111 protein-coding genes, 3 tRNA genes and 1 pseudogene (1 of these 115 only partly in view) are annotated in these 110730 nt (G+C 71.0%); 66 read left to right on the forward strand and 49 right to left on the reverse strand.

Going from position 1 to position 110730, the window contains the following annotated elements; genetic code table 11:
• Positions 1-978 precede the first annotated feature (978 nt).
• Entirely contained in the window at positions 979-1233 is a 255-nt protein-coding gene (locus tag ABZ808_RS08730) for a hypothetical protein (RefSeq protein WP_357002863.1), read from the reverse strand.
• 158 nt (positions 1234-1391) lie between these two features.
• Between ABZ808_RS08730 and ABZ808_RS08735 the strand changes: the two genes are divergently transcribed.
• The 6 genes and pseudogenes from ABZ808_RS08735 (at position 1392) to ABZ808_RS08760 (ending at position 6357) form a co-directional block, all read left to right on the forward strand.
• A complete protein-coding gene (locus ABZ808_RS08735; RefSeq protein ID WP_357002865.1) occupies positions 1392-1862 on the forward strand; it encodes a PRC-barrel domain-containing protein in 471 nt (156 codons plus the stop codon).
• Between the two features lie 223 nt (positions 1863-2085).
• Positions 2086-2727 (forward strand): annotated as a pseudogene (locus ABZ808_RS08740) (tryptophan--tRNA ligase); the annotation flags it as partial.
• A 61-nt stretch (positions 2728-2788) separates the two neighbouring features.
• Positions 2789-4000 carry a low temperature requirement protein A gene (locus ABZ808_RS08745; RefSeq protein ID WP_357002867.1) on the forward strand — a complete coding sequence of 404 codons (1212 nt, stop codon included), beginning with the start codon at positions 2789-2791 and terminating at the stop codon, positions 3998-4000.
• Positions 4001-4133: 133 nt separating this feature from the next.
• A complete protein-coding gene (locus tag ABZ808_RS08750) occupies positions 4134-4472 on the forward strand; it encodes a YciI family protein (RefSeq protein WP_357002869.1) in 339 nt (112 codons plus the stop codon).
• Between the two features lie 35 nt (positions 4473-4507).
• Positions 4508-5731, forward strand: a complete 1224-nt coding sequence (locus tag ABZ808_RS08755; protein WP_357002871.1) for a sigma-70 family RNA polymerase sigma factor — start codon at positions 4508-4510, stop codon at positions 5729-5731.
• Positions 5732-5766: 35 nt separating this feature from the next.
• Positions 5767-6357, forward strand: coding sequence for an HAD family phosphatase (locus ABZ808_RS08760; protein ID WP_357002873.1), 591 nt, complete (start codon positions 5767-5769; stop codon positions 6355-6357).
• Positions 6358-6369: 12 nt separating this feature from the next.
• On the opposite strand, the gene ABZ808_RS08765 is transcribed toward ABZ808_RS08760, so the two are convergent.
• The 4 genes from ABZ808_RS08765 to ABZ808_RS08780 form a co-directional block, all read right to left on the reverse strand.
• Positions 6370-7341, reverse strand: coding sequence for an NADP-dependent oxidoreductase (locus tag ABZ808_RS08765; protein WP_357002875.1), 972 nt, complete (start codon positions 7339-7341; stop codon positions 6370-6372).
• Between the two features lie 95 nt (positions 7342-7436).
• The gene (locus tag ABZ808_RS08770; RefSeq protein WP_357002877.1) at positions 7437-8516 is read right to left on the reverse strand and encodes a DUF916 domain-containing protein; all 1080 of its coding nucleotides are present in this window, start codon (positions 8514-8516) and stop codon (positions 7437-7439) included.
• A gap of 93 nt (positions 8517-8609) precedes the next feature.
• Positions 8610-10589: a metallophosphoesterase family protein gene (locus ABZ808_RS08775; protein WP_357002879.1), complete on the reverse strand. Its 1980-nt coding sequence runs from the start codon at positions 10587-10589 to the stop codon at positions 8610-8612.
• A 143-nt stretch (positions 10590-10732) separates the two neighbouring features.
• Positions 10733-12010 carry a HupE/UreJ family protein gene (locus tag ABZ808_RS08780; RefSeq protein WP_357002881.1) on the reverse strand — a complete coding sequence of 426 codons (1278 nt, stop codon included), beginning with the start codon at positions 12008-12010 and terminating at the stop codon, positions 10733-10735.
• Between the two features lie 122 nt (positions 12011-12132).
• On the opposite strand from ABZ808_RS08780, the gene ABZ808_RS08785 reads away from it, so the two are divergent.
• From ABZ808_RS08785 to ABZ808_RS08795, 3 genes are all read left to right on the forward strand, one after another.
• Positions 12133-12795, forward strand: coding sequence for a hypothetical protein (locus ABZ808_RS08785; RefSeq protein WP_357002883.1), 663 nt, complete (start codon positions 12133-12135; stop codon positions 12793-12795).
• A gap of 117 nt (positions 12796-12912) precedes the next feature.
• Positions 12913-13494: a dihydrofolate reductase family protein gene (locus tag ABZ808_RS08790; RefSeq protein ID WP_357002885.1), complete on the forward strand. Its 582-nt coding sequence runs from the start codon at positions 12913-12915 to the stop codon at positions 13492-13494.
• Between the two features lie 79 nt (positions 13495-13573).
• Entirely contained in the window at positions 13574-15208 is a 1635-nt protein-coding gene (locus tag ABZ808_RS08795) for a peptidase (RefSeq protein ID WP_357002887.1), read from the forward strand.
• An 86-nt stretch (positions 15209-15294) separates the two neighbouring features.
• On the opposite strand, the gene ABZ808_RS08800 is transcribed toward ABZ808_RS08795, so the two are convergent.
• From ABZ808_RS08800 to ABZ808_RS08840, 9 genes are all read right to left on the reverse strand, one after another.
• Positions 15295-16347: an arabinan endo-1,5-alpha-L-arabinosidase gene (locus ABZ808_RS08800; RefSeq protein ID WP_357002889.1), complete on the reverse strand. Its 1053-nt coding sequence runs from the start codon at positions 16345-16347 to the stop codon at positions 15295-15297.
• 135 nt (positions 16348-16482) lie between these two features.
• Positions 16483-16998: a DUF3592 domain-containing protein gene (locus ABZ808_RS08805; protein WP_357002891.1), complete on the reverse strand. Its 516-nt coding sequence runs from the start codon at positions 16996-16998 to the stop codon at positions 16483-16485.
• Positions 16999-17104: 106 nt separating this feature from the next.
• Positions 17105-17653, reverse strand: coding sequence for a carboxymuconolactone decarboxylase family protein (locus ABZ808_RS08810; RefSeq protein WP_357002892.1), 549 nt, complete (start codon positions 17651-17653; stop codon positions 17105-17107).
• Positions 17654-17698: 45 nt separating this feature from the next.
• Positions 17699-18247, reverse strand: coding sequence for a carboxymuconolactone decarboxylase family protein (locus ABZ808_RS08815; RefSeq protein ID WP_357004763.1), 549 nt, complete (start codon positions 18245-18247; stop codon positions 17699-17701).
• A 158-nt stretch (positions 18248-18405) separates the two neighbouring features.
• Positions 18406-19104: a dipeptide/oligopeptide/nickel ABC transporter ATP-binding protein gene (locus ABZ808_RS08820; RefSeq protein ID WP_357002894.1), complete on the reverse strand. Its 699-nt coding sequence runs from the start codon at positions 19102-19104 to the stop codon at positions 18406-18408.
• Positions 19101-20111 carry an ABC transporter ATP-binding protein gene (locus tag ABZ808_RS08825; protein WP_357002896.1) on the reverse strand — a complete coding sequence of 337 codons (1011 nt, stop codon included), beginning with the start codon at positions 20109-20111 and terminating at the stop codon, positions 19101-19103. Before ABZ808_RS08825 ends, ABZ808_RS08820 begins: the two co-directional genes overlap by 4 nt.
• On the reverse strand, positions 20108-20908 hold the full coding sequence (locus ABZ808_RS08830; RefSeq protein WP_357002898.1) for an ABC transporter permease: 801 nt from the start codon (positions 20906-20908) through the stop codon (positions 20108-20110). The genes ABZ808_RS08825 and ABZ808_RS08830 overlap by 4 nt, the downstream gene beginning before the upstream one ends.
• A gap of 91 nt (positions 20909-20999) precedes the next feature.
• Entirely contained in the window at positions 21000-22028 is a 1029-nt protein-coding gene (locus tag ABZ808_RS08835; RefSeq protein ID WP_357002900.1) for an ABC transporter permease, read from the reverse strand.
• Positions 22025-23620, reverse strand: a complete 1596-nt coding sequence (locus tag ABZ808_RS08840; protein WP_357002902.1) for an ABC transporter substrate-binding protein — start codon at positions 23618-23620, stop codon at positions 22025-22027. The genes ABZ808_RS08835 and ABZ808_RS08840 overlap by 4 nt, the downstream gene beginning before the upstream one ends.
• Positions 23621-24114: 494 nt before the next feature.
• Here ABZ808_RS08840 and ABZ808_RS08845 point away from each other — a divergent pair, with 494 nt between their 5' ends.
• Complete coding sequence (locus ABZ808_RS08845; RefSeq protein ID WP_357002904.1) at positions 24115-24345, forward strand: hypothetical protein; 231 nt, start codon at positions 24115-24117, stop codon at positions 24343-24345.
• Positions 24346-25048: 703 nt separating this feature from the next.
• Here ABZ808_RS08845 and ABZ808_RS08850 read toward each other — a convergent pair.
• Both ABZ808_RS08850 and ABZ808_RS08855 read right to left on the reverse strand, forming a co-directional pair.
• Positions 25049-27559, reverse strand: coding sequence for a S8 family peptidase (locus ABZ808_RS08850; RefSeq protein ID WP_357002906.1), 2511 nt, complete (start codon positions 27557-27559; stop codon positions 25049-25051).
• 17 nt (positions 27560-27576) lie between these two features.
• Positions 27577-28542 (reverse strand): AAA family ATPase, encoded by a 966-nt coding sequence (locus ABZ808_RS08855; RefSeq protein ID WP_357002908.1) that lies wholly within the window; start codon positions 28540-28542, stop codon positions 27577-27579.
• Positions 28543-28641: 99 nt separating this feature from the next.
• On the opposite strand from ABZ808_RS08855, the gene ABZ808_RS08860 reads away from it, so the two are divergent.
• Positions 28642-28923 carry a helix-turn-helix transcriptional regulator gene (locus tag ABZ808_RS08860; protein ID WP_357002910.1) on the forward strand — a complete coding sequence of 94 codons (282 nt, stop codon included), beginning with the start codon at positions 28642-28644 and terminating at the stop codon, positions 28921-28923.
• 333 nt (positions 28924-29256) lie between these two features.
• On the opposite strand, the gene ABZ808_RS08865 is transcribed toward ABZ808_RS08860, so the two are convergent.
• Both ABZ808_RS08865 and ABZ808_RS08870 read right to left on the reverse strand, forming a co-directional pair.
• A tRNA-Arg gene (locus ABZ808_RS08865) sits at positions 29257-29329 on the reverse strand.
• A gap of 35 nt (positions 29330-29364) precedes the next feature.
• Positions 29365-29455: transfer RNA gene (locus ABZ808_RS08870), tRNA-Ser, on the reverse strand.
• Between the two features lie 1206 nt (positions 29456-30661).
• Here ABZ808_RS08870 and ABZ808_RS08875 point away from each other — a divergent pair.
• Positions 30662-31267 (forward strand): hypothetical protein, encoded by a 606-nt coding sequence (locus tag ABZ808_RS08875; protein ID WP_357002912.1) that lies wholly within the window; start codon positions 30662-30664, stop codon positions 31265-31267.
• Position 31268: 1 nt separating this feature from the next.
• Here ABZ808_RS08875 and ABZ808_RS08880 read toward each other — a convergent pair whose 3' ends face one another.
• Complete coding sequence (locus ABZ808_RS08880) at positions 31269-32039, reverse strand: CPBP family intramembrane glutamic endopeptidase (protein ID WP_357002914.1); 771 nt, start codon at positions 32037-32039, stop codon at positions 31269-31271.
• A gap of 145 nt (positions 32040-32184) precedes the next feature.
• On the opposite strand from ABZ808_RS08880, the gene ABZ808_RS08885 reads away from it, so the two are divergent.
• Complete coding sequence (locus ABZ808_RS08885; RefSeq protein WP_357002916.1) at positions 32185-33300, forward strand: globin domain-containing protein; 1116 nt, start codon at positions 32185-32187, stop codon at positions 33298-33300.
• 71 nt (positions 33301-33371) lie between these two features.
• Here the strand turns inward: ABZ808_RS08885 and ABZ808_RS08890 are convergent, their stop codons facing one another.
• Positions 33372-34901: a peptide deformylase gene (locus ABZ808_RS08890; RefSeq protein WP_357002918.1), complete on the reverse strand. Its 1530-nt coding sequence runs from the start codon at positions 34899-34901 to the stop codon at positions 33372-33374.
• Positions 34902-35166: 265 nt separating this feature from the next.
• Between ABZ808_RS08890 and ABZ808_RS08895 the strand changes: the two genes are divergently transcribed.
• Positions 35167-35949, forward strand: a complete 783-nt coding sequence (locus tag ABZ808_RS08895) for a ferric iron reductase (protein ID WP_357004765.1) — start codon at positions 35167-35169, stop codon at positions 35947-35949.
• Positions 35950-35955: 6 nt separating this feature from the next.
• Here the strand turns inward: ABZ808_RS08895 and ABZ808_RS08900 are convergent, their stop codons facing one another.
• Entirely contained in the window at positions 35956-37782 is a 1827-nt protein-coding gene (locus ABZ808_RS08900; RefSeq protein ID WP_357002921.1) for a hypothetical protein, read from the reverse strand.
• Between the two features lie 212 nt (positions 37783-37994).
• Between ABZ808_RS08900 and ABZ808_RS08905 the strand changes: the two genes are divergently transcribed.
• Positions 37995-38705: a class I SAM-dependent methyltransferase gene (locus tag ABZ808_RS08905; RefSeq protein ID WP_357002923.1), complete on the forward strand. Its 711-nt coding sequence runs from the start codon at positions 37995-37997 to the stop codon at positions 38703-38705.
• 124 nt (positions 38706-38829) lie between these two features.
• Here the strand turns inward: ABZ808_RS08905 and ABZ808_RS08910 are convergent, their stop codons facing one another.
• Positions 38830-39372, reverse strand: coding sequence for a YbhB/YbcL family Raf kinase inhibitor-like protein (locus ABZ808_RS08910; RefSeq protein WP_357002925.1), 543 nt, complete (start codon positions 39370-39372; stop codon positions 38830-38832).
• A 142-nt stretch (positions 39373-39514) separates the two neighbouring features.
• On the opposite strand from ABZ808_RS08910, the gene ABZ808_RS08915 reads away from it, so the two are divergent.
• The 3 genes from ABZ808_RS08915 (at position 39515) to ABZ808_RS08925 (ending at position 40818) form a co-directional block, all read left to right on the forward strand.
• On the forward strand, positions 39515-39670 hold the full coding sequence (locus tag ABZ808_RS08915) for a hypothetical protein (RefSeq protein ID WP_357002927.1): 156 nt from the start codon (positions 39515-39517) through the stop codon (positions 39668-39670).
• 111 nt (positions 39671-39781) lie between these two features.
• Positions 39782-40279, forward strand: coding sequence for a helix-turn-helix domain-containing protein (locus ABZ808_RS08920; protein WP_357002929.1), 498 nt, complete (start codon positions 39782-39784; stop codon positions 40277-40279).
• The gene (locus ABZ808_RS08925) at positions 40276-40818 is read left to right on the forward strand and encodes a DUF6036 family nucleotidyltransferase (protein WP_357002931.1); all 543 of its coding nucleotides are present in this window, start codon (positions 40276-40278) and stop codon (positions 40816-40818) included. Before ABZ808_RS08920 ends, ABZ808_RS08925 begins: the two co-directional genes overlap by 4 nt.
• Positions 40819-40881: 63 nt before the next feature.
• On the opposite strand, the gene ABZ808_RS08930 is transcribed toward ABZ808_RS08925, so the two are convergent.
• Positions 40882-40968, reverse strand: a tRNA-Ser gene (locus tag ABZ808_RS08930).
• Positions 40969-41139: 171 nt separating this feature from the next.
• On the opposite strand from ABZ808_RS08930, the gene ABZ808_RS08935 reads away from it, so the two are divergent.
• Positions 41140-42114 (forward strand): NAD(P)H-quinone oxidoreductase, encoded by a 975-nt coding sequence (locus tag ABZ808_RS08935; RefSeq protein WP_357002933.1) that lies wholly within the window; start codon positions 41140-41142, stop codon positions 42112-42114.
• Between the two features lie 21 nt (positions 42115-42135).
• Here the strand turns inward: ABZ808_RS08935 and soxR are convergent, their stop codons facing one another.
• Positions 42136-42591: a redox-sensitive transcriptional activator SoxR gene (soxR, locus tag ABZ808_RS08940; RefSeq protein WP_357002935.1), complete on the reverse strand. Its 456-nt coding sequence runs from the start codon at positions 42589-42591 to the stop codon at positions 42136-42138.
• Between the two features lie 48 nt (positions 42592-42639).
• On the opposite strand from soxR, the gene ABZ808_RS08945 reads away from it, so the two are divergent.
• Both ABZ808_RS08945 and ABZ808_RS08950 read left to right on the forward strand, forming a co-directional pair.
• Complete coding sequence (locus ABZ808_RS08945) at positions 42640-43335, forward strand: transketolase (RefSeq protein ID WP_357002937.1); 696 nt, start codon at positions 42640-42642, stop codon at positions 43333-43335.
• 5 nt (positions 43336-43340) lie between these two features.
• Positions 43341-44234, forward strand: a complete 894-nt coding sequence (locus ABZ808_RS08950) for a transketolase (RefSeq protein WP_357002939.1) — start codon at positions 43341-43343, stop codon at positions 44232-44234.
• Here ABZ808_RS08950 and ABZ808_RS08955 read toward each other — a convergent pair.
• Positions 44220-44927: a glycosyltransferase family 2 protein gene (locus ABZ808_RS08955; RefSeq protein ID WP_357002941.1), complete on the reverse strand. Its 708-nt coding sequence runs from the start codon at positions 44925-44927 to the stop codon at positions 44220-44222. The two genes, ABZ808_RS08950 and ABZ808_RS08955, sit on opposite strands and share 15 nt — an antisense overlap.
• Positions 44928-45051: 124 nt before the next feature.
• Between ABZ808_RS08955 and ABZ808_RS08960 the strand changes: the two genes are divergently transcribed.
• Positions 45052-47376: a glycosyltransferase family 39 protein gene (locus tag ABZ808_RS08960; protein WP_357002943.1), complete on the forward strand. Its 2325-nt coding sequence runs from the start codon at positions 45052-45054 to the stop codon at positions 47374-47376.
• A 363-nt stretch (positions 47377-47739) separates the two neighbouring features.
• Positions 47740-49350, forward strand: a complete 1611-nt coding sequence (locus ABZ808_RS08965; RefSeq protein WP_357002945.1) for a ricin-type beta-trefoil lectin domain protein — start codon at positions 47740-47742, stop codon at positions 49348-49350.
• Between the two features lie 39 nt (positions 49351-49389).
• On the opposite strand, the gene ABZ808_RS08970 is transcribed toward ABZ808_RS08965, so the two are convergent.
• The 6 genes from ABZ808_RS08970 to ABZ808_RS08995 all read right to left on the reverse strand — a co-directional run bounded on the left by ABZ808_RS08970 (position 49390) and on the right by ABZ808_RS08995 (position 55195).
• Positions 49390-49977 carry a hypothetical protein gene (locus tag ABZ808_RS08970; protein ID WP_357002947.1) on the reverse strand — a complete coding sequence of 196 codons (588 nt, stop codon included), beginning with the start codon at positions 49975-49977 and terminating at the stop codon, positions 49390-49392.
• A gap of 55 nt (positions 49978-50032) precedes the next feature.
• A complete protein-coding gene (locus ABZ808_RS08975; protein ID WP_357002949.1) occupies positions 50033-51514 on the reverse strand; it encodes an ATP-binding protein in 1482 nt (493 codons plus the stop codon).
• The gene (locus tag ABZ808_RS08980; RefSeq protein ID WP_357002951.1) at positions 51507-52199 is read right to left on the reverse strand and encodes a response regulator transcription factor; all 693 of its coding nucleotides are present in this window, start codon (positions 52197-52199) and stop codon (positions 51507-51509) included. Before ABZ808_RS08980 ends, ABZ808_RS08975 begins: the two co-directional genes overlap by 8 nt.
• A gap of 85 nt (positions 52200-52284) precedes the next feature.
• Complete coding sequence (locus ABZ808_RS08985) at positions 52285-52797, reverse strand: hypothetical protein (protein ID WP_357004767.1); 513 nt, start codon at positions 52795-52797, stop codon at positions 52285-52287.
• A 112-nt stretch (positions 52798-52909) separates the two neighbouring features.
• Positions 52910-53923: an aminoglycoside phosphotransferase family protein gene (locus tag ABZ808_RS08990; protein WP_357002953.1), complete on the reverse strand. Its 1014-nt coding sequence runs from the start codon at positions 53921-53923 to the stop codon at positions 52910-52912.
• A 99-nt stretch (positions 53924-54022) separates the two neighbouring features.
• On the reverse strand, positions 54023-55195 hold the full coding sequence (locus ABZ808_RS08995) for an acetyl-CoA C-acyltransferase (protein WP_357002955.1): 1173 nt from the start codon (positions 55193-55195) through the stop codon (positions 54023-54025).
• 79 nt (positions 55196-55274) lie between these two features.
• On the opposite strand from ABZ808_RS08995, the gene ABZ808_RS09000 reads away from it, so the two are divergent.
• Positions 55275-55709: a PH domain-containing protein gene (locus tag ABZ808_RS09000; RefSeq protein ID WP_357002957.1), complete on the forward strand. Its 435-nt coding sequence runs from the start codon at positions 55275-55277 to the stop codon at positions 55707-55709.
• A 7-nt stretch (positions 55710-55716) separates the two neighbouring features.
• Here the strand turns inward: ABZ808_RS09000 and ABZ808_RS09005 are convergent, their stop codons facing one another.
• A complete protein-coding gene (locus ABZ808_RS09005; RefSeq protein ID WP_357002959.1) occupies positions 55717-56628 on the reverse strand; it encodes a rhomboid family intramembrane serine protease in 912 nt (303 codons plus the stop codon).
• A 100-nt stretch (positions 56629-56728) separates the two neighbouring features.
• On the reverse strand, positions 56729-57259 hold the full coding sequence (locus tag ABZ808_RS09010; RefSeq protein WP_357002961.1) for a peptidylprolyl isomerase: 531 nt from the start codon (positions 57257-57259) through the stop codon (positions 56729-56731).
• Positions 57260-57343: 84 nt separating this feature from the next.
• On the opposite strand from ABZ808_RS09010, the gene ABZ808_RS09015 reads away from it, so the two are divergent.
• The gene (locus ABZ808_RS09015) at positions 57344-58111 is read left to right on the forward strand and encodes a hypothetical protein (RefSeq protein ID WP_357002963.1); all 768 of its coding nucleotides are present in this window, start codon (positions 57344-57346) and stop codon (positions 58109-58111) included.
• Between the two features lie 81 nt (positions 58112-58192).
• On the opposite strand, the gene corA is transcribed toward ABZ808_RS09015, so the two are convergent.
• From corA to ABZ808_RS09035, 4 genes are all read right to left on the reverse strand, one after another.
• A complete protein-coding gene (gene corA, locus ABZ808_RS09020) occupies positions 58193-59341 on the reverse strand; it encodes a magnesium/cobalt transporter CorA (RefSeq protein ID WP_357002966.1) in 1149 nt (382 codons plus the stop codon).
• Between the two features lie 315 nt (positions 59342-59656).
• Positions 59657-60751, reverse strand: a complete 1095-nt coding sequence (locus tag ABZ808_RS09025) for a PLP-dependent aminotransferase family protein (RefSeq protein ID WP_357002968.1) — start codon at positions 60749-60751, stop codon at positions 59657-59659.
• A 106-nt stretch (positions 60752-60857) separates the two neighbouring features.
• Positions 60858-61316, reverse strand: a complete 459-nt coding sequence (locus tag ABZ808_RS09030) for an ester cyclase (RefSeq protein WP_357002970.1) — start codon at positions 61314-61316, stop codon at positions 60858-60860.
• A 91-nt stretch (positions 61317-61407) separates the two neighbouring features.
• On the reverse strand, positions 61408-61800 hold the full coding sequence (locus tag ABZ808_RS09035; protein ID WP_357002972.1) for a CBS domain-containing protein: 393 nt from the start codon (positions 61798-61800) through the stop codon (positions 61408-61410).
• Between the two features lie 116 nt (positions 61801-61916).
• On the opposite strand from ABZ808_RS09035, the gene ABZ808_RS09040 reads away from it, so the two are divergent.
• From ABZ808_RS09040 to ABZ808_RS09060, 5 genes are all read left to right on the forward strand, one after another.
• Entirely contained in the window at positions 61917-62366 is a 450-nt protein-coding gene (locus ABZ808_RS09040; RefSeq protein WP_357002974.1) for an NUDIX domain-containing protein, read from the forward strand.
• On the forward strand, positions 62363-63130 hold the full coding sequence (locus tag ABZ808_RS09045; RefSeq protein WP_357002976.1) for a hypothetical protein: 768 nt from the start codon (positions 62363-62365) through the stop codon (positions 63128-63130). The genes ABZ808_RS09040 and ABZ808_RS09045 overlap by 4 nt, the downstream gene beginning before the upstream one ends.
• Before the next feature lie 79 nt (positions 63131-63209).
• Positions 63210-63941 carry a phosphocholine cytidylyltransferase family protein gene (locus tag ABZ808_RS09050; RefSeq protein ID WP_357002978.1) on the forward strand — a complete coding sequence of 244 codons (732 nt, stop codon included), beginning with the start codon at positions 63210-63212 and terminating at the stop codon, positions 63939-63941.
• Positions 63929-64996 (forward strand): iron-containing alcohol dehydrogenase family protein, encoded by a 1068-nt coding sequence (locus ABZ808_RS09055; RefSeq protein ID WP_357002980.1) that lies wholly within the window; start codon positions 63929-63931, stop codon positions 64994-64996. The genes ABZ808_RS09050 and ABZ808_RS09055 overlap by 13 nt, the downstream gene beginning before the upstream one ends.
• On the forward strand, positions 64971-65693 hold the full coding sequence (locus ABZ808_RS09060) for a CDP-alcohol phosphatidyltransferase family protein (protein WP_357002982.1): 723 nt from the start codon (positions 64971-64973) through the stop codon (positions 65691-65693). The genes ABZ808_RS09055 and ABZ808_RS09060 overlap by 26 nt, the downstream gene beginning before the upstream one ends.
• Before the next feature lie 101 nt (positions 65694-65794).
• On the opposite strand, the gene ABZ808_RS09065 is transcribed toward ABZ808_RS09060, so the two are convergent.
• Positions 65795-67063 carry a glycosyltransferase gene (locus ABZ808_RS09065; RefSeq protein WP_357002984.1) on the reverse strand — a complete coding sequence of 423 codons (1269 nt, stop codon included), beginning with the start codon at positions 67061-67063 and terminating at the stop codon, positions 65795-65797.
• Between the two features lie 24 nt (positions 67064-67087).
• Between ABZ808_RS09065 and ABZ808_RS09070 the strand changes: the two genes are divergently transcribed.
• The 5 genes from ABZ808_RS09070 to ABZ808_RS09090 all read left to right on the forward strand — a co-directional run bounded on the left by ABZ808_RS09070 (position 67088) and on the right by ABZ808_RS09090 (position 72533).
• Entirely contained in the window at positions 67088-67948 is an 861-nt protein-coding gene (locus ABZ808_RS09070) for a DNA-formamidopyrimidine glycosylase family protein (protein WP_357002986.1), read from the forward strand.
• Between the two features lie 264 nt (positions 67949-68212).
• Complete coding sequence (locus ABZ808_RS09075) at positions 68213-69784, forward strand: sugar transferase (protein WP_357002988.1); 1572 nt, start codon at positions 68213-68215, stop codon at positions 69782-69784.
• A 39-nt stretch (positions 69785-69823) separates the two neighbouring features.
• Positions 69824-71050 (forward strand): histidine kinase, encoded by a 1227-nt coding sequence (locus tag ABZ808_RS09080; RefSeq protein WP_357002990.1) that lies wholly within the window; start codon positions 69824-69826, stop codon positions 71048-71050.
• Positions 71047-71805: a LytTR family DNA-binding domain-containing protein gene (locus tag ABZ808_RS09085; RefSeq protein ID WP_357002992.1), complete on the forward strand. Its 759-nt coding sequence runs from the start codon at positions 71047-71049 to the stop codon at positions 71803-71805. The genes ABZ808_RS09080 and ABZ808_RS09085 overlap by 4 nt, the downstream gene beginning before the upstream one ends.
• Positions 71806-71870: 65 nt before the next feature.
• Positions 71871-72533 (forward strand): DUF5701 family protein, encoded by a 663-nt coding sequence (locus ABZ808_RS09090; RefSeq protein ID WP_357002994.1) that lies wholly within the window; start codon positions 71871-71873, stop codon positions 72531-72533.
• Between the two features lie 17 nt (positions 72534-72550).
• Here the strand turns inward: ABZ808_RS09090 and ABZ808_RS09095 are convergent, their stop codons facing one another.
• Positions 72551-73102 carry a Uma2 family endonuclease gene (locus ABZ808_RS09095; protein WP_357002996.1) on the reverse strand — a complete coding sequence of 184 codons (552 nt, stop codon included), beginning with the start codon at positions 73100-73102 and terminating at the stop codon, positions 72551-72553.
• A gap of 183 nt (positions 73103-73285) precedes the next feature.
• On the opposite strand from ABZ808_RS09095, the gene ABZ808_RS09100 reads away from it, so the two are divergent.
• From ABZ808_RS09100 to ABZ808_RS09130, 7 genes are all read left to right on the forward strand, one after another.
• Positions 73286-73963, forward strand: coding sequence for a response regulator transcription factor (locus ABZ808_RS09100; RefSeq protein WP_357002998.1), 678 nt, complete (start codon positions 73286-73288; stop codon positions 73961-73963).
• Positions 73963-75033: a HAMP domain-containing sensor histidine kinase gene (locus ABZ808_RS09105; protein ID WP_357003000.1), complete on the forward strand. Its 1071-nt coding sequence runs from the start codon at positions 73963-73965 to the stop codon at positions 75031-75033. Before ABZ808_RS09100 ends, ABZ808_RS09105 begins: the two co-directional genes overlap by 1 nt.
• Positions 75030-76922, forward strand: a complete 1893-nt coding sequence (locus ABZ808_RS09110) for a DUF4153 domain-containing protein (protein ID WP_357003002.1) — start codon at positions 75030-75032, stop codon at positions 76920-76922. Before ABZ808_RS09105 ends, ABZ808_RS09110 begins: the two co-directional genes overlap by 4 nt.
• Positions 76923-76966: 44 nt before the next feature.
• Positions 76967-77380 (forward strand): hypothetical protein, encoded by a 414-nt coding sequence (locus ABZ808_RS09115; RefSeq protein ID WP_357003004.1) that lies wholly within the window; start codon positions 76967-76969, stop codon positions 77378-77380.
• On the forward strand, positions 77381-79021 hold the full coding sequence (locus tag ABZ808_RS09120) for a cation acetate symporter (RefSeq protein WP_357003006.1): 1641 nt from the start codon (positions 77381-77383) through the stop codon (positions 79019-79021).
• Between the two features lie 168 nt (positions 79022-79189).
• Positions 79190-79954 carry an ABC transporter ATP-binding protein gene (locus ABZ808_RS09125; RefSeq protein WP_357003008.1) on the forward strand — a complete coding sequence of 255 codons (765 nt, stop codon included), beginning with the start codon at positions 79190-79192 and terminating at the stop codon, positions 79952-79954.
• Positions 79939-81642: an ABC transporter permease gene (locus tag ABZ808_RS09130; protein WP_357003010.1), complete on the forward strand. Its 1704-nt coding sequence runs from the start codon at positions 79939-79941 to the stop codon at positions 81640-81642. The genes ABZ808_RS09125 and ABZ808_RS09130 overlap by 16 nt, the downstream gene beginning before the upstream one ends.
• Here the strand turns inward: ABZ808_RS09130 and ABZ808_RS09135 are convergent.
• From ABZ808_RS09135 to ABZ808_RS09145, 3 genes are all read right to left on the reverse strand, one after another.
• The gene (locus tag ABZ808_RS09135; protein WP_357003012.1) at positions 81639-81845 is read right to left on the reverse strand and encodes a DUF397 domain-containing protein; all 207 of its coding nucleotides are present in this window, start codon (positions 81843-81845) and stop codon (positions 81639-81641) included. The genes ABZ808_RS09130 and ABZ808_RS09135 overlap by 4 nt on opposite strands.
• A 176-nt stretch (positions 81846-82021) precedes the next feature.
• Entirely contained in the window at positions 82022-82222 is a 201-nt protein-coding gene (locus tag ABZ808_RS09140; protein WP_357003014.1) for a DUF397 domain-containing protein, read from the reverse strand.
• Entirely contained in the window at positions 82219-83004 is a 786-nt protein-coding gene (locus ABZ808_RS09145; RefSeq protein ID WP_357004769.1) for a helix-turn-helix transcriptional regulator, read from the reverse strand. The genes ABZ808_RS09140 and ABZ808_RS09145 overlap by 4 nt, the downstream gene beginning before the upstream one ends.
• Before the next feature lie 474 nt (positions 83005-83478).
• Between ABZ808_RS09145 and ABZ808_RS09150 the strand changes: the two genes are divergently transcribed.
• From ABZ808_RS09150 to ABZ808_RS09205, 12 genes are all read left to right on the forward strand, one after another.
• Entirely contained in the window at positions 83479-84231 is a 753-nt protein-coding gene (locus ABZ808_RS09150) for a flavin reductase family protein (RefSeq protein WP_357004771.1), read from the forward strand.
• Positions 84232-84405: 174 nt separating this feature from the next.
• Complete coding sequence (locus ABZ808_RS09155; RefSeq protein WP_088950720.1) at positions 84406-84771, forward strand: DUF485 domain-containing protein; 366 nt, start codon at positions 84406-84408, stop codon at positions 84769-84771.
• Positions 84749-86440, forward strand: coding sequence for a cation acetate symporter (locus ABZ808_RS09160; RefSeq protein ID WP_355587280.1), 1692 nt, complete (start codon positions 84749-84751; stop codon positions 86438-86440). The genes ABZ808_RS09155 and ABZ808_RS09160 overlap by 23 nt, the downstream gene beginning before the upstream one ends.
• 80 nt (positions 86441-86520) lie before the next feature.
• The gene (locus tag ABZ808_RS09165) at positions 86521-87498 is read left to right on the forward strand and encodes an NAD-dependent epimerase/dehydratase family protein (RefSeq protein WP_357003016.1); all 978 of its coding nucleotides are present in this window, start codon (positions 86521-86523) and stop codon (positions 87496-87498) included.
• A 76-nt stretch (positions 87499-87574) separates the two neighbouring features.
• Positions 87575-88798 carry an LCP family protein gene (locus ABZ808_RS09170; RefSeq protein WP_357003018.1) on the forward strand — a complete coding sequence of 408 codons (1224 nt, stop codon included), beginning with the start codon at positions 87575-87577 and terminating at the stop codon, positions 88796-88798.
• Positions 88799-89140: 342 nt separating this feature from the next.
• Positions 89141-90172, forward strand: a complete 1032-nt coding sequence (locus ABZ808_RS09175; protein WP_357004774.1) for an LCP family protein — start codon at positions 89141-89143, stop codon at positions 90170-90172.
• Positions 90173-90350: 178 nt separating this feature from the next.
• Complete coding sequence (locus ABZ808_RS09180) at positions 90351-91313, forward strand: LCP family protein (RefSeq protein ID WP_357003020.1); 963 nt, start codon at positions 90351-90353, stop codon at positions 91311-91313.
• Positions 91314-91371: 58 nt separating this feature from the next.
• Entirely contained in the window at positions 91372-91707 is a 336-nt protein-coding gene (locus tag ABZ808_RS09185; RefSeq protein WP_053652311.1) for a rhodanese-like domain-containing protein, read from the forward strand.
• Between the two features lie 10 nt (positions 91708-91717).
• Positions 91718-92506: a glycerophosphodiester phosphodiesterase family protein gene (locus ABZ808_RS09190; protein WP_357003022.1), complete on the forward strand. Its 789-nt coding sequence runs from the start codon at positions 91718-91720 to the stop codon at positions 92504-92506.
• Positions 92507-92558: 52 nt separating this feature from the next.
• Entirely contained in the window at positions 92559-94013 is a 1455-nt protein-coding gene (locus ABZ808_RS09195) for an ATP-binding protein (protein WP_357003024.1), read from the forward strand.
• Positions 94014-94068: 55 nt separating this feature from the next.
• Complete coding sequence (locus ABZ808_RS09200) at positions 94069-94485, forward strand: ATP-binding protein (RefSeq protein ID WP_357004776.1); 417 nt, start codon at positions 94069-94071, stop codon at positions 94483-94485.
• 60 nt (positions 94486-94545) lie between these two features.
• Positions 94546-95433: a DUF5926 family protein gene (locus ABZ808_RS09205; RefSeq protein ID WP_357003026.1), complete on the forward strand. Its 888-nt coding sequence runs from the start codon at positions 94546-94548 to the stop codon at positions 95431-95433.
• Positions 95434-95448: 15 nt separating this feature from the next.
• Here ABZ808_RS09205 and ABZ808_RS09210 read toward each other — a convergent pair whose 3' ends face one another.
• The gene (locus tag ABZ808_RS09210) at positions 95449-96678 is read right to left on the reverse strand and encodes an arginine deiminase (RefSeq protein ID WP_357003028.1); all 1230 of its coding nucleotides are present in this window, start codon (positions 96676-96678) and stop codon (positions 95449-95451) included.
• Positions 96679-96841: 163 nt separating this feature from the next.
• On the opposite strand from ABZ808_RS09210, the gene ABZ808_RS09215 reads away from it, so the two are divergent.
• The 5 genes from ABZ808_RS09215 (at position 96842) to pheA (ending at position 100322) form a co-directional block, all read left to right on the forward strand.
• Entirely contained in the window at positions 96842-97582 is a 741-nt protein-coding gene (locus ABZ808_RS09215; RefSeq protein WP_357003030.1) for a hypothetical protein, read from the forward strand.
• A 166-nt stretch (positions 97583-97748) separates the two neighbouring features.
• A complete protein-coding gene (locus ABZ808_RS09220; RefSeq protein ID WP_357003032.1) occupies positions 97749-98207 on the forward strand; it encodes a hypothetical protein in 459 nt (152 codons plus the stop codon).
• A gap of 75 nt (positions 98208-98282) precedes the next feature.
• Complete coding sequence (locus tag ABZ808_RS09225) at positions 98283-98672, forward strand: ACT domain-containing protein (protein ID WP_357003034.1); 390 nt, start codon at positions 98283-98285, stop codon at positions 98670-98672.
• 131 nt (positions 98673-98803) lie between these two features.
• Positions 98804-99355: a hypothetical protein gene (locus ABZ808_RS09230; protein ID WP_357004779.1), complete on the forward strand. Its 552-nt coding sequence runs from the start codon at positions 98804-98806 to the stop codon at positions 99353-99355.
• 10 nt (positions 99356-99365) lie between these two features.
• Complete coding sequence (gene pheA / locus ABZ808_RS09235; RefSeq protein WP_357003036.1) at positions 99366-100322, forward strand: prephenate dehydratase; 957 nt, start codon at positions 99366-99368, stop codon at positions 100320-100322.
• A 45-nt stretch (positions 100323-100367) separates the two neighbouring features.
• Here the strand turns inward: pheA and ABZ808_RS09240 are convergent, their stop codons facing one another.
• The 3 genes from ABZ808_RS09240 to ABZ808_RS09250 form a co-directional block, all read right to left on the reverse strand.
• Positions 100368-101087, reverse strand: coding sequence for an AIM24 family protein (locus tag ABZ808_RS09240; protein WP_357003038.1), 720 nt, complete (start codon positions 101085-101087; stop codon positions 100368-100370).
• Between the two features lie 108 nt (positions 101088-101195).
• Positions 101196-101543: a metallopeptidase family protein gene (locus tag ABZ808_RS09245; RefSeq protein ID WP_357003040.1), complete on the reverse strand. Its 348-nt coding sequence runs from the start codon at positions 101541-101543 to the stop codon at positions 101196-101198.
• A 150-nt stretch (positions 101544-101693) separates the two neighbouring features.
• Complete coding sequence (locus ABZ808_RS09250; protein WP_357003042.1) at positions 101694-102125, reverse strand: OsmC family protein; 432 nt, start codon at positions 102123-102125, stop codon at positions 101694-101696.
• A 173-nt stretch (positions 102126-102298) separates the two neighbouring features.
• Between ABZ808_RS09250 and ABZ808_RS09255 the strand changes: the two genes are divergently transcribed.
• From ABZ808_RS09255 to ABZ808_RS09265, 3 genes are all read left to right on the forward strand, one after another.
• Positions 102299-103045: a hypothetical protein gene (locus ABZ808_RS09255; protein WP_357003044.1), complete on the forward strand. Its 747-nt coding sequence runs from the start codon at positions 102299-102301 to the stop codon at positions 103043-103045.
• 279 nt (positions 103046-103324) lie between these two features.
• Positions 103325-104146, forward strand: a complete 822-nt coding sequence (locus tag ABZ808_RS09260; protein ID WP_357003046.1) for an HAD family hydrolase — start codon at positions 103325-103327, stop codon at positions 104144-104146.
• A complete protein-coding gene (locus tag ABZ808_RS09265; RefSeq protein WP_357003048.1) occupies positions 104146-104958 on the forward strand; it encodes an HAD family hydrolase in 813 nt (270 codons plus the stop codon). Before ABZ808_RS09260 ends, ABZ808_RS09265 begins: the two co-directional genes overlap by 1 nt.
• Positions 104959-104965: 7 nt before the next feature.
• On the opposite strand, the gene ABZ808_RS09270 is transcribed toward ABZ808_RS09265, so the two are convergent.
• Complete coding sequence (locus ABZ808_RS09270) at positions 104966-105568, reverse strand: bacterial proteasome activator family protein (RefSeq protein WP_357003050.1); 603 nt, start codon at positions 105566-105568, stop codon at positions 104966-104968.
• An 84-nt stretch (positions 105569-105652) separates the two neighbouring features.
• On the opposite strand from ABZ808_RS09270, the gene ABZ808_RS09275 reads away from it, so the two are divergent.
• Positions 105653-106450, forward strand: a complete 798-nt coding sequence (locus tag ABZ808_RS09275) for an alpha/beta hydrolase (protein ID WP_357003052.1) — start codon at positions 105653-105655, stop codon at positions 106448-106450.
• Between the two features lie 81 nt (positions 106451-106531).
• Positions 106532-107719 (forward strand): ABC transporter substrate-binding protein, encoded by a 1188-nt coding sequence (locus tag ABZ808_RS09280; RefSeq protein WP_357003054.1) that lies wholly within the window; start codon positions 106532-106534, stop codon positions 107717-107719.
• 76 nt (positions 107720-107795) lie between these two features.
• On the opposite strand, the gene ddaH is transcribed toward ABZ808_RS09280, so the two are convergent.
• On the reverse strand, positions 107796-108629 hold the full coding sequence (gene ddaH, locus ABZ808_RS09285) for a dimethylargininase (RefSeq protein ID WP_357003056.1): 834 nt from the start codon (positions 108627-108629) through the stop codon (positions 107796-107798).
• A 59-nt stretch (positions 108630-108688) separates the two neighbouring features.
• Between ddaH and ABZ808_RS09290 the strand changes: the two genes are divergently transcribed.
• A complete protein-coding gene (locus ABZ808_RS09290) occupies positions 108689-109147 on the forward strand; it encodes an Lrp/AsnC family transcriptional regulator (RefSeq protein ID WP_074315467.1) in 459 nt (152 codons plus the stop codon).
• 76 nt (positions 109148-109223) lie between these two features.
• Positions 109224-110180 carry a zinc-binding dehydrogenase gene (locus tag ABZ808_RS09295; protein WP_357003058.1) on the forward strand — a complete coding sequence of 319 codons (957 nt, stop codon included), beginning with the start codon at positions 109224-109226 and terminating at the stop codon, positions 110178-110180.
• Positions 110181-110186: 6 nt separating this feature from the next.
• On the opposite strand, the gene ABZ808_RS09300 is transcribed toward ABZ808_RS09295, so the two are convergent.
• Positions 110187-110730, reverse strand: the 3' portion of a protein-coding gene (locus ABZ808_RS09300; RefSeq protein WP_357003060.1) for a hypothetical protein. The gene runs 518 nt beyond the window's last position; the window shows 544 of its 1062 coding nt (coding positions 519-1062); its start codon lies off the right edge, out of view; the stop codon is at positions 110187-110189.

Consider the following 110730-nt stretch of genomic DNA (forward strand, 5'->3'; position numbering starts at 1 on the left):
AACAAAAAATTAGTTGAACAGCATCCTGACAACAAACAAATGTTGCCAAAGGAATCCCAACCAGCCAAACCATAAAGGCCCGACCAGTCCGGGGTATAAATCATAATTGGCACTGGCTTTACAAGCACCCTGTTGAGTTCTCAAAGAACAACCACACACCGATCAGAAAGCCCCAACCCGGGGCCCCATCACGGGGCTTTTCCGTTCTGCGTCCCCGCCGCTCTCGCGCCGGGCACTTTTACTACGTTACCTCACCGTCTGCGCCGTGTCAAACCGTGTGTCCCGGTCTGTCGTGCTTGGTACGGGTTGGTCCCGGCGCACTCACGCAGCAGCGAACCGCTGCGTCAGGTCATCGGATTCGGCAGGCCGGCCGCCGCAGTTTCCTGCGGGCTTGCCCGGTGCCCTGCCGGGGGTGAACCTTACCCGGTCGGCTTCGCTGCGCCAAATCCGCCTCGCGGCTGATTCGGCGAGCCCCGCCCGGACCGTGTCTCGCAGGAGCGAACCCCTGTTTTGACTCGGCTGCCAGTTCGTTTCGGTGCTCCAGGACTTTCGTCCCGTTTGCCCCGTTCCGCGCTGGCAGAGAGAAAGTTACGCGTCCGCGGGTTTGATCGTCAAATCCGCGGGTAGCGTCCCGCGTCACACTCGCGGCCCCTGGCGGGCGACGACCGACGCCAGATCGCCGATATGGGGGTCTCCCGGCGGTGCGATGCCCCCATATCGCCGATCTGGTGTCGATCAGCGGCGTCGGCGCTCCCGGTCAGAAGCTGGTCGGCGAGGGACGCGGGTCGAGGCTGTCGACACGCGGACTCCACGTCCCATAGCGGGGAAGCCACGACCCGCCGCCGCTGAGCGGCGAACCACTCCGCGTCAGCCGAACCGGGAACACCAGCCAGATCGGGAACGCCAGCGAGACCGCGAACGTCGGCCAGACCGCGAACCGTCAGCCAGACCCCGAACCGTCAGCCAGACCGCGAACCGTCAGGACGCCCGTCGCTGGCGAGCCGCGAACCAGGCCCGGACGCCCAGGACGCCGACGGTGGTCCCGATGACCAGGGACGCCGCGATCAACAGCGCGTGCACCCAGAGAAAGCTGGTGGCGGCGCCGTCGGCAACCGTGCCGGACACCCAGGACCGCGGGTCCTGCCAGATCGCGACCGCGAACCTCGGCCAGATCACCCAGGTCCAGATCCCGACCCCGACCAGGAAGACGGCCCACCCTCGCGACAACACCATGGCAGTCGAGTATGCCAGCGGCCCTGCTCACCAGGCTGATCGCGGACGCGAGCCGGCGGCGACGCGCCCGCCGGCGACAGCGCGTCCGTTTCCGACGACAGCCCGGTGGGCACTGCGAGACAGGACAGCCTGTAGACCGTCCACCCGGAGGTGCCCTCATGCAACCCTCGATCTTCAATCCGTGGGCCTGGCGTGACCCGTCCGCCCTCGCTGGCGGGTACGACCAGACCACCCACTCGGTCACACCTCCGCAGCGGCAGGACGGTGGGCACGACGGTCCGGACGCACCCGGCCCCGGTACTGAGGTGGACCTGGTGGGCTACCACGTGCAGGCGAGTGACGGGCGCATCGGCACCATCGACGAGGCGAGCGACGAGGCGGATGCCGGGTACCTGGTGGTGGACACCGGGCCATGGATCTTCGGTCAGAAGGTGCTGCTGCCGGCCGGCACGGTGGCCCAGGTGGATCACCAGGAACGCGTCGTGCACGTCGACCGGACCCGGCAGGAGATCAAGGACGCGCCGCCGTTCGATTCGGACGCGGTCGACCCGGAGTACCGGGAGCGGGTGGGCAACTACTACGCCGACCGCTACGTTCCCCCGGCCGGCGCCACCCCGCGGGTATTCTGACGCCGTGGTCCGGATGGGCAACTGCGCGTCGGAGGCGGTCGACATGGTCGACGGCCTCCCGCGCGGTGTGGTGCCCGCGTTCCCGAGCAGTTCCGGCGACGGCCGTGAGCAACTTCTGGATGTCCTCCGTGCCGGTGGTCTGCGGTTTCGCGCCGGCGCGCGATGGCGGACGGCTCGCTGAGCCGATCTCGCTGACCGAGGGGCGAATTCGCCCCGCTCGGCGCTTCTCTGTGTGAAGGGGGAGGTGGTCCCGGTCGGCCGCGACAACGCGGCGCACGTCGAGGTGACCCGGGAGATCGCCCGGCGGTTCAACCACCTGTACGGGCCGGTCTTCCCGGTGCCCGAGATGATCCCGTCGGACACGCCGAGCCTGGTGGGCACCGACGGCGTGGCCAAGATGAGCAAGAGCCGAGGCAACGCGATCGCCCTCTCCGACGATCCGGCCACGGTGCGTCGCAAGGTGCGCGGGATGTACACCGACCCGAAACGGGTGCGGGCCGACGTGCCGGGAACGGTGGAGGGGAACCCGGTCTTCGCGTACCACGAGGTGTTCAACCCGGACCGCGACGAGGTCGCGGACCTGGCCCGGCGGTACCGGACCGGGCGGGTGGGTGACGTGGAGGTCAAGGAGCGGCTGGTCGTCGCGTTGGAGCGGTTCCTGGCGCCGATCCGGGAGCGCCGCGCAGAGATCGAGGCCGATCGGGGACTGGTCGACCGGCTGATCGTCGAGGGCACCGAGCGGACCCGCCAGGAGGTGCGCCAGACCTTGATCGAGGTACGCCGGGCGATGGGGTTGACCGGCGCGTACCAGCAGGTGCGGCGACGGGCCGAGCGGAGCCGGCGTCGGACGGACGCCTCGGCCTGAAGCAGGGGGACCCCGGTTGGATGGTCGGCCGGCTCGCCCTCGATCAGCGCAGAATGCGGGGATGAGGGGGATTTTCCGCGTTCGTCCGGTGCCGGCTGCGGAGACGCACCGGACCACGATGTTCGAGATCTTCTTCGATCTGGTCTTCGTCTTCGCCCTCACCCGGGTCATCACGTTCATGGCCGGGTCGCCGACCGCGCTCACTCTGGCCCAGGGGCTGCTCCTCCTCCTGCTGCTGCTCTACTCTTGGGGGCCGTACACCTGGTTGGGAAACCTGGTCCGTCCGGACGTCGGCCTGGTCCGCGCGGCCACCCTGGTCGCGATGGCCGCGATCTTCGTGGCCGCACTGGTGCTACCGGACGCGTGGCAGCAGAGCCCGGAGCTCTTCGACGCGCCGTTCACCCTCGCCCTGGCCTACGTGGTCGGCCGGGCGGTGCAGCTCGTGATCCTGTTCTGGGTGAGCACGACGAACCCGGCACTGCGCTCCACGCTGCGGTTCTTCGCCGTTCCGGTGGTGCTGGCCTGGTTCCCGCTGCTCGGCGGCGCGCTGCTCGGCGGCGCGGCCCAGACGGTGCTCTGGACGGCGGCGCTCCTGGTGGACATCGGTGGCGCCCGGATCGCGTCCTTCTTCCGGCCGTGGCAACTGCGCAGCGTGGACCACTTCACCGAGCGGTTCGGGCTGGTGCTGATCATTGCGCTGGGCGAGTCGCTGCTCTCCGCTGGCGCAGGGCCACGGGCGATGGCGCCGGTCGGCGCGGCCGTACTGGCCGCACTGCTGGGGCTCGCCAGCACGGTCTGCCTGTGGTGGCTCTACTTCGACCGGCTGGCGCCCGCCGCGCGGCAGGCTGTCGCCAACGTGCCGGGTGAGCGGCGGGCCGGCGTGGCCGGCGACGCGTACGGGCTGGGGCACTCCCCGCTGATCATCGGCGCGATCTACGTCGCGCTCGGCATCGAGGAGGTGCTGGGTCAGCTCACCGAGGAGTCGTCCCATCCCGACCGGCTGGGCTGGGAAGCCGCCACCGCCCTTTACGGCGGCACTGCCCTCTACCTGCTCAGCAGGTTGGTCTTCCGCCGGCTGACCGTTCGCGCCGTTTACCCGACGCAGGTCGTGGCCGCGCTGCTGCCGCTGGCCCTGCTGCCGGTCGGCCGATCTCTGCCCCCGTTGGCGGCGCTGGCCGTGCTGACCGTCTTCCTGATCGGGGTGACCTGGTACGAGCGGCGAATGGACCGGCGCGACGAGCGGCCCGACCCGGCGCAGCCGCTGCTCCCGTGAATTCCCAGGCCCGGGGGGCCTCGGAAAAGAACCTTGACGCCGTGTCGATATCCCCGGGCCTCGTTCGTCGTCATGCTGTACGGCGACACGCCGCACCGAGAGGAGCCGAAACGTGAAGTACATGCTGCTGTTCATGAGTCCCGTCGGACCCGACGGGGAGGCCGTCGACAACGGGTGCACCTTCGAGGACTGGATCCGCTTCGACCGGGATATCAAGGACGCCGGGGTCTGGGTCTCCGGGCATCCTTTGCAGGACCTGACCACCTGTACGTCCGTGCGGGTGGGGCCGGCCGGCGAGCGCACGATCACCGACGGTCCGTTCGCCGAGACCCGTGAACTGCTCGGCGGGTACGACGTCATCGACGTGCCGGACCTCGACGCCGCGCTGGAGTGGGCGGCCCGCAGTCCCGGTGCTGTCGGCGGTGGCTGGGTTCAGGTCCGCCCGATCGCCGAGATCGAGATGCCGGTCTGACCGTGGCGGGCGAGGAGGCAGCAGTCGGTTCGTCCGTGGAGGCGGTGTTCCGGGAGGAACGCGGCCGACTGCTCGCCTCGCTCGTGCACCGGTTCGGGGACCTCGACCTGGCCGAGGAGGTCGCCTCCGAGGCCATCGAGGCGGCGCTGACGCACTGGCCGACCGAGGGTGTGCCGAGCCGGCCCGGTGCCTGGCTGCTCACCACGGCCCGCCGCCGCGCCGTGGACCGCCTGCGCCGCGACCGGGTCCTGGCGACCCGGCTCGCCGTGCTCCAGGCGGAGGCCGAGCGGGCCGAGCCCGCCCCACCCGCCGACGCTGACCGCGACCTGCCCGATGACCGGCTGGCGCTCTTCTTCACCTGCGCACATCCGGCCCTGCCCGCGCAGGATCGGGGCGCGCTCACCCTGCGGTTCCTCGCCGGCCTCACCACCGCCGAGGTCGCGCGGGCCTACCTGGTGCCACCGGCGACCATGGCCCAGCGGCTCGTCCGGAGCAAGCGGAAGATCCGCGACGCGCGCATCCCGTTCCGGGTGCCCGGCACCGACGAGCTGCCCGAACGGCTGCCCACGGTGCTCCAGGCCGTCTACTCGGTCTTCACCGAGGGGTACGCGGCCAGTTCCGGCCCGGATCTCCAGCGGACCGACCTCGCCGCGGAGGCCATCCGGCTGGCCCGGATCCTGCGCCGGCTTCTCCCCGGCGAGCGGGAGGTCGCCGGGCTGCTCGGGTTGATGCTGCTCACCCACGCCCGACGAGACGCGCGTACCGGACCGGACGGTGCGGTCGTCCTCCTCGACGACCAGGACCGCACCCGCTGGGACCATGCGATGATCGACGAAGGGCGGGCGCTGGTGCTTGTCGCGCTGACCGGCGGGCCACCGGGGCCGTACGGCGTGCAGGCCGCGATCGCCGCGCTGCACGACGAGGCTCCCGATGTGGCAAGCACCGACTGGCCGCAGGTGGTGGCGCTCTACGACGTGCTGCTCGGGCTGATCCCCTCGCCGGTCGTGGCGCTCAACCGGGCCGCCGCGGTGGCGATGCGGGACGGGCCGGAGGCGGGGCTCGCGCTGCTGGACGAGTTGGCCGACGACCCTCGGCTGCGCGGCTACCACCCGTATCCGGCGACCCGCGGCGACCTGCTGCGCCTGCTCGGCCGCAACGGCGAGGCCGCGGCGGCGTACCGCAACGCGTTGACGCTGGTCGGCACCGAGCCGGAACGGGAGCATCTGCTCCGCCGGCTGGCCTCCGTCACGGCCGACTGAAGCTGTTCCGCGAGCCCGCGCTGTACCCTTCCCCGGTGAGTCTGCCTCTGCCGCCCGGTGAGTTCGCCGCGTACCTGTTCGACTGCGACGGCACCATCGTCGACTCGATGCCGCTGCACTACCTGGCCTGGCAGCGCGCCCTCGACGAGTGGGGCTGCGAGTTCCCGGAGGACCTCTTCTACGCGTGGGGTGGCCGGCCGACCGCCGACATCGTCGTCACCCTGAACGAGCAGCAGGGTCTGGACATGCCGGTGGCGACAGTCGTCGAGCGCCGGGAGAGCTACTACGAGGAGTTGCTGCCGCAGCTCGCCGCCGTGCCCGAGGTGCTGGCGCACATCCACGACGCGCACCGGCGGGTCCCGTTCGCCGTCGTCTCGGGCAGCACCCGGGCCTCGGTCACCGCGTCCCTCGACGCGCTCGGCCTGCTGGACCGCTTCGACGTGCTGGTCTGCGCCGACGACTACACGCGGGCCAAGCCGGACCCGGAGGCGTTCCTGCTCGCGGCGGAGCAGCTCCGCGTACCCCCGGGGTCCTGCCTGGTCTTCGAGGACACCGACCTGGGCATCCAGGCCGCGACCGCGGCCGGCATGGCGTCGGTACGCGTGCCGCAGCAACGCACCCGTTGAGGTCGACCGGTCTCAGGCGATGGTCAGCAGCAGCTTGCCCGCGTAGGAGGTCTGCAACCGTCGGTGCGCCTCCACCACCTTGCCCAGCGGAAACGTCTCGGCGACGTGCACCACGAACGGGCCCGCCTCGATCAGTTCGTTGAGGCGCTGCAACTGGCGGGGGTTGGCCACGCCGTCGTACGCCCGGACCGGCACGCCGGGCCGTTCGCTCGGCTCCGGCCGCACGCCGTGGGCGTACGCGACCACGCCACCCTCGGACAGCGCCTCGGTGAGACGGTCCAGCGTGTCGCCGCCGGCCATCGCCAGGATGCCGTCCACCCCGCCCGGTGCCGCGTCCCGGATCTGTTCGAGCACCTGGGTGGTGTCGCCGTGGCCGTCGAGGGACACGTCGGCGCCGAGCCGGGTCACCAGCGCCACCCCGTCCGGCCCGGAGGCCACCGCGATCACGTTGAGCCCCTGCCGTTTCGCCAACTGCACGGCCAGGTGGCCCTGACCACCGCTCGCCCCGAAGATCAACAGCCAGGCGCCGGCCGGCAGGCCGAGGGTGTCCAGCCCGGCCAGCGCGGTCAGCCCGTCGGTGGGCAGGGCGCCAGCGTGCTCCGCCGGCACACCGTCGGGCACCTTGGCCACATACTCGGCCTTCGCCACCGCGTACTCGGCGTAGAAGCCGCCCTTGGGCCGGGTGGTGGCGGAGACGTAGACGAGGTCGCCGGCCGCGACGTTGGTGACCTTGCCGCCGGCCGTGATGACGGTTCCGGCACCGTCGGAGCCGGGCACGATCGGGAACTCGGTGCCCTCGGGCACCAGCACACCCTCCCGTTCGTACGCGTCCCACACCCCCACGCCGGCGCTCCACACCTTGATCAGCACCTCGTCGGCGGCGATCTCCGGCACGGGCATCTTCCGGAGGGTGATCACCTCCGGCCCGCCGAACGCGTCGAAGGCCGCGACCTGCATCCGCTCGGGCACATCCCCGTCAACCATGTGGAATCCCTCCCCGTACCGGCGTCACCGTCGCAGCATGCCGGCTGTGCGGCGGCGCCGGCCCTGGGCTGGGCGCCGTTCACCCACAAGGGGTGTCAGGCCGTCTGCGCTCCCTGGCCGCGCAGCGCCTGTGCGACGGCGTCCCGTACCCGGGCGTCCTCCCGCGTCCTGCGCTGCGACCGGCTGCGCCGCCGGTAGAGAACGGCACCGACGAGTACGGCGATCAGGACGACCAGTGCCAGCGTCAGCATCCAGGGCAGGGCCCAGCCGTGCGCCGTGGCCTGGACGGGCTTGAGCGAGGTGGTGGAGCCGGACGCGTCGGTGAGCAGGGGTGTGAGGGTCGCGGTCGACGCGAGCCGGACCGCGGGCGTCACGCCGTGCACGGGCACCGTCACGTCCCAGCTCTCGCCGGGGAGCAGCTCCGGTGGCGCGGCGATCTCGTCGGCCCGGACCCGCAGCATGCCGAACGGGCCCGAGACCGACACGTCCTGCTGGCCGGACAGCGCCGCGTTGCCGGTGTTGTGGATCCGGTACGAGACGGTGGCGTCGCCCTTGCCGAACGGGTTGAGCGTGCCGTCGTAGCGCACGTGGAAGTCCTCGATCGCGAGGTTCGGGGCGAGTTCGCCGCCGACCCGCAGCTTGATCCGGATACCGAGGCGCCGATCCACGTTGATGCCCTCGGCCTGGTTGGCCTGGGTCAGCGTGGTGAGGATGCCGCCGACGTAGTCACCGGGTGTGGCGTTGTCGGGCACGCTGATCCGGAACGGGACCTGGGCGGTCTTCCCGGGCTGGATCACCACGCTGTCGGAGCCCGCGTGCGCCCAGGCGCCGATCGCGACGGACTTCTTGTCCCTGGTCAGCAGGTCGAGCTGGCCCGCGCCGGTGGTGAATCCGTCGGCGGCGTACACGGACAGCTTCAGTGCCGCCGGGCCGCGGTTGGCCACGACCATGGCGTCCTCGACGACTCCGCCGGGGTTCACGTTGTAGCTGTAGCTGGACCGGTCGGCGCCGTAGCTGTTGGAGGCCGTCCGCACCGTCCAGGCGACGTCGCCGTCCGCTGCCACGGCGGGTCCGGCAGCGACGCCGACGGCCGCGACGGCGGCGAGCAGGGACAGGACGGTCGTACGAAGGAGGGCGACGACGGTGGCTTTCCGGCGCGTTTCGGTCGTGGGCATCTCGGGTCCTCAGACGGTCTGGGTTGGTACTGGTGACGAGCGGCGGGGTAAGCGCCCGCGAGGGCGCCTACCCCACCGGCTCACTGGGTCCGGTCAGCTGCTGAGCGCAGTGATCGTGAGGGTGGCGCGGTAGCTGCCCTTCGCGACGCTGTCCGGGATCTTCAGGTCCAGGTCAGCGCCGAGCTTGGCGCCGCCCCGGGGGTGGCCCTGGGCGGCCGCACCGAGGCCGCTGGAGACCGAGAGGCCCTTGCCCTGGTCGTCGAAGGACGACAGGACCGGAGCACCGGCCTCGGCACCGGCGCCGGCGTCGAGCACGTACGGGGTCCAGCCCAGGAACGAGCCGGAGAACGTCTTGTCGCCGTCCTGGAAGTCACCCACGTTGGCCGAGATCGACCACGGGGCGAGCGAGCGGCGGCTGTCCGACACGAGGATCGGGTTGATCTTGCCGCTCGCCTGGAAGTAGGTGCCGTTGCGCTCCTGCGCGACACCGAGGTCGACCAGGCCGTTGTAGCCGTCGATCGTCCAGCCGAACTCGCCCGGAGCCGGGTTCGGCACGTTGACCTGGATGGACTGGCCGTCACCGTTGTACGGGTGCACGGTCACGTTGTCGACGATCGAGCCGACCGGCTGACCGTCCGGGGTGTTGACGCAGGAAAGGCCGCCCTCGACTGCCGCGTTCGGCGCCGCGCAGGTGCCGCTGCGGATGTTCGCCAGGACCAGCTTGTCGCCGCGCACCTGCACCTTGACGTAGCTGCGGACGTGCTCCTGGTTCTGCACCGAGTTGTACCAGTACTTGCCCGGGTCGAGCGGGTCCGGACCGTTGCCGCGAATGCCAGTGCCGGTGTTGTCCGGCTTCTTGATGTCGTAGTACTTCGAGCCGGAGGCCGAGTTGGCCGTCACGTAGATGACGCCGCCCGGGCCGGGGAACACGTCGGCAGCACCCGGCTTCTCGGCCGGGTTCTCCTTCTGGCCGTTCTTGATGGAGTAGCTGCGGGAGTAGCTGTGGTCGTGACCCTGCAGCACCATGTCGATGCCGAGGTTCGAGAAGGCCGTGGTGAAGTCTTCCCGCCGCTGCTTGTTGTCGGTGTCGGTCGCGTGGCTGGCCGGCGAGTAGATGGAGTGGTGGTAGACCAGCACCTTCCACTTGGCCTCGGAGCCGTGCTTGTTGACCACGTCGGTGATGTACGAGACGTGCGCGGCGTCGCCGGCGTTGCTGCCGTCGGTCGGAAGCTTGTAGCTGTTGCTGTTGATGTCGATGAACAGCACGTCCTTGTAGACGAACCAGTAGTCACCACCGGACTTGGTGCCCGCCGGGTTCCCGTTGTCGTAGTACGGGGCCGTGCGGTCGGTGTTCGGGGTGAAGTGGTGCTGCTCGTAGGACTTGCCGCCGACGTCGTGGTTACCGATGGTGGCGACGACGGGGTACTGACGCAGCTGGTCGGGCGCCATGAACGAGGTCCACTGGCCCTCGTCGTTGGCGGACTCGACGTGGTCGCCGCCGGAGACCAGCAGCTCGGCGTTCGGGTTGGCCGCGGTGGCGACCTTCAGGGTGTCCTCCCAGCCGGCCTGGTCCTTCAGCCGGTCGCCGGAGGAGCCGATCTGGGGGTCGCCGAAGAACAGGAAGTCGTAGTCGCCCTCGAAGTCCTGCGTCTTGAAGGCGTACGCCGGGGACCAGTTGCCCTCGGAGCCGACCCGGTACGAGTACGCCGTCTTCTCGCGCAGGTTGCTGATCGTGGCGTGCCGGTTGAAGCCGGTGGTGGAGGTGTTCGCCGCACCAACGGCGTCGAAGCTGACGGCGCTGGCCGGGAACTCGCCGTTGACGATCTCGGCGGTCGGGGCGAGCTGGATCTTCTGCGCCGTGTCGGCGGAGGAGTACCAGGTCACGATGCGCTGGGTCTCGTTGGCGCCGACGCCGAGGATCACGCTGCTGATCGTGGTGGACTCGGCCGCGCTGGCACCGGCCATCAGGCCGCTACCGAGGGCCGCGCCCATCCCGAGGAATCCGGCTACGACCCCGGCGACCAGGCGCCGCCGCACGAGCCCGGAGGCCCGTGTCGAGGTGCTCAATGTCATCGACATTGTTCCCTTTTCAAATAGAGGGATGGATTGTTCTTTGCCCGGCACTGGGCAAGCAGATCCAAGCTTTCGTTGCTCGATGAACCGACCATGAACGTGATCTTGCGAATGGCTGCACTTCGCGAACTACTTAGCCCTACTCATGATCCAGAAAGGCGCTGCACAAACCAGACCAAGCCCATAATGGACACGCCCGCTGAAACAGCGCCGGTCGCCCAGAGACCGGCTTTCGGCGCACGGCGACGCAGCACGAGCAGCAGCGGAAAGACGAGGGCGATAATCGTCAACTGAACGACCTCGATGCCGATGTTGAACACCAGCAGGGACCACAGCAGGGTCCACGACCACGCCTCGTCGATGCCCAGTGCGCCCGCGAAGCCCAGCCCGTGCACGAGACCGAAGCAGAACACCACGCCGAGCCTGATCCAGCCGGAGCGGTCCAGGCTGAAGTGGCCGCGCCCGGCCGCGTCCAGGTCGGTCGCGTGACCGCCGCGCCGCCAAATTCCCCACAGGTGCCAGCCGGCGACGACGGCGATCGACAACGCGATGACCGGCTCCACGATCGCCCCCGGCACCTCGACCAGGCCGAGGGCCGCGAGCATGAACGTCACCGAGTGCGCCAGGGTGAAGCTCGTGGCCGCGAGCACGATCTCCCGAAGTCGCCGCGATCCGGCGATGAGCGCCAGCAGGAACAGAATGTGGTCGATGCCGGACAGCAGATGCTCGGCGCCGAGCAGGAAGAACTCACCGAACCGCTCGTACCAGGCCTGCGCGGTCGAGAAGGAGGGGTGGGCGGCGTCGAGGGCCGCGCTGCCCGAACGGCCGTCGACCTCGTAGGTGACGATCGTCTTGGTGCCCTTGACGTAACCCTCGTCGTCGGGGAAGAGACCGCTGCGGACCTCGTGCTCGTCGGCACTCTCGGTGCAGGTCCAGTCGAGCAGCAGGTTCGCGTACGGCACGCCGTCACGCTCGCCGATCGTCGCGTCGCCCACCTGGCTCGGCCGGCAGGCCGCACTGCGTGAGGTGACGGAGAAGCGCTCGCCGACGTACTTCAGCACGGTCGCGGTGTGGGCCTTCAGCGCCGCGGCCTGGGCACCGGTGTCACCCGCTTCGAAGGCGGCGGTTCCGGCCTGGAAGAGCGGATCGTCGCCACCGGAATCGGCGGCGGACACGACGAGGAGGTCATATTCGAGCTCGATCGCCGTGCGAATGTGACCCTCGTCTCCGGCCGCAATTTTCGCGTACACGGTCGACGAGAAGCCGTGCGCGGACGCCGGACCGGTGCCCAGAAAGGGGATCACCGCCGCGATGATCCCGACAGCGATGACGATAACTGTACGGCGGACGTGCCCTAACATGCGACTCCCTCGGTTGGCCAGTGCACGTTGCATGCCGTGGGTGAACGGCAGCCCGCGCACCGACGAACCGCCGGAGAACAAAGCCCCGGAACGCCCCTCTGCGGATTTCCGGCAGACGGAATTGAGATAGGAATACGAAGCAGTACGTGCACTTCCCGCCACCACTCGAAAGGACGACCGCCTTGCGCCCCCCGCTTCGGGCCGTCGCCATGCTGGCCGCGACCGCCGCGCTGGTCACCGCCTGCAACTCCGGCGACGACTGGTCACAGCCACACCCCGCGCCCAGCGCCATCGGCACTCTGGGCCCAGGGTTCGTCGACCCCTCCACGAAGCCCGCTCCGGAGGCGACCATCACGCCGCAGCCCGGCTCGTGGGCAGGCGTCCATCCGCCGAAGGACTACCGGGTCGTCCTGCTCACCGGCGGTGACGACCAACCGACCAAGGCCCTCGTGACGGCGGTCGAGGACTGGGCCGACGACGAGCACGTCGACCTCAGGACGATCACCGTCGGCAACGCGCACGACGCCGTTCCGACCATCGCCAAGGCCATGGAGATGGGCCCCGATCTCATCGTCAGCGCGGGCAACGAACTGATCGACGCGCTCGCGCTGGTCACCCCGAACCACCTCGACGAGAAGTTCCTCGTGGTGGGCGCGGAGCTGGCCGAGCCCACCCACAACGTCACGGCCGTCGACTGGTCCGGCGCGTCGTTCCGTGGCGAAGGGCTCGGCATGTCCTCGACGTACGACGCGGGCTCGTTCACGGCCGAGCGGTGTGCCGCCGCCATCCGGGCAGGCGTCGCCGCCGTGCTCAACGACCTGACCGGCATCGTCGTCTGGCTCTGACGGTGGGTCCCGCTCGACCGGAAACTCGGCCGGATCGACTGTCGATCGGCGCGCGTTGCGTTCGTGTAGAGGGCGAGCGGGCGACGCGGTGTCGCCACCGAGTCGAGGGGTGCGGTCATGCGGAATCTGGTTGTCGTCGAGTTCGTGACGCTGGACGGGGTCATGCAGGGGCTGGGGTCACCGGACGAGGATCGCGACGGCGGGTTCGAGCACGGCGGCTGGGCAGCGCCGTACTTCGACGACACCCAGACAGCCACCGCACTGGAAGGGCTGCGGTCGACGACGGCGTACCTCTTCGGCCGCCGGACCTACGAGAAGATGACCGCCTTCTGGCCGAGCCAGCCCGACGACAACCCGATGGCCGCACACCTCAACGCGACCCCGAAGTACGTCGCCACCCGTACCCTGACCGATTTCACCTGGTCGGGGGCCCGGCGGCTCAACGGAGACCTCGCGCCGGCGGTCGCGGAATTGAAGACGCAGGGTGACGGCACCATCGTCGTGCTGGGCAGCGGTGTGCTCGTGCACGACCTCGTCGCGAACGACCTGGTCGACGGGTACCGGCTGTTCCTGCACCCCCTCCTGCTCGGCACCGGCAAGCGGCTGTTCCGCGAGACGGACCGGCCGCGACGGCTGCGGCTGACCTCGTGCGTGCCGACAAGCACCGGCGTGCTCCTGCTGGAGTACGAGGTGGCGTGACCCGTCGCCGAACGGGGCAGCGCCATTCATGATCATCCGTTAGGGTCCGGTCCTCTACCTTCCCTCACCGGAGAACCCCATGAATCCCAAAAAGGCCATGTGGTCTCGCCTTGCCACGGCAACGGCGGTGCTGGCGACCGCCACCCTCTTCAGCACGGCGCCCCCGGCCAGCGCCGCCGAGGCACTGCCCGACCTGTTCGTGTCGTTCAACCGTGAGCCCGTTGCCGAGGTCGACAACGGCGGCACCACCGTCGGCATGTACGTCTACAACTACGGCGAGGCCCCCGCCACGGGTGTGACCGTCACCCTGGACCTGAGCAAGGTCTCCGACAGGGTCACCGCAGCCGTGCCGGAGTGGAGCGACATCTGCAAGCTGGCCGGCAGCAAGGTCACCTGCACCGTCGGCGCGCTCGACGCCGGTCAGGTCCTGACCGTGGACCCCCTCTCGCTGACGAGTCGCCCGGGTGCCGTCCCCGGTGACGCCGGCGAGGTCACCGTCACCATCGACGGCAACGAGGACGACATGGCACCGGCCAACGACGTCACGTCGTTCCCGGTCACCGTGCTCGCGTCCGGTCCCGATCTGGTTGCCGCCGCGGCGGACCTGAACGACAAGGACCACCCGGTCGGCCCCGGCGACACCGTCCCGCTGTACTCGGGCATCGGCAACGAGGGCGACGCCGCCGCCACGAACTTCACGGTGCGGGTCAGCGTCCCCACCGGTGCCACGTTCGCCGAGCGGTACAGCGACTGCACCTACACCGACTACTACCCGGACGACATCGGCAAGCCCTACGTGTACGGCCCCAGCGAGGTGAGCTGCGTCGTCCCGCTGACGCTCGAGCCCGGTGACGGCCTGCTGCTGTTCGACGACGAGACCGGCGAGTCGCTCTTCAACATCACCTTCGGTCGCAACCTGCGCGGTCCGGATGAGCACTACAGTTCGGTCGACGTCGCCCTGGCCGGCCAGGAGCGCGCGGCGAAGAGCAGCGCTCGCGCCAAGGGCACCGGGTCTTCCTTCGCCGACAAGGTTCGCAAGCTCCAGTCGCAGGGTGCGAAGGGCGACCTCGCAAAGCAGCGCGCCGCGCAGCGTGAGCTCGACGAGTCCGATAACTATGCGGACTTCAGGTTCTGGAGCAAGGCGAACACCCTCGACATCGCGGTCACCGCGCCGGCCGTGAAGGGTGCCGTCGGGCAGACCGTCAACGTCGCCTACGAGGTCGTCAACAACGGCCCGTCCGACGGCGGCGGCCCGTCCGTGATCATCACCGCGCCGTCCGGCACGGTCCTGCTGCCCTCCGAGTGGTGCTACACCGATGGCACCGAGCACGAGCATCTGCCGGAGTCGGCGAAGCTGCGGTGCAACTTCGAGAGCGAGTTCCCCGCCACGGCTTCCGGTTGGGGCCGGATCAAGTCGACCGTCCGGGTGAAGATCAAGTCGGCTCCGGGCACCGACGGCACGATCGTGGCCCGCAACAGCGGCCCGGCGACCGAGTCGAAGCCGGAGAACAACACCGCCCAGATCGTCATCAACACCGGCACGGCCGGTGGCGGTGGCGGTGACGACAACGGCGGGTCGGGTGGAGGGCTGCCCGTCACCGGCGCCCCGGCGGCCATGCTGGCCGGTGGCGGCGCGGCAGTGCTCGCGCTCGGCGCCGTGCTGCTCGTGATGTTCCGCCGCCGCCGCGTGATCCTCCAGGTCCCGCGCGACTGATCCAACGCGAGGCAAACAGGCAGGGGTGGGCCCGATTGGGCCCACCCCTGCCGCTGTCTGACGGCTGATCCAACCGCTACGGCAGGTCAGTAGGCGAACGGCCAGCCGGCGGAGTCGTAGCCGATGAGATTGATGCCGAGCAGGGACGTGCCGTTGTTCGCGTAGTAGTGGTAGACGAGCACGTCGGCGTCGCTGTCCGCCATGACGGCCTGGTGACCGGGGCCGTGGATGCTGCCGTGGCCGGCCAGCACCTGGGTGCCGCCACCGGCGTTCATCGCGGTGCCGTTGCGGTCGACGTACGGGCCGGTGACGCTTGTCGACCGGCCGACCATGACCCGGTACGTGCTGGACGCGCCCTGGCAGCAACGGTCGAAGGACACCCACTGGTAGTAGTAGGAGCCGCGCTTGACGATCACCGGTGCCTCGATCGCGCCGCCACCACGGCCGGCGATGCTGTGGATCGTGTTGTCGGCGCGCTTGCCGGTCGCCGGGTTGAGCGCGATCAGTTTGATGCCGGACCAGAACGAGCCGAAGCTCAGCCACCACCGGCCGTCGGAGTCGACGAACAAATTCGGGTCGATGGCGTTGAAGTTGTCCGAGGTGCGGGTCTCGATCACCAGGCCGTGGTTGGTCCAGCTGCCGGACTCGCCGGTGGTGCTGGTCGCCAGGAAGATCGCCGACCGGTTCGAGCCGAAGGTGGAGGCCGAGTAGTACATCCAGTACCGGCCGCCGCGGTAGGTGAGGTCCGGTGCCCACAGGTTGCGGCTGCCGCCGGTGTAGGCCGTGGTCCACGGTGCACCGCCCGGGAAGGCGTTGCCCGCGTTGCGGAACGCGATCCGGTCGGTGGAGGTTTTCAGGGCGATGTTGTCGCCGGTGTGCGCCACCAGGTAGCCGCCGTTGGGCCGGCGCACGATCGTCGGGTCGTGCACACCGACGTTGCCGGTCACCAGTCCGGGGTTGGGGTAGGCGGCCGGCGGGATGGTGGGGGTCGCGGCGGCCAGTGGCACCACGGCGCCGCGCGGGGCCGCGTCCGACGGACGCGTGGTCAGGGCCACGCCGCCGGCCGCGACGACCACGATCGAGGCCAGCAGCGCGGTGAGTCGGATGCGGGACCGGGGTACGGGGAGAGCGGACGACATCATGACAGTCCTTCGGATAGGGCTGGGTCGACGCCGTGTGCCGCTCTGCCGCATCGACCCATGGCCGAGGTCCATCGATGTTCTCGATAACATCGATGTACGTCAAGGTGTTGTAGGCCCCGAGCCTGCGGATCGTCACCGCCGAGCACTCCGCTTGTGCTTGGAACGGCCCGTGAACCTGCCACCATCCTGGGTCGGGGCGGCAGATCGACGCCGCGGGGTCCGTCGAGGAAACCACCGCCCGAACGGAATTCGGGACAGCAGCAGAGGAACCGCCATCACCAGGATCCCGAACCCGACCGCGCCCAGCACACCCTGTGCACGACCGCGGTGCCCGCTGAGCTGGTCGAAGTCCGTGACGAAGTCCCCCGGATCGGCCGGGTTCACCCAGATCGACATCTCGTCACCAACTGGCCGGCACACCTCGACGCAGCCGACCTCCTGCTCGTACGTCCGGCCCGACAACTCGTACCGAACGAACATCGTGGTCGCCGGGCTTTCCCGATTGCCACCGTCATCCGTCACCCGGTTGTAGACGACCGCCCGCGCCGGAACACCGGTGGCTCTCAACTCGGCCATCCAGTCGTCGAGCGCGAACTGAGTATGAAACGGGAGCCACAACAGCGCACCACCGGCCACAACCAGCAACACGCATCCAAGAGTCACCCAGACCGACGATCGTCGCGGAATGATCACGCGATCATCATGGCGCGACCAGGCAACAGTCCGGTCGATGGGTACGGGCCGAGAGCCGAGCTCAGACCGTGTTGCGGTAACCGACGCTGATGACCCGCTGGGCCGTCTCGTCGTAGAACTTCGGATCGGTCGGGGCGAACGTGCCGAGGCCGTCGACGTACCGGTTGACCATGCAGAAGGCCGCCGCGATCAGCACCGTGTCGTGGATCTCCTCGTCGGTGGCGCCCTCGTCGCGGGCCACCCCGACCAGTTCGGGGGTGACCTCGCGGCCACTGCGCTGCACAGCCCCGGCGATGCGCAGCAGGGCACGCAGCTTGGCGCTGACCGGGGCGTTGTCCAGGTCGGCGCGCACCTGGTCGACCAGGGCCATGCCCTCATCGAGCAGGGCAGCGGCGAACGCCGAGTGCGCCGAACAGCAGTAGGTGCAGTCGTTCAGGCCGGAGACGTACGCGGCGATCAGCTCGCGGTCAGCCGTCGGCAGGCTGAGCGGCCCGCGCAGCAGGGTTTCGGCCAGCTCCAGCATCGGCTTGCCGGTCACCGGCCGGTACTTCATCGGGCCCCGGATCCCGGGAAACTCGGTCTCGTCCACGCCCAGGTCGATGTGTGCCATGACGTCACGCCCCATTCGCTCCGGAGGTGCCCGGTCGGATCGTCGTCAGAGGACGCGCCGATAGCCGGTGTTGACGATCCGCTCGGACGCCTGCGCATACCACCCCGGGTCGGCAGCCGGTTGGGTGCCGAGGCCGTCGACGTACCGGTTGAACATGCAGAACGCCGCCGCGATCAGCACCGTGTCGTGGATCTCCAGGTCGCTGGCGCCCTCCTTGCGGGCCGCCTCGACCAGCTCGGGGGTGACCTCGCGCCCGCTGATCTGCACAGCTCCGGCGATGTGCAGCAGGGCGCGCAGCTTCGCGGAGATCGGGGCGTTGTCCACGTCGGCGCGCACCTGGTCGACCAGGGTCATGCCCTCATCGAGCTGCGCCGCCGCGTACGCCGAGTGCGCCGAACAGCAGTAGGTGCAGTCGTTGCGGCCGGAGACGTACGCGGCGATCAGCTCCCGCTCCCCGGGTGTCAGCGGGTGCTCCCCGCGGAGCAGCACCTCGACCAGCTCAAGCAACGGCCCGCCGGTCTCCGGCCGGAAGCTCAGCGGCCCCCGGATGCCGGGCAGTTCGGCCTCGTCCACCCCTAGGTCGATGTGCGCGATGGGGTCACCCTCCCGAGTATCGATTCGGTCACTGATCGTGCCTGAGCATCGAATCTAGTGAATCAACACTGACATCTCAAGGGGATGATTCCGGCTTGCGGGCCGGTGACGAAAGGCTGACTCGCCGCCGCCCGCAGGCCATCGCCCGGATGTGCTCGCTACGAACCCGCCGGCGTCGGGAGGTCGACGATTCGGGTGGCCCACCGGGCGATCAGGGCCGGGTCGTGGGTGATGAGCAGGACCCCGGCCTGGTGCTGCCGTTGGTAGTCGGTGATGACGGCGGCGAGGTGCGCCTGGGTGGAGGCGTCGAGCATGGCGGTGGCCTCGTCGCAGAGCAGGTACTTGGGCCGGTGCGCCAGCGCCCGGGCGAGGCAGGCGCGTTGCAGTTGGCCGTCGCTGACGGCGTGCGGGCGGCGGGTGAGCAGGTCCGGGGTAAGGCCGACGATGTCGGCCAGTTCCGCCGCCCGAGCGCGTGCGGCGTCGGTGGCCGTGCCGGTGGCGCGCAGGGGTTCGGCGACGATGTCGGCGAGGGTGAGCCGTGGGTCGGTGGCGGCGCGAGGGCTCTGGAAGAGGATCGCGACCCGGGTACGGATGGCGGCGGGTAGCCGGTGCCGGGCTCCGGCCACAGGCTTGCCGTCAAGGGTGATGTGCCCGGTGCCGGGGGTGTGCAGCAGCGCGAGGACCCGGGCGAGGGTCGACTTGCCGCTGCCGGACGGGCCGCGCAGTCCGACGGTCTCGCCCGGGGCGAGGTGCAGGTCGACCCGGTCGAGGACCCGCTGCCGCCCGAAGGAGACGCTGACCTGGTGGGCGGCGAGGCCGTCGAACGGGACGGCGGTGTCCGTGGCGGGGGCGGTCATGCGGTTGCTCCGGCCCTCGTCGGGTGGTGGCAGGCGACCCGACCGGCGCCCTCCCGGCCGAGCGCGGGTGCGGTGGCGCAGGTGTCGGTGGCACGGTCGCAGCGGGGCGCGAAGGCGCAGCCGGCAGGCAGGTCGGTGAGCATCGGCGGATGTCCCGGAACGGGTCGGAAGGCACGGTCGGGCAGCGCGTCGAGCAACCCGGCGGTGTAGGGGTGGGTGGGGGCGTCGAACAGGGTGCCGGTGGGGCGGTGCTCGACGATGCGGCTCGCGTACATGACGGCGACGGTGTCGGCGACGCGGCGGGCGGCGGTGATGTCGTGGGTGATGAGCAGGACGGCGGCACCGTCGTCGCAGCGGCGGCGCAGCAGGTCGAGCGTGTGGTCGACCAGCGGGCGATCGAGGCCCGTGGTGGGCTCGTCGGCGAGCAGAAGCGGCGGGTCGGGGGCCAGCGCGAGAGCGGTGACCAGGCGCTGGGCCATGCCGCCGGACAGCTCGTGCGGGTAGCGGTCGAGGTCGGCCGGGTCGAGACCAACGTCGGCAGCGATCCGGTCGGCGGCCACGGACGCGTCCCGGCGGGTGTGGCCGTGGGCCCGCAGGGTTTCCTCCAGCAGCCGTCGGCCGGTCCGGACCGGGTTCAGGGCGGTGGCCGGGCTCTGCGGCACCAGCCCCACGGCCCGGCCACGCACGGTACGGGCGAGGTGGCGCTCGCCCACGTTCAACAGGTCGACCGGCCCGGTGCCCGCGGCATGCAGGTGGGCATGGCCGGTGACGACGGCGTTGCCGGGTAGCAGGCCGAGTAGCGCGTGGGCGAGCACCGACTTGCCGCACCCGGACTCGCCCACGACCGCGAGAAGTTCCCCGGGGTGCAGGGCCAGGTGTAGGTCGGTGACGGCGTGCACCGTGGCGTCACGGAGGCGGAAGCGGACACTCAGCCCCACAACGTCGAGCAGGGCCTGCTGGGGGCCGGCCCCGGCCCTGGTCGCGGCGGTGTGGGCGGTGGTGGTCACAGGTTGAGCTCCGCTCGTACGCGGGGGTCGAGGCGGTCGCGCCACCGGCCGGTCAGGACGGCCAGGGCGAGGGTGACCACGACGAGGGCGAGGCCGGGGACGATGCTGGCCCACCATGCACCGGTGAGCAGGGACCCCTGCCCATCGTTGATCATGTTGCCGATCGACGCCAGGTGCGGTGGGAGACCGAGGCCGAGGAAGGACAGGGCGGTCTCGTGCCACACGGCGTGCGGCACCATCAGGGTCGTGGCCAGGGCCAGGCGCGGGAGTACGTGCGGCAGCAGGTGCCGGGTGAGCACGCGGGTGCGGGAGGCCCCACCGCTGATCGCCGCGTCGATGAACGGGCGGGTACGCAGGCTGAGCAGTTCGGAGCGGACGATGCGGGCGGTGGACAGCCAGTGCGTCAGCCCGATGGACAGGATCACCGCCCCGAGGCTGGGCCGCAGCATCGCCACGATGAAGATGCCCAGCAGCAGGTGCGGCAGGGCCGCGATCGTGTCCACGATGCGCATCAGCACCCGGTCGACCCGGCCGCCGACGGTGCCGGCGACCGCGCCGACCAAGCCGCCGATGACCATGGCCACGAGGGCGGCGACCGCGCCGACGAGCAGGGACACCCGCAGCCCGTAGAGACTGCGGTGAGCCACGTCGCGGCCGAGTTCGTCGGTGCCGGCCAGGTGCCCCCAGGACGGCGCCAGACGGGTACGGGCCAGGTCCACCGCGCTCTGGTCCAGTGGCCACAGCAGCGGGGCGAGCAGGCACGCGGCGATCGCGCCGACGAGCACGACGGCGGCCACAGCCGCGCCGACTCGGCCCCTTCCCCGCAGGGCGGCGCGGCGACCGGGCCGAGGCGACCGGGCCGGTGTGCTGATCGGGGGCGGGGCGAGGTCAGTCATCGAGGCGTACCCGGGGGTCGGCGGCGCTGTAGGCGAGGTCGGTGGTCAGGTTCGCGGCCAGCACCACGACGGTGGTGGCCAGGGTGGTCGCGGCCAGCAGTGGGAAGTCGCTGCCCAGGGCAGCCTGGACGGTGACCGCGCCGAGGCCGGGCAGGGAGAACACGGTCTCCACCAGGACCGCGCCGCCGACGAGTTCGGGCAGGTGGGTGCCGATCAGGGTGAGGAACGGCAGCAGCGCGGTGCGCAGGGCGTGGCCGAACAGGACGGTGCGGCCGGGAAGCCCGCGCGCCCGGGCGGCGAGGACGTGGTCGTCGCGGAGACTCTCGGCGACGGCGTCGCGGATGAACAGCACGAACCACGGCGCCTGGGCGATCGCCAGCACGGTCACCGGCAGGATCAGGTGCCGGGCCACGTCGACGGGGTCGGTTCCGGTGGCGGTGACGTCGGTGAGCCCGCCGGCCGGCAACCAGCCCAGGGTGAGCGCGAACACGGCGATCGCGGCCAGGCCGATCCAGAACACCGGCATCGACTGCACCGCGTACGCGACAGCCCGTAGACCCCGGTCGAACCAGCCACCACGCCGGTACGCGGCCAGGGTGCCCAGCAGCAGGCTTGCCACCAGCACCAGGGCGAGAGCCGCGCCGACCAGCAGTAACGTCCACCCGGCGCGGGCGGTGAGCACGTCGACGACCGGCTCGTGACGGCTGGTCGACCAGCCGAGGTCGCCCCGGAGCAGGTTGCCCAGCCAGCGCGCGTACTGCACCGGCAGCGGATCGTCGACGCCCCAGTTGGCGCGGATCTGGGCGAGGTTCTCCTCGCTGGTGGTGAACGCGGCCGCGCCCGCGTACTGCTGCGCCGGGTCGATGGGCGAGGCCGCGCCGAGGGCGAACATGCCCATGCTGGTCGCGGCGAGGACCGGGACGGCGACCAGCATCCGGCGGCGGATGACCCGACCGGTGCCGGCCCGCCGCCGGCGCACGCGCGCTCTCGGCGGCCCGTCAGCGGGCAGGGGCGTTGTCACGACTTCTTCGTCCAGGTGTGGACGTTCCACCAGAGACTGTTGGCGACGTCGTGCTCGTGCGGCTCCACCCGAGGCGTCACTCCCGCGACCGTGCTCTTCACGACGTAGGTGTGCTCCAGGTAGGTGAGGAACACCCACGGCAGGTCGGCGGCCAACTGCTTCTGGAAGGTCGCGTACGCCGCCTTGCGCACGGCCGGGTCGGCGTTGTCCCGGCCGTCCTGCAACGCCTTGTCGGCGATCGTGGACGTGTAGGAACCGGGGTTGAAGAAGCCCTGGCCGGCGAAGGCGGAGCCGAACAGCTTGTAGGAGACGAAGTCCGGGTCGTACGGGGTGCCGTACCCCATGATCAGCGCGTCGGTGTCCATCCGGGGGGTGATCGCGTCCCAGGTCAGGCCCTCCGGCGTCACCTTGATGCCGACCTTCTTCGCGTCCGCGGTCACCGCCAGCGCCAACTCCTTGCGGAGGCTGTCGGCGGCCGGGTACATCAGCGTGAACGCGGCCTGCCGGCCGCCCTTGACCCGGATGCCGTCCGCGCCGGGCGTCCAGCCGGCCGCGTCGAGGGCCGCCGTCGCGGCGGCGGGGTCGGCCGACGGGTTGCCGGTGACGGACGGCTCGGCGAACTCCGACGACGGCGGCACCGGACCGAACGCCGGCTCCCCCGCTCCACCGAGCAGGCCGGTGACCATCGCCTGACGGTCCACCGACGCGTTCAGCGCCCGTCGCACCGCCAGATCACCGAGGACCGGGTTGCCCATCGGCAGCATCACGCCCCGGTAGTCGGCGGTCGGCACCCGCTGCACCTGATAGCCGCCCGATCCGTCGAACCCGGCCGCGAGCTTCGGTGCCAGCTCCGCCGCATCGAACTCCCCAGCCCGCATCCGCTGGGCACGGATGTTGTCGTCGGCGACGAACGCCACCACCACACCCGAGTTCGCCGGCTTCCCGCCCCAGTACGAGTCGTTGGCTGCCAGCACGAGCCGGTCACCCGGCGTCCACGAGGTCACCCGGTACGGTCCGGTGCCGATCGGCTTGCGGTTGAACTCGGCCTTGTTCACGTCCTGCCCCACGAACGCCTTCGCGGGCACGATGCCCAACGCCAGTCGTTGCAGGAACGGCGCGTACGCGTACCTGAGGGTGAACACCACGGTCGACGCGTCCGGCGCGGTGACCGAGGCGAGCATGTCCAGGTCCGACCGCAGCGTCGAGTCGACCTTCGGGTCCAGCACGGCCTGGTAGGTGAAGACCACGTCCTGCGCGGTCAGCGGCGTGTCGTCGTGGAACCGCACCCCGTCGCGCAGCTTCGCGGTGACCGTCCTGCCGTCCGTCGAGACGGTGGGCAGTTCCCGGGCGAGGGCTGGCACGAGCTGGTTTCGGGCGTCGCGCGCGACCAGCCCGTCGAAGATCAGCGAGCCGCCGTCGACGCCGTAGTTCAGCACCGGGTTCAAGGTGTCCGGCTCCCCCGCCGTCGCCACCACGAACGTTCCGGCGGCACTCGTACCACCCGACGGCGTCGCCGACGACGAGCAGCCGGAGACCGCGAGCGCCGCGGCGACGACCACCGCCGTCACCCGGGCGGAGAAGGTCTTACTCATCAGGTACTCCTGGGATCGATGTGGTGCGAGCTCGACACCGGATCGGACGTGCCGTCGCCGCGTGCCAGGTCGACGGGGCGGTGGGTCCGGCCTGTCACTCCGCGGCGTCGGCCACTAAGCGGTCGGGTGCCCCGGCGGAGGTGCTGATCATCGCGATTGTCGGGACGTTCGCCCACTGATGCGAGTGTTCAGTAATTGCCAAAGAGTTGCAAGAAAGGGTGTCCGCGTTCACCCTCAACGCCCGGTTCCGCCAAGCCGCACGACGGCGCGAGCATCCCCGCCGCGTACCACTGCCGCACTTCGCTGCTGGACCGCGCGAAAAAGGCCGCCTCGGTTTGCCGAGACGGCGGCCTCACCTGCCGGTCGGACCGGATCCATCGGCGGGCTTGGCTGTACGGATGGGCGTCCGCTGCACGCGCCCCTGCCGCCATCCGTACGACATTGCCGGCTTCGGAGACTCGGCCTCCTTGTTGATCAGATTTAGACTTACGGACATGAAGGGCCCACGTCTCCGGGTGGCGCAGCTCGCCGGGTTCCTGCTCTGGCTGACGTCGGGTGTCGGGATGTGGCTGGGCTGGCCCGATGGAACCACGTCGCTACTGCTCGCCGCCGGGCTGTTTGTGTTCCATGGCCCGACCGTCATTGCCGCTTGGCGGGAAAGGGAATCCAAGCCACCGAAGCCTGCCGAAGAGGTTCTGAAGTGGTATCCGAAGTGGTGGGCCTGACCGCCCGTGCGCCGTTCGGGCAGTAAGGAACCGGCTCCCACCGCCGCTCGAAGCCTGATTCCGGCCGGACATGAAAGAACCCCCGACCTTGCCGTTTCGGCTGGTCGGGGGCTTCTTCTTGCTTTGTGCGCCCGAAGGGACTCGAACCCCTAACCTTCTGATCCGTAGCCAGAAGGGGAGGGTGACCCTGACCTGCACTTATGTCAGTTTGCCCGGATTCACTATGTTGCATTGTCGACGGAACGTGACGCTAGACCGCAGTTCCGTCCCCCAAGGTGCCCCCCGGGGGGGCACGGTTTTTGCGGTCCAGGTCCGGCGCCCGCATCTTGATCGGCTGGCGGGCTATCCGCCGCTCGGCGTGTTTGACTCGCCAGGTCCTCGATCACCACCGACGGGTTGACGCCGCGGCGGTCGGCTTCCTTGGCCAGCCACATGCCGTCGGCGGGATGCTCGTTGCCCGACCACCACTCGCTCTGCCGTCAGACGGACACCTGCCGCACGCCTGCGCTGCGGTCTCGCCACCTGCCCGCCGAGGTCTTCATCATCCGGTGGAGCATCCCGCCCGGTACGGAGCGGACCGAGCCGAGCCAGTCGCCTGGGCGGATCCTCACCAAAGGCTACCTCTGGTCGCTCTTCGTTACCGTCGACCAGCGTCAGCGGCGGACGTCCCCCTGAGGGTACGAGACACCCCGCCCGCCGAGGATCAGCTAAGCCCTTCGATTTCGGCTACGACTGGCACGGTGAGTTGTACGGCGATCGGTGAGTACAGGTCGACGTCCTGCGTGGCTGTGCGAAGCGAGACGATGAGGCTGTAGCGCAGGGGTAGGTTTGCTCGGTCGGCGCGTTTGTTGTTCTTCCACCAGCCTCCGACCGGATGTACGGCGATGAGGCTGCAGTCGGCGAGAGCCGCGCCATCTCCTTCCCAGATGTCTTGGTGGAGTGAGCCAAGGTTGCGCTGGTTACCCCCGACAAGCCAGCGTTCCGATCCGCTGGGTGGGCGGGCGCCTGCTTCCTCGTCCTGCGCTTCGCGATTGATGCGCGCGACGAAGGCGTCGACGGGCTCGAGGGGTGCATTCAGCTCGAACCTTAAGCCGTGTGAGGCGTAGGCGTAGCGCCGGCGCCAGCCTCGTCGGGATGCAGTCGGTTCGATGAAGTAGGACAAGGTGACGCGGAGTTGGACGGTTGCCTCGGCGAGTTCGCGAAGCGTCTCAGCCGGCCACGGCAGCCGGTGCAGCCGAAAGCGTCGGGCTGCGTGGTCTCGGCCGTCGAAGGGAACGAATTCGTCCTGGGTCACGAGGGTGACAGCGTTGGTGTTGGAGGCGAGGACCGAATTTTCGGTTGGTACGCCCCAACCGTAGCGGCGCAGCATCGTCTGCCGGACAGCCTTCGTTGTTGCGCCCTGCACATCGGCTTTCATGGCCGGCGTCCACTCGGCCGCATGGACCAGCAGGCCTCGAATAGTCTCCGGCCAGTAGGACGGATATGCCGCCATGGCCTTCGCCGCGAGTCGGGCCGCTTGCGCCGTAGCGGCACTCGTGGCGTTCGCCGAGGCGAGGGCGAGGTCGTCCCGGGCCGAGGTGGTACGGACACACACAAGCGGATGTCCATCGTGAAAGTCGACGCCGTCACTAAGGACGTTGCCACCTTCCATACAGATGTCCGGTTTGATCGGCCAGGCTCGGCTGGCGAAGGACACCGACGTGCGGCTATGCGGGGAGAGTTCGCCTTCGCCGGCGAGCGCCGTCCAGTTGTCGAAGGTTGGGTCCGTCGGAGGCGCGGTCAGCTCGGTGTATGCGCCCACGGTGAGCGCGTTCCAAGCATGCGCCGGGTCCTCAATCTCCGAGATGTCGCATAGTTCTCGGTGGTCAAGCCCCCGCGGCCGGTCACGCACGTTGCCAGCCGAGATCAGGAACAAGCGGGCGGCGCTGAAATCGGGCTGACCGAGGAGCGCAATCCCCGTGTCGGACTGACCGATGTCGGTGCCGATGCTCAGCGCATCGATCGCCGCCGACCACAGCGAAGGCTCGCCAGCTCGCGCCTCAGGTGGTGCAGTAATCGGCATGCAGAAGGTACGTTGCCGGCCCGGTGCTGACGCCTCCGCAGCCGCTGCCGCCTGCGCCGTGATCAATCCATAAGCCGCTGGATCGTTCGTGGCCGGCTCGTCGGGCAACATCTTGACCGACTCAAGCCGATGCGTCAGCGTAACCAGCCCGTTCCCCCACAGCAGATGGTCGAGAGGACCGTAGAGAGCGAGCCCAGCCATCAAGGTGCCATGACCCCGCCGGTCCTCGCCGCTGTCGCCGACCACCGAATGCACGTCGCTGGGGTCGATCGATTCTGACAGCAGCACGTGGGAACGGCGCGCACCGCTGTCGAGGTGACACACGACGGGCACTCCGGCCGGGGCGAACTTGGTGCGTTCCACCAGGTCTGTTGTCAGCTCGTCCTGGTCATCCTGGGAGTAGTCCTCGACCGTGTCGACGAATTCAGGGCGCCGGATTTCGGCGACGGGGACAGCGGTGAACGGCAAAGCGTGCAGGTCGTCCCAGCGGGCCTGTAGCCAGACCACCGTGCGGTCAACGAGGTCCATGCGCCGCTGAGACATCCGGAAACGGTTCGCAGCTGCGAACGCGCGGAGGAGTTCCACTCCGGTGTCAGTCCGGGTCAGCCAGATCTCCCACCAGGCCAGCCCTGTCGGCGGGTCATCGGCGGACTGCCAGAGGTCGAGGAGCACAGCCCGCCGGATCGAGGCGATGTTCGCGACAAGCGCACGCTTCTGCGGCTCCCCGGTGCGTGTGTTCCGCTCAAGAAAATCCTCGAAGATCTTCAGGAAGGTCCCGCGGTACGCATCACTGACCCAGACCACGGCGCTTTCGGGCCGATCTCCGGTGGCCGGGTTGACAGCCAACAACAGCCACTGCGGACGCTTCACGCGATGGGACGACATACGCTCGAGCGAGTCCAGCTTCAGTGGGAAAGCCGGATCCGCTGCATCGAGCACCAGGATGATGCCGAGCGCCTTGAGCTCCTCCAGCGTGAGGTCGTCGGCTACCGCGGCGCGTTCAACGTCTGCTTGATGCAGGGAGCGTTCGAGGTCTCCGCGTAGCTTGGTCCCATGGGCTCGGCGTTCCACATCCCGGATTCGCGGGTTGCCTCCGCCACTGCGGTTGAAGCTACGGTCCTCGGCGCGACCAGTGACGGTCAGATGCGCCAACGACCGGGCCGGGCTACTCACTGCCCCGCCGCTCGGCGTTCCCGCAATGCCTCGGTTAGGTCAGCGACCGTGACCTGTGCTTCGCCGCGCAGGATGGCCTGCTTCGCGGCAGTTTCGGCGGCCTTGACCAACTCGGCATGACTCAGCCCGGATGCCTGGGCTTGGACCGCCGCCCATCGAATGCCCCGCCCCATCGGCCCAAGCCGGGTCTTCATGACCTCCGATGCCTGCGCGCCGTCCGGCAGCTCGTATCTGATCGCAACGTCGAAGCGACGGAACAGCGCATGGTCAAGGATCGACCGATGGTTCGTGGCAGCCACGACAATGCTTTCGGCGTTGGCCTGCTCAAGGAAGATCAAAAACGAGTTCAGAATTCGGCGGGCTTCTCCGACGTCATTGCCGCTTCGATGGCCGCCAAGGGCGTCAAACTCATCGAACAGGTAGACCGCCCGCTGGGACGCCGCAGCGTCGAATACTGCGCGCAGCTTGCTCGCCGTCTCGCCAAGGTACTTGCTGAGCAGGCTATCCAGGCGGATCGTCAGCAGTGGCAGAGCTAGCTCGTGAGCGATCACCGCTGCAGTCATCGTCTTGCCCGTGCCCGGGGGGCCCTCCAGTAGGAGTCGATGGGCCGGTGCGAACCCGTGCTCCGAGAGAGCCTGCCGTTGCCGTTGCTCATGAAGCACGCGAGCGATAGCGTCCTTCAACTGCGGCGGACCGACCAGGTCGCGGAGAGACACGTTCGGGAATGCCGCTGTAACCAGATCGGCCAGGTCCCCGCGCGGGCGGGCGATAGCTGTGACCTTGCTTGCGACCGGCTGGCTCCGAGCACCTTCGATTACCCGCTTGAGCTCGTTAGCCAGCGTTCCGTGGCCCTGGCGGGCCGCCTTTGCCGCGACCTGAAGGGCGACAGCGTAGAAGGCGGCATCATCACCGGCGGCGTGATTGCGCACGAGCGCCTTGATGTGCTCGCCTGACGCCGTCACAGACCCGCCCCCTTCCACCAACCTCAACTTACCCAAGTGGCTCGATCATCTGTAGCGATAAAGTTGGACCGGTCAAAATTTACCACTACGATCTGACGTGTGCCAGCAGGGCGCGCTCGCCGCGAAGACAGCCGGTTCCGGGATCAAGCCGAGATACTCGCCACCCGGCTGCGAACGCTGCGCACAGAGCGAGGGCTGACCCAGGAGCAGCTCGCAGGACGCGCCCAGGTCGCTGTCTCAACCCTGAGAAAGATCGAGTCGGGGAGGGTGATCGAGCCCGGCTATTTCACAATGATGTCCCTCGCCAACGCTCTAGGCATAGAGCTTCGTGAACTTTCCTGGCCGCACGACTCGCCCTCAATCGGTCAACTCCACGCGTAGGGACCCTGCCGTGCCCGGATCGAGAAGAGGGGGCAAAGTGAGGACGAGCATGAGCGCCCGACCGCGACGCACCGGGTTCTGACGCGGGGATTGGCCCGTTCGCCCACACCTCAGGTTCGTCGCGCGGGGGCGGTTCGCGTGCCGTAGCAATTGAGCCTCGCACCTGGACGAGGGAATGCGGACAATCAACACAGCAGAGGAAGCCTCTGATGACACTCCGCAAGGATCAGGTGAGTTCTGGCGACTCTCGTGACCCCCTGGGGGGCACGAGAAACGCCCCTCAGGTCGATCGTTCTCGATCGCCGGAGGGGCGTTTTCGCAAGTCAACCGCTGTGCGCCCGAAGGGACTCGAACCCCTAACCTTCTGATCCGTAGTCAGATGCTCTATCCATTGAGCTACGGGCGCTGGTGCTCAGCCAGTGTACACACCTGGCTTTCGCGCGGAGACTCCGGGATTCGAACCCGGGAGGGGCTTTAAGACCCCAACCGCATTAGCAGTGCGGCGCCATAGACCAGACTAGGCGAAGTCTCCCAGGTGGCCCGCAGACCACCGCGCCCGAGGATACAGGTCGGCACCCACCGGGAGCAAAACGACTTCCAGCGTACGGCTGCCGGGGCGCCTGGTGCCCGTGTTCCCGGCTGTGCGGCGGCGTGATCGGGACTACGCTCCATCGATATGCAGGAGCAGCCGCCCAGCGAGCCGACCCGTCGAGAGCCTGCTGACCGAGCGCGGCGGCGCTCTCCGCGGGCGACCTTCACTCCGCCGACGGCCGCTGAGCAGGCGGTGGAGAAGGCGACACCACCTGGGCCGGCAGCGGCCGGGGCCACTCCGGGCGAGCAGCGCCCGCGGCGTACCAGGCCGGCCCCGGCGGTGCTGTTCCAGCCACCGGAGCCGGACCGCCCCCTGCCCCGGCAGCCGGGTCGCTCACCAGCGCTCTCGCCCGACGGGGCGACCGCCGACCAGCAAGCCCCGGCAACGCGAGGGGCGCCGGTGGATCGTTCGGCGGCGGACGTCGAGCAGGTACCGGCCGGGCCGGCGGCGAGCGGCAAGCGTCCGACCCCGTCGGAGGCCCCTGCGGCTGAGGCAGATCAGCCGGTAGACGCCGATCCGAGCGGCTCGGCGGCGCTGGCCCCCGATGGGCGAGCGCCCGAGGGCAGCGCGCCACCACCCGCCAGCCCAGCGTCGCGGACGCCGAAGGCACATGCCACCCCCGCCCGGAAGGCCACCACCCGGAGGAAGACCGGTACGTCGGCAGGTGACACGGCCGCCACGACCGCGCCGCCGGTTCCACCGACCCCAACCGGTCCAGCAGCCGCCCAGACCGAGCCAGCGGCGGCTCCGCGCAAACAGGCCGCCCCGGCCAAACGCACCCCGACCAAGCGAGCCGCTAAAACGACCACGCCGGCAACTACGACGGCTGAACAAGCCGCCGCGCCAGCGGCGACCCCGACCGAGCGTGCCGAGAAGGCGACCAAGCGCGCGGCGACCCCCCGCAAGACCGCCGCGCCGAAGAACACCGTGGCAGCACCCGAGCCTCCGACCGAGCAGCCGCAGTCAGACGTCCCGGCGCCCCTCGCCGCCACGAGCAGCGCCGCAACTGCGCGGCAGACCACGCACGAAGCAACCGCGCAAGAGGCAACCGCGCAGGAAGCAACCGCGCAGTCGGCCACGCACGAGGCAGCCGCGCACGAGGGTGCGGCGGCTCTGGGGCGTACCCCGGAATTGGACTTTCGGGCGGTGACTGCCCGCGTGCTCGACCACCCGGGCTTCGCGCCGGAGTTGCTGGCCCTGGCGGCGGTGCGGGCGCTCGGGCCGGGTGCCGCCGAGTGGGCCGAGTTGCTCCGGGGCAGATACCCGGATGCTCCGGCGGACGGCCTGGCCCGGCTGGCCACCCGGCGGTTCGTTGGGGCGGCCGCCGCGGGTGGGGCGACGGCCGCGCTGGCGGGGATCTTCGCGCCGATGGCCGAGTTGGCCTCGGTGCTCTGGACCCAGTCGAACCTGGTGTTGCACCTGGCTGCGGCATACGGGCGGGATCCGGCGCATCCCGACCGGGCCGCCGAGTTGCTGGTGCTGACCCGGGTGCACCCGGACCCGGCGAGCGCGCGTGCCGCGCTGGACGCCGCGCGGGCGGCGGACGACCCGGTCGAGGGGGCGTGGCCTCGGGCGGCGGAGGCCGCCTGGCGGCTGGCGGCACCGCTGACCGCGCAGGCCGGCGGCTGGGTTGCGTTGCGGCTGGCGGCCCGGCTGCTGCCGGGTGCGGCGGTGCTCGCCGCCGCGCTGGGCGACTCGGCGGCGACCGAGCGGCTGGCGGCGCGGGCCGTGGCCCTCTATCGGGCGGGTTGAGTCAGAGCCAGTCGAACCACTCGCGGGGCAGCAGCGCGTAGCCGACGAAGGCAAACACGTCGAGCAGCGTGTGCGCGATGATCAACGGCATCACCCGCCGGGTACGCAGGTAGAAGAGGCTGAACACGACGCCCATCACGGCGTTGCCGACGAACGCGCCGAAGCCCTGGTAGAGGTGGTACGAGCCGCGGAGCAGCGCGCTGGCCGCGATGATCGTGGCGAGCCGCCAGTGGAGTTGGCGCAGCCGGGTGACGAGGTAACCGACCACGATCACCTCCTCCAACACGGCGTTCTGCACGGCGGCGAGGATCAGCACCGGAACGGTCCACCAGATATCCGGCAGCGCGGCCGGCACCAGCGTGGCGTTGATGCCGAGCTGGGCCGCGACCCAGAACAGGGCCAACCCCGGCAGGCCGATCAACGCGGCCAGGCCGGCGCCACGGGCCAGGTCCTGGCCAGGCCGCCGGGCGTCCAGGCCGAGGGTCCGCACCGGGTCGCCGGGGTCGCGGCTGAGCAGGTGTACGGCGAGCAGCACGGGCAGGAGCGCGAAGACGATGCCGAGCAGCTGGTACGTCAGGTCCAGCCAGGGTCGGGCCGACGCCGAGGTGTTCAGCGAGGCGGTCTGCTTGGAGAGCGGCCCCTCGGCGGTCAGCTTCGCGATGATCGAGACCACCGCGTAGACCGCGGACTGGCCGAGGGAGAGGCCGAGGACCAGCAGCGTCTCGGTCCCCAACACTCGGCGGGACACCGGGCGGGTCAGCTCAACGGTCACCGCACCACTCTGCCCGACGGACGGCACCGCAGGCACAGCTGATCGGCCGGCGTGAACCGATCGCACATTCTGTGCGACCAGTGTGCACTCTCCGTGGACATTCTATGGGCGCCCGATCCGCTGCCGTCTGGGGAAGGAGCACCCGGTGGACAATGTCGCGCGGTTGCTGAAGGAGAGCTGGACCCTGGTCGAGGAGGACCGGGAGCGGCTCAGCGGCTACTTCTACGCCCGGCTGTTCCTGCTCGACCCGGCCCTGCGGCAGCTCTTCCCGGTGCAGATGACGGGCCAGGGTGACCGCCTGCTGGAAGCGATCATCACGGCGATCCACACCGTCGACGACCCGGAGAGCTTCGACGAGTTCCTGCGGGCGCTGGGCCGGGACCACCGCAAGTACCACGTCGACGACCAGCACTACGCGACGATGGGCGTCGCGCTGCTGGACGCGCTGCGCACCACCGCCGGTGACGGCTGGAACCTGGAGTACGACCAGGCGTGGCGAGACGCGTATGCGGCGATCGCGGCGAAGATGGTCGCCGGGGCGGCCAACGACGACAACCCGCCGTTCTGGCACGCCGAGGTGCTGACCCACGAGCGGTACGGCCCGGACACCGCCGTGCTGACCTGCCGGGCGCTGCAGCATCCGCTGTCGTGGCGGGCCGGCCAGTACGTCAGCCTGGAGCTGCCCCGCTATCACCCGAGGGTGTGGCGCACCTACTCGGTGGCGAACGCCCCGAACGACGACAACGTGCTCGAATTCCACGTCCGGAGTTCCGGCGCGGGATGGGTGTCCGGGGCGCTCGTCCGCCGGGTTCAGCCCGGGCACCTGCTGCGGCTGGCGGCGCCGATGGGTTCGATGACCCTCGACCGCTCCTCCGAGCGGGACATCCTCTGCGTGGCCGGCGGGGTCGGGCTGGCGCCGATCAAGGCCCTGGTGGAGGAGTTGGCCTCCTACAACCGGACGCGGTGGGTGCACGTCTTCTACGGGGCACGGCAGGCGGCGGACCTGTACGGGCTGGCCGCGTTGCAGGAGTTGGTGGCCGTACACCCGTGGTTGTCGGTCACGGCGGCGTGCAGCGACGACCCGGATTTCGACGGCGAGTTGGGCGACATCCCGGACGTGGTGGCCCGGTACGGCCCGTGGACGACGCACGACTGCTACGTCTCCGGTTCGGCGCAGATGGTCCGGTCCACACTGCGGGTTCTGGCTGCGGACGAGGTGCCGCCGCCGAACATCCGCTACGACACCTTCGGTGACCTTTAGACGTTCCTCCCCCCATGCCGGGGCGCGTGCTCCCGCCCCCTGGGGCACGCGCCCCGGCCCCCCTTGCCCGCTCAGTAGCGCCAGGGCCGCCCGGTCTCCCGGTATTCCTCCACCGGCACCAGCGGCACGCCCGGTGCCATCCGGTCGACGTAGAGCCGGCCCTCCAGGTGGTCGATCTCGTGGGCGACGAGCCGGGCCATGCCGAACTCGAACGAGGTGATGATCCGGCTGCCGTCCCACTGGGCGTGCTCCACGTCGAGGCGCAGCGGTCGGGGCACCAGACCGCGGTGGTCGAAGAAGGAGAGGCAGCCCTCGTACTGCTCGTCGGTCTCCGGGTCGGCGTCGACCACCCGGGGGTTGAGCAGGATGACCGGCTCCGCCGACCGGTCCGGGGGTCGGACGGCCGCCGCCGCCCGGCCGATGCCGAGCTGCGGGGCGGCGATGCCCACCCCCTTGCTGAACGGGTGCAGTTCGTCGAGCCGGGCCAGTGCCGTGGTGAGCCGGTCGACGATGTCCCGCGCTACCTGCTCCTCGGCGGGCAGGTCGAACTGCCGGACGCGCTGGCGGAGCAGGTCGTCGCCGCGTTGGACGATGCCGAGCCCCCGCATCCGGTCGCTGGGGCGGACCCGGACGCCACCGGGGCCGACGTCCGGGTCGGTGTCCGGGCGGGACCGGAAGCGCCACTGCATCCGGTAGCGGGCGTTCAGCGGCGGGTCGTCGGTCTGCCAGTCGAAGTACGCGCGGTCGCCCTCGTCGTGGCGCTGCGGCGCCGTCCGCAGCGGGCCCTCCTCCGCGGAGAGCGAGGTCTCCACGCCCCAGACCTGTGGGTCGAGCGCCGCCGGCAGATCCAGGCGTACGGCGAGCTGCCGGGTGGGCAGCCGGACGGCCCGCTGGAACCAGGGGCCCCACTTCTCCTGACCGACGCTGTACGCGTACTCGATGGTGGCCCGGTCGCCGGGGTAGAGCGGGAAGCGCCGCTCACCGTTCTCGAACAGCAGCCAGATCTCCTTGAACGCGTCCCGGTCGTGTTTCGCCCGCCAGTGCATCGGCTCCGGGTCGCCGCCGCTGTCGTCCCGGCGGGCCTGCAGTTGCAGCTCGGCGAAGGTGAGGGGGTGCTCGCGGTGGTGCCGGTTGGAGCGACCGGGGTCGTTCGGGTAGCGGTCGACCGCGACGCGTACCAGGTAGCGGGTGACCGGTTCGGTGCCGGCGTTGTAGAGCTCGCGGCGGATGACGCACCGGTAACCCTCGTCGGTGTGGGTGAGGGTGGCCAGTTCCCGCTCCACGACGAGGCCGGTGCCGGGCGGCAGCCACTGGCCGGGCGGCGAGGGCTCGCGGTGCGGTTGGCCGATGCGGGCGTGGCGGAGATTGTCGTACTCCCGGAAACGCTGCCAGATCGCGCCGCTGGCCTCCAGGACGGCCTCGGCGCGGCGGGCGAAGTCCTCGGTCGGGCGGTGCCGGCGCCCCTCGACGTGGCTGACGTAGGAGGGGTCGAACCCCATGAGGACGGCCAGTTGCTTCTTGGAAAGCCCACGCCCGGTCCGTTGCCGGGCGAGTTCGGCCGCAAAGGAGTCGGCAGCCCGTTCGAGGGGGGATGTCGTCATCGGCGTCCTCGCGGCCGGGAGTATCATCTTCACGTTCTGTGGCCGAACGCACACGCATCTGGCAACTTGACGACAGTCCGCTTGACAAACCACCGGCGGCCGGCGGGAGTCGAGCCGATGTGACCCGGGCCTCCCGCCGCGATCGAGGTGAGGCTTCCCTTACTCAGCACGCGTGGTTAGGCTAGCCTTAGCTTGGACGGCACTGTCGTCCACCGGGGTGTGCACCTCGGTCACGCGAACGGGGGATGACACGGTGACAGCGGTGATGCCGAGGCGGGACATGTCCGCCACGCCGCTCGCCCCCGTCACCGCGACGCTGCGGGCCATGTTCGGCACCGACGACCTCCCCGGGCTCGCCCGCGGCCTGCTGGTCGACGACGAGTTCGGTTGGACGCCCGCGACCACCCTGATCGACGGCACCCGGCTGCCGGAACTGCTGCACGCGGCAAGCGTCCGCTGGCGCGGCACCCCGCACGCCTGCGCCGCGCTGGCCTGGAAGTCGTACAGCTACTGGACGGCGCTGCCGGTCGTGCTCGGATGGGCCTCGGCTCGGCGGGTTCCGCTGCTCGACCCGTCCGACGTTCTGATCCACTTCGAGGACCACCGGCCCCTGCTCACCCTGGGCATGCGCCGCAGCACCACCGTGGCGGTGCTGCCGGGCGACCCACTGGCGCTGGCCGGCCTCCCGCAGGTACGCGTCGTCGCCGACGAGGCGGAGTTGCTGGGCGAGCTGCGCGCCTCACTGCTCGACGCGCACCTGGCACCGCTCATCACGGCGATCCAGGCGGAGGTCCGGGTCGGCACCCGGACGCTGCTCGGCTCGGTCGCCTCCGGCATCGCGCACGGCATCCTGCGGGCCGCCGACGCGCTGCCCGGCCCGACGGTGCAGAGCATCGACTCTCTGCTCGCGGCGCTCGATCTGGCGGATCTGGTCGAGCTGGTGCCGGGGCCGACCGGTGAGCCGACCGTGCAGCGGCGCACCTGCTGCCTCGCCTTCACGCTGCCCAGCCCGAAGGTCTGCCAGGGCTGCTGCGTCCGCCAGCCCTGAGCCCGCTCAGTCGGTCAGCGGCCGGACGTCCCACACCCACACCCCGCCGGTGAACACCGGCTGGATCCCGGTCAGCTCTGTCATCCCCCGACGCAGCGCGTCCTCGTGCTCCTGAGGCCCGAGGATGACCGCGCCGGCCCGCCAGTAGCGCAGGTCGTCGATCGCCTTCACCCGGTCCTGCGGGGTGATCGGCGGCACCGCCCCGGTGCGTCGGATGGTGGCGAAGAAGCTGCTGGTGGGGCGCGGCGGTGCGCTGAAGAGCGCCACCTTCGGCGGATCCGCGCTCGGGCGGGTGTCCGGGCCGAGGAAGTAGCCCCGGGCCAGCGGCATGTCCAGCCGGGTGGCCGCCGACCAGCGCAGCGGTTCCGCGTAGGTGGTGTCCGGCAGCGGCAGGGTCACCACACTGCGCCCACCGGCCACGTAGGGCCGCCAGGCGCCGCTGGTCACGAAGGTGGGGACCGGGTCGAGGCGTACGACGGGCAGCGGGGTGGGCAGGATCGGCAGCAGGGCCATCGTCAGCACGGTCGCGGTGGCGAAGCGGATCTGCCGCCGGGCGGCCGGCTGTGCGCGGGCCAACTCGCGGGCCCGTTCGGCGCCGTAGGCGAGCAGCACACCGATGATCGGGGTGATCGCCAACGCCCAGCGGGTCGGCACCACCGAGTGCAGGATCGGCAGGTTCTCCAGCGCGGCCCACGGCCCCGGCACACCGGTGCCCCGGCCGCCGAAGCGGATCTCCCGACCGAGCGAGAGCACCGCGAAGAACAGAGCGAGCCCGGCCAGCGCGAGCACCACCACCGAGCGCCGCAGCCACCAGACCAGGGCGACCACCAGCACCAGCAGCGACCAGCCGAAGAAGCTGTTCTCCTCGGTCGGGTTCTTGGCCAGGCCCGCGGCGGTGCGCGGGCTGCCGGCCAACGACTCCCGGGCGTACGCGACGAACGAGGCGAGGTCGCTGGAGTAGCCCCGGATCAGGCTGGACAGCCCGGAGTACGCGCCGGGACCGAAGAACTGCACGTACAGCGGGTACGCCAGCAGGAGGCCGGCGACGCCGGCGGCCACGGCCAGGCCGGCGAGGAAGGGCCGCGCCCGTGACCGCAGGGCCGGGCGACCGATGGCGAGCGCGACGACGATCACGCCCAACCCGATCGCGGTCATCAGCAGGATCTCCAGGTTGAGGAACGCCTGCCAGACGATCACCAGGGCGAGCAGCACCCCGTTGCGCAGCCAGCGACCGGGCTCGGCGAGCCGCAGCGTCCGCCAGATGATCAAGGGGACGACGAACTGCGACACGATGTTCGGATGGCTGTTGGCGTGCGACACCATCGCCGGCGCGAAGGCGCAGAAGCCCGCACCCAGCCACGCCGGCCCGCGAGCGCCGATGAGGACGCGGGAGAGCAGGAAGTACCAGGCAGTGGCGGTGGCGATCATCCCCAGGGTGAGAAAGAGCAGGAATGCCGCGCGCGGCCCCAGCAGCAGGGTGACCGGCGTCATTGGCAAGGAAATGGATAATACGGACGTATTCGCCATGAGGTTGACGCCGTCGGGCACGTTCATCTGGTCCGAATGGAATGGATACGCAAATTGCGTGACGACTCGTGCACCGTGCGCCATCATCCATTCGAACTGCGACTGGTCGGTGCGGTTGTCGCGCACCCCACTGCCCGGGTCCAACCAGAGGCGCCCGGTGACCCAGAAGGCGAGCGCCGCGAAGCTCAGCACGGCAGCCAGGTCGACCCACTTCCCGTTACGGCGCAACCGATCGCCGCCAGCCCTCTCCACCGGCAACACGGTGGCCGGGCCGTCGCTCGGCGCGTCCGATTCGGGAGTAGTCATGACAATTCATAGGGTAGTCAGCGCATGGCTCTGCCGTGACATGTTTCGGGGTACTGCCGTACTATGTGCCGGGTTCGCCGACCGCCGATCACGTGCCCACCCCCCGACCGCAATTCGGCCACAACGCTGCCCCGATTCTTCTGCCATCCAAGCGGATGATTCACTCTGTCGGTCCAGGCACGGGTCGAGTTCATATCGTGAGGAATCGACGCATGGCAGAAATCACTGGGGACCAGCGCGTCCAGTCCGAGGTGCTGGAGGGCCTGGCGACGGCCGTCAACCACCGCCGCTGGTTCGTCGAACTGGCGGTGCCGTACCTCGGTGACGACCCGATCGAGATCGGCAGCGGTCTCGGCGACTACGCGCTGGAGTGGTCGCAGCGCCTACCTCGGTTCACCGCCACGGAGGCCGACCCCGACCGGCTGGTGCAGCTCAAGGAGCGGCTCGCCGCCCAGCCCGGCGTCGACGTCCGGCAGATGCTGCTGCCGCACCACGAGGCGGGTAGCTACAGCGCCGCCGTCTCGTACAACGTCCTGGAGCACATCGAGGACCACGTGGGCGCGCTGCGCAGCATGCGCGACCTGGTCCGCCCCGGCGGCGCCGTGATCATCATCGTGCCGGCCTTCGAGTTCGCCATGAGCCCGGCCGACGTCGCCACCGGGCACGTCCGCCGGTACACGAAGAAGACGCTCGGCACGGCGATGACCGACGCGGGGCTGACGGTCGAAAAGATCCACTACGCCAACGCGCTCGGATTGATCGGCTACTTCATGGCCACCAAGGTCTTCCGGCTGATGCCGAAGGAGGGCCCGATGGTCAAGGTGTACGACACCGTCGTGCTCCCCGCCACGAAGGCCGCCGAGCAACTCGTCCGCCCCCCGTTCGGCCAGTCCGTCTTCGCAGTAGCCCGCGTCAACCCCTAACCCCCCCCACGCCCGCCCCGCCCCGCCCCGCCCCGCGATCTTGCACTTTCGGTCGCCGTTATGCGCCTTATGCCAGGCATGCCGGGGCAGAAAGTGCAAGATCGCGCGGGTTGCGGGGTTGGCGTTAGTCCTTGATCTGGTACGTGGGGCGGATTACCGCCCGTGCCAGGGTGTGGAAGGTCAGGTTGAAGCCGACATAGGCCGGGGACGCGTCCGGGTTCAGATCGAGCCGGTCGACGTCGAGGGCGTGCACCGCGAAGACGTACCGGTGTGGCCGGTCACCGGCTGGCGGAGCCGCCCCGCCGTAGCCCTGCTCGCCGTAGTCGTTGCGGACGGAGAACGCGCCGCCGAGGTCGGCGGTCGCCGCGCCACCCGCGCCGCTGGGCAACTGCGTGACGCTGACCGGAACATTCACCAGCAGCCAGTGCCAGAAACCGCTGCCGGTCGGCGCGTCGGGGTCGTAACAGGTCACCGTGAAGCTCTTGGTCTCGGCCGGGAAATCCGACCAGGTCAACTGCGGTGAGACGTTGTCGCCCCCGGTGCTGCCGTGCGCGTGCCGGGCGTCCATCGGCTCGCCGTTCTGCACGTCGTCACTGGTCAGGGTGAACGAGGGCACCGTCGGCAGCAGCTCGTACGGGTCCGGGGCGATCGGTCGTTCCAGGGTCATCGGGACGCGTCCTTCCGGTGCGGGCAGATACCTGCCCCTTCATACCCCGTTCGGTGGCTGCCGACGACCAGATGGGCCTGCTGCCACGGAATCTCCCCGCGAAGATATTGTTGCCGCCGCAACGTTCCACGGGGGGACTTTTATGGCATCCATCTGGCGTGATTTCCTGATCGCCGTCGTCACCGCGCTGCGCAAGCCGGACGAGCAGTCGCTCGCCCAGGAGCGCCGCCGCGCGGTCGAGCGACTGGCTGACGAGACGATCCGGAAGAACAAGCCGTCCGTCGACCCGCCGGAGTGACAGCGGGGTGGTCGTGGCGGAGGGTGTGGGATTCGAGGTTTGACCAGCGAGAACACCGTCAAGCGAGTTGCGTTTTTAGCGTTTGCAGCGCATGCTTCAACTATGGCGTCCATGAGTGGAGACCTCCTGACCACTGGTCAGGTTGCCAAGCTGCTGGGGTCGTCGCGCCAGCAGGTGGTCAACCTGTGCGAGCGCGGAGAACTGCCGTTCGTGAAGGTCGGCATGCACCGGAGAATAGAGCGGGGCCAGGTTGAGGCGATGCTGCGTCCCAAGCCGGAGCTGACTCGCGATCAACTCAAGTCACTGTGGCTGCACCAGGCGGTGGCGGGCAGTCTGGTCACCGACCCGGACGCGGTACTGGGCAAGGCCAGGGAGAGTCTCGATCGACTCCTCCGGCAGCACCGCGACACCATGACCGAGGTGTGGCTGAAGCGCTGGCAAGACACGATCAACGAGGGCGTTGGCGCCGTCCTCAAGGCGCTGACCTCGGATGATCCGGAAGCGGTGGAGCTACGACAGAACTCGCCTTTCGCCGGGGTCCTGTCACAGTCACAGCGCAAGAAGGTTCTGGAGTCGTTCGCGCGCAGCGGTTGGAAACGAGCGGCGTGAGGCGCGAGCAACTGGAGCATGTCCTGCGGGCCGCGTGCCAAATCGCCGGAGACCCGGACGTCCTCGTCATCGGCAGCCAGTCGGTGCTGGGGGCGATCCCGGAGAGCAGACTCCCGCTGGAAGCCACCGCCTCCATGGAGGTCGACGTGGCATTCTTCAACGATCCGGACGACCGGAAGGCTGACCAGGTAGACGGCGCCATTGGCGAGCTCTCACCGTTCCACGAGACGAACGGTTACTACGCCCAGGGCGTGAGCGTGTCGACCGCGGTGCTGCCCGACGGCTGGCGCGATCGGTTGATCCTGGTGGAGTCTCAAAGCACCCAACCGGGACGTGGCTACACGCTCGAACCGCACGACTGTGTCGTGTCCAAGCTGATAGCCGGCAGGGAGAAGGACCACGCCTTCGCCAACGCGCTGATCCGGGCCGGGCTCATCGAGCCATCACTGGTCGCCGAGCGGATCGAGATGGTCAACGTCCATCCTCTGGTGCTGAAACGGCTCAGGGACTGGATCACCATTTACCTGCCGGCAACCTGACGAGCGCAGACACGCCCCCTGACCAGCGTTGCGGTCAGGGGACGTTTTTGCTGCCCAGATGGGCGGAGGGTGTGGGATTCGAACCCACGAAGACATCGCTGCCTTACCGGTTTTCAAGACCAGCGCCATCGGCCACTAGGCGAACCCTCCCAGGCCGCAACCCGAGGGTGTACGGCCACGCATAGTCTGCCACGGCTCCCGCCGCGCGGCCCGGCGTCCCTCCCCGAATGCGCCGGCCAGGCAGGCTGGGCCGTCCACAGTGTTCGGTGGGATGCGCTGGGTCCGCCTGCGGCCCGGTTGGGCGTCGGGTAAGACTGAGCCATGCGAGCCGTCACCATTCCGCAGCCCGGTGGACCCGATGCCCTGGTCTGGGCCGAGGTGCCCGACCCTGAGCCGGGCCCCGGGGAGGTGATCGTGAATGTGCGGGCCAGCGGGGTGAACCGCGCTGACCTGCTGCAACGGCAGGGGCACTACCCGCCGCCGCCGGGCGCTTCGGCGTACCCCGGATTGGAATGCTCTGGGGTGATCACCGAGATCGGCTCGGAGGTCGCCGGGTGGGCGGTCGGGCAGCAGGTCTGCGCGCTGCTGTCCGGCGGCGGGTACGCCGAACGGGTCGCGGTCCCCGCCGGGCAGTTGCTGCCGGTGCCGGCCTGCGACCCGGTCGACGCCGCGGCGCTGCCCGAGGTGGCCTGTACGGTCTGGTCGAACCTGATCCAGGTGGGGCGGCTCAGCGCGGGGGAAACCCTGCTGGTGCACGGCGGCGGCAGCGGGATCGGCACGTTCGCGATCCAGTTCGGGGCGGCCCTCGGTGCCACCGTCGTGACCACGGCGCGGGCGGCCAAGCATCCTCGGCTGCGTGAGCTGGGCGCGGCACACACGATCGACTATCGGGAGCAGGACTTCGCCGAGGAGGTCCGGAGGGTCACTGACGGCCGAGGTGCCGACGTCATCCTCGACATCATGGGCGCGTCCTACCTGGGGCGGAACGTCTCCGCGTTGGCCACCGGCGGCCGTCTGGTGGTGATCGGGATGCAGGGTGGGCGGAAGGCCGAGTTGGATCTCGGCGCGCTGCTGACGAAACGGGCGAGTGTCGCCGCGACGTCGCTGCGCTCCCGCCCGCTCGCGGAGAAGGCGGAGATCGTCCAGGGCGTACGCGACGAGGTGTGGCCGTTGATCGAGGCGGGCCGGATCCGGCCGGTGGTGGACCGACGGCTGCCGATGGCCCAGGCGGCGCAGGCGCACCAGCTCGTCGAGTCGAACGAGCACTTCGGCAAGGTGGTGCTCACGCTCGGGTGATACCGGCGAGGTGCCGACCGGTCAGGCGGGCGATTCCGCCGGTCGGGCCAGCATCAGACGGGCACCCGGTCCTTCGCCGGCCAGTGCGTCGCCGGGGTTGCTGAGCGTGCAGTGTTGCAGGGACAGGCAGCCGCAGCCGATGCAGCCGTCCAGGTCGTCGCGGAGCTTGGTGAGCAGCCGGATCCTCTCGTCCAACCGACCCCGCCAACTCGCGGACAGCCCCGCCCAATCCTGCGGGCTGGGCGTACGGGCATCGGGGAGGGAGTCGAGCGCCGCGCGGATCTCGTCCAGCGACACGCCGACCTGCTGGGAGATCCGGATGAAGGCCACCCGCCGCAGCTCGGAGCGGGCGTACCGGCGCTGGTTGCCGCCGGTACGGTCAGCGCGGATCAGCCCGAGTCGCTCGTAGTAGCGCAGCGCCGACGGCGCCACGCCGGAGCGGACGGACAGGTCACCGATCGTCAGAAGATCCTGCATCACCAAGGCCCTTGAGTTGAAGTGCACTTCAACTCACAGAGTAGTGACATGGCCACCACATTGACCACCGACACCGGCCCCCGGCTCCCTGGGCTGATCCGACGACTGACCGGCGACGAGAAGCACGCGCCAAGCGCGCACTCCACCATCGACGTGCTCCAGGTGCTCTACGACCGGGTGTTGCGGGTCACCCCCGACACCGTCGACGACCCGGAGCGGGACCGGTTCCTGCTCTCCAAGGGGCACGGACCGGCCGCCTACTACGCGGTCCTCGCCGCGCACGGCTTCATTCCGGACGCCTGGCTCGACGACCTGGCCGGGCCGGACAGCCGGCTCGGCCACCACCCGGACCGACTGCTGGTGCCCGGGGTCGAGATCGGCTCCGGCTCGCTCGGCCACGGGCTCGGGCTGGCCGTCGGCACCGCCCTCGGCCTGCGGGCCCAAGGGCTGATCAAACCCCGGGTGTACGTGCTGCTCGGCGACGCCGAACTCGACGAGGGCTCCAACCACGAGGCCATCGCGTACGCGGGAGCGACCGGCCTGGAGAGCCTCACCGCGGTCGTGGTCGACAACTCGTCGACGACGCACGGCTGGGCGGGTGGCATCGCCAGTCGGTTCACCGTCAACGGCTGGACGGCCGACACCGTCGACGGCCGGGACCACACCGCCCTGCACACGGCACTGACCGGGCACCGGCCACGACGGCCGCACCTGGTGGTCGCCCGCATCGAGAGCAAGGGGTGACAGCCATGCGTACGGCCTTCATCGACACCACCGCCGCGCTCCTCGACGAGGATCCGCGTACCGCGCTCGTGCTGGCCGACATCTCTGCCAGCCAGTTCGCGCCGGCCGGTCACCGGCACCCGGATCGGGTGCTCAACGTCGGCATCCGCGAACAACTGATGATCGGTGTGGCCGGTGGGCTCGCCCTGACCGGGCTCCGTCCGATCGTGCACTCGTACGCGACGTTCCTGGTGGACCGGACGTACGAGCAGATCAAGTTGGACCTGGACCACCAAGGCGTGGGCGCGGTCCTGGTGAGCATCGGCGCCTCGTACGACGGATCACGGGAGGGCCGGACGCACCAGTCGCCGGCCGACGTGGCGCTCTTCGACTCGCTGGGCGACGGTTGGACGGTTCGGGTGCCCGGGCACCCCGACGAGGTCACGTCGCTGCTCCGTGCCGCCGCGGCCACCGACGACCCGGTCTACCTGCGGCTCAGCGAACAGCGCAACACGCACGGGTACCCGGACGCCGACCGCCTCCGGGTGCTGCGGCAGGGCGGGGCGAACGCGCCGCTCGTGGTTGCCGTCGGGCCGATGCTCGATCCCACGGTGGCGGCGACCGAGGGGATGGACGTGACTGTCGCGTACACCCACACACCTCGACCGTTCGACACGGCCGGGCTGCGGGCGTTCGCCGGGACCGACGTGGTGCTTGTCGAGCCGTACCTGGCGGGAACGTCGAGCGCGGTCGTCAGCCACGCCCTGGCGGACGTGCCGCATCGGCTGCTGGCGCTCGGGGTGGGTCAGACCGATCTGCGACGGTACGGCGACCCGGCCGACCACGCTCGGTGGCACGGCCTGGACGCCGACGGTCTGCGGCGGTCGATCAGCGCGTTCCTGGGGTCAGCGCGCGGCTGAGGGGACGGGACGGCGGCGTGCGCGCTCGCGACCGAGGATCCAGATCGCCTCGACGCCGTCCTTCCAGGTGATCTTCTTGCCCTCTTCACGACCGCGCGCCCGGTAGCTGATCGGCACCTCGTACGGCCGAATGCGTCGGCGCAGCAGCTTGCCGGTCACCTCGGCCTCCATGCCGAAGCCACGCGAGCGCACCTCGAGCGACCGGTAGAGCGCCACCGGCATCAGCTTGAAGCAGGTCTCCAGATCGCCGATGTACGAGTTGAACAGCACGTTCGCCGCCATCGTGACGCCCTTGTTGCCCATCACGTACCAGAAGCTGTAGGCGCTGTGGCTGCCGAAGGTGCGATTGCCGTAGACCACCGTGGCCCGCCCGTCGAGCACCGGGTCGAGCAGCTTGGGGATGTCCTGCGGGTCGTACTCCAGGTCGGCGTCGAGGATGACCATGTAGTCGCCCTCGGCGGTGTCCACCGCGGTCTTGATGGCCGCGCCCTTACCGGCGTTGCGCTGGTGGGTGATGACCCGCAGACGTGCGTCGTCGGCGCGACCGAGGACCTCACCGGTGCCGTCCCGGCTGCCGTCGTCGACCACGACCAGCTCGATCTCGCAGGGGTAATCCACCGCCAATGCCTGCTTGAGGGCATCCGCGATGCGTTCTTCCTCGTTGTAGACCGGCATGAGGATCGACAGCTTCACGGGAATCTCCACGGTGGCGACAACACGTCGGGCATAGCCTAGCGTGGCTGGTCAGTCGAACGCTGGCCGCTACCGTCGGGCAGCCGGCGTGGCGGGCTCAGACAGATGGTGTTTACTTCCCGCCATGTCGGCTGCCGGCCCCCTGCTCGCGGCGTTACCCGCCGCCTCGGTGCTCCTGCTCACCGTCGCGACGAGGCCGCGCGGGATTGACGCGCTGGCACCGCTGCGACTCGCCGTGGTGCGAGCCGCCCTGCTCACCGGGGCGTACGCGGTGCTCGTCGTCGAACTGCTCGGAGCGCTGCACGCGCTGACCCGACCGGCGTTCGTCGCCGCCTGGCTGCTCTTCCTGCTGGCCTCCGCGACGGCCGCAACGCTGCGGTGGCGCCGCGCTTCCGTGCAGCCGGCCGCCGTCACACCCCGGCCGGTGCCGGTCGGCGCGGCGCTGACCGGCGGAACCAGCACCGCGGGGCCCATCGCGGTCACCGACCGCGACGTCGCGCCGGTCCAGATCGATCGAGTACGCGTCAGCCCGCTCGCCAGGGCGGCCGAAGCCTGGCGTACGGCAGGTCGGGGAGAGCGGCTGCTCGCCGGCACCGTCGGCGGCCTGGTGCTGCTGGAGTTGCTTGTCGCGCTGCTGGCCGAGCCGAACAACTTCGACTCGCAGACGTACCACCTGCCCAAGGTGGAACGGTGGGTGGCCCAGGGCGACCTCGACTTCTGGCCGACCGCCATCCACCGGCAGGTGACCATCCCGCCGGGCGCGGAGTACCTGCTGCTGCACCTGCGCCTGCTGACCGGCGGCGACGCGCTGCACAACCTGGTGCAGTGGGCCGCCGGGATCGTCTGCCTGGTGGCGGTCGCCCGGATCACCGCACAGCTCGGCGGCAGCCGGCGGGCTCAACTGATCACCGCATTCGTGCTGGCCAGCACCCCCATGGTCGTACTACAGGCGACGAGCACGCAGACCGACCTGGTCTGCGCCGCGTGGGTCGCGTGCGCGGCGACCCTGGTGCTGGACGGGCTGCGCCGACGGACCGGCTGGGGCACCCTGCTGGGGCTGGGGGCGGCCACCGGGCTGACGGCGGTGACGAAGACCAGCGGCCTGATCGCGGTGGGGCCACTGCTGGTGCTCTGGGGCCTGGCCCAGCTCCGGCTGGCCCTGACCCGTGGGGCACCGGCTGGTGAAGCGCCGGCCGGTGGGGCGCCGGTCAGCGCGGTGCCGGCCGACGTGACGCCGGCTGGTGGGTCGACCGGCCGCTCGATGCCGGGCGGGGTGGGGCTGGCGAGCGGGGTGGGGCCGCGCCGGCCGGTGGGGTCGGTGGCCCGCACCGTCGGCGGTTCGGTGCTGATCCTGCTGGTCGCGGCCGTGGTGGTCGGCCCGTTCATGGCCCGGGTGACGGCCGAGTTCGGGCATCCGCTGGGCCCACCACGGCTGCGCGAGTCGATCCCGATGGAACGGCACGATCCGCCGTCGATCCTGGTCAACGCGCTACGGATCGGGCACACCGCGCTCGACACGCCACTGGCGCCGCTGCGGCGTGCCGCAGCGGAGGCGATCATCAACGGCGCGGAGGCGATCGGGGTCGACCCGCAGGACCGGGCGATCACCTTCGGCCGGGAGATCTTTCCGGAGCCCGCCTGGTATCCGGACGAGGACCGGGTGGCCTTCCCGATCGCCGGAGTGCTGGCGCTGATCGGTGCCGTGGTCGCGCTCACCAGGCCGCGTCGGATCGAGCCGGGGCAGACGGGGCCGCTGCGCGCGTACGCCGTGGTGGTCCTGGTCGCCGTGCTGCTGCACACCTCGATGATCAAGTGGCAGCCGTGGGGCAACCGACTGATCCTCTACGCGCTGGTCCTCGCCGTACCGCTGGCCGGGCTCTGGCTGGACGCGCTCTTCCGTCGCCACGCCCACACGGCCGGCACGCCAGCCGAGACGGCGGCCGGTGCGTCCGGGGCGGCCCGGGCCGGGATGACCGGCACTGGGCAGCGATCGGTGGCCACCATGGCGGCGGTCACCGTGCTGGCCACCTCGGCGCTGGCCGGGGTGCTCGCGCTGTCGTACGGCTTCCCGCGCCGGCTCGTCGGCGCCGGTTCGGTCTTCACCACCTCGGACTGGGAAACCCGGTTCCTGCGCCGCCCACAGTGGGCCGACGAGTTCCGCTGGGCGGCGGACGCGGTCCGCGACAGCGGTGCCCACCGGATCGGGCTGGTGGAGCAGAACGACAACTGGGAGTACCCGTGGTGGCTGCTGCTGCGGCACTCCGACGGACGTTCGCCCGAGTTGGTGTCGCTTCAGTCGGTCCTGCCGGAGCGGCCGCCGGCCGACCCCGCCTCGGTGGACGCGATCGTCTGCACCGGCAGCCAGCCGGCCTGCGCCAAGCTGGTTCCGGCTGGCTGGCGGCTGGAGTTCCGCGGCTACGTCGGCTACGCGCTGCCACCCGGCCGCTGACCGCAGCGGACAACCTGCCGGGCGCGCCGTGACAGGCCGGGCGCGGCCCGACGGGCGCGGGTGACGTGCCGGCGGCCTGACGGGCGCCCTTGGCCCGGGGCTGCCGGCTGATCAACACGACATCGGCGATGTTGGGGTGTCCTGCTGGCCGGGATACCCCGATATCGGCGATCTGGAGTCGATCACCGCCAAGCCGCACATCCCGCCGCGCGTCGCGCGCACGACTGCCGCCCGGATCGTCCGATCCGGGCGGTTCGGCAACCCGCGCGCAAGGACCCGAGGCGCATTCACATCCATTGATCGTCGCGTTACCGTCTGGTAACTCAATCGACGTCCCGCGATTGAGCTGAAAGGAGTGCGTCGATGCCTGACACCCCCGCCAGGCCCGAACGCGCGACTCGACGACGAGCCCTCACCGTCGCCGTTGCCGTCGCCGCTCTCGTCCTGCCGATGCTCGCCGGACCGGCTGCCCCCGCCACCGCCGCCCCGACCGCCACCGCCGACCGACCCGCCGTCCAACCACTCCCCGCCAACCTGGAGTCCATCCGGGCCGCCGAGGCGACCGCCCTCTACGGCACCCCGGCGATCCGCCCGATCGAGCAACGCCGCACCGCGCTGATCACCATGGGTGACAGTCAGATCTCCGGTGAGGGGGTCGGCAACTACGTCCCCGGCACCCACCAGAACGGCAACTGGTGCGACCGCTCGTACGACCAGGCGGTTTTCCGCACCGGCATCCAGTCGGACACGCGATACAACCTGGCGTGCTCAGGCGCGACCCCGTGGAACCTGATCGCGGGCGGGCCGACCCAGCACAACGAGCTGAACCAGGGCGACTACCTGGGCATCAAGGCGCGCAACACGCACGTCAAGCTGATCTGGGTGGTGGTCGGCGCGAACGGCGACGGCACCATCCAGTTCGGGCCGGTCGCCACCGACTGCGCCGTACGCCGCGTCTTCTTCCAGGGCAACTGCTACCCCACCTACACCGACCAGTGGACGATCCGGACCGACGGCAGCCGGCGCGCGGTGGAGGCGGCGCTCACCGACATCCGGGCAACGATGACCGGAGCCGGCTACCTGCGCTCGGACTACGAGTTGGTGCTGATGTCGTACCCCGGCCCGGCCAGCCCGGACGTGGAGGACAACCCGAACTTCCCCGGCTGGTACTCCGGCGGCTGTCTGCTCTACCTCGCCGACGCGGCGTTCGCCCGGAACAAGGCGGTGCCGCTGTTCGAGTCGGCACTGCGGTCGGCCGCCGCCAACACCGGCACCCGGTACCTCGACGCGAGCCGGCTGTTCCACGGCCACGAGGTGTGCACCGACAACACCTCGGTCCGTGGCCTCTTCATCGAGGTGGGGATCTGGAACGAGAACGCCGCCCGGCAGTCGTTCCACCCCAACGCTCGTGGGCACGGCATGTTCGCCCAGTGCATCACGCAGTTCTGGAACTCCGGGCAGAACCAGGCCACCTGTGTCGACCCGGCCAGCACCGGCAGCGGCGTGCTCTACCCCGGCCTGTTCCAGTTCAAGCAGTTGCGCAACCTGGCCACCAACACCTGCGTCGACGGTAAGGGCTACGACTCCCGCAACGGCACCGCCCAGCAGTCGTACGGCTGCCACGGCGGGCGCAACCAGGGCTTCTGGTACGACGCGACCCGGCGTTCGCTGCACTCGGAGCTGTCCCACGACCGCTGTCTCGACGTCGCGGGTGGATCGATGACGTCCGGCACCGCTGTCAACATCTACGACTGCAACGGCACCCCGGCCCAGCAGTTCGCCTTCGTCGGCAACCAGCTCAAGCCGGCCAGCGCCAGCAACCTCTGCGTGGCGTTCGACAACGCGGGCACTCCCCGACTGCGGTTGGCTGCCTGCTCCACCAGCACCCGGCAGCAGTGGTCGTCCGAGGCCCGGACCGCCGCCAACCCGGTCGGCTACGGTCACGGCGACTTCATCGGCTCCCGCGTCTACTGACGAACGAGGGGGCCCTGGCGTCGACCAGGGCCCCCTCGCTCACTTGGCGCGGGGGATGAGGATGAGCCGGGCGACGCCCTTGTCGCCGTCCTTCACTCCTGCGACGCCGAGCTTCGCGCCGACCTTGACCTCGCTGGGTTGCACGGTGGCGCGCCGCTCGACGATCCGCAGGTCGTCGCCGAAGCTCCAGGTCATCGTGAAGCCGTCGGTGGACTTGACGGTCATCGAGTCGCCGTCGATCGCGGTGACCTCGCCGCGCTGCACGGCCACGGTCCGCGTACCGCCGTCCTTGGTCTGCACGGCCACCTCGCCGTGCAGGGTGTTCTTCCGCAGCAGCACCCGGGCCTGGCGACGCTTGCGCCACTCCTCGCCGCGCTTCTCCCGGGCCTTCTCCGAAGCGGTGGGAGACGGGGTGGCCGGCGCGGCGACGGTCTGCACGTCCAGGTCGTTGGCGTCGAAGCCCATCGCAGCCAGCGCCTGCCCGTCCACGCCCATCGCGGCAGAGACTTCGACGGCGGCCTCCCGGGCGGGTTGACCGGCCACCTCCGCCGCACCGCAGCCGCTGACACCGAGCGCGACCGCCGCGAGCAGTGCCGTGGCGCCAGTGGCGATTCCCCAACGTGACATGGCTTCCCTCTCGTCCGTGGAGCCCTCAGCATTTCCCGGGACGACGAGCGGAGCGTCAGGCCGATGTTCGGGCCAGGTAAGGATCTGCGGGCAACCGGACCGTGAAGGCCGCTCCGCCCTCCGGTGCATGCCCCGCGGCGATGTCCCCACCGAGCCGACGGACCAGCCCGGCCGCCAGCGCCAGCCCCAGACCGCTGCCCACCTTGCGCACCCCCCGGTAGCGCTCGTGCAACGCTCCCCGCTCGAACGCCACCGCCAGGTCGTCGTCGGTCAGGCCCGGCCCGCCGTCGCGGACCTCCAGCACGCCGCCGGCGGCCGGGTCCGCGCCAGCCGGCCGGACCGCGAGCACCACCGACGCCCCCGGGGGTACGACCCGCAGCGCGTTCTCCAACAGCCCGTCCACCACCTGCCGGATCCGGCCCGGATCGGTGTACGCCGGCACCGGCCGGCCGGGGCTCTCCACCCGGAACGACACTCCCACCGCCGCGCACCGGCCCGACCAGGTCGGCTCGGCGGCGGCGGCGAGCCGGGTCAGGTCCACCGGCGCCGGTTCGAGGGGGAAGTCGGCGGCTTCCAGCCGGGCCAGTGCCAGCAGGTCGCCGATCAGCCGGTCGAGGTGCTGCGATTCGGCCAGCATCGTGCGGCCTGCTGCGGCGGTGCCGTCCGCCTCGATCACCCCGTCGGCCAGCGCCTCGGCGTACCCCCGGATCGCGGTCAGCGGGGTCCGCAGCTCGTGCGAGACGGAGAGCAGGAACTCCCGCTGCCGCCCCTCGCTGGTGGTCAGCGCGGCGGCCAGCCCGTTCAACGCCTCCGCCAGGTCGGCGACCTCGTCCGGCGGCTCGACCGGCACCCGGACGGCGCGGTCCCCGGCGCGCAGCCGGGCCGCTGCGGTCGCGGCGACGCGGATCGGCCGGGCCAGGCGGCGTGCCAGCAGCAGCCCGGCCACCACGCCGGCGGCCAGCCCGGCCAGCAGCGGCAGCCAGAGGCTGAGCAGCACCTGCCGCCACAGCCCCTTCGACGAGGCGCGGGAGAGCACCACCCCGTTGCCGCCGGGCAGGGCCCGGCCCTCGACGAGGGCACGGTGGCCGTCGACCGGGCGGCGGGCCGACACGTTGCGGCCCTGCCCGATCCGCTGCACCACGCGGGGCGGCAGGCCCGGTCGGTCGACGGTCCCGCGCCGGACCAGGTACGCGTCGATGCCCTGGTTGCGCAGTTGCTGGATGAGTCGCTCCTCGTCGGCGGTGCGGCCCCGGTCCAGCCGCGTCCGCAGCACCTCGGCGGTGAGTCGGGCCTGCGCGGCGAGCGCCTCCTGGTCGCGTCGCTCCGCGCCCCGGATCGCCAGCGGCACCGCGACGATGGCGGTGACCACCACCGACACCAGTGCCACCGCGCAGGTGACGAGCACCGCCCGGGCGGTAAGCGTTTCGCCGAACCGGCTGCGCCGGGGTGCGGCCGGCGGAGGGACGGCGACCAGCGGCAGTGCCACGGCCGGCGTTTCGGAGCGCGCGGGCTGTCGCGGGACGGGACGGTCAGGCATCGACGGCGTACCCCACGCCCCGGTGGGTACGGATGACGCTGGCCGGGCCGAGCTTCGCACGCACCTGGGCGACATGCACGTCGACGGTGCGGGTGCCGGCGTGCGCGGCGTAGCCCCAGACCCCGGCCAGCAGTTCCTCCCGGCTGAATACCCGCCCGGGTCGGGCCATGAGGTGAGCCAGCAGGTCGAACTCGGTGGAGGTGAGCTGCACCGGGGCGCCTGCGGCGATGACCGTCCGGCGGGCCGGGTCGAGCGTCACCGGGCCGACGACGCGTGGGCGCTCCGCGCCGTCGGGACCACCGGCGGCGCGGCGCAGCACGGCGCGCACCCGGGCGACCAACTCACGCGGGCTGAACGGCTTGGTGACGTAGTCGTCGGCGCCCAACTCCAGGCCGACGATCCGGTCCACCTCGTCGTCGCGGGCGGTGAGGAAGATGACCGGCGTCCAGTCGCCGGCCTCGCGCAGCCGGCGGCAGATCTCGGTGCCGGGCAGGCCGGGCAGCGCGATGTCCAGGACGCAGGCCACCGGTCGCAGCCGGCGGGCGGCGCTCAGACCGGCCTCGCCGTCGCGTTCCAGCTGCACGCCGAACCCGTCGCGGGTGAGGTAGAGCCGCACCAGGTCGGCGATGGCCGGCTCGTCCTCGACCACGAGGACAAGCCCGCGGTGCGGCGGTTCGACGGTCACCGGCCCATGATTGCCGACCTGGCGGCCTCCGCGCGATCGACGCGTGTTCGGGTTCGGTAAAGGCGACGTGCCGGCCGGTCTGGCGTCAGCGCGCCACGGCGGGGCGGAACACGCTGGGCCGTACGGCCGCTGGCGCGTCGCCGATGGTGGCGACGATCCGCTCGCGGGGCGTCCGCAGTCGGGTCCGGAACGCGTGGTTGAGCAGGGCGTCCAGCTGCCACACCTGCTTCGGGTGGTTGGTGCGGATCAGGAACCGCTCGCGGATCCCGTCGATCGCGGTGGCGGCCAGCTCGACCGAGTGCAGCCGCGGGTCCGGGCTCCAGGTGACGTTGCTCAGCTCGCGCAACTCGGTGTTGAGGTGCAGGCGCAGCCGGTGCAGCAGCCGGGTCTGCTGGGTCACCACCAGCCGGCGGTGGGTGAGCAGCAGCAGGTAGTCGCCGGTGACCGGACGGTCGGGTCGGCTGCAACGGGTGACCAGGATGGTGGCGTCACCGGAGCCGACGCAGCGCCGGAAGACCGGCATGTGCCGGCTCACGGTCTGCACGGCCAGGCCAGCCTCGGCGGCGGCCGGAAGGAACGTTCGGGAGAAGACGTCCATGACCTGCCCAACGACGTCCCCAGCGGGGGTGACGTGGGTCACGCCAAATTTTTGGAAGTTCCACGCAGCCTGTCGCACTGCCTGTCCGACATCGGACTGGGACGGATCCCGGTCAGGATTCGGGCTGCAACGGGGTGGCGGCGAACAGCTCCTCCAGCCAGCCGGGAACCGCGTCGACGTACTCGGCGCGGGTCGGATCGGTGGTGTCCAGGGCCCTCCGCCAGGAGAGCGATCGGCTCACCGCGCCCAGGTTCATCGCCAGGTCGGCGGCCTCGACGAGCGTCCGGCGGTCGTACCGGTCGGTCCACGCCTCCAGGTAACCGTCGCGCAACCGGACCAGCCGGGCGTCGTCGGCCGCCAGCTTGGTCGCGTGCCGGATCGAGCGCAGCGTCACCAACAGCGTGCCGAACGGGTGCGCCACCGAGGCGTCGCCCCAGTCGAAGTACCGGTAGCCGGCCGGGCCGGCGAAGACGTTGCCGTCGTGCAGGTCGTCGTGCTGCACGGTGGCCGGAATCCCGAGGTCGGCGAGCCGGCGACAACGCTCGGCGTACGCCGGCAGTTCCGCCCGCAGCCGCTCGTACATCTCGGGGGCGAGACCGTCCTCGATGCCGATCCGCAGCGACTCGCGGTCGTCGAGCAGGTCGGCGAGCAGCCCGGCCAGCACCTCGGGGCGGTGATCCGGCACACCGAGGGTGACCAGCTCGTCGACGCGCGACGCGGTGGCGAGTTGGAGTGCGGCGTAACCGGGCAGCGCCCGCTCCCAGTGCGCCAGGTCCGGGTCGCGGCCCAGCACGTCACGCAGCGACTCCCCGCCGTCGGGCAGCAGCGACCAGCCCAGGGCGGGGTCCACGGCGATCGGTGTCAGCACCCGGTCGGGGGTCAGCTTCGCCAGCGTCGCGATCAGGACGGCCTCGTGCACCGTGCCCGGGTTGTTGGCCTTGAACCAGACCGGCCCGCCGTCGGTGGGCACCCGCCAGACCAGCGACCATGGGCGTACCCGGGGCTCCACCGCACCGGTCACCCGCCGGCCGGCGTCGGCGAGCTGCGTGTCGACCCAGGTGCGGGCCCGTGTCTGCCACTGCGCGCTAGACCAGTCCGGAGCACGCTCATCGGCGATCGTCGTCACGGTGAGCACCTTAGGTGGCGTGCCCCGCGCGGGCGAGGCTATTTCCCGGCGGCGGCGCGTCGGCCGCGAGCAGCCGTCAACCGCTGCGAGGGGCCGGAGTCAGACCAGCTCGACGATGGTGGCGTTGGCCATGCCGCCACCCTCGCACATGGTCTGGAGGCCGTAGCGGATCCCGTTGTCCCGCATGTGCTGGAGCATCGTGGTCATGATCCGGGCACCGGAGCCGCCGAGCGGGTGACCGAGGGCGATGGCGCCACCGCGCGGGTTGAGCCGCTCCGGATCAGCCTCGGTCTCCGCCAGCCACGCCAGCGGCACCGGGGCGAACGCCTCGTTCACCTCGTACACCCCGATCTCCTCGATGCCCAGCCCCGCGCGGCGCAGCGCCTTCGCGGTGGCCGGGATGGGCGCGGTGAGCATGGTGACCGGGTCGTCGGCGGCGACCACGGCGGTGTGGATGCGGGCCAGTGGGCGCAGTCCGTGGCGGCTGGCCCACTCGGAGGTGGTCACGGCGAGCGCGGCGGCACCGTCGGAGATCTGGGACGCGGAGCCGGCGGTCACCACGCCGTCGGCGCGGAACGGGGTGGCCAGTTCGCCGAGCTTCTCCAGCGAGGTCTCCCGGCGGATGCCCTCGTCGGCGGCGAACTTGCCGCCGTCGGCCAGCGACACCGGCGTCAGCTCCGGGTCGAACGCCCCGGCGTCCTGCGCGGCGGCGGCCTTCTCGTGGCTGGCCAGCGCGAACTCGTCGAGCTGGGTACGCGAGAGACGCCACCGCCGGGCGATCAGCTCGGCCCCGACGCCCTGGTTGAACGGCAGCGGCTCATCGTCGGCGAAGCCCTCCACGCCCCGGTAGCGGGCACGGAGCTGCTCGCTGAACGGCAGGGCGCCGCCCACACTGGAACCCATCGGCACGCGGGTCATCGACTCCACCCCGCCGGCGACCACCAGGTCGGCCTGGCCGGAGAGGACGGTCGCGGCGGCGAAGTGCAACGCCTGCTGGCTGGAGCCGCACTGCCGGTCCAGCGTCGTGCCGGGCACCGACTCGGGCCAGCCGGCGGCGAGCACGGCGTTGCGGGCGATGTTCCACGACTGCTCGCCGACCTGGGACACGCAACCCCAGAAGACGTCGTCGACCTGCGCCGGGTCGAGCCCGGTGCGCTCGGCGAGGGCGCGCAGCACGTGCGCCGAGAGATCGACCGGGTGGACGCCGGCGAGGCTGCCCTTGCGCCGCCCGACCGGGGTGCGTACCGCGCCGACGATGACCGCGTCACTCATGTTTACTCCCCGGTAACCTGACTGTCCCGATCCTACGTCGTCGGTGGACCGGCCGTCCGCCCCCGGGCATGCTGGGCGGATGGATGAGATCTCCCCGGCCCGGCAGTGGCGGGTGCCCGCGAAGCTGCCGGCGGCCAAGATTGCCGGCGCGGTGGCGCTTGTCGTGCTCGGGCTGCTCTTCGCCGACGGTGACCCGGTGAGGCTGGTCCTGGCCTGCCTGGCCGCGGCCGGCGTGGCCGGCTGGGCGGCCCGCGACCTGATCGCGCCGGTCCGGTTGGCGGTGGACCCGGCAGGGCTCACCGTCATCCACGGGTTCGCCGGCCGCCGACTGCTGCCCTGGTCTGCGATCGAGGCGATCACCGTGGACCGTCGACCACGGTTGGGGCTGACCACCGAGATCCTGGAAATCGACGCGGGCAGTTCGCTGCACCTGTTTGGCCGCTACGACCTGGACACCACCCCGGAGGAGGTCGCCGACGTGCTGCGCGCCGCCCGCCCGGGCGTGACCGGGTAGCGCCCGGTCAGCCCAACAGTTGCGCGGTACGGAACAGGGCCAGGGCAAGCAGGATCAGCAGGATGATCGCGCCGCCGCCGACCTGCACCAGGGTGCGCCGGCCACGGGGCGCGTACGCGAGCACCAGCGCCATCGCCGCACCGACCGCCAGGCCGCCCAGGTGCCCGGGGATCGAGATGCCCGGCACGGTCAACGTGAACACCAGGTTGATCACCAGGATGGGGATCACCTGGGAGATGTCCCGGCCCATCTTGCGCTCGATGATGATCAGCGCGGCGAAGAGACCGAAGACGGCGGTGGACGCGCCGGCCGTGGCCGAGTTCTGTGCGCTGAACAGGTAGGCGGCCACGTTGCCGCCGAGGCCCGCGATCAGGTAGAGCGCGGCGAAACGCGCCCGCCCGAGGTTGGCCTCCAGCGAACGGCCGAGCACCCACAGCGCCCACATGTTGAGCAGCAGATGGATCACGCCGTAGTGCAGGAACATCGCGGTGACCAGGCGGTACCACTGACCGTCGGCTATGCCGCCGAGCGTGCCGTCGGGGAAGACCGCCAGCCCGAGCACCGAACCCCAGTTGGTCAGCGGCGTGCTGCCGCCCATCAGACCGCCGAAGCCCGAACCGCCCACCGCCGCGTCGCCACCCCGGTCGGAGGCGATGGAGAGCAGCATGAACAGCACGTTCAGCGCGATGATCGCCTTGGTGACGTAGCCGTGCCGGCCGGCCGTACCGCCACCGAAGGCGGTACGCGCCGGCCGGACACTGCGGCGTCCCTCGTTGACGCACTCCGGGCACTGGTGCCCGACGGACGCCTCCCGCATGCAGTCCGGGCAGATCGGCCGGTCGCAGCGGGTGCACCGGACATAGGTCTCCCGACCGGGGTGCCGATAGCAGACCGGGGTGGTCGGCGGGGACTCGCTCACCGGGCCGACCCTCCGTCCGTCACCGCGTGGTCCACCGGCACCGGCCGGTGCGGTGCTCCGGAGCGCTCAATCATGCGAGCAAAGGTACCTCGCGGGATCGTCAGGCAGCGGACCGCTCGATCTCGACCCGCTCGATGACGACGTCCTGCAACGGACGGTCGCTCGGGCCGGTCGGGGTGCTCGCGATCGAGTCGACGACCTTCACCGACGCCTCGTCGGCGACCTGCCCGAAGATGGTGTGCCGGTTGTTGAGGTGCGGCGTCGGGGACACCGTGATGAAGAACTGCGAACCGTTGGTGCCCGGTCCGGCGTTCGCCATCGCCAGCAGGTACGGCCGGTCGAAGCGCAGCTCCGGGTGGAACTCGTCGGCGAACTTGTAGCCCGGCCCGCCCCGGCCGGTGCCGGTCGGGTCGCCCATCTGAACCATGAATCCGCTGATCACCCGGTGCGAGATGGTGCCGTCGTAGTACGGACCACTGCCCGGCTGGCCGGTGCGCGGGTCGGTGTACTCCCGGTTGCCCTCGGCCAGGTCGATGAAGTTGCGGACCGTCTTCGGCGCGTGGTTCGGGAAGAGCTCCAGCCGGATCGGGCCAGCGTTGGTGTGCAAGGTGGCGTAGACAGCCTCGGCCACGGGTACTCCTCACTTGTTGGTCAGTTCCATGCGGATCCTCCCATGTGCCCGATCTGGCATCGCGGAGGCATCCGAAGGTGGAGGATGACGAAGGAACAACTCCCAGGAGGTGGGACCGTGTTTGGAATCGGGCGGCGTAAGTCCCAGGGTCAGCTGGCCAAGGCAGAGCTGAACCAGAGCATCAGCCACCTGATGCAAGCAGCCAACCACGCCGCTAAGGGCGCCGGCTCGACCGTCGGCCCGCGGGTGCAGGTTGCCCGCGGCTACGTCGGGCCGACCGCGGCGAAGGTGCGCGACCGCGCGTCGACCGGCTGGGGGACGACACTCACCACGCTGGCACCGCTGGCCGCGGCGGCCCGTGACGGCGCCGCGCAGGCAGGGCCGCTGACCAGGAAGGCCAGGTCGAAGAGCATGCGGATCACTGGCAGGAAGAAGCAGCCGCGTCGTCGCGGCTCGATGATGACCGGCCTTCTGGCAGCGGGTGCCATCGCGGGCCTAGCCGGCGCGATCGCCCTGCGTCGTCGCCGGGAGCAGCAGGAATGGGCCGAGTACGACCCGACCCGCACCCTGGAGCCGATGCGCGACGAGGTCGACTCGTTCGAGGTGCGTACCCCGTCGGCGACGAAGGGGAACGACGGGTCCGCCATGGCCGGGATGACCGGCGCGGGCAGCTCGGCGGTGGCCGGTGGTGACAGCGCCAGCACCACCACCCCGGCCAAGCCGACCAGCGTCCGCCCGACCGACAAGGTTCCGGCGGTCGCCGAGGGCGCCGAGGACGTCTCCGGACGCCCGGCCGACGACCTCACCAAGGCGCTGAGCAAGAACACGGCCCGCACCAACGGCCGCCGCTGACCCCAGCGGAAGCGCACTGAGCGCCGGCGACGCGGGTTCCCCCGCGCGCCGGCGCTCAGCTCTTCGGCGCCGGTGACGTGGTCAGAGCCAGCCGTTGCGGCGGAACCAGCGGTACAGGGCCAGGGAGACTCCGAGCATGAGGGCCAGGACGACGGGATAGCCGTACGTCATCTTCAGCTCGGGCATGTTCTCGAAGTTCATGCCGTAGATGCCGGCGACGCCGGTCCAGAACGCGGCGATGGCCGCCCACGCGGCGATCTTGCGCATGTCGTTGTTCTGGTCGACGGTGACCTGGGCCAGCCGCGCCTGGAGGATGGAGTTCAGCAGGTCGTCGTAGGAGTTCACCTGCTCGACGGTGCGGCTCAGGTGGTCCTGCACGTCCCGGAAGTACCGCCGGATCTCCTTGGGCACGTCCCGGTTGACCTGGGAGGTCAGCGTCATCAGTGGCCGCTGCAACGGAATCACCGCCCGCTTGAACTCCACCAACTCCCGCTTCATCTGGTAGATCCGCTGGATCCGCCCGTGGCTGTTGCGATCGAAGACCTCGGCCTCCAACATGTCGAGGTCGTCCTCGAGCTGCTCGGCCACCTCCAGATAGAGGTCGACGACCCGGTCGGTCACGCCGTACGCCACCGCCCACGGGCCCTGCAGCAGCAACTCCTGCTTGGTTTCCAGGTCGGCGCGGACCGGGGAGAGCCGGCAGGCGTCACCGTGCCGGACGCTGATCAGGAAGTTCGGGCCGATGAAGAGCATCACCTGGCCGGTCTCGACGACCTCGGAGTTCTCGGTCAGCTCGGCGTGCTCGCAGTACCGGGCCGTACGCAGCACCAGGAAGGTGACGTCGTTGAAGCGCTCCAGCTTGGGCCGCTGCGCTGCCTTCACCGCGTCCTCGACGGCAAGCTCGTGCAGACCGTAGGTCTCCGCGATGGCGGTCATCTCGGTCAACTCCGGCTGGTGCAGCCCGAGCCAGACGAAACCGTGCACCTCACGGCGGGCCGCCTCCAGCGCGTCCGCGTACGTCCAGTCGCCGGGCTGCCGCTTGCCGTCGATGTAGAGAGCGCAGTCGACGACACCACTGCGCCCGGTGCCGGTGGGGGCCGGCGTCGGCGGCGAACCGTCGGCGTTGAGCATCCGGGTCACCGCCCGGACCGGGGACGGCCACGCCCGGGGTCGCAGCACCCGACCGGTGCTCGACTGCACCGTCCGGCCCCGCTCTGCCCGATCCGTCATCGCGACACCTCCCCGCGCTCGGCTGCGGCTTGCAGGCTACGCCGATGGTCGCCACCGGCAGGTGTGACGGCGGTCGCGGAGGCGGCGCCGGGCGGGCCGGGTCGAGTCGGGGGTGAGAGGACGACACGGCCCACCCGGCGCCCTTGGGGGCGGGGGTTGTGCTGCGCGCGTGACCCGGACGGCACGGGGTGGCCACGATCGCCGTGACCCCCGCGACACCGCACGGGTGACGCTCGCAGCATTGTGAGCCGCCGGCCGCCCGGGCGGGAGCCCGGGACAGCCAGCATCATCGTTTTGTCGGGAACCCGACAGATATCAGCTCCGGATGGCCTCGACGGCGGCCGCGAGCCGACGGACACCCTCGTCGATCCGGTCGGCGGTCACCGCCGAGAAGGCCAGCCGCAGGGCGTGCTGCCCGCCGTCCAGCACGAAGTCGCTGCCCTTGACCACGGCCACCCCACGCTCGGCCGCCGCCGGAGCGAGCTGGTCCACCAGCACGTCCTCCGGGAACTCCACCCAGAGGAAGTAGCCACCGTCGGGCTCCACGAACCGGGCCTGCGGCAGGTGCCGGCGCAGCGACTCGGCCAGCACCTGGGCCCGCTCGCCCAACGCCGCGCGGACGGTGTCAATCGAGCGGTCGATGTCACCGGAGACGCAGAACTGGTGCACGATCGCCTGGGACACCATGCCGGGCGAGATGTAGAGGCTCGTCGCGTTCTTGGCGATGTCGGCGATCAGGTCCGCCGAGCCGACCAGGTAACCGACCCGGACACCCGGGCAGACGGTCTTCGTGAAGCTCGACGCGTGCACCACCACGTTGCGGGTGTCCAGCGACAGCATCGACGGCAGCGCCTCGCCACGGAACCGGATGTCCGCGTACGGGTCGTCCTCGAAGATGATGAACTCGTACTCGGCGGCCAGGTCGAGCAGCTCGCGGCGCTTCTCCAGGGACAGCGTCACACCGGCCGGGTTCTGGTAGTTCGGGATGATGTGCGCGAGCCGGGGACGCACCCCGGACTCCAGCAGCTTGCGCAGCTCGGCGGTGTCCACGCCGTCCGGCTGGACCGGGACGCCGTACACCTCACTGCCCATCCGCTGGAGGTTGAGCAACGTGCGGTCGTACGTCGGGCGCTCCACCACCACCGCGTCACCGGGACTGACCAGGTGGTCGAAGAGGAACGCGTCGGCCTGTAGCGACCCATTGGTGACCAGCACCTGGTTGGCTTCGACCCCGTGCTTGTCGGCGATCCACTTCCGCAGCGGAAGGTAGCCGACGGAGGTGCCGTACGCCGTGATCCCCGCAGGGTCGGCGTCGAAGGCGCGTACGGCGGCGGCCTTGAGCCCCTCGACATCGACGATGTCCAGCGAGGGCGCCCCACGGGCAAAGGAGATCAGCTGCTCGGCGGTCATGGACATTGAGCGTACGGGCGGCGGCGGGGAGCGCGCGGACGGCACGGCGATGTCCGCATCCTGAGCCACCGGGACGGGTGACCCGACTCCACCGGTCGCCGTCAGATCAGACCGGAAGTGCGAGCGAGTCGTGCTGCGCCGACCGGGAAAGCCCCTCAAGCTGCACGCCGAGCGCGTCGAGCAGGTGGCTCCAGTCGAAGTAGGAGCGCCACGCGACGATCCGACCCCGGCGGACCCGAACCACGTCGGCCACCTCCCAGCTCACCGACCGGCCGGTGGGCGCGACGGTGCCGTACGGCGAGTGCAGCGTGCCAGTGTGGGTGCCGGTCAGGCGTAGCTCCACGGCCGCGCCCCCGCCGGTGCGTACCGAGCCCAGCGGGTCGACCCGCAGGTCCGGAAAGGCACCCGTCCAGGTACGCAGCAACGCGGGCAGTTCGATCGGGCGGACCGTGACACCCGGCATGGCGTAGAACGCCTCCGGGGCGTAGAGATCCGGCAGCCGGGCCACGTCCCGACTCAGGAGCATGGCGTACTGCTGCTCGACCAGCCGCTCCGCGTCGCGCATCGGGCCCTCCCCCACGGGCGACGGCATCTCCGCGCCCACACGGAATCCTTACCCGTCGATTCCGTCGGGCACACCCGCATTCGAGGACCGGTCAGGTCGTGGCGACCGCCGAACTCTCCGCCCAGACCCGCATGATGTCCCGCACGGAGATCACGCCGGCCACCTCCCGGCCGTCGAGCACCACGAGGTGCCGGAACCCGCCCCGGGCCATCGCGGCGGCCGCCTCGGCCACCGTCCACTCCGGCCCGGCGTAGACGACGTCCCAGGTCAGGTGGGCGCCAGTGCGTTCCACGTCGGGGTCGAGGCCGGCGCCGATGGCCTTCAACACGTCGCGTTCGGTCATGATCCCGACCCCCTCGGACTCCGGGTCGATCACGACGGCCGACCCGACACCGCGGGCCGACATCATCCGGGCCGCCTGGCGGAGCGTGTGCTCCGGACCGACGACGAGGACCTGGCTGGACATCGCTTCCCGTACCTGCATCACGCATCACCCCTTTGGGACGGTGGCATCCGGTAGGGACATGGTGGTCCGTGGATGTTTCCTGGACAAGACCTACGGCATCGCCGACACACAGGGTCGCTCGCTACTGTCGAACGGTGTCCACCGAGCCCCTGCGCTGCGCCGGCGCGCTGATCGTCGACCACGACGGCCGCATCTTCTTTCAGCGCCGGTCGCCGCACCGACGCCTCTTTCCCAATTGCTGGGACATCGTCGGCGGGCACCTGGAGCCCGGCGAGGAAATCGACGAGGCGCTCGGTCGGGAGATCACCGAGGAGACCGGCTGGGTCCTGTCGCACGTCCTCGGTCAGGTAGGTGAGTATCAGTACGTCGGCGACGACGGCCTGACCCGGATCGAACACGACTTCCTGGTCCGGGTCGACGGCGACCTCGCCCGCCCGACGCTGGAGGCCGGCAAGCACACCGAGTACCGCTGGCTGGCCGAGCACGACGTGACAGTGCTGGACGAGAACCGCGACGTCAACGACGGGCTGATCCGGCGGATCGCGGAGGAGGGCTTCGCCGTCCTGCGGTCGATCGGTCTGTGAACACCGTCGAACTGGCGCCGCACCGGACCGCCGGGCTGGTCGCACCGGCCGTGGACCGCGCGTACCGCGCCGGCATGCTGGCCGGTCACGACGGCGGCGGCGCGGAGCTGAGCCAGCGGTACGGCGGGCCGGCCGCCACCGGCTTCCTGATCGAGCTGCGCACCCGGCTGGCCGCGCCCGGCGGCACCGTCGACGAGGCAGGGCTCGCGGCGATCACCCGGTACCTCGATCCGGTGGTCAGCCGTCGGGCGGTGGACAAACAGGTCGCCTACGGCATGATCCACCGCCGCCCCGACGGTGGGCTCTGCGCCACCGAACGCGGAGCCGCCTTCCTCGCCGAGCTGTACCAGGTGCACGCGGAGGTCACCGAGGAGTTGTGGGCCGGGCACGACGAGCGGGTGGCGCGGCTGGTGGCGTCGCTCGGCCGGGTGTTGGCGTGCGCCCTGGTGCTGGCCGACGAGGCGGTCGCCCCGGACGGCTCGGCGTTCACCGCGATGGCACCGCCGTACGAACCGGACGGCACCCCGTCGGGCGTGCTGCTGCTCAACCGGCTCGGCACGCTGCGCTACCACCGGGCCGACGCGCACGCCGCCGCCTGGACCGCCGCCGGGCACACCGCGACGAGCGTCGCCGCCCTGGCACCCGGCCCGGAACGGCTCGCCATCGAGCTGGAGACCGACCGACGGGCGGCCGACCCGTACGCCGTGCTCACCGCCGAGGAGCGGCTGACCATGCTCGCCGACCTGGCCGCGTTGCCCGGCTGAGCCGGTTGGCCGGAGTCACCAGGCCGCCCAGGGCTATCCTCCACCGGTGACGGGGAGCAGCACGAGGGAGGATCTCGCGATGATCGGTTTGGTGCTCGCGGCCGGAGCAGGACGCCGGCTGCGCCCGTACACCGACACTCTGCCCAAGGCGTTGGTGCCGGTGGACGGCGAGACCACAATCCTGGACATCGCGCTGGGCAACCTCGCCGAGGTCGGGCTCACCGACATCGTGATCGTGGTCGGCTACGCGGCGGACGCGGTCGTCTCCCGCCAGGCCGAGCTGGAGAAGAAGTACGGGGTCACGCTCACCCTGGTGCACAACGACAAGGCCGAGGAGTGGAACAACGCCTACTCGCTCTGGCTGGCCCGAGAGCACTTCGCCCGCGGGGTGCTGCTGGTCAACGGCGACACCGTGCACCCGGTGAGCATCGAGAAGACCCTGCTCGCCGAGCGCGGCCCGGGCATCCTGCTCGCGGTGGACACCCTCAAGGCGCTGGCCGAGGAGGAGATGAAGACCACCTTCGACGCCGCCGGCCAGCTCACCCGCATCACCAAGATCATGGATCCGGGCGAGGCGTACGGGGAGTACATCGGCGCGACGCTGATCGAGCCGCAGGTCGCCGACGCCCTCGCCGACGCCCTGGAGGCGACCTGGCGGCGCGACCCGAACCTCTACTACGAGGACGGCTACCAGGAGTTCGCCGACCGGGGCGGCGAGGTGCGGGCGGCCCCCATCGGTGACGTCCCCTGGGTGGAGGTCGACAACCACGCCGACCTGGCCCGCGCGCGGGAGATCGCGTGCCGCTACTAGCGCGGAGCGTCCTCACCCCGCTGCACATCGACGTGCGGCGCGGCGCGGTGGCAGACCTGGCCGCGATCCTGGCCGACGGGCGGATCTCCGCCGGCGGGGACGTGGCCGTGGTGGTCGGGCCGGGCCAGGGCGCCCAGATCGCGGAGCTGATCCGTCCGTCGCTACGGACGGCCGACGTGTTCACCGTCGCCGGGGCGACTCTCGACGCCGCCGACGATCTCGGCGGCAAGCTCCGCGCCCGGTCGTACGACGCGGTGGTCGGGATCGGCGGGGGCAAGACCATAGACGTGGCCAAGTACGCCGCCACCCGCCGAGGGCTCCCGATGGTCTCGGTGGCGACCAGCCTCGCCAACGACGGGATCGCCTCCCCGGTGGCCAGCCTCATCACCGACGGGATCAAGGGCTCCTACGGGGTGCACATCCCGATCGCGGTGATCGTCGACCTGGACTTCGTGGAGAGCGGCCCGGACCGGGTCAACCGGGCCGGCATCGGCGACGTCATCAGCAACATCAGCGCGTTGGCCGACTGGGAGCTGTCCCGGCAGGTACGCGGTGAGCCGGTCGACGGGCTGGCCGCGTCGCTGGCCCGGGCGGGTGCCGAAGCGGTGCTCAACCACCCGGGCGACATGACCGACGACGCGTTCGTCACCGTGCTGGCCGAGGCGTTGATCTCCAGCGGCCTGGCCATGGCGGTCTGCGGCACCAGTCGCCCGTCCAGCGGCGGTTGCCACGAGATCATGCACGCCATCGACGCGCTCTTCCCCGGCACCGCCTCACACGGCGAACTGGCTGGCCTCGGCGCGCTGTTCTGCACCTGGCTGCGCGGCGACCTGCCGCGTTTCGCCCAGATGACGGCCTGCCTGACCCGCCACAACCTGCCGGTGACGCCCGACCAGGTGGCACTGACCACCGACCAGTTCGTGGAGGCGGTGCAGTTCGCGCCGCGCACCCGACCCGACCGGTACACCATCCTCGAACACCTGGCGCTGTCGCCTACCGAGACGCGGGAGCGGCTGGCAGACTACGCCGGTGCAATCCGCGACCAGCTTGGCTGACCCCCGTCCCACCGTCGCCGACTTCCACCGGGTGAACCGGGGCGGCGGCCTGTTCAGCGAGTCGATCAGCCAGTGGCTGGGCGCCGTCTTCGCGCTGGTCGCCCAGCGGCTCGGGCTGCGCCCGACGGCGCTGACCCTCGCCAACCTGGTGCTCGGACTGGCCACCTCGGTCACCGTGGTGGCGCTCGCCGGCCCGGTCGCCGCCGGTGACGTACCGGCCTGGGTGGTCGGCCTGCTCGCCCTGATCGGCTGGCAGGTGGCGTACTCGCTGGACTGCGCGGACGGCCAGTTGGCCCGGGTGACCGGCCAGGGCAGCGCGGCCGGCGCCCGCATCGACATCCTCTGCGACGTGGCCGCGCAGATCGCCCTGGTGGCCGCGCTCGCCGCGGTGGCGGTGGCGCAGGAGCCGTCCACTCCGACCTGGCTGGTGGCGACCTTCGCGGGCACCTGGATGGTCAACCTGGTGACGTCGGTGATGCAGTCCGGCCCGAACGCGGCCAGCATGGTCACCTCGACCTCGCTGCCGGTCCGGCTGGTGAAGCTGGTGCGCGACTACGGCGCGGTGATCTTCGTGGCCGCCCTGGTGCTGGCCGTGGCCCCCGCGCTGGTCCTCTGGGTGATGGTGGCGTTCACGGTGGTCAACGGCGGTTTCCTGCTCGCCAGCATCGCCTTCTCCGCCCGAGCCTCCCTGCGCTGACCCCCACCCCACCTCGCCGATCTTGCAGTTTCGGTCGTTGATATGGGCCTGATGCACTCTTTGTCGGGGCAGGAAGTGCAAGATCGCGGGTGCAAGGGTGGTCAGGTGCGGTGCGCGGTGCGGGCCATGCCCGCGTAGATGTCGATGAGCTGCTTGGTGACCACGTCGGGGTGGAAGGTCCGCTCGTAGCGGGCGCGGGCGGCCGGGGCCAGCCCGGCAGCGCCGGCCCGGGCCACCGGGAGCGCGGCGGCCAGCGCGGCCGGCTCCGGGGCCACCACCCAGCCGGCCTCGCCGACGCCGATTCCGGCCGGCATCGGCGACCCGCCGCCTCCGGCGACGGCGGAGGCGATCTCGGCCGGCCCGGTGCCGGCGGGCTCGTGCGGGGCGTCCGCTCCGACGAGGTACGGGATGCCGCCCAACGCGGTGCCGAGCACCGGCCGGCCACTGGCCAGCGCCTCGATGATCACGGTCGGCAGCACGTCGTGCCACATCGACGCGGCGATCACCACCGCGCTCGCCTCGACCGCGGCCCGTACCCCGGCCCGGTCGAGCTGGCCGAGGTAGACCACGTCCTGTCGCTCGGCGGCGGCGGCCTCCACCAGCGGGCGCAGCTCGCCGTCGCCGGCCACCCGCAACGTGCCCAGCGTGCCCACCGGGTGCCGCCGCCAGGCGTCCAGCAGCAGGTCGACGCCCTTCTCCGGGCTGAGCCGGGCCATGTAGAGGAATCCGTCACCCAGCGGCGCGGGCCGGCCCGGGTCGGGCACGGCGTTCGGCTTCACCACGATCCGATCGTCCGGAATGCCGTATTCGCGCAGGTGGTCGGCAATCGCCGTGGTGAGCGCGACGTACCGGTCCACCGACCGCCAGGTGCCCCGGTGCACGGCCAGGGTCGTCGCCATCAGGGCGCTCTGCGCCGCCGAATCGCGATAGCAGCGGTGCTTGATCGCCGGTACGCCCAGCGCCCGGCCCTTGCAGTCCTGGCAGATCACCCCGTCGCGGAAGTAGATCCCCGAGGAGCAGACCTGGCGGTAGTTGTGCACCGTCTGCACCACCGGCACGCCGTGCCGGTGCGCGGTCCGCACCACCCACGGCGAGATCAGGGGGTACGGGTTGTGCAGGTGCAGCACGTCGGGCCGGTGTTCGGTGAGCAGCCGGCTCAGGTCCTGCTGGGCGCGCGGCGCCCAGATCGGCGAGATCGGCAGCAGCGCCTTGGCCGCCTTCGACATCGACGGGATCTCGTCCGAACTGCGGATGAACGGCAGCACCTCGACGCCTGCGGCGCTGAGCTGAGCGATCTCCGAGTCCACGATCGTGTTCTCGCCGGAGGGCTGAGCTTCCCGGTACCGGTTGTGCGCCACCACGATTCTCACGAGAAAGAAGGCTACCGTTGGGTCGTGCCCGAACTACCGGAGGTTGAGGCGCTCGCGGGTTACCTGCGACAGCGCGCGGTGGGGCGGCGTGTCGACCGGCTGGAGATCGCCGCGATCAGCGCCCTCAAGACGTACGACCCGGCACCGTCCGCGGTCGCCGGCCGGGCGGTCGTCGACGCCCGCCGGCACGGCAAGTTCCTCGACGTGTTCATCGAGGGTGATCTGCATCTCGTGGTCCACCTGGCCCGGGCCGGCTGGCTGCACTACCGGGAGGCGTTCCCGTCGACGACCCCGCTGCGCCCTGGCAAGGGTCCGATCGCGGTGCGGGTCCGCCTCGACGACGGCTCCGGCTTCGACCTGACCGAGGCCGGCACCCAGAAGAAGCTGGCCGCGTACCTGGTCACCGACCCGACGGCGGTGCCCGGCGTGGCCAAGCTCGGCCCGGACGCGCTCGCCGCCGACCTGCCCACCTTCACCGAGCGGCTGCGCAGCCGGCGCGGCCAGGTCAAGGGGGTGCTGACCGACCAGTCGGTGCTCTCCGGGGTGGGCAACGCGTACTCCGACGAGATCCTGCACGCCGCGAAGCTGTCCCCGTTCGCGATCACCGACCGGCTCACCGACGACCAGCTCGCCGGCCTGCACGCGGCGACCCGGCAGGTGCTCGGCGACGCCGTCGAGCGGTCCCTCGGTCAGCGCGCCGCGGAGTTGAAGGGTGAGAAGCGCGCCGGGTTGAAGGTGCACGCCCGGGCCGGGCTGCCCTGCCCGGTGTGCGGGGACACCGTGCGGGAGGTGTCGTTCGCCGACTCGAGCCTCCAGTACTGCCCGACCTGCCAGACGGGCGGCAAGCCGCTCGCTGACCGACGGTTGTCCCGCCTCGTACGGTGAGTAATTCAACTCGGCGACTACAGAGCGGAATCGGCCCGACTGAGCCGAAGCTCCGGTCCACCGTTCTCGCCACACGCGTATCCATCGGTATAGTGGCCCGGTCCCCGGCTTCTGAAATGGTGCGGAGCCGGCCAGATCCCACCGACACCATCGGTCGCCAATCTCTTTCGGGGCGGCGACCGGTCGGAGCCCGCGTGGGAGACTGGGACGGTGGGCGACCCGGGCCCTCACGGCGAGTGAGCGGCACGTGTCATGCGGGAGGACATGGGTAAGGTGACGACTAGCCTCCAGCGCCCGGTAACCAACGAAGGCCGGAGCAGACTCGTGCGGCACGTCGACAGCTTCGAGATCCAGCCGCCGACGCCGCCGTCACACAACGGCGTCCCTCGGTCGGCGTGGACCAGGGCGCGACGTCGCGTCTCCCGTTGGCACCGCCCCTACATCGCGATCCTGCTGGTGCTCGACTTCGGCGCGGCGGCGTTCGCCAGCTGGATCGCTATCCAGCTCTTCGACCAGGCCGCCTCCGGCTTCTCCGGCACCCACCAGGACCCCACCTGGTTCCACACCATCTCCTATCTGCTGCTCCCGCTCGGCTGGGTGGTCATCCTCTGGAGCAACCGGGCCTACGACCGGCGCTATCTGGGGCTCGGGCCGGACGAGTTCAAGCGGGTGATCCGGGCCGCCGTCACGGTCGCGGCAAGCGTCTCCTTCCTCGCCTTCGCCACCAAGACCGCGCTGTCCCGGTGGACGGTGGGCACGGCCCTGCTCGGGGCGCTGCTGCTGATCCTGTGGGGCCGCTTCGTGGCCCGCTGGGCGCTGCACTACATCCGGCGGCGGGCCGGTCAGGCCGCGCACCGGATGGTGCTGGTCGGCACCCTGCCGGAGTGCCTGGAGGTGTATGCGGCGGTCACCCGCAGCCCGGCCGCCGGGCTGGTGCCGGTCGCCATCCACATCACCGACGGGTACGCGGCGGCGCGCGGGATGCCGACCCCGGTGCCGGTGCACGCCGGGCGCGACGTCCTGGCCCTGGTCCGGGAGGTCGGTGGGGACACCATCGCGGTCTGCGGGTCGGCCAGCGCCGAGCCGGGCGAACTGCGCCGGCTGGCCTGGCAGTTGGAGGGCTCCGGCGTCGACCTGGTGGTCGCCCCGCAGCTCACTGACATCGCCGGCCCCCGGGTGCACATCCGGCCGATCGAGGGCCTGCCGCTGCTGCACGTCGAGGAGCCGACCCTGTCCGGGCCGGCGCTGCTGGCCAAGAACCTGATGGACCGGGTCGCCGCCGGCCTCGGCCTGCTGCTGCTGATCCCGCTCTTCGTCACCATCGCCGTGGCGATCCGGATCTCCGACCCCGGGCCGGTCTTCTTCCGCCAGCCCCGGGTGGGGCACGAGGGGCGCACGTTCCGGGTGTGGAAGTTCCGGACCATGTACGTCGACGCCGAGGACCGGCTGGCCAGCCTGACCGACCAGAACGAGACCGACGGCATGCTGTTCAAGATGAAGGAGGATCCCCGGGTCTTCCCGGTGGGTCGCTTCCTGCGGGCCTCCTCGCTGGACGAGCTGCCGCAGTTGATCAACGTGCTCTGGGGTGAGATGTCGCTGGTCGGGCCGCGCCCGCTGCCCGCCGACGACGGCGACTTCCTGGGCGACGTGCGGCGCCGGCTGCTGGTCCGTCCGGGCATGACCGGCCTGTGGCAGGTCTCCGGCCGCTCCGACCTGTCCTGGGACGAGGCCGTCCGACTGGACCTCTACTACGTCGACAACTGGTCGCTGGCGTACGACCTGAGCATCCTCTGGCGCACCGTCGGGGTGGTGCTCGCCCGAAAGGGCGCGTACTAGGGGCTTGGCGCGCCGGGCCGCAGGGGCAAGGATCGCTGCGTGGGTGGCAACTTCTCCGCCGTCGTCGGCGTCGTCTCACTGGTCACCGCGCTGACCGCAGCCCTGCTGGCAGTGTTGCGGCTGCGCGCCCGGCGCGGCATCGCCACGGCCACCCAGCGGGCCACCTACGAGGTGCTGCACACCGCCGGGCTGGCCGCCGAGCCGCTGCGGGCGGGGCTGAGCGCGGCGGGCGCGGCGAAGGCCGTACGCCATCTGCGTGCCCTGGTGGGCGCGGCCGGTCTGGCCCTCACCGATGCCGAGCAGGTGCTCGCCCTCGACGGACGCGGCACGCACCACGGCGAGCAACTGCTCGCGGCGGCCCAGCGGTCGGTGGCCAGCGGGCGCTCAACGGTGCTCGGGCAGTCCGACCTACGCTGCGACCGGGTCGACTGCCCGATCCGGGGGGCGGTGGTGGCGCCGCTGCACGGGCCGGACGGGCGGGTGGTCGGTGCGTTGCTGGCGATCGCCGACAGCCCACCGGCGCCCGGGCTGGTGCAGGCCACCCTGGAGACCGCGCACTGGGCCGGCAACCAACTCGCCCTGGCCGAGCTGGACTCGTCGCGGGAGCGGCTGGCACGAGCCGAGATCCGCGCCCTGCGGGCACAGATCAGCCCGCACTTCATCTACAACGCGCTGACCGCGATCGGCTCGTTCGTCCGCACCGACCCGGAGCGGGCGCGGGAGCTGATCCTGGAGTTCGCGGAGTTCACCCGGTACTCGTTCCGGGCACACGGGGAGTTCACCACGCTGGCCGAGGAGCTGCGGTCGATCGACCGGTACCTGACCATCGAGCGGGCCCGGTTCGGCGACCGGTTGCAGGTGCGGCTGCAGATCGCCCCGGAGGTGCTGCCGGTGACGCTGCCGTTCCTCTGCCTCCAGCCGTTGGTGGAGAACGCGGTGCGCCACGGGTTGTCCCGAAAGCCGGGCACGGGCATGGTGAGCATCGAGGCCCGGGACGCGGGCGCCGAATGCCACATCACCGTGGAGGACGACGGGGTGGGAATGGATCCGACCGCGCTGACCGACGGCATCGCCGAGCTGGCCCGTGCCACCGGCGACCCCGGGGACGACCCGGGCCAGCACGTCGGCCTCTCCAACGTCGACGAGCGGCTGCGATCGGTCTTCGGGGACCGCTTCGGTCTGGTCGTCGAGACCGGGCTGGGCTCGGGCACGAAGGTGAGCATGCGGGTGCCGAAGTTCCACCCGGGCGTACGGGCCGGCTCGTGAGCACTGGGTTCCTGCGGGTCCTGGCGGTGGATGACGAGCCGCCCGCGCTCGACGAGTTGGCGTACCACCTGCGCGCCGATCCCCGAGTGGCACGGCTGCACACCGCCGGGGACGCCACCGAGGCGCTGCGGCTGCTCCGCGACGGCGACGTGGACGTGGTCTTCCTGGACATCCGGATGCCCGGTCTGGACGGCATGGAGCTGGCCCGGGTGCTGCGCCGGTTCGCCCGGCCACCGGCGATCGTCTTCGTCACCGCGTACGACGACGGCGCGGTGGACGCGTTCGACCTGGGTGCCACCGACTACGTCCGCAAGCCGGTGCGCGCCGAGCGGCTGGCCGAGTCGTTGCGTCGGGTGATCGGCTCGCGGGTGGTGCCGTCGCATCCGGCGGCGCTGGCCCGGGCCGAGGAGGACCCGACGATCCCCATCGAGCTGGCCGGCACCACCCGGATGCTGCCCCGGTCGGCGGTGCGCTGGGTGGAGGCGCAGGGGGACTACGCCCGGTTGCACACCGCGGAGGGGTCGCACCTGGTGCGCGTTTCACTGGCCACGCTCGCCGAGCGGTGGGCCGATGCCGGCTTCGTACGCGTCCACCGGTCGTACCTGGTGCAGTTGAAGTTGATCGCCGAGCTGCGCCTGGTCAACTCCGGTTACGTGGTGGTGGTCGACTCCACCGAGCTGCCGGTGAGCCGGCGGCACACCCGGGAGTTGAAGGACAAGCTGGTCAGGGCGGCGAAACAGGATTGGAGCCGCTGAGGCGGGAATGACACCGACCATCCCGTACGTTGTACGCTAAGCCGTACGACTTCTGGGAGGCCGCCGTGACCGAAACTCCGTTCGATGCCGAAGCCGAATTCGACCGCCAGCTCGACCGGCTCGTGCAACTGGGCTATCCCAGCCTGGCCGGGCTGACCGAGACCGCCTTCCGTGACCTGGTCGCGCCGCTGCGAGCGCAGGCCGTCGAGGGTGCCCACAGCCTGCCCGCGCCCACCGACGCCCGGGTGCCGTTCCTGCTGGTCATCACCCGGGACCTGGTCCCGGTGGAGGCCCGCCTCGGGCTCACCACCCTGGCCGGCAAGCGCAAGCCCGGCTTCCTCGACCGGCACTACGCCGAGGACGACCTGCCGCGCTTCGACCCGATCAAGGAGCTTGAGGTGCCGGCCGGGCCGGCGTACCTGCTCTTCGACATCGACCGGGGCGAGGAGTTCCGCAACCTCGCGCCGGCTGCGGCGATGGAGGGGATCACCGCACAGGGCCGACTGCCCCTCACCATCGACGAGGGCCTCGCGTTCATCACCCTGCACCCGGTCGCGCTGGCCAGCAACAGGTGCTTCTCGCTGGTCGGCTCCCGATGCGGCGACAAGCGGGTGCCGGCGCTCTGGATCAGCCAGGGCGCACCGAAGCTGGGCTGGTGCTGGTACGGCAACCCGCACACCTGGCTCGGCTCCGCCTCGGCCCGCCCCGAGCGCATCGGCTTGGGCTGACCGGTGGTTGAGGCTGGTCAGAAGATGTCGACCAGCGGCAGCGCGAGGGGAAACGGCTGCTCGGTGCGGTAGACCTCGCCGGCCGGGACGAGTGCCTCTTCACGGTAGCCGCCCGCGCCGTTCACCAGCACGGTCAGCGTCTGCTTGCGCGGCTCCACCAGCCAGTAGCGGGGAATGCCGGCGGCAGCGTACTCATGGCGTTTGAGCACCAGGTCACGGCCGGCATTGTTCGGCGAGATCACCTCGACGACGAGGAGCACGTCGGCCGGGTCGAGCGCGGCACCGCCGCTGGCCATCGCGCTCTCCGTGGCGACGAAGAGATCCGGCACGAAGTACGAGGATCGCCGGGCGCTGACTCCGATGTCCTGACCGACGAGCACGCCGGCGGGAGCCTGCCGATCGAGGACCCGGCGGAGGCGGTTGGCAACCGCGCCGTGGAAGACGTCCGCATGGGGGGACACGAGCAGGCTCCCGTCGAAGATCTCGTAGACCTGGTCGTCCTCGGGAAGATCCTGGAGGTCATTCAACGTCCAGGCACCGCCCCGGCCGGGCCGCGCAGGGTTGGTCACCGTCACACCTCCCTTCTATCGCCCCACCCTGACAGCTCTATCGGCCGTCCACAACGAAGCTCGGTTGTTCACCGAGGCTGGTCGGCATGCCCGTGAAGTTATCCACAGGCATGGCCAGTTCTCCACAGGTTGTTCACAACGCCACCCACCGATCTCCACGGCGGCTCCCTACAGTCAGAGCCCATGAAGGAACGCCGCGTCCTGGTGGTCGAGGACGAACGCACCATCGCCGAATCGGTCGCCGCCCGACTCCGCGCCGAGGGTTTCCTGGTGGAGATCGCCACGGACGGTCCCAGCGCCGTCGAGCGGTTCCGCGCCGGGCAGCCCGACCTCGTCGTCCTCGACGTGATGCTGCCCGGCTTCGACGGCCTGGAGGTGTGCCGGCGGATCCAGGCCGACCGGCCGGTGCCGGTACTGATGCTCACCGCCCGCGACGACGAGACGGACCTGCTGGTGGGGCTCGCGGTCGGCGCGGACGACTACCTCACCAAGCCGTTCTCGATGCGCGAACTGGCCGCCCGGGTGCACGTGCTGCTGCGCCGGGTGGAGCGGGCCGCCGTCCCCGCGCCGCCCGCTATCCGCCTCGGCGACATCGAGATCAACGAGGCCGAGCGGCGGGTTCGCCGGTCGGGCGCGGACGTACACCTCACGCCGACCGAGTTCGACCTGCTGGTGCATCTCGCCGGTCGACCGCGCACGGTCCTTCCCCGGGAACGGCTGCTCGCCGACGTGTGGGGATGGGGCGACGGCAGCGGCACCCGCACGGTGGACAGCCACGTCAAGGCGCTACGCCGGAAGCTGGGCGCCGACCTGATCCGGACCGTCCACGGCGTCGGGTACGCCCTGGAGGTGCCCGCGTGATGGGGCGGCTGGCGGACTGGCTGAATCGCGTGCTGCCCCGCCCGCTCGACCCGATCCGCTCGATCAAGATGAAGCTCGGCGTCCTGCTGGTCGCCTCGTGGGCCGTGGCCATCGGCTACTTCTGGTACGGCATCGGTTGGCTCCCACCGGGCACGTCGATCACGGTCATCTGCATCGCGCTTGTCACCTCGCAGGTGCTCGCCCACGGGATGACCTCGCCACTGCGGGAGATGACGGCCGCCGCCGGGGCGATGGCCCGGGGCGACTACACCCGGCGGGTACGCGCCACCTCTCGGGACGAGGTCGGTGAGCTGGCCCAGGCGTTCAACAAGATGGCCGAGGACCTGGACGCCGCGGACCAGCGCCGACGCGAGCTGATCGCGAACGTCTCCCACGAGCTGCGTACGCCGATCACCGCGTTGCAGGGCGTCCTGGAGAACATGGTGGACGGGGTGGCCGAGCCCGAACCGGCGGCGCTGCGCTCGGCGCTGTCCCAGACCCAGCGGCTCGGGCACCTCGTCGCAGACCTGCTCGACCTGTCCCGCCTCGACGCCGGAGTGGTGCCGCTGCGCCGGGTCCGCATCGACGTGGGGGACTTCCTCGACGAGGCGGTGGAGCACGCCACCGCGAGCGCGGCCGGCGCGGGGCTGGACGTGCACTTCCGGCTCCACGAGCCGGCGGTGCCACTGACCGTGCACGCCGACCCGTGGCGACTGCACCAGGTGTTCGCGAACCTGCTGGACAACGCGGCGCGGCACAGCCCACCCGGCGGCACCGTCCGGGTCAGCGCCGACGAGCACGCCGGCCAACTCCGCTTCGAGGTGAGCGACGAGGGGCAGGGCATCCCACCGGCGGAGCGTTCCCGGGTGTTCGAGCGGTTCACCCGTGGCGACCGGGCGGCCGGCGGTGGGACCGGGCTGGGCCTGGCCATCGCCCGGTGGGTCGTCGAACTCCACGGCGGCCAGATCCGCGTCCTCGACCCGGTCGGAGCCGCCAAGGGTTCCCAGCCCGGCTGCCATATCCAGGTCACCATCCCGATCAACGGGCCGCAGCGAGAAGAGGCCGCATGACCAGCCCCGGCAGCACGTCCGTTCCGACCAGCGGCCCGGCCCGGCCGCAGCCCTCGCCACCCGGCGGTGCCGCCCAACCCGGGTTCGGTCCCGGCCCGGCGAGCCCGCCGGCGGCCGGCCAGCCCCGGGGATGGCCCGCCCCGCCCGTCACGCCACGGCAGCCTTCGCTGATCGAACAGCGCTGGCCGGGGCCGTCCCGGGCACCCCACCCACTGCTGCTGACCGTGCTGGCTGCGGCGGCCATTCTCGGCGCCTCGGCGCTGACGGTGGTCCGTCCCGGCCTCGGGTGGCTGGTGGCCGCATTGGCGGCCACCGCCGCGCTCGTCGTCGCCGGGGCCATCCGGCCACACACGTCATCTCCGGCGGCGGGCCGCACCGAGCAGACCCCGCCCGCCGACACACCCGGCACCCAGCCGGTGCCGCCCGCTGTCGCACCCGCTGCGGTCCGCCCAGCGTCGGCCGCCGCTCGACCCGAACCGGACCCCGCCACACCGACCCCGCCGGCAGCCAGACCGACCCCGACCACGCCGACCCCGACCACGACCACGCCGACCCCGGCCACGCCGACGACGGCCACCCCGGCGGCAGCGACCGCCCGTCCCGATGCCACGGGGGCACCGGGGCGGGCGGCGCAGGCCGCCTGGGCCGCCGCGACGGTCGCGCTGGTCGCCGTGGGCACGGTCCGGGCCGCCGGCTGGCTCTTCGTGCTCTGCCTGCTCGCCGCCGCGGTGACCGCGACGCTCGCGGTGACCGGCGGGCGGAGCCCGTTGGGGATGCTGGTGGCCGCGACGCTGCCGCCGGCCGCGACGGTCCGGGCGCTCCCCTGGGCGGTACGCGGGCTGAGCCGCACCGGCCCGGTCGGCCCGGGGATCGGGCGGATCGTGACCAGCCTCGCGATCTCGGCCGGTCTCCTGACCCTGTTCGGCGTGCTCTTCGCCTCCGCCGACGCGGTCTTCGCCGACCTGGTGACGGGCCTGCTGCCCAACATCTCGCCCGGTGGTGTGCTCGGCTGGCTGGTGCGGCTGGGGCTGATCGGCATGGGCCTGCTCGGCGGCGCGTACCTGGTCAACCGCCCGCCCGACCTGGACGGTCTGCGAGCAACGCCGGGCCGGCCGGCGCACCGGCTGGAATGGATCCTGCCGCTGGTGCTGCTCGACGCCCTGTTCGCCGCGTTCGTGCTGGTGCAGATGACGGTGTTCTTCGGCGGCGCGGGGCACGTGCTGCGCACGGCGGGGCTCACCTACGCCGAGTACGCCCGTGGCGGGTTCTGGCAACTGCTCGCCGTCACCGCGCTCACCCTGCTGGTGATCGCGGTCGCCGCCCGCCGGGCACCGAAGGCGACCCGAGCCGACCGGCTGCTGGTCCGCACGCTCCTCGGCGCGCTCACCGCGCTCAGCCTGGTCGTCGTCGCCTCGGCGCTCTACCGGATGCAGGTCTACTCCGACGCGTACGGTGCCACCCGGCTGAGGCTCTTCGTGGCCTCCGTCGAGCTGTGGCTCGGGCTGCTCTTCGTGCTGGTCGGCGTGGCCGTGGCTCGGCTGCGGGCGGACTGGCTGCCCCGGCTGGTGATCGGCACGGCGGTGCTGGCGCTGCTCGGGTTGGCCCTGATCAACCCGGATCGGCTGATCGCCGAACGGAACGTCGACCGTTACCTGGAGACCGGCCGCCTGGACGTCAGTTACCTCTCCGGGCTCTCCGCCGACGCCGTACCGGCTCTGGACCGGCTGCCCGAGCCGATGCGGACGTGTGCGCTGGGGGAGATCGCCGCCGAGCTGCCCCGGGACGGCATCTGGGCGACGAACCTCGGCCGGGAGGAGGCCCGGCGGATACTCGGCCCGATGCCGGTCGCCGGCAGCCTGACGGACTGTCCCGGTCTGCGGCGCTGGTGATCGGGAACGCTTGACAATCGCGCCGGGCGGGCAAGACTGCCGGGGTGGCCAAGCAACTCCCCGACGTGGGGTCGGGCGGTGCGGTACCGCCGCCCCGGCGTGCCCGGATCGTGCTCGCCGAGATCACCCGGCGGGACAGCCACGCCGAGCGGACCCGCGCCGAGTTGGCCCAGCAGACCCGGGTCGGTGAGGCGTTGGTCCGCGGCCTGGTCCGGGCCCAGCTCGCACTGGCGCTGCGGCTCTCGCTGGTGGTCGCCATCGGGCTGGGCGGGCTGCCGTGGCTGTTCGCCATCGCGCCGTCGCTCGGCCGGACCACCGTCGGGGGCGTCAACCTGCCCTGGCTGCTGCTCGGCGTGGCCTCCTTCCCGTTCCTGATCGCGGTGGGCTGGGCGTACGTGCGGCTGGCCGAGCGCAACGAGCAGGACTTCACCGACCTGGTGCAGCGGCCGGAGCGCTGAGTGGGCAACGACTACGTGGTTCCGGCCATCGTCGCGGTCACCCTGGTCACCCTCGGGATCGGTTTCTACGGGCTGCGGCTGGGCCGCACCACCTCCGACTTCCTGGTCGCGTCCCGGGTGATCAGCCCGACCTGGAACGCCGCGGCGATCGGCGGGGAGTACCTGTCGGCGGCGAGCTTCCTCGGCGTCGCCGGTCTCGTCCTGAAATACGGCGTCGACGTCCTCTGGTACCCGGTCGGGTTCGCCGCCGGTTACCTGGCCCTGCTGCTCTTCGTGGCCGCGCCGCTGCGCCGCTCCGGCGCGTTCACCCTGCCGGACTTCTGCGAGCTGCGGCTCGGGTCGCGCCGGTTGCGCATCCTGGCCACGGCATTCGTGATCTTCATCGGCTGGCTCTACCTGGTGCCGCAGCTTCAGGGCGCCGGCCTCACCCTGTCCACGTTGGCCGGCGCCCCGTACCCGGTCGGCGCCCTGCTGGTGGCCGCCGTGGTCACCGCCAACGTGGCGCTCGGCGGGATGCGTGCCATCACCTTCGTGCAGGCGTTCCAGTACTGGCTCAAGTTGACCGCTCTCGCCGTACCCGTGATCTTTCTGGCGTTGCAGTGGCAGGCCGATGGCCGCCCGGCGGTGACGCCGCCCGACGGGCCGACGTTCCGGACCGCGACCACCGTCGTGGTCGAGCACCGCGCGACCCTCACCCTGCCCGATGGCGACATCCGGGAGGTACGCCCCGGCGATGAGCTGTCCTTCGCCGCCGGTGACCCGGTGCCGCAGGTGTCCGGGGTGGCCATCGACGCCGGGGACTGGCTGCTGCCCAGCGCCGCAGGCGACGACGACCGGGGCCTGTTCGCCACGTACTCGCTGATCCTGGCCACGTTCCTGGGCACCATGGGCCTTCCGCACGTGCTGGTGCGCTTCTACACCAACCCCGACGGCGCTGCGGCCCGCCGGACGACGCTGGTGGTGCTGGCCCTGGTCGGTGTCTTCTACCTGCTGCCCACCCTGTACGGGGTGCTGGGGCGGATCTACACCCCACAGCTGCTCATCAGCGGGCAGACCGACGCGGTGGTGGTGCTGCTGCCCGGCGCGGTCCTCGGCGACGGGCTGGCCGGACGGCTGCTCGCCGCGCTGGTCGCGGCGGGCGCGTTCGCGGCCTTCCTCTCCACCTCGTCCGGGCTGCTGACCAGTGTCGCCGGGGTGATCTCGACGGACGTGCTCGGTCGGGGTTCGGTGCGTAACTTCCGACTCGCCACCGTGATCGCCGGTGTCGTGCCGGCGGTGCTGGCACTGAACCTGTCCGGCCTGGACGTGTCCCAGGTGGTCGGGTTGGCCTTCGCGGTCGCCGCGTCGAGCTTCTGTCCGCTGCTGGTGCTGGGCATCTGGTGGCGAGGGCTGACCGATCTGGGGGCCGCCGCCGGGGTGCTGGTCGGCGGCGGCGCGGCGATCGGCGCGGTGCTGGTCACCGTGCTCGGCCCCCCGCTGGATGGCTGGCCAGCCACGCTCATCGCACAGCCGGCCGCCTGGACGGTGCCGCTGGCCTTCACCGTGATGATCGCGGTGTCGATGGCGACCCGTCGGCGGGCACCGCTCGACGTCGCCGCCACGATGCTCCGCCTGCACACCCCCGAAGCCCTCCGCCTGTGAGGTGGACGGCCACCATGTCGGCGATATGGGGGTAACCGGGCGTCGGGATGGCACCACATCGCCGACCTGGAGTGGATCAAGCATCGGAGGAACTCCGTCTCGGGGATGACGACCGGTCCGCCCGCCGCCGGACGACGGAACTGGCGGTCGGCGGATAACGTCGGGCCCATGACTGGTGAGCACCCCGCGCTCGCGCTGCGTGGCCTGGCCAAGCGGTTCGACGGCACCATCGCGGTGGCCGGCGTCGACCTGGACGTCCCCGCCGGCTCCTTCTACGGCCTGCTCGGGCCGAACGGCGCCGGCAAGACGACCACCCTGTCGATGGCGGTCGGTCTGCTGCGACCGGACGCCGGCTCGGCGTGGGTGCTCGGTCACGACGTGTGGCGGGATCCGGTGACCGCCAAGGCGCTGCTCGGCGTGATGCCCGACGGGGTACGCCTGTTCGACCGGCTGACCGGTGCGGAACTGCTGGCGTACAACGGGTTGTTGCGGGGGATGGACCCGGCGGTGATCGATCAGCGTGCGGCGGAGTTGCTGGACGTGCTGGCGCTCGGCGACGCCGGGCGGACGCTGGTGGTGGACTACTCGGCCGGTATGAAGAAGAAGATCGGCCTGGCCTGCGCGCTGCTGCACGGCCCTCGGGTGCTGGTGCTGGACGAGCCGTTCGAGGCGGTCGACCCCGTCTCGGCCGCGCTGATCCGCGACATCCTCACCCGGTACGCGGCCGGCGGCGGCACGGTGGTCTTCTCCAGCCACGTGATGGAGGTCGTCGAGCGGTTGTGCTCGCACGTGGCGATCCTCGCCCAGGGCGTGATCAAGCGGGTCGGCACGCTCGCGGAGGTACGCGGCGAGCGCTCGCTGGAGCAGGTCTTCGTCGAGGTGGTCGGCGGGCGCACCGCTACCGGTGACGAGTTGTCATGGCTGTCCCGGTGAGCATCGACACCGCGCCCGCCGGTCCGGCGCGGACCGTCGGCGCACGGCACTTCGTGCGGCTCAAGCTGCGGGTGATGGGCAACAGTTTCCGGGGCCAGGGCTGGCGGGTCGCGCTGTTCATCGGCGGTGCGCTGTTCGGGCTCTGGTTCGCCGCCAGCGGCTTCTTCCTGTTCGCCGCGCCGGGCCTGACGGACAACGGCCGGTACGCGGTGTTGATCGCGGCAGCCGGCGGCGGGCTGTTGGTGCTGGGTTGGCTGCTGCTGCCGCTGGTCTTCTTCGGGGTGGACGAGACGCTGGACCCGGCCCGGTTCGCGTTGCTGCCGCTGACCCGTCGCACGCTGGTCACCGGCCTCTTCGCCGCCGCGCTGGTCAGCGTTCCGATGCTGGCGGTGTTGATCGCGTCGTCGGGGCTGGTGCTGACCTCCTGGGTGTTGGGGGGATGGTCCGCCGGCCTGGTGGCCGGGATCGGCGTACTCGGTGGGCTGTTGCTCTGTGTGGCCGCCAGCCGGGCGGTGACCAGTGCCTTCGCGACGATGTTGCGGTCCCGCCGGGTGCGGGACCTGGCGGCCGTCCTGTTGGCGGTGACGGCGGCGCTGCTCGGCCCGTTGCAGGTCTTCGGCCTCGCGGCGCTGCAGGAGACGGACTGGACCCGGCTGACCGGCGTCGCGACCGTGATCGGCTGGACGCCGTTCGGCGCGCCGTGGACCGCCGGCATCGACCTGGCGCAGGGGCGGGTGTGGGCCGCCCCGGTCAAGTTGCTGATCACGGCGGTGGCGATCGGCGCCCTGCTGGCCTGGTGGTCGCGGTCGTTGGAGTCGGCGATGGTGGGTGCGGCGAGCACCGGCAAGGCCCCGGCGCAGCGCGGAGTCACCGGCGGTGCGGTCGCCCAACTGTTTCCCCGGGTCGCCGGCTGGCTCCGCCGGGACCGCTTCGGTGCGCTTGTCGCCCGGGAGGCACGCTACTGGTGGAGGGACGCCCGCCGCCGGGCAAACCTGATCACCATCGCCGTGGTCGGCATCTTCATCCCCGTGATGATCAACCTTGGTGGCTTGAGCCTCGCGGTCGAGGAGAGGCAGGGCTTCACGGCGGGCGCCGGCGGCAGTTCGCCGGTGCTGGTCACCCTATCGATGATCTTCATCGGCGTGCTCGCGGCGGTCACCCTGGCCAACCAGTTCGGCTTCGACGGCAGCGCGTACGCCGTGAACGTGGTGACCGGAGTGCCCGGCCGGATGGAGTTGCGCGCACGGATGACGGCCTTCTCGCTGTACGTCCTGCCGATGCTGGCGTTCGTCGCGGTGGTGCTGTCGTTGCTGCTCGGCCGGCCGGGCTGGATCGGGCTTGCCGCCGGCAGCCTGGCCGCCACCTACGGTGTCGGGCTGGCGGTGAACAGTTTCGTCTCGGTGCTCGGGGCGTACTCGCTGCCGGAGACGAGCAACCCGTTCGCGATGAACAGCGGCGCGGGTATGGCGAAGGGGCTGCTCACCCTGCTGGTCATGATCGTCTCGGCGGTCGCCGCGGTGCCGATGCTGGTTGCTGCGGCGCTGCTCGGGGACGCCTGGCTCTGGCTGGCCTTCCCGCTCGGCGCGGCGTACGGGTTGGGCGCGGCGCTGCTCGGCGCCTACCTGGCCGGCGACGTGCTGGACCGGCGCCAGCCGGAGTTGCTGGTCACGGTCACCCCGAGGCGCTAACCGGCGCGGCGGCTGGCGGCCTGGGCGGCGTCGGCGATAAAGCCACGCCACGCGGCCGGAGCGAAGGTGAGGGTCGGGCCGGAGCGGTCCTTGCTGTCCCGGACCAGGACGACGCCAGGCAGGTTGTCCGCCACCTCGACGCAGTTGCCGCCGGAGTCGGTCGACCGGGTGGACGTGCGCCAACGCGGCTCGTTCATCGTCATGGCGTCACCTTCAGCTTCCGGATCAGATCCAGCGAAGCACCCGTGGACAGTGCCTCGCCGAGCAGGCTATGCCATTTCCGACCAACCAGACGGACGACTTCCGCATCGTCGATGACGTGTCCGCAGGCGTGGCGAGGGGCATGCCCACCCTGCTGGCCACGGTCACACCCCCGCCGTCAATCAGCGTGGCGGCTGGGTGCCTGGGCGGCGACGAAGCCACGCCAGGCGGCCGGAGCGAAGGTGAGGGTCGGGCCGGAGCGGTCCTTGCTGTCCCGGACCAGGACGACGCCAGGCAGGTTGTCCGCCACCTCGACGCAGGCGCCCCCCGTGTCGCCGGACCTGGTCGATGTACGCCAACGCGGTTGAGCAACGGTCATGGTGTCACCTTCAGCTTCCGGATCAGATCCAGCGAAGCACCCGTGGACAGTGCCTCGCCGAGCAGGCTATCCCATTTCCGACCAACCAGACGGACGACTTCCGGGTCGTCGATGACGTGTCCGCGAGCAACATCCTCGACGTAGGTGACCTGCTCACCGTCTGGCAGTTCAGCGAGCAGGAAGCCGCCGGTCAAACCGACGTGGGCTCCAATGTCGAGCGGCACGACGTGCAGTCTGACGCTCGGCATGACGGCGAGTTCCAACAGCCGACCGAGCTGAGCGTCCAGCACCGCCGGCCCACCTACCGGGCGTCGTAGAGCGATCTCGTCCAGGACGAAGACGCACTGCGGCGGCTCTGCGCGCTGCCACAACTGCTGACGATCCATCCGGATCGTCACCAACTCGTCCACCACGTCGACCGAGTTGAGGCCGCCGGCGGAGATCACCGCCCGTGCGTAGTCATCGGTCTGAAGGAGGCCAGGAATCAGGCACGGCTCGAATTCACACAGTCGGGTCGCTTGCTCCTCGTGGTGACGCCACGGGACGAACCAGGTCGGCAGCCGCTGTCGATCGGCAGCGATCAACAATTCGGCGAGGAGGCCGCCGGTGCTGAGGGCCTCGTCTGCGGCGACCGCGAACTCCATGGTCGGCCGACGCCGGCCGGTCTCGATGGCGGCCACCGTGGACGGACTCCACTTGGTCAGGGTCGCCAGTGCCTCCTGGGACACCTCGGCACCTGCTCGGGCGGCCTTCAACGCTCGCACCCACATTTCGACGTTCATCCTTACCTCTCCGGTAAGTACATGACCCCGATGCGTAGTAAGCCCTGGCATCCTCCCCTGTCCGCGCCTCTCCGTCCAGGGTGGAGGACACGCGGCCCGGGCGGTGGAGGCGACGTCCCGGCGTCCGGTCCTGCGTTCGGGCCGCCCCGGTCATCCCCCGATCGGGGCGGCCCCCTTGACCGGGAGGAGATCAGCCATGTTCGGGTTCATCCGTGGCAGGAACGGGGCACGGTGGCCGTACCGGAAAAGGAAGATCGCGGCACCGGCGGCCGTGCCGGGCGCGACCGGATCGGAGCGGTCGGCAGGTCAGCCGAATCGACCACCTGCGTGGGCGAACGGGCCGACGGTGGCCCTGCCGCGACCAGGCCGGGCCGGTTGGCTGACCCCGGCGCAGGCATGGCGGGCGAACGGCGGACGGCCGACTCCGCCGACGCGGTCAACCGGAGAGCGGTGGTGAGCCGCCCGCACCTGCCGATGCGGCCGCTGCGGCGGTGTCGGGGCTGCGGCGCGCTCTGGCCGTGCCAGCCCGCGCGGCTGGCGCTGCTCGCCGAGTACCGGCACGACCGTGTGGGGCTGCTGGTCTACCTGGGCTCGGCGATGGCGGAGGCGGGCGATCAACTCGCCCGCCTCAACGGGCGCCCCGCCGACCTGCACGAGCGCTTCCTTGGCTGGGCGAGGGTGCGGGGCGGCACAATGTTTCACGTGAATCATGAGCCGGGCGCCGAGATCCATTCCACCGATCCGTTCGCGGTGCCGAGCGGGCAGCGCTCGCCGGCACGCCGGCTTCGCGGTCGGCTCGCCGCGCCGGTGACGCTCTGGACCGCGCCCGGCCCGGCCGGGCTGACCGTCTCGTCCACCCTGGTCGCCGAGGGGGAGCCGGACCGGGTGCTCGGGCTGATCGACGCGGAGTCCGATTTTTGGGCGGCAGCCGAGGAATCGGGCCGGTTCGCGGTCACGCCGCTCGGGCCGCCGCACCGGCAGCTCGCCGATCGGTTCGCCGGCCTGTTCCCCTCTCCGGGCGGGCTCTTCACCGCGGACACGTGGATCGAGACGCCCTACGGGCCGGTGCCGGCGGACGCGGGCGGTTGGGCCGCGTGCCGGCTGGACACCGCCCGGGAGTACGGCTGGGGCCTGCTGGTGGAGGCCACCATCGAGGCTGTCGACCTGGCCGAGGAGGCCGCTCCGCTGCTGCACTATCGCGGTCGATACCACGAGCTGCCGAGCTGAACGGGCGACCCCCGGGGCCGACCGGTCACCGGAGTGACCTGGGTCACTCGGCGCAGCCAGGCGACCGCTCGGCGCACTCGACGACCGGTGTCGATCTCACCCTTCCGCGTCGGGGAGCGCGCTCTTTACGGTGCGCGAAACTCCTCTGACGCCTGTGAAGGTGGTGATCCACAGATGTCCACGGACACACCCGCTCCGGCTGCTTCCCAGTCGGACAAGTACCTGGCCGTACAACGGTCGGACGAGTTCGCCGGGCTGCGGCGTGCGCTGCGCGGCTTCGTCTTCCCGATGACCGTCGCGTTCTTCCTGTGGTATGCGCTCTACGTCATTCTCTCCGCGTACGCCCGGGACTTCATGGGCACGAAGCTGTTCGGCAGCAACATCAACGTCGCGCTGGTCTTCGGCCTGCTCCAGTTCGTCTCCACGTTCCTGATCGCCTGGCTCTACTCCCGGTACGCGGACCGGAAGATCGACCCCATCGCTGACCGGATTCGCGCCGAGATCGGGGAGGTGACCCGTGAAGACGGTTCACGCGGTTGAGACGTTCCTCGCGGCGGAAGCGACAAACCACACCGCCCGCAACCTGACCATCACGCTCTTCCTGGTCTTCGTGGCGGTGACCCTGGCCATCACCATCTGGGCCAGCCGGCAGACCAAGACGGCTACCGACTTCTACGCGGGTGGCCGGTCCTTCTCCGGCTTCCAGAACGGCATGGCGATCGGCGGCGACTACATGTCTGCCGCCTCGTTCCTCGGCATCGCCGGCATCATCGCGCTCTACGGCTACGACGGCTTCCTCTACTCGATCGGCTTCCTGGTCGCCTGGCTGGTGGCCCTGCTGCTCGTCGCCGAACTGCTGCGCAACTCCGGCCGGTACACGATGGCGGACGTGCTGGCCTTCCGGATGCGGCAGCGTCCGGTGCGTACGGCGGCGGCGGTCTCCACCATCACGGTGTCGATCTTCTACCTGCTGGCGCAGATGGTGGGCGCGGGCGCGCTGGTCGCGCTCCTGCTGGGCATCCGGCCGGGGACGACCTTCCTCGGCATGGACGCGGCCACCGCCAAGGTGGCCACCATCATCATGGTCGGCGCCCTGATGATCATCTACGTCACCGTGGGCGGCATGAAGGGCACCACCTACGTGCAGATCGTCAAGGCGTTCCTGCTGATGGGCGGCGCGCTGCTGATGACCCTGCTGGTGCTGGCGAAGTACAAGTTCAACCTGTCGTCGCTGCTCGGCGACGCCGCCGCCTCCTCGGGCAAGGGCAGCGCGTTCCTCGAACCAGGGTTGCGGTACGGCGTCGAGGTGGCCGGCAATGCGACACAGACCTTCTACAACAAGGTCGACCTGCTCTCGCTCGGCATCGCCCTGGTGCTCGGCACCGCCGGTCTGCCGCACATCCTGATCCGCTTCTACACCGTGCCGACCGCGAAGGCGGCCCGCAAGAGCGTGCTCTGGGCGATCGGCATCATCGGCACCTTCTACCTGCTCACCCTGGCCCTCGGCTTCGGTGCGGCGGCGCTGGTGGGCAGTGAGGCGATCACCGCGCAGGACAAGGCCGGCAACACCGCCGCGCCGCAGTTGGCCGAGGCACTCGGCATCGACTTCTTCGGCGGCGACCTAGGAGGGGCGGCCCTGCTGGCAATCATCGCAGCGGTCGCCTTCGCCACCATCCTGGCGGTGGTCGCCGGGTTGACCCTGGCCTCATCCTCCAGCCTGGCGCACGACTTCTACGCGAACGTCATGAAGAAGGGCGAGGCGTCGGAGCGCCAGGAGGTACGGGTCGCCCGGATCTCCGCCCTGGTGATCGGCGCGGTCTCCATCCTGTTGTCGATCTACGCCCAGAACCTCAACGTGGCGTTCCTGGTGGCGCTGGCCTTCGCGGTCGCCGCGTCGGGCAACCTGCCGGCGATCCTCTACAGCCTCTTCTGGCGGCGGTTCAACACCTCCGGCGCGGTGTGGGCGATCTACGGCGGTCTGCTCTCGGCCGTACTGCTGGTGTTCTTCTCGCCGGTGGTCTCCGGAGCGGCGACCTCGATGTTCCCGGACCACGACTGGCAGTGGTTCCCGCTGTCCAACCCGGGCATCCTCTCGATCCCGTTCGGTTTCCTGTGCGGGTGGATCGGCACCGTCATCTCCAAGGAGCACGACGAGGACAAGTACGCGGAGCTGGAGGTCCGCGCCCTCACCGGCGCCGGCGCCCACTGACGCGCGGCACGTTCGTCGGGAAGGGCCCCCGCCCGCCGGGGGCCCTTTCCGCGTGAATGGGGATCGGTAGGCTGACCGGCATGAAGGTTGCCCAGCGATTCGGTTCCGGTCATCGCGTTCTCGTCACCGGCGGCGCCGGTTTCGTTCCCTCACACCTGGTGGACTCGCTGATTGCCCGGGGCTGCACGGTGGTGGCGCTGGACAACTTCGTGACCGGCTCCAAGGAGAACGTCGCCCACCTGCTGGACCGGCCAACCTTCACCCTGGTCGAGGCGGACATCTCCGACGGCCTGCCGACCCACCACCCGGCGCTGGCGCAGCGGTTCGAGGCGATCCTGCACATGGCCTCGCCGGCCAGCCCCACCGACTTCGCCCAACTGCCGGTGGAGATCCTCCGGGTCGGCTCGGTGGGCACCCTGCACCTGCTGGAGCGCGCGGTCACCGACGGCGCCCGGTTCCTGATGGCCTCCACCTCCGAGGCGTACGGAGACCCGAAGGAGCACCCGCAGCGCGAGACCTACTGGGGCAACGTCAACCCGATCGGGGTCCGCAGCGTCTACGACGAGGCGAAGCGCTTCTCCGAGGCGGCCACCATGGCGTACCACCGCTACCGGGGGCTCGACGCGGCGATCGTCCGGATCTTCAACACGTACGGCCCGCGGATGCGCCCGGACGACGGGCGGGCCATCCCGACCTTCATCTCCCAGGCGCTGCGCGGTGAGCCGATCACCGTGCACGGCACCGGCAACCAGACCCGGTCGATCTGCTTCGTCGAGGACCTGGTGCGGGGCATCCTGCTGCTGCTCGACTCGACCGAGACGGGCCCGGTCAACTGCGGCACCGAGCACGAGCTCTCCATGCGACAACTCGCTGAGTTGATCGTGTCGCTCTCCGACAGCAACTCGGAGGTGACCTACATCACTCGCAGCGCCGACGACCCGGAGATGCGGCGCCCGGATCTGACCCTCGCCCGGGAGCTGCTCGGATACGAGCCGACTGTGGCGCCCGAAGACGGCCTGCGACGCACGATCGAGTATTTCCGGGCGCGGCTAGGGTAACCGGCGCGCGACAGACCGCCGATCGCTGAGCGTTGCCTGGGGGCGAGAGTGGCTCCCGCTACGTACCCTGAATTACATGTCAGCGACCTCTGCCGGCGTTCCGCAGCCGTACCTGAACCGCAGCGCCGGGCGCGCCTCGGTGCCCGGCCCCGACCGGGGCGCCTCCGGGCGCGCCCGCCCGTCGGAGGCTCGCTGGTACCCGTCACACGACGATGAACAGCTCCGGTCGGGCGGCCCGGCCGGGCCGCGAGGGCCCGGTGGCCCGGGTGGCGTCGGCGGTTCGGGGCGGCGTCGTCCACGGCCGCGCTGGGGGCGGATCGGCCTGGTGGCCGGGATCGCGGTGCTGGTCCTGGCACTGCTCGGCGGCCTCGGTGCCTGGATGTACGCGCGCAACCTCAACAACGACCTGGCCCGGACCGACCCCTTCGCGGAGATCACCGGCGGTCGACCGGCCAAGCCCGTCGACGGCGCGTTCAACATCCTCCTGGTCGGCAGCGACTCCCGGGACCCGGACGCGCCGGTCGACACCAAGAGCCAGTGGCGAGCCGACACGATCATCGTGATGCACATTCCGGCCGACCACCAGGAGGCGTACCTGGTCTCCATCCCGCGTGACCTCTACGTGCCGATCCCGAAGAGCGCCGGCGCGGACTGCGGCTCTGGCCAGCGCGCGAAGATCAATGCGGCGTTCGCGTTCGGCGGGCTGCCGCTGGCGGTCCGCACCGTGGAGTGCTTCACCGACGTCCGGATCGACCACGTGATGGCGATCGACTTCGGTGGCTTCAAGGAGGTCACGGACGCCCTCGGCGGTGTCGACCTGAAGGTGGAGCGGACGATCACCTCGATCCACAAGCCGTACCGGACGTTCACCAAGGGCACCAACCACATGGACGGCGCGGAGGCGCTGGACTGGATCCGGCAGCGCAAGCAGTTCCCGGACGGCGACTTCGCCCGGATGCGGCACCAGCAGGAGTTCCTGCGGGCACTGATGGACAAGGCGGCGAGCACCGGCACGCTGGCGAACCCGAAGAAGCTCAACGACTTCCTCAAGTCGGTGACCGCGGCCGTCACGGTCGACCAGGACTTCTCGTTGACCGACATGGCAGTGCAGTTCCGCAACCTGCGGGGGCAGAACCTCACGTTCCTGACCAGCCCCAACGCGGGCAGCGACACGATCAACGGCGAGTCGGTGGTGGTCTCCGACCGGGAGAAGGCGCTGGCGATGTACCAGGCCATGTCAGCGGACACCATGGCGGACTGGGTCAAGGCCAACCCGCCGAAGAGCACCGACGGCGGCTGATCGAACGGCGGCGATCGACCGAGTCTGAGAAATTCGACGTCCGGATTGACACGAGAAGAACTCGCCAAGTCGATTTGATGTACGTAGAGTGGTGCCGCCCCATCCTGATCACGAGCTGGAGCACGAATGCCGGTTCAGGCCAGCCGACGCCCTTCCTCCGCCGCCCCGAGCGGTCGAATCGCCGCGTCCATACCGGCGCAGCCGGGCTCGTCGGGCGGTGGGCCGGGCGATCGCCCCCCGGGCCGCGGCGGTCGGTCGGGCGGGAAGGGGCCGGCGAAGAAGCGGCCCAAGCGCAAGGATCCGCTCTGGGCCCGACTGACCGTCATCTTCGGCGCGGTGCTGATGCTCACCAGTGGGGCGGGCATCGTCGGCGGCAAGGTGCTGATCAGCCAGGCGACCGGTGACATCGCGCAGCGCAACCTGTTGGGTGGCGCCAGCAAGTCCGACGCCGAGGGTGGGGCGAGCCTGGACGGGCCGATCGACATGCTTCTGCTCGGCGTGGACGCGCGGGAGCGCTGGGCGGCCGACAACGTCCGCTCGGACAGCATCATCATCCTGCACATTCCGGCCTCGCACGACCAGGCGTACCTGATCTCCATCCCCCGCGACACCGAGGCGTACATCCCGGCCCACCCGAAGGGCGGTTGGTCCGGTGGCAGCGGGAAGATCAATGCGGCCTTCGAGGTTGGCGCCCGCAACGGCGGCGGCTGGGAGGGTGGCGCCCAACTGATGGCGCAGACGATCAAGCGCCTCACCGGGGTCAGCTTCGACGGTGCCGCGATCATCAACTTCGGCGGCTTCAAGAACGTCATCGACACGCTCGGCACCGTGCGGATCTGCGTCAGCCAAGAGGTCGAGTCGCTGCACATGTCGTACGTCGACGGCAAGCCGATGTGGAACGCGGACGCCAAGAAGACCGGCAAGCCGAGGACCCCGGTGGTGCACAAGAAGGGTTGCCAGGAGATGGAGGGCTGGGCGGCGCTCGACTACTCCCGGCAGCGCAAGTCCCTCCGCAACGGTGACTACGACCGCCAGCAGAACCAGCAGCAGCTGATCAAGGCGATGGCCAAGAAGGCCACCGACAGTGACATGCTGACCAGCCCGGGCAAGCTCCAACAGTTGATCAAGGCGGCCGGCAAGGCGTTCGTGCTGGACACCGGCGGCGCCTCGATCGAGAGCTTCATCTACACCATGCGCGGGGTGACCGCGAACGAGCTGACCATGCTCAAGACCAACAACGGCACCTTCCACAGCACCGGTAGCGGCACCGAGACCCTGAGCGAACAGACGATGGGCATGTTCCGCGCGCTCAAGCAGGACAAGCTTGCCGAGTTCGTCTTCGCCAACCCCGAGGTGATCTCCACCCGCAAGTGAGCGGGCCGATGCAGGGGAAAAGCCCGCGGTCGTCCCGTCACGGACCGTAGCCTGACGTGAGCAGGTTTCACGTGACGGCTGCGGGGAGGCGGACACGTCCAGGTCCGGACGGAACGTGGTGGGCCGGGCCGGCGACGCCCGATCCGCCCGGTCGGGCCGTGGCCGTGGTCCACGGATCATGCTCGGCGTCGGGCTGGCCCTCGTCCTGCTGGCCGGGCTCGCGGTGGTCGGCCTCAAGACGCTCACCCACCGGTACGACCGCACGGTGACCAAGGAGCAACTGCTCCACACCGACGCCCGCAGCGACCGCACCGACCTGGACGGGCCGCTCAACTACCTGCTCATCGGCACCGACCGGCGCGCTGGCAGCAGCGAACCCGACCAGCGCTCGGACACCATCCTCATCGTGCACGTGCCCGCCGGCCGGCGCGAGGCGTACCTGGTCTCCATCCCGCGTGACCTGCTGGTCGCCATCCCGCCCGCGAACGGCTTCGGCGGCGGTCCAGACAAGATCAATGCGGCGTACGAGCATGGTGGCGGCGGACAGGCCGGCACCCAACTCCTCTCCGCCACCCTCAACCGGCTCACCGGCATCCGCTTCGACGGCGCGGCGCTGATCGACTTCTCCGGCTTCCGCAAGGTCATCGACCTGCTCGGCGGCGTCCAAATGTGCGTGGACACCGAGGTCCGCTCGATCCACACCAAACGGGTCTTCCCCACCGGCTGCCAGCGGATGGACGGGGCGCAGGCGCTGGACTACGTGCGGCAGCGCTATGACCTGCCCGGCGGCGACTACGACCGGCAGCGCCACCAGCAGCAGTTGCTCCGGGCGATGCTGGACAGCGCCGGCCAGGCGGACCTGCGCACCAACCCGGTGAAACTGGACCAGGTGCTCCGCGCGGTCGGCGGGTCGCTGACGGTCGACACCAACGGCGTACCCCTGGAGGACCTGCTCCTCGCGCTACGCGCGCTGCCGCCCGACGGAATGCGCGGCGTCCAGGTGCCCTCGTCCCCGCAGACCATCGACGGGGTCTCGTACGTGGTGCTCGACAACGGCGGCAACGGGCTTTTCGAGGCCGTCCGCGGCACCCGCCTGCCGGCCTGGGTGCAGGCCAACCCGCGCTGGGTGACCCGGTTGTGATGGTATCGACGGCCCGGTCGGCACCGAACCGGCCGGCGAGGATCTAGTGTTGCTTCCTGTGTTCGGACCCCAGGTTCCCACCGTGCCCGTGACCGAGATCGCCGATGACACCTACCTGCTCGACGTGCGGGAGGATGACGAATGGGCGGCGGGCCACGCGCCCAACGCCCACCACCTGCCGATGATGGAACTGCCGGCCCGCCTCGCCGAGGTGCCCACCGACCGGGATGTGGCGGTCGTCTGCCGCTCCGGCGGTCGCTCCGCCCAGGTCGTCGCCTACCTGGTCAACAACGGCTGGGACAGGGTGCGCAACGCCGACGGCGGAATGCGCCAGTGGGCCGCCGTCGGCCGCCCGGTGGTCGACGGAAACGGACAGCCCGGCCAGGTCATCTGAGGCCGTCGACATGGGCGGGCCTCTGGTCTTCGCGCACCGCGGCGCGTCGTACGACCTTCCGGAGCACACCCTCGCCGCCTATCTGCGCGCCCTCGACGAGGGCGCCGACGGGCTGGAGTGCGACGTCCGGCTGACCCGGGACGGGCACCTGGTCTGCGTCCACGACCGGCGTCTGGACCGCACCAGCAACGGCCGGGGTCTGGTCAGCGCGCGTACGCTCGCCGAACTGGAGGCGCTCGACTTCGGCTCCTGGCATCCGGGCAGCGCGCCGAGCGGTGACCTGCCGCCGGACGAGTCGCACACCCGGCTGCTGACCCTGACTCGGCTGCTCGACGCGGTGCTGGCCGCCGGGCGGCCGGTCCGGCTGCTCGTGGAGACCAAACACCCGTCCCGCTACGGCTCGAACGTGGAACGGCGGCTGGTCGCCCTGCTGCGGGCGTACGGGCTGGCCGACCCGACGCCGGACGACCCGGTGCAGGTCACCGTGATGTCGTTCTCCCCGCTGGCGGTCCGACGGGTCCGGGAGTTGGCCCCGACGCTGCCCACGGTGCTGCTGCTGGAGGTGCTGCCGCGCTGGTGGCCGGCGGGTCGGCTGCCGTTCGGCGCCCGCATCGCCGGGCCGGGCATCGGCCTGGTCCGTGCCCGCCCGCAGCTGCTGCCCGCGCTGCGCGCCGCCGGCAACCAGGTGTACGTCTGGACGGTCAACGACCCTGCCGACCTGGAGCTGGTGCTGGCCGCCGAGGTGGACGGGATCATCACCGACCGACCGGCGCACGCTCTCGCCCGACGGGACCGTTGATCGGCATCGACAGGGGGTGCCGGAAGTCGGGTCGCCGGTGCAGACTCGGCACATGCCGGAGCGTATCGATTTCCCCGCTCTCATCGCCGGCCATACTGTCGTCATCGAGATGATCAATTCTGGGGACGCGGGGCTGCCGGTCCTCACCCAGTTGCTCCGGGCAGCCCAGCCGGCGCTCGGCGCGACAGGTATGGCGTTCGTCGAGTTCGGCCCGACCGGTGGCCGGGTGATCGCGGCGACCGGCGCGGCGGAGTGGGCCCTCGGTCGCCCGCTGGCGGCGGACGACCCGGACACCGTCTGCCTGCTCTCCGGGCCGCGCGTGCGCCAGGTCCACGTGGACGACCTCAACGGCAAGCTCGCCGGCGAGTTGGCCGGCAGCGGGCTACGCCGGATGGTGGTGTCCCGGGCCGAGATCGGCGGGCACACCGTCGGCAGCCTGCACGCCTTCTACCCGGGCGAGGACGAGCCGGGCGACGAGCAGCAGGGGGTGGTGACCTACCTCGCCTCGTGCGTCGGGCACATGTACGGCGACCAGAGCGGCCTGCCGGTGCACGGCGACGGGCCGGTGGTGGCGGCGCTCGCCGACGGGCTGGCCGTGGTCGACCGCGAGGGGCACGTCCGGCTCTGGAACCCGGCCGCCGTCCAGGTCACCGGTCAGACAGCCGAACAGGCGCTGAACCGCCCGCTGCCGATGCCGATGCCGCCCTCCGGCCAGGTCCGCGACCACCGGCTGCCGGACGGCCGCTGGCTGCGGATCACCTCCGGCGAGTTGCCCGGCCCTGGCTCGCTGCGGGTGGTCACCTTCCGCGACATCACCGACCAGCAGCGCCGCGATCACGACCGGGACCTGTTCGTCGCGGTGACCAGCCACGAGCTGCGCACCCCGGTCACGGTGATCAAGGGGTACGCGGACACTCTCACCGACCACTGGGATTCGCTGAACGACGCCGAACGCCGGCAGGCCGCCCGGGTGATCGGGCAGCGCGCCAACGAGCTGGCCCGGCTGGTCGACCGGCTGCTGTCCTCGGCCGCCGAGACCGGCCCGGGCGACGACCCGCCCAGCCCGTTCGATCTCGGTGAGGCACTGCGGACCGCCGTCGTCGACCTGCCGGCGGAGCTGCGCCGTCGACTGGAGCTGCGCCTCCCCGCCGACCTGCCCAAGGCGCTCGGCCACCGGCCCAGCCTGACCACCGTGCTGACCGAGCTGGTGACCAACGCGGGCAAGTACTCGCCTCCGGGCTCCCCCATCGAGATCACTGCCGGGGTCGACGGTCAGCTCGTCGGGTTCCGGGTCAGCGACCGGGGCATCGGCATTCGGCCCGAGCACGTGGAGCGGGCCTTCGACCGGTTCTGGCAGGGCGAGTCCGGCGACCGGCGCGGCTACCCGGGCGCGGGGCTCGGCCTCTATCTCGTCCGCCGAATCGTTGAACAGCAGAATGGATGGGTATCCCTACGTCCGAGGACCGACGGCGGTACGGTCGCAGAGGTGCGGCTGCCGCGCGGTTGACCGGCGGCGGCGCGACGTGGAGGCGACGGTGGCAGTGAGGGATCGGGCGTGGTGCGTGGTGGTTCCCCACCACCCCGCTGGCGCACGGCTGGCCCGGCACCGGCTGGCCGACGATCTCGCGGACGTCGTACCCCCGACGCTTCTCGCGGACCTGATCGCGGTGCTCGCCGAGCTGGTGGGCAACTCGGTGCGACACGCCCAGCCGCTGCCCGGCGGCGTGGTCCGGGTGGCCTGGCGGTTGCGGCCCTCGGCTGAGGGCCCACGGATCCAGCTGCGGGTGACCGACGGTGGCGCGAGCACCGGGCCACGGATCCGGACGGCCGATCCGGACGCCGCCGACGGGCGCGGACTGCACATCGTGGCCGGGCTGGCCACCCGCTGGGGCGTCGAGCGCGACGGCATGGGTCAGCGCGTGTGGGCGGAGTTCGACCCGACCGCGACGACCCGCTCCGACCTGGTGACGGCGGGCTGAACGACCGCGCGGGTGGGTCCGGCCCACGACGGGGCCACCGGGCCTCTAGGCTGTGACGCCGTGAGCAAGCGTCGAAAGAGCCAGCGCGCCGCCGTCGACACCGCCCCCCGAAAGGACAAGGTGCGGGACATCTTCGTGCCGCGACCGTTCGAAGGGCTGGTTGACGAGCCCGAGTGGATCGCGCTGCGTGAGCTGGTGCCCGCCGCGTCCGCGCCGCTGAGGCTGGCGCCCGCCGTCGTCGAGGAGTTCGGGGACCGGCCGGTCACGCTGGCCACGGTGCTGCCGATGGCCGCACCGGCGGTGAGCAAACCGGACGGCCGCGTGCTCATCGGTCTGCAGCGTCACCAGCAGTCCGGCGACGTCTCCCGCGACCTGGCCGACGCGCTGCTCTGCGCGCTGCGGGCCGAGCCGGGCGGCCAGGTGGCCGTACCGCCGCTGCCCGGCCCCGGCCCCCGACTCCAGGACATCCTGGTGGACGGTCCACTGGAGATCAGCATGCACGACGGGTTCGAGTTCTGGCTCGACCCCGGTGCGGCGGACGACCCGACGGTCCAGGCGTCGCTGGAGCGGGCGAACGCCGCCATCTACCCGACGGTGCGGCTGACCGCGGCGAAGGCCGCGTACTGGTGCCAGGTCCCGGAGAAGGCACACGTGCGCTGGGTGCTGCCGGAGGACGAGGACGCCGCCCTGGACGCGCTGGCCCGGCTCGGCGCGGCCGGCACGTTGACGCTCGGCGAGCAGACCAAGTTCGCCGGCATGTTCCGCGCGCACGGTCGGCTGGTGCCGGTCTGGGACCTGCCGGAGCAGACTCCGGCGGCCGACTGGGAGGACCCGGTCGCGCAGTTCGCCAAGCGGTACGCGGAGGCGCTCACCGCCACCGACCCGCTCGACGCCGCCGGCCGGCGGGCCCGCCAGGGGCTGCTCGGTCGCCAGCTCACCCTCCGCTGACGTCAGGGCCGCCCACTAGCCGTCCACCAGGTGCCCTTCCCTCAGCGGGTCGCGGACCATCGGGCAGGACATGCAGCGTGGGCCGCCCCGACCGGAGCCCAACTCTGAGCCCGCGATCGGGATGACCTCGATGCCGGCCCGCTCCAACTGCGCGTTGGTCGCGGTGTTGCGTTCGTAGCCGACGCAGAGCCGGGGCGCCAGGGCGAGGGTGTTGTTGCCGTCGTCCCACTGCTCGCGTTCGGCGGTGACCGGGTCCAGCCCGGTGTCGATGACCCGGAGCTGGTCGAGGTCCATCGCGTCGGCGGCGGCCCGCAGGAAGGGCGCGGGGCCGTCCACCCGCGGGTCCTCGCCGTCGGCGCCGGCGATCACCGTGTACGCCGACAGCGTGCTGGCGATGTTGGGGTACATCAGCACGGCGTCCACGTCGACCATCGTGCAGACGGTGTCCAGGTGCATGGTGGCGCGCTCCTGGGCGATCGGCACCACCAGGATGGTGTGGGCCAGCCCGGCGGCGAAGACCTGCCGGCCGAGGCGTTCCGCGCCGGCCGGTGTGGTCCGCTCGCCCACCCCGACCGCGAGCACGCCCGGGGCGAGCAGCAAAACGTCCCCGCCCTCCAGGTGTTCGAGGTGGGGACGGTACACGAACTCGGTGCCGGCGAAGCGTGGATGGTAGCGGTAGATGGCGTCGGTCAGGGTGGTTTCCCGCCGGCGGGCCGGCATGGCCAGGCTTGTGACACCGACCCGGTCGCCGATCCACAGCGACGAGTCCCGGGTGAACAGCAGGTTCGGCAGCGGGTCGATGACGAAGTCGTGCCGGTCCATCAGGGTGTAGACCAACCCGCCCGGCCGCTCCGAACTGATCCGCAGCTCCTCGTGGGCGAGCCCGGCGATGAGCACGTCGGCCAGCGCGGCCGGGTCCAGGTAGGCGAGGTGGTCGGCGACCCGGGCGCGCAGGGTGTCGCCGAGTCGGCGGGAACGCAGCACCTGCTCGGTGAGTTCGGCCCGGGCGTCGGCGACGGCCAGCGTCTCGGCCAGCAGTGCGGCCAGGTAGAGCACCTCGACGCCGCGCTCGCGCAGCGCGGCGGCGAACGCGTCGTGCTCCTCCTGGGCGCGGCCCACCCAGGGGATCGCGTCGAACAGGAGCGAGTCGTTGTTGCGCGGGGTGAGCCGGGCCAGTTCCGGGCCGGGTCGGTGCAGGAGCACGGTGCCGAGCCGGCCGACTTCACTGTCGACGTAGTGGGTCACCCCCGCAGCGTAGGGCAGGGTTTAGCGGCATCCGAGAAAAGAACTGTGGATGAATATGGCATTCATCCGTAGTCACTCCGGCGTTCCTGCTTGCCGAACACCGGGAGTAGCAACGTAGGGTAGTGAGGACATAACTTCGAGGGACCTTTTGCCGGAGGTCGCGATGACTGTCTTTCCCGCACGACGAGCCGTACCGACCGCCCGGGCACTGCCGCCCGTCGCGGTGCCCCACCCCCGCGTCGAGTCGCCGGGGGTTCTCGAACCGATCCGTCCGACACCGCTCGCCTGGGCTCGGCGCCGCCGTGCCGAGCGGGGAGCCCGTCGGCTGGAGGCGGCCGGAGCGCGGGCACTCGGCCAGCTCGACCACCTCGGGCCGGCCTGGCACGTCATCGAGTGGCCCCGCACCGACATGGCGGACGCCGTGCTCGACCGCCCTCAGGACGAGCGCGCCGGGTTCCTCGCCATCGGGCCGAGCGGCCTGTTCGCGGTGACCATCGCCGACCACGGCCGCGCCCGGGTGCTCGTCGCCGGGGACGTGGTGCAGATCAACGGCAAGCGGCCGCCGTACGTGGCCGAGGCCCGTCGGGACGCCAAGCGGGCCAGCAAGGCCCTCAGCGACGCGGTGGGGCTGACCATTCCGGTGTCGCCGGTGCTGACCTTCGTGGGCTCCGGCGTGATCAGCGTCTACGGCCTTCCGAAGGACTGTCTGATGGCCACCCACCGGGAGCTGGACCGGCTCCTCGTGGCCGGTGGCAGTCGGATCAGCCCCGCCACGGCCGAGAAGCTGTCCCGGGTCGCCCAGCACCCCGGCACCTGGCTGAAGGGCACGTACCGTCCAGCAGCCGACTACCGGTGGTACGACGAGGGCCGAACGGCCGCTGACAAGCCGGCCCACCACCGGTAACGTCACCGGCGACGCCACGCGGCCCCGGTTCCCCGCCCCCCACCGGCTCCCGCGCCGTCACCGACCGCCCCGGCTCAGGCCGCGCGGCCCGGTGACCCGGTGCGCTCGGTGGTCCCGTCGGTGACCGGCTAGCGTGGACAGTCCGTCGGTGTACATAGGAGGCTCGGTGGCCCACGTCGAACTCTCACTCTCGGAAGTGTTCGTGCCAACGGCGCGGGCCTCGACAGAGCTGGGGTCCGACAACTTCGGTCAGTGGTCCTCGACGGTCTGCCGGGCCGACGAGCCGTGTCTGCTGATCGACGCTGACACCCTTGTGGTGGCCATCTCCACGGCCGGCTGCGAGCTGCTCTGCCTGGGCGAGCCGGCCGGCCTGATCGGGCGGCCACTGCTCGACGGCGGTCTGCGCCTGCTCGACTTCACCGCCAACCGGGGTGAGCTGACCGAGGCCGAGATCGACAAGATCCCTCCCCTGCTGGCGCTCTCCTCCGGCCGGCTCGCCCGTGGGCTGCTCCGGGTGCAGGCCGCCTCGGCGAACAGCTCCGACGCGACGGTCGACGCGATCTCCACCCCGGTGCACGCCAACGGTGCCGTGGCGGGGTCACTCACCTTCTTCTCCGAGGTCTGACCTGCGGCGGAGTGTGGCGTTCGCCGCACGTGGCAATGTCGGCGTGAGCCCACACCGACGCCGTAAGGTGCCCTCATGCTCGATATCGCTCTGCTGCCGGGGGAGTACGCCGTGTGCCGGTTGGCCGCCGGCACCGCCCTGCCGTACGCGCTGTCGAGCGAGTTGGGCCGCGCCGACGTGGTCTCCGTGAGCTGGACCGCCGACGGGATGTCGGTGATCTGCCCGAGCGACCGCGCTCCGGCGAAGGCCGTGGTGGAGACCTCCTGGCGCTGCCTGAAGGTCGCCGGCCCGGTGGGGGTGGCCACCACGGGAACGCTTGCGGCACTTGTCGGGCCGCTCGCCGAGGCTCGGGTCAGCGTGGTCACGTTCTCCACCTTCGACACCGACTACCTGCTGGTGCCGACCGTCCGGCTGACCGAGGGCGCGGCCGCTCTGGAGCGCGCCGGGCACCGAGTCCTCGGCTGAGCTTCACCCGGCCGGCCGCTCGCCCTACGATGGGCTCGGCCACCCCCGGCCGCGACGAGCTTCCCCGATGTCCCGAGGATCGGCCCGTGCCGTTCACCCCGTTCCGCCGCCCGTCTCCCCCACCACGGGCGATGGCCGCCGCGCCCGTCCCGGCGGCGGCCCGTACGCCGGTCCTGCTGACCCTTCTCGCGATCGTGGCGCTTACCGGCTGCGGAGCCCCACCCGAACTGCGGCAACCTGCCGGGGTGCCGCAACCCACCGGCACGCCGACGGCACCCGGGCCGACCGGCGCCCCGACGGGATCGCCCACCGCCGTGCCGAGCGCCCCGCCGGTCGGCGCCCCGTCGGCCACCCCCGACGCCGACCTGGTCGCCACGGCCTGCCGAAACGGGCCGACCGGGCAGCAGGTGGTGCGGCTTCTGCGCGGCCGGGCCGCCGTCCTCCCGGACAACGTTCAGGTCAAGGTCCGCACCGGGCCGCTCTGTGCCACCGACTGGCAGTACACCGTGGTGGAGGTGACCGGGCACGAGGAACTCCAGGTCGTCACCCGGGGTCGACCCACCGCCCTCGAACTGGTCACCGCCGGCACCGACGTGTGCACCATCGAGGTCCGAGCCTCCGGGCCAGCCGGGATCCGTGCCCTCGCCTGCGATGCTGGTCCGCCACTCAGACCGGGTGCGTAGGCTGGTCGACATGCCCGGAACACCGCCCACGCGCTTCGTCTACCTCGGCCCGGAGGGCACCTTCGCCGAACAGGCCCTGCGCATGATCCCCGCCGCCGAACGCGGCAGCCGTACGCCCGCCCGCAGTGTCGGGGAGGCGCTGGACGGCGTCCGGGCCGGGGACGCCGATGCCGCGCTGGTGCCGCTGGAGAACTCGATCGGCGGGGCGGTCGGCGTCACGCTCGACGAGATCGTCGAGGGTGACCCGCTGGTGATCACCCGTGAGGTGATCCTGCCGGTGGAGTTCGTGCTCGGCGCACGGTCGGGCAGTTCGTTGACGTCGATCCGCACGGTCGCGGCGCATCCGCAGGCGTCCACGCAGTGCCGGGGCTGGCTACGCGACCACCTGCCCGACGCGGTGGTGGTCGACGTGCTCTCCAACGGCGCGGCGGCTGCCGGCGCCGGTTCGGGGGAGTTCGACGCGGCGATCTGCGCCCCGATCGGGGCGGCCCGGCACCGCCTCGCGGTGCTCGCCGACAAGATCGCCGACCACCCCGACGCGGTGACCCGGTTCGTGCTGGTCTCCCGGCCCGGCCCACCCCCGCCGTCGACCGGCGACGACCTCACCTCACTGGCCGTCTACATCGCCCACGACCGGGTCGGTGCGCTGCTGACGGTGCTGATGGAGTTGGCCGTCCGCGGGGTCAACCTGACCCGCATCGAGTCCCGGCCGACCGGCGAGGCGCTGGGCCGGTACGTCTTCTTCCTGGACTGCACCGGGCACGTGGCCGACGTGCGGCTGGGTGAGGCGTTGCAGGGGCTGCGCCGGGTCTGCGCCGAGGTCCGCTTCCTGGGCTCCTATCCCCGACACCGGTGGGCCGAGTCGGCGGGCGAGTTGCCCGTTCCGGCACCGGCGGGCCTCTCCGACGTCGACTACGCCGACGCGGCGGCCTGGCTGGCCCGACTGCGCACCGGCGAGTTGGCCTGAGCGGGGCGGGGCGCCCCCGGGGTCGGGGGCGCCCGCGGCTCCGCGTCAGCTCAGCAGACCACCGAGCAGACCGCCCTCCTGCTGCTGCTGACCGCTGCCCATGACCGGCGGCTCCTCGGACGGCTGCACCACCACGAAGCCGTGACCAGCGAAGCTCATCGTGTACGCCTCGCCGGTGCGCCGCCCCAGCAGCGTGCCGAGACCGAGTTGCTCGGCGCGGTGGTAGCCGGTCTGGAGGCTGGCCGACCAGCAGACCGCCGCCTGCGGGTCGACGTACGTCGGGGCGTCCACGTTGAGCACCACCGGGGTGCCCCTGGTGGTGATGGCGATCCGGCCGTACCCGCTGAACACGCAGTTGAACAGGCCGGACGCGGCCATCCCGGCGCCGCCGACCATCCTGATGTCGTACTGGAGGGTCGAGTCGAAGGCGAGCACGCTGGAGCCGTTGATGGAGAGGGCATCGCCCGGCTCCAGGTCGATGATGTGCACGTCCTTGGCCAACTCGGCGAGGAAGACGTCACCCTGGCCGGTGACCCTCATCAGCGGGACGCCCTCGCCGGTGAGCTTCTGCTTGAGGAACTTGCCGAGCCCGCCCGAGCCCAGCGCCTGGAACTGCACGTTCCCCTGGTAGGCGACCATCGACCCGACCCGGGCCATCGCCTCACCGTTGAGCTCGATCTTCAACATCTTGGAGTTCTGCAGGCGCATGCCGGCCTGGGGGGATTCCTTCTCCAGGTTCTCGGCGGAGAACAGCTCGCTGCGCATGGAAGGTGCCTCCTGAATGGGTCGCGTTCGCTGCGTCGACGGTAAGCGACCGCGACAAGCACGAGCCATCGGTCGAGCGGCGTGCCGCCGTTGGGCAGCAGCGCAGGCTCAGCCCCAGCCCAACGCGTGCAACCGCGCGTCGTCGATGCCGAAGTGGTGGGCGATCTCGTGGACCACCGTGATCGCCACCTCGTCGACGACGTCATCGTCGTTGTCGCAGATCCGCAGGATCGGGCGGCGGTAGATGAAGATCCGGTCCGGCAGCACGCCGGAGTAGTCCCAACCCCGGTTGGTGAGCGCGTGCCCCTCGTAGAGGCCGAGCAGGTCGGGCTCACTGGGAGGCGGATCGTCCTCGACCAGGATCACCACGTTGCTCATCAGACCGAGCAGTTCCCCGGGGACCTCGTCGAGAGCGTCACCGACCAACTCCTCGAACCGCTCTCGGGTCATCTCCACCGGCACGCCACCATTGTGCCCGATGCCCGACCGATCGGCCCGGTCACGCCGCAGGGCCGTGATCGAGGTCCGCGCGTGCGCGGAGGGAGCGGCCGCCCGGGACCGGGCGGTGGCTCCCTCCGTGCACGTACGGCGTGTGGGTCCGCTGGCTCAGGAGGCCAGGCGAGCGGTGAGGGTGATCTCGGCGCCCGGCGAGAGCAGGCGGGAGATCGGGCAGTTGGCCTTGGCGGCCTCGGCGAGCTTCTGGAACTCCGCCTCGTCGACCCCGGGCACCTGGCCGACGGTCTCCAGGTCGATCCGGGTCACGGTCATCCCGGCGTCGGTCTTGTCCAGGTGGACCTTCGCGGTGGTCTCGACCGAGGTCGGCGTCGAGCCGGAGTCGGCGAGCGCCTTCGAGAACGCCATCGAGAAGCAGCCGGCGTGCGCGGCGGCGATCAGCTCCTCGGGGTTGGTGCCCTCGCCCTCCTCGAAGCGTGACTTGAAGGAGTAGTTGCCGGAGAGGCCGCCCTTACCGGTGCGGACCGTGCCGACGCCCTCGGTGAGATTGCCCTGCCATTGTGCTGAAGCGGTACGGATAGGCATGAGGAGAACGCTAGCGGATAGGTGACCGCCGAGCGACCGACCGGCACCGACGCCCACCCTGCGATCCCCGTCACCCCATCGACGACCCGGCGTGGGCGGCGTCGGAGGGGGCAACAATCACGCGCTCTGTGCCATGATTCGACGCAGGCCCGTGACCGGCGGAGGGATGGCCGATGTCCGAGGAGCTGCCGATCCCCCGGCAGGGCGACCCGCCCGACGGGCCGACCGTGATCGAGTGGGGCGGCGACGACGAGCCCACCGAGCGCCGGCGCTTCGGTCTGTCCCTGGCCGGCTTCACCCAGGACCCTCGGCTGCCCGTGCTGCTCGCCGGGCTCGGAGCGGTTGCCGGGGTCGCCTCGCTGGTCGGCGAGTGGCTGGTGATGACCCTGCCCAACAGCGGGCCGGTCGGCACCAGCACGATCGACGTTCCGGCCGGGGTGTCCGACATCGGCGGTTTCGGGATCGGCTACCTGGTCGGCCTGCTCGGCCTGGTCTGCGCCGTGGTGCTGGCGCTGCGGGGCACCGCGGCCGTCCGGCCGAACGCCCGGCTGCTGGGGCTCACCCTCGCCGCAGCCCTGCTGGCGCTGCTGATCGCCGCGACGGCGACGCTCAACGACAGTGGTCAGCGGACCTACTTCTACGCACCCCAGGACGGTTTCCGGGTCGAGTACGGCCGTGGCCTGGTGATGGCGTTCGTCGCCTGCGTGCTGCTCGGCGCGGCCCTGCGGCTGGCGTCGACCGCCGCCGCCGGCACCCAGCCGGGGTCGGCGGGGGACGACCACCCCGACGACGGGGCACCGGGGCGCGGCTGGCGTCGCCGCCGGGACCGGGCCTCGGCCCAGGAGGACGGCCTGCCCGCGCCGGCCGACCTGACCGTCACCTCGGCGGCCCCGTTCACGCACCCCCAACCCCCGGCCTGAGCGCCGCCGCGCCGGTCGCCCCAGCGTTGCACCCGCAGCGGCCGGTAGGGCGAAGAATTGCGCGGCGCCGGCCCTGAGGGGCCCGGATCGGCGGTCGCGCCCACACCGCCTGACCTGCGTTGTCGGCGACCCCGGCGGTACGCGGCCCGTTGGCGCCCGATTCGCCTGGAAGCCATGGTTGCGCCCCGTTGGGCGAGGTACGGTTGCTGCCCGCCGTCACGCCGGGTCTCGACCAGGGCCGCACGGCAGGCTGCGACGGCGGCGGGCGAAGGAGGAGCGATGACCCGCCCGGGACTGCCCAAGCTGATCGCGACCGACCTCGACGGCACGCTGGTTCGCAGCGATGAGACCGTCTCCGCGTACACCCATGGGGTGCTGGACCGGGTGCGGGCCGCCGGAATTCCGGTGGTCGGCGCGACCGGACGCGGCCCCCGGTTGACCGAGTTGACCCGCAACGACATCCGGGCCGCCGACTTCCTGGTGATGGCCGGCGGCGGCCGGGTCGTCGACCAGAGCGACCCGGCCGGCCCGGTGGTGCTCCGCGACGAGCGACTGGCCGGCGAGGTGCTGGCCCAACTGCTCGCCGACCTGGAGGCCGAGGTCGGTCCGCTGACCGTCATGGTCGAGGCGTCCGACGAGCACGACGCCCCGCTCTGGGGCGACTACCACGCGAGCTGGCCCTACCAGGACCGGTTCGAGGAGCGCACCCGCGCCGAATGCCTCTCCTGCGACGTGCTCAAGGCGTTCGCGCGAACCGCCGACCACCACGTGGACGAACTGCTCGCGGTGGCCCGCCAGATCATCCCGCCGCAGGTCGCCACGCTCACCCAGGCCGGGCTCGGCTTCATCGAGATCTGCCCGCCCGGCGTGGACAAGGCGACCGGGCTGACCGCGGTGGCGCAGACCCTCGGGGTCGACCCGGGTGACGTGCTGGTCTTCGGGGACATGCCCAACGACCTGCCGATGTTCGAGTGGGCCGGCTGGTCCCGGGTGGCGGTGGCCAACGCGCATCCCGCCGTGCGCGCCATCGCTGACGAGGTGACCCTGCGCAACGACGACGACGGGGTGGCGGTTTATCTGGACCGACTACTGTCCCGGTGATGGGAGAGACCCCTCGGTTGATCGCCACCGACATAGACGGCACGTTGATCCGCGACGACCACACGGTCAGCCCCCGCACCGCCGGGGTGCTGGCCCGGATCGTCGAGCAGGGCACGCCGGTCGTGCTGGTCACCGGCCGTCCGGTCCGCTGGCTCAAGATGGTGTACGAGCAACTGGCCGCGCCGCTGCCGGCGGTCTGCGCCAACGGTGCCGTGGTCTACGACCCGGTACGCGACGAGGTGCTGCGGGCCGACCCGCTCGCCCCGCAGCACCTGGCCGAGGTGGCCGAGCGGCTGCGCGCCGAGGTGCCCGGGATCGCCTTCGCGGTGGAGGTCGAGGACAGCCGTGAGATGCGCCACGAGGAGCTGTACCCGCTGCGCTGGGACGCCGACGACAACAAGATCCGGCCGATCGAGACGCCGGAAGAGTTGCTCTCTGTGCCGGCGGTGAAGCTGCTCGCCCGGGCTGGCGAGCAGGACCCGGACGCGTTCGCCGAGCTGATCGCCACAGCGGTGGCGGGGCTCGCCGAGGCGACGCACTCGTCATCGTCCGGGCTGGTGGAGATCTCCGCGGCCGGGGTGACCAAGGCGGCCGGGCTCGACTGGTACTGCGACCGGCTCGGCGTGGCCGCGGCGGACGTCGTGGCCTTCGGTGACATGCCCAACGACGTGCCCATGTTGACCTGGGCCGGGCGCGGCGTGGCGGTGGCCAACGCGCACCGCGCCGTCCTGGCGGTCGCCGACGAGGTGACGGCGGCGAACTCCGAGGACGGCGTGGCCGCGTACCTGGAGAAGGTTTTCGGGGTGGGCTGAGCGGCCGTCAGAGGTACTGGCCGGTGTTGTGCCCCTCGCCGCCGCCCGGCTGGCCCATGCCCGGCATCCCGGGCACCATCCCGCCGGGGCCGCTGGGCAGCGCCTGCCGGCCGCCGCGCATCTGCTCCAGCTGCACCCGGGCGGCCATCTGCTGGGCGACCAGGGCGGCCTGGATGCCGTGGAACAGCCCCTCCAGCCAGCCGACGAGTTGGGCGTGCGCGATGCGCAGCTCACCCTCGCTCGGGGCCTTGTCCTCCGTGAAGGGCAGCGAGATCCGCTCCAACTCGTCGCGCAACTCGGGGGCGAGGCCGTCCTTGAGCTCGACGATGGAGCGCTCGTGGATCTCCCGCATCCGGTGTCGGCTGGCGTCGTCCAGGGGAGCCGCCCGGACCTCCTCCAGCAACTGCTTGATCATGCTGCCGATCCGCATCACCTTGGCCGGCTGTTCGACCAGGCGGGTCGGGTCTTCGCCCTGCCCCTCCTCGGTCTGCACCGTGCCGATCGGCCGACCGTCCGCGCCGACCACCACCACCGTGCCGGAGTGGCCGGAGTCGTCGGAGCCGGGATCGTCGTTCTGTCCAGCGGAGCGCGCGTCGGTCATGGGGTCCATTTTTACCCAGTGGGCGCGACCCATGCCGCTCGGGACCGACTCCCGGGGCCGAACCACCCGGCCGGGACGCGCTAACGTGCCGCCATGCCTGCCGACCCACGTGACGTGCTGACCCGGCCCGCTCCCGAGCCGGACCGGACCGTGGCCTACGGCGATCACCCGGACCAGGTGGCCGACCTTCGGCGGCCGGCCGGGACCGGCCCGGCCCGGCCGCTGGTCATCGTGGTGCACGGCGGCTTCTGGCGGGCCGAGTACGACCGGGGGCACACCGGGCCGCTCGCCGCCGCGCTCGCCGCCGAGGGGTATCCGGTCGCGCAACTGGAGTACCGGCGCACCGGGCAGCCGGGCGGCGGTTGGCCGGGCACGTTGACCGACGCGCTGACCGGGATCGCGGCGCTGCCGGAGTTGGCCGCCGAGGCACTGCCGGGCCGGGTGAGCGATGCCGCCCCGATCCTGATCGGTCACTCCGCCGGTGGCCACCTCGCGCTGTACGTGGCGGCGACCGCGCCGTCGACGGTGGGTGCGGTGCTGGCCCTGGCCCCGGTGGCCGACCTGGTCGAGGCGTACCGGTGGGACCTGGATTCGGGCGCGGTGACCGCGCTGCTGGGCGGCGGCCCGGCGGAGGTTCCGGACCGGTACGCGGCGAGCGATCCTCGATTGTTGGTACCCACGCGAACACGGACAGTAGTTATGCACGGGTCGGTGGATCTGCAGGTTCCGGTGGCGATGAGCCGGGACTTTGTCGTGGCGGCCCATGCCGCAGGGTCCGATATCTCCCTTGTCGAGCTGCCCGGATGCGAGCATTTCGGGCTGATCGACCCGGAATCAGCAGCGTGGCCAAGGGTCCTCGATGCATTGCGGTCCCTGCACGATGATCAATAGCCATTGACGCAGCGTCGCGGAGCAGGTAGAACGCCCGGAGGGGCGTGTTCTGCCCTGCAACGCTCTCGGGGAAGGAACTCGGTGTCGCAGATGAATCGCAGGCGGGCGCTCCAACTGTTGGCCGCGCTCGGTACGACCGGATTCGCCGCCGCGTGCGGCTCCGACACCGACGACCAGTCGACCACCAATCGGCGCCCGATCAAGATCGGTCTGATCGTACCGAAGGGTGGCGGCGTCAAATCTATCGGCGACGACATCACCAACGGCTTCCAACTCTTCCTCGACCTGCACAGCAACCGACTGGGCGGGCATCCGGTGGAGCTCCTGACCGCCGACGAGGGCGAGACCGCCAAGAGCGGCAAGGCCGCCGTCGACCAACTGCTCCAGCAGAACGTACTGGCGCTCACCGGAGTGGTCAGCTCGTCGGTGATGGTCGGCATCCGCGACACCGTGGAGGAGGCCCGGGTCCCGCTCATCGGCTCGAACGCCTCGCCGAGCAGTCTGCAGAGCGTCGTCTACATCTGGCGCACGTCGTACGTGCTGGACGAGGCCGGCCGGGCGCTGGGCCGCTACCTGCGCGACCAACTGCCGACGAACGGCCGAGTGGCGATCATCGTGCCGGAGAACGTGGGCAGCCCCGACGTGGTGCGCGGCTTCCGGCAGGAGTTCGGCGCCTCCGACCCACGAATCGCCGACCCGGTGACCACCACCAACCCGACCTCCAGCCCCAACAAGACCACCTACGTGGCGGACATCGAGAAGGCGCTGGCCAAGAAGCCGACCGCGGTCTTCTGCTTCTTCGCGGGCGCGGCCGCCGTGGAGTTCATCAAGCAGCTGCGCGACCAGTTCTCCGGGCCGGTCTACGCGCCAGGCTTCCTCACCGAGGGCACCGTGCTGGAGAGCCTGGGCCAGGACGCCCTGGGCATCCAGACCGCGCTCAACTACTCGGCCGACCTGAACAGCACGTCGAACCGGGTCTTCGCCTCGGCCTATCGCAAGAAGCACCAGATCACGCCTACCACCTACGCCATGGCGTCGTACGACGCGGCGCAGGTGCTCGACCAGGCCATCCAGCTCACCAACGGGTCGCCCACGCCCCAGCAGGTCAACCTGGCACTGGGCAGGATCGGCCAGATCGACAGCCCGCGCGGGATCTGGCAGTTCAACCAGCCGCGTACCCCGCAGCAGAAGTGGTACCTGCGGGAGGTGCAGCGCGACGGTCAGGCCACGTCGAACGTGCTGATCAACGAGCTGGCCACGCTCGGCTGAGCGCCCACCGGAGCACGATCAGGGGCCGGTCTCCCGTGTGGGAGGCCGGCCCCTGTCGTACGCGGCAGTGTTCGGGTCAGTGCCGCAGTTCGGCGATGCAGCACTTCACGCTGCCGCCGCCCTTCTTCAACTCGGCCAGATCGACCGGGACCGGGTGGTAGCCGGCGGCCTTGAGCTTGCCGGCCAGCCGGGTGGCCTCACTGTTGAGCACCACGTTTGCGCCGTCGCTCACCAGGTTGAGCCCGAACGCCATCGCGTCCTCGTCGTCAGCGATCACCGCCTCCGGGAAGAGTTGGGTGAGCACCCGCTGGCTGGCAGCGGAGAACGCGCCCGGGAAGTAGACGATGTTCGAGTCGTCGATCGCGGCGAGCGCCACGTCCAGGTGGTAGAAGCGGGGGTCGATCAACCGCAGCGACACCACCGGCCGACCCAGCGCCTCCTGCGCCTCAGCGTGCGCCGGGATCTCGGTCCGGAAGCCGTGCCCGGCCAGGACGAGCCCGCCGTGCGCCTCCGGCACGTACGCGAAGTCACCCTCGCCCTCGTTGGTCTCGCTCGGCGCGATGAACCGCCAGCCCTGCGACTCGTAGAAGGCGTGGTGGACGGCAGCCTCGGCGGCCCGCTGCTCATGCTTGAACCGTGCGCCGTACACGCTGCCGTCCACCATGAAGGCGCCGTTGGCGGCGTAGACCATGTCGGGCAGGCCCGGCTCGGCCGTGAGCACGTGCACGTCGTGACCGAGGCCGACCAGCGTCTCGCGCAGGCGGTCCCACTGCTTGACGGCCAGGTCCCGGTCGACCGGGGTGGTCACGTCCATCCACGGATTGATCGCGTACTCGACCGCGAAGTGCTCGGGCGAGCACATGAGATATGTCCGCTTTCGCGAGACTCGCTGCTGGTTCACGGTCACCAAGAGTAGGTACGGTTGAACTTTGGTAACAGCCACAAATATTGCTTCCCAGAGGCGGAACGTTGCAGATAGACGCGGTAGACCAGCGGATCATTGCGTTGCTCGTCGCCGACGCCCGTGCGTCGTACGCCGACATCGGCACCCGGGTGTCACTCTCCGCCCCGGCGGTCAAGCGCCGGGTGGACCGATTGCGCGCCACCGGCGTGATCAGGGGATTCACCGCCGTCGTGGACCCGGCAGCCGTCGGCTGGACCACCGAGGCGTTCGTCGAGCTGTTCTGCGCCGGCCGGACCACCCCGGCGCAGATCGGCGTGGCCGCCCGCCGACACCCGGAGGTGGTCGGCGCGTACACCGTCTCCGGTGAGGCGGACGCGCTGGTGCACCTGCGCGCCGCCGACATCGCCCACCTGGAGGCGGCGTTGGAGCGGCTGCGCGCCGAGTCCTTCGTGACGTCCACCCGCAGCACCATCGTGCTGTCCCGACTGGTCGAATCCCCCGGCGTCGGCCCGTCCACCCGCTGACCTTGACCTCAACCCTGGTTGAGGTGCTGGACTGCCTTCGAGCGGGCGGCGACGCCCGGAACGATCGGGGGATTTCATGCGGGCGATCTGGCTACGGGAGTTCGGCGGCCCCGAGGTGCTGGTGCCCGGCCCGGCGCCCGACCCGACGCCCGGCCCCGGTCAGGTGCTGATCGACGTCGCGCACGCGAACATCACCTTCGTCGAGACGCAGCTACGCTCCGGTCGACCCGGGCCGTTCCAGGTCACCCCGCCGCTGATCCCCGGCAACGGCGTCGGCGGGGTGATCGCCGCCGTCGGCCCGGACGTCGACCCGGCGCTGACCGGGCGCCGGGTCGTCAGCGCCACCGGCGGCTCCGGCGGGTACGCAGAACGGGCGGTGGTGGACGCGGCCGCGCCCTTCGAGGTGCCGGCCGCGCTGGCGCTGGACGACGCGGTGGCCCTGCTGGCCGACGGACGGACCGCCACCCTGCTGGTCGAGGCGGTCCGCGTCCGCCCCGGCGACCGGGTGCTGGTGGAGGCCGCAGCGGGCGGTGTGGGCAGCCTGCTCGTGCAGCTCGCGGCGAGCGCCGGCGCACGGGTGATCGGTGTGGCCGGTGGCGCACGCAAGACAGACCTGCTGCCCGGCCTCGGTGCCGACCTGGCGGTCGACTACCGCCTGCCGGGCTGGGCCGACCAGATCCGGCAGGCGGTGGGCGGGGTCGACGTGGTGTTCGATGGCGTCGGCGGGCCGATCGCCCGGACGGCGTTCGAGCTGCTGGACCCGGGTGGCCGGATGGTCAGCTTCGGGTTGGCCAGCGGCGAGTGGTCCCCGGTGTCGGCGGAGGACGCCGCAGCCCGGCAGATCACGCTGGTCCGATCCGACGTGCCGCCCGCGCGGATGCGGGCGTACACCGATCAGGCGCTGGCGGGCGCGGCGGCCGGCCAGCTACGGCCGCTCATCGGCCAGCGCTTCCCGCTGGAACGCGCCGCGGACGCGCACGCCGCCATCGAGGGGCGCGCGACGGTCGGCAAGACCCTGCTGGACGTGGCCTGAACCCGCTCAGAGGTACATGCCGGTGCGGTGCTCGGAGTCCTCGCGTCGCACCGGCTTGTCGCCCTCGCTGAAGAACCGCTTTCCGCCGAACTCGCCGTGCAACCGGTCGTCCAACTCGTCGGCGAGACCGGTCATCACCTGCACCGCCAGCATCAGGTGGGTCGCCTGGAAGTTGCGGCCGAAGACCGGGATGGACGCCCAGACCGTGTCGTCGGCGCAGTAGAGGCGACCGATCGGCATCCGGTTGGTCAGCTCGGACAGCTTGACGTAGAGCCGCTCGGTGGGCTCGACCTCGGTGAGCACCGGGGAGAAGACATCCACCAGGGGCGGATTGTCGCGCACCCGCACGAAGACCATCGCCGAACCGGCACGGATGTTGATGTCGCCGTCCGAGTCGATCTGCAACCGGTCGGGCTCGGACTTCAGCATGGTGGAGACCACGGTCCGCACACGCTCCGCCAGGTCGAGCATGTCGTCCCGCCCCACCTGCGCGGCGGCCGCCTCGGCCAGCGCCTCCTCCAGGTCACCCTCGACGTCGGCGTCCGGGCCG

The organism is Micromonospora sp. NPDC047527 (genome assembly GCF_040643015.1).
Lineage (GTDB): Bacteria > Actinomycetota > Actinomycetes > Mycobacteriales > Micromonosporaceae > Micromonospora.

What these genes read in the sequence shown, in the direction of transcription:
- ABZ808_RS08730 (WP_357002863.1), bottom strand. Translation starts at nt 1,233, where the DNA reads ATGGTGTTGTCGCGAGGGTGGGCCGTCTTCCTGGTCGGGGTCGGGATC.
- ABZ808_RS08735 (WP_357002865.1), top strand. Translation starts at nt 1,392, where the DNA reads ATGCAACCCTCGATCTTCAATCCGTGGGCCTGGCGTGACCCGTCCGCC.
- ABZ808_RS08745 (WP_357002867.1), top strand. Translation starts at nt 2,789, where the DNA reads ATGAGGGGGATTTTCCGCGTTCGTCCGGTGCCGGCTGCGGAGACGCAC.
- ABZ808_RS08750 (WP_357002869.1), top strand. Translation starts at nt 4,134, where the DNA reads ATGAGTCCCGTCGGACCCGACGGGGAGGCCGTCGACAACGGGTGCACC.
- ABZ808_RS08765 (WP_357002875.1), bottom strand. Translation starts at nt 7,341, where the DNA reads ATGGTTGACGGGGATGTGCCCGAGCGGATGCAGGTCGCGGCCTTCGAC.
- ABZ808_RS08770 (WP_357002877.1), bottom strand. Translation starts at nt 8,516, where the DNA reads ATGCCCACGACCGAAACGCGCCGGAAAGCCACCGTCGTCGCCCTCCTT.
- ABZ808_RS08775 (WP_357002879.1), bottom strand. Translation starts at nt 10,589, where the DNA reads ATGACATTGAGCACCTCGACACGGGCCTCCGGGCTCGTGCGGCGGCGC.
- ABZ808_RS08790 (WP_357002885.1), top strand. Translation starts at nt 12,913, where the DNA reads ATGCGGAATCTGGTTGTCGTCGAGTTCGTGACGCTGGACGGGGTCATG.
- ABZ808_RS08795 (WP_357002887.1), top strand. Translation starts at nt 13,574, where the DNA reads ATGAATCCCAAAAAGGCCATGTGGTCTCGCCTTGCCACGGCAACGGCG.
- ABZ808_RS08800 (WP_357002889.1), bottom strand. Translation starts at nt 16,347, where the DNA reads ATGTCGTCCGCTCTCCCCGTACCCCGGTCCCGCATCCGACTCACCGCG.
- ABZ808_RS08810 (WP_357002892.1), bottom strand. Translation starts at nt 17,653, where the DNA reads ATGGCACACATCGACCTGGGCGTGGACGAGACCGAGTTTCCCGGGATC.
- ABZ808_RS08820 (WP_357002894.1), bottom strand. Translation starts at nt 19,104, where the DNA reads ATGACCGCCCCCGCCACGGACACCGCCGTCCCGTTCGACGGCCTCGCC.
- ABZ808_RS08840 (WP_357002902.1), bottom strand. Translation starts at nt 23,620, where the DNA reads ATGAGTAAGACCTTCTCCGCCCGGGTGACGGCGGTGGTCGTCGCCGCG.
- ABZ808_RS08845 (WP_357002904.1), top strand. Translation starts at nt 24,115, where the DNA reads ATGAAGGGCCCACGTCTCCGGGTGGCGCAGCTCGCCGGGTTCCTGCTC.
- ABZ808_RS08890 (WP_357002918.1), bottom strand. Translation starts at nt 34,901, where the DNA reads ATGACGACATCCCCCCTCGAACGGGCTGCCGACTCCTTTGCGGCCGAA.
- ABZ808_RS08895 (WP_357004765.1), top strand. Translation starts at nt 35,167, where the DNA reads ATGCCGAGGCGGGACATGTCCGCCACGCCGCTCGCCCCCGTCACCGCG.
- ABZ808_RS08900 (WP_357002921.1), bottom strand. Translation starts at nt 37,782, where the DNA reads ATGACTACTCCCGAATCGGACGCGCCGAGCGACGGCCCGGCCACCGTG.
- ABZ808_RS08905 (WP_357002923.1), top strand. Translation starts at nt 37,995, where the DNA reads ATGGCAGAAATCACTGGGGACCAGCGCGTCCAGTCCGAGGTGCTGGAG.
- ABZ808_RS08910 (WP_357002925.1), bottom strand. Translation starts at nt 39,372, where the DNA reads ATGACCCTGGAACGACCGATCGCCCCGGACCCGTACGAGCTGCTGCCG.
- ABZ808_RS08915 (WP_357002927.1), top strand. Translation starts at nt 39,515, where the DNA reads ATGGCATCCATCTGGCGTGATTTCCTGATCGCCGTCGTCACCGCGCTG.
- ABZ808_RS08920 (WP_357002929.1), top strand. Translation starts at nt 39,782, where the DNA reads ATGAGTGGAGACCTCCTGACCACTGGTCAGGTTGCCAAGCTGCTGGGG.
- ABZ808_RS08935 (WP_357002933.1), top strand. Translation starts at nt 41,140, where the DNA reads ATGCGAGCCGTCACCATTCCGCAGCCCGGTGGACCCGATGCCCTGGTC.
- soxR (WP_357002935.1), bottom strand. Translation starts at nt 42,591, where the DNA reads ATGCAGGATCTTCTGACGATCGGTGACCTGTCCGTCCGCTCCGGCGTG.
- ABZ808_RS08945 (WP_357002937.1), top strand. Translation starts at nt 42,640, where the DNA reads ATGGCCACCACATTGACCACCGACACCGGCCCCCGGCTCCCTGGGCTG.
- ABZ808_RS08950 (WP_357002939.1), top strand. Translation starts at nt 43,341, where the DNA reads ATGCGTACGGCCTTCATCGACACCACCGCCGCGCTCCTCGACGAGGAT.
- ABZ808_RS08960 (WP_357002943.1), top strand. Translation starts at nt 45,052, where the DNA reads ATGTCGGCTGCCGGCCCCCTGCTCGCGGCGTTACCCGCCGCCTCGGTG.
- ABZ808_RS08965 (WP_357002945.1), top strand. Translation starts at nt 47,740, where the DNA reads ATGCCTGACACCCCCGCCAGGCCCGAACGCGCGACTCGACGACGAGCC.
- ABZ808_RS08970 (WP_357002947.1), bottom strand. Translation starts at nt 49,977, where the DNA reads ATGTCACGTTGGGGAATCGCCACTGGCGCCACGGCACTGCTCGCGGCG.
- ABZ808_RS08975 (WP_357002949.1), bottom strand. Translation starts at nt 51,514, where the DNA reads ATGCCTGACCGTCCCGTCCCGCGACAGCCCGCGCGCTCCGAAACGCCG.
- ABZ808_RS08985 (WP_357004767.1), bottom strand. Translation starts at nt 52,797, where the DNA reads ATGGACGTCTTCTCCCGAACGTTCCTTCCGGCCGCCGCCGAGGCTGGC.
- ABZ808_RS08995 (WP_357002955.1), bottom strand. Translation starts at nt 55,195, where the DNA reads ATGAGTGACGCGGTCATCGTCGGCGCGGTACGCACCCCGGTCGGGCGG.
- ABZ808_RS09000 (WP_357002957.1), top strand. Translation starts at nt 55,275, where the DNA reads ATGGATGAGATCTCCCCGGCCCGGCAGTGGCGGGTGCCCGCGAAGCTG.
- ABZ808_RS09015 (WP_357002963.1), top strand. Translation starts at nt 57,344, where the DNA reads ATGACGAAGGAACAACTCCCAGGAGGTGGGACCGTGTTTGGAATCGGG.
- corA (WP_357002966.1), bottom strand. Translation starts at nt 59,341, where the DNA reads ATGACGGATCGGGCAGAGCGGGGCCGGACGGTGCAGTCGAGCACCGGT.
- ABZ808_RS09025 (WP_357002968.1), bottom strand. Translation starts at nt 60,751, where the DNA reads ATGACCGCCGAGCAGCTGATCTCCTTTGCCCGTGGGGCGCCCTCGCTG.
- ABZ808_RS09030 (WP_357002970.1), bottom strand. Translation starts at nt 61,316, where the DNA reads ATGCGCGACGCGGAGCGGCTGGTCGAGCAGCAGTACGCCATGCTCCTG.
- ABZ808_RS09035 (WP_357002972.1), bottom strand. Translation starts at nt 61,800, where the DNA reads ATGCAGGTACGGGAAGCGATGTCCAGCCAGGTCCTCGTCGTCGGTCCG.
- ABZ808_RS09050 (WP_357002978.1), top strand. Translation starts at nt 63,210, where the DNA reads ATGATCGGTTTGGTGCTCGCGGCCGGAGCAGGACGCCGGCTGCGCCCG.
- ABZ808_RS09075 (WP_357002988.1), top strand. Translation starts at nt 68,213, where the DNA reads ATGGGTAAGGTGACGACTAGCCTCCAGCGCCCGGTAACCAACGAAGGC.
- ABZ808_RS09100 (WP_357002998.1), top strand. Translation starts at nt 73,286, where the DNA reads ATGAAGGAACGCCGCGTCCTGGTGGTCGAGGACGAACGCACCATCGCC.
- ABZ808_RS09105 (WP_357003000.1), top strand. Translation starts at nt 73,963, where the DNA reads ATGGGGCGGCTGGCGGACTGGCTGAATCGCGTGCTGCCCCGCCCGCTC.
- ABZ808_RS09110 (WP_357003002.1), top strand. Translation starts at nt 75,030, where the DNA reads ATGACCAGCCCCGGCAGCACGTCCGTTCCGACCAGCGGCCCGGCCCGG.
- ABZ808_RS09125 (WP_357003008.1), top strand. Translation starts at nt 79,190, where the DNA reads ATGACTGGTGAGCACCCCGCGCTCGCGCTGCGTGGCCTGGCCAAGCGG.
- ABZ808_RS09130 (WP_357003010.1), top strand. Translation starts at nt 79,939, where the DNA reads ATGGCTGTCCCGGTGAGCATCGACACCGCGCCCGCCGGTCCGGCGCGG.
- ABZ808_RS09135 (WP_357003012.1), bottom strand. Translation starts at nt 81,845, where the DNA reads ATGACGATGAACGAGCCGCGTTGGCGCACGTCCACCCGGTCGACCGAC.
- ABZ808_RS09140 (WP_357003014.1), bottom strand. Translation starts at nt 82,222, where the DNA reads ATGACCGTTGCTCAACCGCGTTGGCGTACATCGACCAGGTCCGGCGAC.
- ABZ808_RS09145 (WP_357004769.1), bottom strand. Translation starts at nt 83,004, where the DNA reads ATGAACGTCGAAATGTGGGTGCGAGCGTTGAAGGCCGCCCGAGCAGGT.
- ABZ808_RS09150 (WP_357004771.1), top strand. Translation starts at nt 83,479, where the DNA reads ATGCGGCCGCTGCGGCGGTGTCGGGGCTGCGGCGCGCTCTGGCCGTGC.
- ABZ808_RS09155 (WP_088950720.1), top strand. Translation starts at nt 84,406, where the DNA reads ATGTCCACGGACACACCCGCTCCGGCTGCTTCCCAGTCGGACAAGTAC.
- ABZ808_RS09165 (WP_357003016.1), top strand. Translation starts at nt 86,521, where the DNA reads ATGAAGGTTGCCCAGCGATTCGGTTCCGGTCATCGCGTTCTCGTCACC.
- ABZ808_RS09170 (WP_357003018.1), top strand. Translation starts at nt 87,575, where the DNA reads ATGTCAGCGACCTCTGCCGGCGTTCCGCAGCCGTACCTGAACCGCAGC.
- ABZ808_RS09175 (WP_357004774.1), top strand. Translation starts at nt 89,141, where the DNA reads ATGCTCACCAGTGGGGCGGGCATCGTCGGCGGCAAGGTGCTGATCAGC.
- ABZ808_RS09180 (WP_357003020.1), top strand. Translation starts at nt 90,351, where the DNA reads ATGCTCGGCGTCGGGCTGGCCCTCGTCCTGCTGGCCGGGCTCGCGGTG.
- ABZ808_RS09190 (WP_357003022.1), top strand. Translation starts at nt 91,718, where the DNA reads ATGGGCGGGCCTCTGGTCTTCGCGCACCGCGGCGCGTCGTACGACCTT.
- ABZ808_RS09195 (WP_357003024.1), top strand. Translation starts at nt 92,559, where the DNA reads ATGCCGGAGCGTATCGATTTCCCCGCTCTCATCGCCGGCCATACTGTC.
- ABZ808_RS09215 (WP_357003030.1), top strand. Translation starts at nt 96,842, where the DNA reads ATGACTGTCTTTCCCGCACGACGAGCCGTACCGACCGCCCGGGCACTG.
- ABZ808_RS09225 (WP_357003034.1), top strand. Translation starts at nt 98,283, where the DNA reads ATGCTCGATATCGCTCTGCTGCCGGGGGAGTACGCCGTGTGCCGGTTG.
- ABZ808_RS09230 (WP_357004779.1), top strand. Translation starts at nt 98,804, where the DNA reads ATGGCCGCCGCGCCCGTCCCGGCGGCGGCCCGTACGCCGGTCCTGCTG.
- pheA (WP_357003036.1), top strand. Translation starts at nt 99,366, where the DNA reads ATGCCCGGAACACCGCCCACGCGCTTCGTCTACCTCGGCCCGGAGGGC.
- ABZ808_RS09240 (WP_357003038.1), bottom strand. Translation starts at nt 101,087, where the DNA reads ATGCGCAGCGAGCTGTTCTCCGCCGAGAACCTGGAGAAGGAATCCCCC.
- ABZ808_RS09250 (WP_357003042.1), bottom strand. Translation starts at nt 102,125, where the DNA reads ATGCCTATCCGTACCGCTTCAGCACAATGGCAGGGCAATCTCACCGAG.
- ABZ808_RS09255 (WP_357003044.1), top strand. Translation starts at nt 102,299, where the DNA reads ATGTCCGAGGAGCTGCCGATCCCCCGGCAGGGCGACCCGCCCGACGGG.
- ABZ808_RS09260 (WP_357003046.1), top strand. Translation starts at nt 103,325, where the DNA reads ATGACCCGCCCGGGACTGCCCAAGCTGATCGCGACCGACCTCGACGGC.
- ABZ808_RS09265 (WP_357003048.1), top strand. Translation starts at nt 104,146, where the DNA reads ATGGGAGAGACCCCTCGGTTGATCGCCACCGACATAGACGGCACGTTG.
- ABZ808_RS09270 (WP_357003050.1), bottom strand. Translation starts at nt 105,568, where the DNA reads ATGGACCCCATGACCGACGCGCGCTCCGCTGGACAGAACGACGATCCC.
- ABZ808_RS09275 (WP_357003052.1), top strand. Translation starts at nt 105,653, where the DNA reads ATGCCTGCCGACCCACGTGACGTGCTGACCCGGCCCGCTCCCGAGCCG.
- ABZ808_RS09295 (WP_357003058.1), top strand. Translation starts at nt 109,224, where the DNA reads ATGCGGGCGATCTGGCTACGGGAGTTCGGCGGCCCCGAGGTGCTGGTG.